The organism is Blastococcus sp. SYSU DS1021 (assembly GCF_054050995.1).
Genome location: NZ_JBJHAL010000005.1, coordinates 1 through 115,343 on the forward strand (window position 1 = coordinate 1; position 115,343 = coordinate 115,343).

At 74.0% G+C, this 115,343-nt stretch carries 100 protein-coding genes, 1 pseudogene and 1 riboswitch (1 of these 102 running past the window's edge); of the genes and pseudogenes, 57 read left to right on the forward strand and 44 right to left on the reverse strand.

The genetic code is table 11. The features are described from left to right. Window positions 1–37: 37 nt before the first annotated feature. Window positions 38–1,459 (reverse strand): ABC transporter substrate-binding protein, encoded by a 1,422-nt coding sequence (locus ACI8AP_RS05050; RefSeq protein WP_456588244.1) that lies wholly within the window; start codon window positions 1,457–1,459, stop codon window positions 38–40. A 380-nt stretch (window positions 1,460–1,839) separates the two neighbouring features. Here ACI8AP_RS05050 and ACI8AP_RS05055 point away from each other — a divergent pair, with 380 nt between their 5' ends. Further along, complete coding sequence (locus ACI8AP_RS05055; RefSeq protein WP_456588245.1) at window positions 1,840–2,601, forward strand: IclR family transcriptional regulator; 762 nt, start codon at window positions 1,840–1,842, stop codon at window positions 2,599–2,601. A 181-nt stretch (window positions 2,602–2,782) separates the two neighbouring features. Then, window positions 2,783–2,977, forward strand: a complete 195-nt coding sequence (locus ACI8AP_RS05060; RefSeq protein ID WP_456588246.1) for a hypothetical protein — start codon at window positions 2,783–2,785, stop codon at window positions 2,975–2,977. Between the two features lie 137 nt (window positions 2,978–3,114). On the opposite strand, the gene ACI8AP_RS05065 is transcribed toward ACI8AP_RS05060, so the two are convergent. The 3 genes from ACI8AP_RS05065 to ACI8AP_RS05075 form a co-directional block, all read right to left on the reverse strand. Continuing rightward, window positions 3,115–3,993 (reverse strand): DMT family transporter, encoded by an 879-nt coding sequence (locus ACI8AP_RS05065; RefSeq protein WP_456588247.1) that lies wholly within the window; start codon window positions 3,991–3,993, stop codon window positions 3,115–3,117. A gap of 118 nt (window positions 3,994–4,111) precedes the next feature. Then, complete coding sequence (locus ACI8AP_RS05070; protein WP_456588248.1) at window positions 4,112–4,843, reverse strand: B3/B4 domain-containing protein; 732 nt, start codon at window positions 4,841–4,843, stop codon at window positions 4,112–4,114. After that, the gene (locus ACI8AP_RS05075; protein WP_456588249.1) at window positions 4,840–5,433 is read right to left on the reverse strand and encodes a helix-turn-helix domain-containing protein; all 594 of its coding nucleotides are present in this window, start codon (window positions 5,431–5,433) and stop codon (window positions 4,840–4,842) included. Before ACI8AP_RS05075 ends, ACI8AP_RS05070 begins: the two co-directional genes overlap by 4 nt. Window positions 5,434–5,519: 86 nt before the next feature. Here ACI8AP_RS05075 and ACI8AP_RS05080 point away from each other — a divergent pair, with 86 nt between their 5' ends. From ACI8AP_RS05080 to galK, 12 genes are all read left to right on the forward strand, one after another. Beyond that, window positions 5,520–6,710: a trans-sulfuration enzyme family protein gene (locus tag ACI8AP_RS05080; protein ID WP_456588250.1), complete on the forward strand. Its 1,191-nt coding sequence runs from the start codon at window positions 5,520–5,522 to the stop codon at window positions 6,708–6,710. Continuing rightward, window positions 6,707–7,579, forward strand: a complete 873-nt coding sequence (locus ACI8AP_RS05085) for an MOSC domain-containing protein (RefSeq protein ID WP_456588251.1) — start codon at window positions 6,707–6,709, stop codon at window positions 7,577–7,579. The genes ACI8AP_RS05080 and ACI8AP_RS05085 overlap by 4 nt, the downstream gene beginning before the upstream one ends. A 17-nt stretch (window positions 7,580–7,596) precedes the next feature. Beyond that, a complete protein-coding gene (locus ACI8AP_RS05090; protein WP_456588252.1) occupies window positions 7,597–8,409 on the forward strand; it encodes a PhzF family phenazine biosynthesis protein in 813 nt (270 codons plus the stop codon). A gap of 39 nt (window positions 8,410–8,448) precedes the next feature. Then, window positions 8,449–8,850 carry an SDR family NAD(P)-dependent oxidoreductase gene (locus ACI8AP_RS05095; RefSeq protein ID WP_456588253.1) on the forward strand — a complete coding sequence of 134 codons (402 nt, stop codon included), beginning with the start codon at window positions 8,449–8,451 and terminating at the stop codon, window positions 8,848–8,850. 52 nt (window positions 8,851–8,902) lie between these two features. Beyond that, window positions 8,903–9,457, forward strand: a complete 555-nt coding sequence (locus ACI8AP_RS05100) for a quercetin 2,3-dioxygenase (RefSeq protein WP_456588254.1) — start codon at window positions 8,903–8,905, stop codon at window positions 9,455–9,457. An 86-nt stretch (window positions 9,458–9,543) separates the two neighbouring features. Continuing rightward, window positions 9,544–10,473, forward strand: a complete 930-nt coding sequence (locus ACI8AP_RS05105; protein WP_456588255.1) for an alpha/beta hydrolase fold domain-containing protein — start codon at window positions 9,544–9,546, stop codon at window positions 10,471–10,473. Further along, the gene (locus ACI8AP_RS05110; RefSeq protein ID WP_456588256.1) at window positions 10,470–11,321 is read left to right on the forward strand and encodes a fumarylacetoacetate hydrolase family protein; all 852 of its coding nucleotides are present in this window, start codon (window positions 10,470–10,472) and stop codon (window positions 11,319–11,321) included. The genes ACI8AP_RS05105 and ACI8AP_RS05110 overlap by 4 nt, the downstream gene beginning before the upstream one ends. Beyond that, entirely contained in the window at window positions 11,318–12,571 is a 1,254-nt protein-coding gene (locus ACI8AP_RS05115) for a DUF3500 domain-containing protein (protein ID WP_456588257.1), read from the forward strand. Before ACI8AP_RS05110 ends, ACI8AP_RS05115 begins: the two co-directional genes overlap by 4 nt. 175 nt (window positions 12,572–12,746) lie before the next feature. Then, entirely contained in the window at window positions 12,747–14,402 is a 1,656-nt protein-coding gene (locus tag ACI8AP_RS05120) for an FAD-dependent monooxygenase (protein ID WP_456588258.1), read from the forward strand. After that, the gene (locus tag ACI8AP_RS05125; RefSeq protein WP_456588259.1) at window positions 14,399–15,580 is read left to right on the forward strand and encodes a glycoside hydrolase family 1 protein; all 1,182 of its coding nucleotides are present in this window, start codon (window positions 14,399–14,401) and stop codon (window positions 15,578–15,580) included. Before ACI8AP_RS05120 ends, ACI8AP_RS05125 begins: the two co-directional genes overlap by 4 nt. A gap of 4 nt (window positions 15,581–15,584) precedes the next feature. Further along, window positions 15,585–16,595, forward strand: a complete 1,011-nt coding sequence (locus tag ACI8AP_RS05130; protein ID WP_456588260.1) for a UDP-glucose--hexose-1-phosphate uridylyltransferase — start codon at window positions 15,585–15,587, stop codon at window positions 16,593–16,595. Continuing rightward, a complete protein-coding gene (gene galK, locus ACI8AP_RS05135; protein WP_456588261.1) occupies window positions 16,592–17,743 on the forward strand; it encodes a galactokinase in 1,152 nt (383 codons plus the stop codon). The genes ACI8AP_RS05130 and galK overlap by 4 nt, the downstream gene beginning before the upstream one ends. Before the next feature lie 67 nt (window positions 17,744–17,810). Here galK and ACI8AP_RS05140 read toward each other — a convergent pair whose 3' ends face one another. From ACI8AP_RS05140 to ACI8AP_RS05175, 8 genes are all read right to left on the reverse strand, one after another. Then, window positions 17,811–19,289, reverse strand: a complete 1,479-nt coding sequence (locus ACI8AP_RS05140) for a rhamnulokinase (RefSeq protein ID WP_456588262.1) — start codon at window positions 19,287–19,289, stop codon at window positions 17,811–17,813. Then, window positions 19,289–21,325, reverse strand: a complete 2,037-nt coding sequence (locus tag ACI8AP_RS05145; protein ID WP_456588263.1) for a bifunctional aldolase/short-chain dehydrogenase — start codon at window positions 21,323–21,325, stop codon at window positions 19,289–19,291. Before ACI8AP_RS05145 ends, ACI8AP_RS05140 begins: the two co-directional genes overlap by 1 nt. Window positions 21,326–21,425: 100 nt before the next feature. Then, window positions 21,426–22,595, reverse strand: a complete 1,170-nt coding sequence (gene rhaI / locus ACI8AP_RS05150; protein WP_456588264.1) for an L-rhamnose isomerase — start codon at window positions 22,593–22,595, stop codon at window positions 21,426–21,428. Beyond that, complete coding sequence (locus ACI8AP_RS05155; protein ID WP_456588265.1) at window positions 22,592–22,963, reverse strand: L-rhamnose mutarotase; 372 nt, start codon at window positions 22,961–22,963, stop codon at window positions 22,592–22,594. Before ACI8AP_RS05155 ends, rhaI begins: the two co-directional genes overlap by 4 nt. Window positions 22,964–23,054: 91 nt before the next feature. Continuing rightward, window positions 23,055–24,143, reverse strand: coding sequence for a rhamnose ABC transporter substrate-binding protein (gene rhaS, locus ACI8AP_RS05160; protein ID WP_456588266.1), 1,089 nt, complete (start codon window positions 24,141–24,143; stop codon window positions 23,055–23,057). 88 nt (window positions 24,144–24,231) lie between these two features. Further along, entirely contained in the window at window positions 24,232–25,263 is a 1,032-nt protein-coding gene (locus ACI8AP_RS05165; RefSeq protein WP_456588267.1) for an ABC transporter permease, read from the reverse strand. Continuing rightward, window positions 25,253–26,317 carry an ABC transporter permease gene (locus ACI8AP_RS05170; protein ID WP_456588268.1) on the reverse strand — a complete coding sequence of 355 codons (1,065 nt, stop codon included), beginning with the start codon at window positions 26,315–26,317 and terminating at the stop codon, window positions 25,253–25,255. Before ACI8AP_RS05170 ends, ACI8AP_RS05165 begins: the two co-directional genes overlap by 11 nt. Further along, entirely contained in the window at window positions 26,314–27,852 is a 1,539-nt protein-coding gene (locus ACI8AP_RS05175) for a sugar ABC transporter ATP-binding protein (RefSeq protein ID WP_456588269.1), read from the reverse strand. Before ACI8AP_RS05175 ends, ACI8AP_RS05170 begins: the two co-directional genes overlap by 4 nt. 238 nt (window positions 27,853–28,090) lie before the next feature. Here ACI8AP_RS05175 and ACI8AP_RS05180 point away from each other — a divergent pair, with 238 nt between their 5' ends. The 5 genes from ACI8AP_RS05180 to ACI8AP_RS05200 are packed head-to-tail and all read left to right on the forward strand — an operon-like array spanning window position 28,091 to window position 32,521. Continuing rightward, window positions 28,091–29,113 carry a LacI family DNA-binding transcriptional regulator gene (locus ACI8AP_RS05180; protein ID WP_456588421.1) on the forward strand — a complete coding sequence of 341 codons (1,023 nt, stop codon included), beginning with the start codon at window positions 28,091–28,093 and terminating at the stop codon, window positions 29,111–29,113. Continuing rightward, window positions 29,110–29,883, forward strand: a complete 774-nt coding sequence (locus ACI8AP_RS05185) for a (Fe-S)-binding protein (RefSeq protein WP_456588270.1) — start codon at window positions 29,110–29,112, stop codon at window positions 29,881–29,883. Before ACI8AP_RS05180 ends, ACI8AP_RS05185 begins: the two co-directional genes overlap by 4 nt. Then, window positions 29,880–31,340 carry a LutB/LldF family L-lactate oxidation iron-sulfur protein gene (locus ACI8AP_RS05190; protein ID WP_456588271.1) on the forward strand — a complete coding sequence of 487 codons (1,461 nt, stop codon included), beginning with the start codon at window positions 29,880–29,882 and terminating at the stop codon, window positions 31,338–31,340. Before ACI8AP_RS05185 ends, ACI8AP_RS05190 begins: the two co-directional genes overlap by 4 nt. Next, the gene (locus ACI8AP_RS05195; RefSeq protein WP_456588272.1) at window positions 31,337–31,954 is read left to right on the forward strand and encodes a LutC/YkgG family protein; all 618 of its coding nucleotides are present in this window, start codon (window positions 31,337–31,339) and stop codon (window positions 31,952–31,954) included. Before ACI8AP_RS05190 ends, ACI8AP_RS05195 begins: the two co-directional genes overlap by 4 nt. Window positions 31,955–32,011: 57 nt before the next feature. Then, window positions 32,012–32,521, forward strand: coding sequence for a phosphohydrolase (locus ACI8AP_RS05200; RefSeq protein ID WP_456588273.1), 510 nt, complete (start codon window positions 32,012–32,014; stop codon window positions 32,519–32,521). Window positions 32,522–32,615: 94 nt separating this feature from the next. On the opposite strand, the gene ACI8AP_RS05205 is transcribed toward ACI8AP_RS05200, so the two are convergent. The 3 genes from ACI8AP_RS05205 to ACI8AP_RS05215 all read right to left on the reverse strand — a co-directional run bounded on the left by ACI8AP_RS05205 (window position 32,616) and on the right by ACI8AP_RS05215 (window position 36,106). Further along, a complete protein-coding gene (locus tag ACI8AP_RS05205) occupies window positions 32,616–33,572 on the reverse strand; it encodes an alpha/beta hydrolase fold domain-containing protein (protein ID WP_456588274.1) in 957 nt (318 codons plus the stop codon). Between the two features lies 1 nt (window position 33,573). Beyond that, on the reverse strand, window positions 33,574–34,395 hold the full coding sequence (locus ACI8AP_RS05210) for a mycofactocin-coupled SDR family oxidoreductase (protein ID WP_456588275.1): 822 nt from the start codon (window positions 34,393–34,395) through the stop codon (window positions 33,574–33,576). Between the two features lie 61 nt (window positions 34,396–34,456). After that, a complete protein-coding gene (locus ACI8AP_RS05215; protein ID WP_456588276.1) occupies window positions 34,457–36,106 on the reverse strand; it encodes an FAD-binding protein in 1,650 nt (549 codons plus the stop codon). Window positions 36,107–36,162: 56 nt separating this feature from the next. Here ACI8AP_RS05215 and ACI8AP_RS05220 point away from each other — a divergent pair, with 56 nt between their 5' ends. Then, window positions 36,163–36,747 carry a TetR/AcrR family transcriptional regulator gene (locus ACI8AP_RS05220; protein ID WP_456588277.1) on the forward strand — a complete coding sequence of 195 codons (585 nt, stop codon included), beginning with the start codon at window positions 36,163–36,165 and terminating at the stop codon, window positions 36,745–36,747. On the opposite strand, the gene ACI8AP_RS05225 is transcribed toward ACI8AP_RS05220, so the two are convergent. Together ACI8AP_RS05225 and ACI8AP_RS05230 are read right to left on the reverse strand one after the other, a co-directional pair. Continuing rightward, window positions 36,737–37,765 (reverse strand): ATP-dependent 6-phosphofructokinase, encoded by a 1,029-nt coding sequence (locus ACI8AP_RS05225; RefSeq protein WP_456588278.1) that lies wholly within the window; start codon window positions 37,763–37,765, stop codon window positions 36,737–36,739. The genes ACI8AP_RS05220 and ACI8AP_RS05225 overlap by 11 nt on opposite strands. 116 nt (window positions 37,766–37,881) lie before the next feature. Continuing rightward, complete coding sequence (locus tag ACI8AP_RS05230; protein ID WP_456588279.1) at window positions 37,882–38,712, reverse strand: acyl-CoA thioesterase; 831 nt, start codon at window positions 38,710–38,712, stop codon at window positions 37,882–37,884. Between the two features lie 64 nt (window positions 38,713–38,776). Here ACI8AP_RS05230 and ACI8AP_RS05235 point away from each other — a divergent pair, with 64 nt between their 5' ends. Continuing rightward, window positions 38,777–39,637 carry a siderophore-interacting protein gene (locus tag ACI8AP_RS05235; RefSeq protein WP_456588280.1) on the forward strand — a complete coding sequence of 287 codons (861 nt, stop codon included), beginning with the start codon at window positions 38,777–38,779 and terminating at the stop codon, window positions 39,635–39,637. A gap of 3 nt (window positions 39,638–39,640) precedes the next feature. Here the strand turns inward: ACI8AP_RS05235 and ggt are convergent, their stop codons facing one another. Beyond that, complete coding sequence (gene ggt / locus ACI8AP_RS05240) at window positions 39,641–41,503, reverse strand: gamma-glutamyltransferase (RefSeq protein ID WP_456588281.1); 1,863 nt, start codon at window positions 41,501–41,503, stop codon at window positions 39,641–39,643. 160 nt (window positions 41,504–41,663) lie between these two features. Between ggt and ACI8AP_RS05245 the strand changes: the two genes are divergently transcribed. Then, window positions 41,664–43,196, forward strand: coding sequence for a DUF2252 family protein (locus tag ACI8AP_RS05245; protein ID WP_456588282.1), 1,533 nt, complete (start codon window positions 41,664–41,666; stop codon window positions 43,194–43,196). On the opposite strand, the gene ACI8AP_RS05250 is transcribed toward ACI8AP_RS05245, so the two are convergent. Further along, window positions 43,187–44,260: a YihY/virulence factor BrkB family protein gene (locus tag ACI8AP_RS05250; protein WP_456588283.1), complete on the reverse strand. Its 1,074-nt coding sequence runs from the start codon at window positions 44,258–44,260 to the stop codon at window positions 43,187–43,189. The genes ACI8AP_RS05245 and ACI8AP_RS05250 overlap by 10 nt on opposite strands. 83 nt (window positions 44,261–44,343) lie before the next feature. Between ACI8AP_RS05250 and ACI8AP_RS05255 the strand changes: the two genes are divergently transcribed. The 4 genes from ACI8AP_RS05255 (at window position 44,344) to ACI8AP_RS05270 (ending at window position 49,729) form a co-directional block, all read left to right on the forward strand. Continuing rightward, window positions 44,344–44,814, forward strand: coding sequence for a heme-degrading domain-containing protein (locus ACI8AP_RS05255; RefSeq protein ID WP_456588284.1), 471 nt, complete (start codon window positions 44,344–44,346; stop codon window positions 44,812–44,814). 99 nt (window positions 44,815–44,913) lie between these two features. Then, entirely contained in the window at window positions 44,914–45,513 is a 600-nt protein-coding gene (locus tag ACI8AP_RS05260) for a TetR/AcrR family transcriptional regulator (RefSeq protein WP_456588285.1), read from the forward strand. Window positions 45,514–45,518: 5 nt separating this feature from the next. Next, the gene (locus ACI8AP_RS05265; protein WP_456588286.1) at window positions 45,519–47,708 is read left to right on the forward strand and encodes an MMPL family transporter; all 2,190 of its coding nucleotides are present in this window, start codon (window positions 45,519–45,521) and stop codon (window positions 47,706–47,708) included. Window positions 47,709–47,923: 215 nt separating this feature from the next. Beyond that, window positions 47,924–49,729, forward strand: a complete 1,806-nt coding sequence (locus ACI8AP_RS05270; protein WP_456588287.1) for a helicase-related protein — start codon at window positions 47,924–47,926, stop codon at window positions 49,727–49,729. Here the strand turns inward: ACI8AP_RS05270 and ACI8AP_RS05275 are convergent, their stop codons facing one another. Then, window positions 49,730–50,608 (reverse strand): mechanosensitive ion channel family protein, encoded by an 879-nt coding sequence (locus ACI8AP_RS05275; protein ID WP_456588288.1) that lies wholly within the window; start codon window positions 50,606–50,608, stop codon window positions 49,730–49,732. 210 nt (window positions 50,609–50,818) lie between these two features. Between ACI8AP_RS05275 and ACI8AP_RS05280 the strand changes: the two genes are divergently transcribed. The 3 genes from ACI8AP_RS05280 (at window position 50,819) to ACI8AP_RS05290 (ending at window position 52,888) form a co-directional block, all read left to right on the forward strand. Beyond that, a complete protein-coding gene (locus tag ACI8AP_RS05280; protein ID WP_456588289.1) occupies window positions 50,819–51,157 on the forward strand; it encodes a WhiB family transcriptional regulator in 339 nt (112 codons plus the stop codon). A 43-nt stretch (window positions 51,158–51,200) separates the two neighbouring features. After that, window positions 51,201–52,664, forward strand: coding sequence for a protein adenylyltransferase SelO (locus ACI8AP_RS05285; RefSeq protein ID WP_456588290.1), 1,464 nt, complete (start codon window positions 51,201–51,203; stop codon window positions 52,662–52,664). A gap of 68 nt (window positions 52,665–52,732) precedes the next feature. Further along, window positions 52,733–52,888 (forward strand): hypothetical protein, encoded by a 156-nt coding sequence (locus ACI8AP_RS05290; protein ID WP_456588291.1) that lies wholly within the window; start codon window positions 52,733–52,735, stop codon window positions 52,886–52,888. A 35-nt stretch (window positions 52,889–52,923) separates the two neighbouring features. On the opposite strand, the gene ACI8AP_RS05295 is transcribed toward ACI8AP_RS05290, so the two are convergent. Then, window positions 52,924–54,804: a protein kinase domain-containing protein gene (locus ACI8AP_RS05295; RefSeq protein ID WP_456588292.1), complete on the reverse strand. Its 1,881-nt coding sequence runs from the start codon at window positions 54,802–54,804 to the stop codon at window positions 52,924–52,926. A 233-nt stretch (window positions 54,805–55,037) separates the two neighbouring features. On the opposite strand from ACI8AP_RS05295, the gene ACI8AP_RS05300 reads away from it, so the two are divergent. Then, window positions 55,038–55,784, forward strand: a complete 747-nt coding sequence (locus ACI8AP_RS05300; protein ID WP_456588293.1) for an SDR family oxidoreductase — start codon at window positions 55,038–55,040, stop codon at window positions 55,782–55,784. A 22-nt stretch (window positions 55,785–55,806) separates the two neighbouring features. On the opposite strand, the gene ACI8AP_RS05305 is transcribed toward ACI8AP_RS05300, so the two are convergent. The 3 genes from ACI8AP_RS05305 to ACI8AP_RS05315 form a co-directional block, all read right to left on the reverse strand. Beyond that, window positions 55,807–56,691: a hypothetical protein gene (locus ACI8AP_RS05305; RefSeq protein ID WP_456588294.1), complete on the reverse strand. Its 885-nt coding sequence runs from the start codon at window positions 56,689–56,691 to the stop codon at window positions 55,807–55,809. A gap of 254 nt (window positions 56,692–56,945) precedes the next feature. After that, a riboswitch (cyclic di-AMP (ydaO/yuaA leader) is annotated at window positions 56,946–57,093 on the reverse strand. Window positions 57,094–57,261: 168 nt separating this feature from the next. Next, window positions 57,262–58,926 (reverse strand): bifunctional 3'-5' exonuclease/DNA polymerase, encoded by a 1,665-nt coding sequence (locus ACI8AP_RS05310; RefSeq protein ID WP_456588295.1) that lies wholly within the window; start codon window positions 58,924–58,926, stop codon window positions 57,262–57,264. Window positions 58,927–59,096: 170 nt separating this feature from the next. Beyond that, window positions 59,097–59,519 carry a MerR family transcriptional regulator gene (locus tag ACI8AP_RS05315; RefSeq protein WP_456588296.1) on the reverse strand — a complete coding sequence of 141 codons (423 nt, stop codon included), beginning with the start codon at window positions 59,517–59,519 and terminating at the stop codon, window positions 59,097–59,099. Here ACI8AP_RS05315 and ACI8AP_RS05320 point away from each other — a divergent pair. Beyond that, the gene (locus tag ACI8AP_RS05320; RefSeq protein WP_456588297.1) at window positions 59,518–60,330 is read left to right on the forward strand and encodes an alpha/beta fold hydrolase; all 813 of its coding nucleotides are present in this window, start codon (window positions 59,518–59,520) and stop codon (window positions 60,328–60,330) included. The genes ACI8AP_RS05315 and ACI8AP_RS05320 overlap by 2 nt on opposite strands. Window positions 60,331–60,390: 60 nt before the next feature. Here ACI8AP_RS05320 and ACI8AP_RS05325 read toward each other — a convergent pair whose 3' ends face one another. Together ACI8AP_RS05325 and ACI8AP_RS05330 are read right to left on the reverse strand one after the other, a co-directional pair. Then, window positions 60,391–60,945, reverse strand: coding sequence for a DNA-directed RNA polymerase subunit alpha C-terminal domain-containing protein (locus ACI8AP_RS05325; RefSeq protein ID WP_456588298.1), 555 nt, complete (start codon window positions 60,943–60,945; stop codon window positions 60,391–60,393). A gap of 54 nt (window positions 60,946–60,999) precedes the next feature. Next, window positions 61,000–62,229: a saccharopine dehydrogenase family protein gene (locus tag ACI8AP_RS05330; protein WP_456588299.1), complete on the reverse strand. Its 1,230-nt coding sequence runs from the start codon at window positions 62,227–62,229 to the stop codon at window positions 61,000–61,002. A gap of 145 nt (window positions 62,230–62,374) precedes the next feature. Between ACI8AP_RS05330 and ACI8AP_RS05335 the strand changes: the two genes are divergently transcribed. After that, complete coding sequence (locus tag ACI8AP_RS05335) at window positions 62,375–64,009, forward strand: glycoside hydrolase family 13 protein (protein ID WP_456588300.1); 1,635 nt, start codon at window positions 62,375–62,377, stop codon at window positions 64,007–64,009. Between the two features lie 70 nt (window positions 64,010–64,079). Beyond that, the gene (locus ACI8AP_RS05340; protein WP_456588301.1) at window positions 64,080–65,681 is read left to right on the forward strand and encodes a diguanylate cyclase; all 1,602 of its coding nucleotides are present in this window, start codon (window positions 64,080–64,082) and stop codon (window positions 65,679–65,681) included. A 22-nt stretch (window positions 65,682–65,703) separates the two neighbouring features. Here the strand turns inward: ACI8AP_RS05340 and ACI8AP_RS05345 are convergent, their stop codons facing one another. Further along, a complete protein-coding gene (locus ACI8AP_RS05345; RefSeq protein ID WP_456588302.1) occupies window positions 65,704–66,537 on the reverse strand; it encodes an HpcH/HpaI aldolase/citrate lyase family protein in 834 nt (277 codons plus the stop codon). 157 nt (window positions 66,538–66,694) lie between these two features. On the opposite strand from ACI8AP_RS05345, the gene ACI8AP_RS05350 reads away from it, so the two are divergent. Then, a complete protein-coding gene (locus tag ACI8AP_RS05350; protein WP_456588303.1) occupies window positions 66,695–66,913 on the forward strand; it encodes a hypothetical protein in 219 nt (72 codons plus the stop codon). A gap of 49 nt (window positions 66,914–66,962) precedes the next feature. Here the strand turns inward: ACI8AP_RS05350 and ACI8AP_RS05355 are convergent, their stop codons facing one another. Then, window positions 66,963–67,991: an LLM class flavin-dependent oxidoreductase gene (locus ACI8AP_RS05355; protein WP_456588304.1), complete on the reverse strand. Its 1,029-nt coding sequence runs from the start codon at window positions 67,989–67,991 to the stop codon at window positions 66,963–66,965. A gap of 128 nt (window positions 67,992–68,119) precedes the next feature. On the opposite strand from ACI8AP_RS05355, the gene ACI8AP_RS05360 reads away from it, so the two are divergent. The 6 genes and pseudogenes from ACI8AP_RS05360 to ACI8AP_RS05385 all read left to right on the forward strand — a co-directional run bounded on the left by ACI8AP_RS05360 (window position 68,120) and on the right by ACI8AP_RS05385 (window position 76,676). Next, window positions 68,120–68,380, forward strand: coding sequence for a hypothetical protein (locus ACI8AP_RS05360; protein ID WP_456588305.1), 261 nt, complete (start codon window positions 68,120–68,122; stop codon window positions 68,378–68,380). Window positions 68,381–68,520: 140 nt separating this feature from the next. After that, window positions 68,521–71,820, forward strand: a pseudogene (gene fdh, locus ACI8AP_RS05365) (formate dehydrogenase). A 112-nt stretch (window positions 71,821–71,932) separates the two neighbouring features. Further along, complete coding sequence (locus tag ACI8AP_RS05370) at window positions 71,933–72,994, forward strand: 4Fe-4S dicluster domain-containing protein (protein ID WP_456588306.1); 1,062 nt, start codon at window positions 71,933–71,935, stop codon at window positions 72,992–72,994. 1 nt (window position 72,995) lies between these two features. Continuing rightward, entirely contained in the window at window positions 72,996–74,039 is a 1,044-nt protein-coding gene (nrfD, locus tag ACI8AP_RS05375; RefSeq protein WP_456588307.1) for an NrfD/PsrC family molybdoenzyme membrane anchor subunit, read from the forward strand. Window positions 74,040–74,260: 221 nt separating this feature from the next. Continuing rightward, window positions 74,261–76,237 (forward strand): DUF7933 domain-containing protein, encoded by a 1,977-nt coding sequence (locus tag ACI8AP_RS05380; protein WP_456588308.1) that lies wholly within the window; start codon window positions 74,261–74,263, stop codon window positions 76,235–76,237. A gap of 211 nt (window positions 76,238–76,448) precedes the next feature. Beyond that, window positions 76,449–76,676: a hypothetical protein gene (locus tag ACI8AP_RS05385; RefSeq protein ID WP_456588309.1), complete on the forward strand. Its 228-nt coding sequence runs from the start codon at window positions 76,449–76,451 to the stop codon at window positions 76,674–76,676. 546 nt (window positions 76,677–77,222) lie between these two features. Here ACI8AP_RS05385 and ACI8AP_RS05390 read toward each other — a convergent pair. After that, window positions 77,223–77,747, reverse strand: a complete 525-nt coding sequence (locus ACI8AP_RS05390; RefSeq protein WP_456588310.1) for a hypothetical protein — start codon at window positions 77,745–77,747, stop codon at window positions 77,223–77,225. Window positions 77,748–78,040: 293 nt separating this feature from the next. Here ACI8AP_RS05390 and ACI8AP_RS05395 point away from each other — a divergent pair, with 293 nt between their 5' ends. Both ACI8AP_RS05395 and ACI8AP_RS05400 read left to right on the forward strand, forming a co-directional pair. After that, complete coding sequence (locus tag ACI8AP_RS05395) at window positions 78,041–79,282, forward strand: hypothetical protein (RefSeq protein WP_456588311.1); 1,242 nt, start codon at window positions 78,041–78,043, stop codon at window positions 79,280–79,282. Window positions 79,283–79,445: 163 nt separating this feature from the next. Further along, window positions 79,446–81,344: a hypothetical protein gene (locus tag ACI8AP_RS05400; protein WP_456588312.1), complete on the forward strand. Its 1,899-nt coding sequence runs from the start codon at window positions 79,446–79,448 to the stop codon at window positions 81,342–81,344. Between the two features lie 3 nt (window positions 81,345–81,347). On the opposite strand, the gene ACI8AP_RS05405 is transcribed toward ACI8AP_RS05400, so the two are convergent. The 7 genes from ACI8AP_RS05405 to ACI8AP_RS05435 form a co-directional block, all read right to left on the reverse strand. Further along, a complete protein-coding gene (locus tag ACI8AP_RS05405; RefSeq protein ID WP_456588313.1) occupies window positions 81,348–82,112 on the reverse strand; it encodes a hypothetical protein in 765 nt (254 codons plus the stop codon). Beyond that, window positions 82,109–83,332 carry an OmpA family protein gene (locus ACI8AP_RS05410; protein ID WP_456588314.1) on the reverse strand — a complete coding sequence of 408 codons (1,224 nt, stop codon included), beginning with the start codon at window positions 83,330–83,332 and terminating at the stop codon, window positions 82,109–82,111. Before ACI8AP_RS05410 ends, ACI8AP_RS05405 begins: the two co-directional genes overlap by 4 nt. A gap of 69 nt (window positions 83,333–83,401) precedes the next feature. Continuing rightward, window positions 83,402–84,031, reverse strand: a complete 630-nt coding sequence (locus tag ACI8AP_RS05415) for a hypothetical protein (protein WP_456588315.1) — start codon at window positions 84,029–84,031, stop codon at window positions 83,402–83,404. Between the two features lie 21 nt (window positions 84,032–84,052). Then, window positions 84,053–85,990 carry a hypothetical protein gene (locus tag ACI8AP_RS05420; RefSeq protein WP_456588316.1) on the reverse strand — a complete coding sequence of 646 codons (1,938 nt, stop codon included), beginning with the start codon at window positions 85,988–85,990 and terminating at the stop codon, window positions 84,053–84,055. Further along, the gene (locus tag ACI8AP_RS05425) at window positions 85,987–87,213 is read right to left on the reverse strand and encodes a CHAT domain-containing protein (protein WP_456588317.1); all 1,227 of its coding nucleotides are present in this window, start codon (window positions 87,211–87,213) and stop codon (window positions 85,987–85,989) included. Before ACI8AP_RS05425 ends, ACI8AP_RS05420 begins: the two co-directional genes overlap by 4 nt. Window positions 87,214–87,229: 16 nt before the next feature. Beyond that, entirely contained in the window at window positions 87,230–88,840 is a 1,611-nt protein-coding gene (locus tag ACI8AP_RS05430; RefSeq protein ID WP_456588318.1) for a hypothetical protein, read from the reverse strand. A gap of 67 nt (window positions 88,841–88,907) precedes the next feature. Beyond that, complete coding sequence (locus ACI8AP_RS05435) at window positions 88,908–90,497, reverse strand: hypothetical protein (protein WP_456588319.1); 1,590 nt, start codon at window positions 90,495–90,497, stop codon at window positions 88,908–88,910. 161 nt (window positions 90,498–90,658) lie between these two features. Here ACI8AP_RS05435 and ACI8AP_RS05440 point away from each other — a divergent pair, with 161 nt between their 5' ends. The 10 genes from ACI8AP_RS05440 to ACI8AP_RS05485 all read left to right on the forward strand — a co-directional run bounded on the left by ACI8AP_RS05440 (window position 90,659) and on the right by ACI8AP_RS05485 (window position 101,249). Beyond that, window positions 90,659–91,468: a hypothetical protein gene (locus ACI8AP_RS05440; RefSeq protein WP_456588320.1), complete on the forward strand. Its 810-nt coding sequence runs from the start codon at window positions 90,659–90,661 to the stop codon at window positions 91,466–91,468. Window positions 91,469–92,513: 1,045 nt separating this feature from the next. After that, complete coding sequence (locus ACI8AP_RS05445; RefSeq protein ID WP_456588321.1) at window positions 92,514–94,031, forward strand: Hsp70 family protein; 1,518 nt, start codon at window positions 92,514–92,516, stop codon at window positions 94,029–94,031. 4 nt (window positions 94,032–94,035) lie between these two features. Continuing rightward, window positions 94,036–95,133 (forward strand): tetratricopeptide repeat protein, encoded by a 1,098-nt coding sequence (locus tag ACI8AP_RS05450; protein WP_456588322.1) that lies wholly within the window; start codon window positions 94,036–94,038, stop codon window positions 95,131–95,133. A gap of 4 nt (window positions 95,134–95,137) precedes the next feature. After that, window positions 95,138–95,659 (forward strand): nucleotide exchange factor GrpE, encoded by a 522-nt coding sequence (locus tag ACI8AP_RS05455; protein WP_456588323.1) that lies wholly within the window; start codon window positions 95,138–95,140, stop codon window positions 95,657–95,659. 125 nt (window positions 95,660–95,784) lie between these two features. Beyond that, window positions 95,785–98,541: an FtsK/SpoIIIE domain-containing protein gene (locus tag ACI8AP_RS05460; RefSeq protein ID WP_456588324.1), complete on the forward strand. Its 2,757-nt coding sequence runs from the start codon at window positions 95,785–95,787 to the stop codon at window positions 98,539–98,541. Continuing rightward, window positions 98,538–99,065: a hypothetical protein gene (locus tag ACI8AP_RS05465; RefSeq protein WP_456588325.1), complete on the forward strand. Its 528-nt coding sequence runs from the start codon at window positions 98,538–98,540 to the stop codon at window positions 99,063–99,065. Before ACI8AP_RS05460 ends, ACI8AP_RS05465 begins: the two co-directional genes overlap by 4 nt. A gap of 15 nt (window positions 99,066–99,080) precedes the next feature. Then, the gene (locus ACI8AP_RS05470; protein ID WP_456588326.1) at window positions 99,081–99,341 is read left to right on the forward strand and encodes a hypothetical protein; all 261 of its coding nucleotides are present in this window, start codon (window positions 99,081–99,083) and stop codon (window positions 99,339–99,341) included. A gap of 26 nt (window positions 99,342–99,367) precedes the next feature. Then, the gene (locus ACI8AP_RS05475; protein ID WP_456588327.1) at window positions 99,368–100,153 is read left to right on the forward strand and encodes a toxin glutamine deamidase domain-containing protein; all 786 of its coding nucleotides are present in this window, start codon (window positions 99,368–99,370) and stop codon (window positions 100,151–100,153) included. Window positions 100,154–100,160: 7 nt separating this feature from the next. After that, on the forward strand, window positions 100,161–100,427 hold the full coding sequence (locus ACI8AP_RS05480; protein ID WP_456588328.1) for a hypothetical protein: 267 nt from the start codon (window positions 100,161–100,163) through the stop codon (window positions 100,425–100,427). A 405-nt stretch (window positions 100,428–100,832) separates the two neighbouring features. Beyond that, window positions 100,833–101,249: a hypothetical protein gene (locus tag ACI8AP_RS05485; protein ID WP_456588329.1), complete on the forward strand. Its 417-nt coding sequence runs from the start codon at window positions 100,833–100,835 to the stop codon at window positions 101,247–101,249. A 660-nt stretch (window positions 101,250–101,909) separates the two neighbouring features. On the opposite strand, the gene ACI8AP_RS05490 is transcribed toward ACI8AP_RS05485, so the two are convergent. From ACI8AP_RS05490 to ACI8AP_RS05500, 3 genes are all read right to left on the reverse strand, one after another. Further along, on the reverse strand, window positions 101,910–102,683 hold the full coding sequence (locus ACI8AP_RS05490) for a hypothetical protein (protein WP_456588330.1): 774 nt from the start codon (window positions 102,681–102,683) through the stop codon (window positions 101,910–101,912). A gap of 19 nt (window positions 102,684–102,702) precedes the next feature. Beyond that, entirely contained in the window at window positions 102,703–103,092 is a 390-nt protein-coding gene (locus ACI8AP_RS05495) for an S-adenosylmethionine decarboxylase (protein WP_456588331.1), read from the reverse strand. A gap of 98 nt (window positions 103,093–103,190) precedes the next feature. After that, window positions 103,191–105,509 carry a putative bifunctional diguanylate cyclase/phosphodiesterase gene (locus tag ACI8AP_RS05500; RefSeq protein ID WP_456588332.1) on the reverse strand — a complete coding sequence of 773 codons (2,319 nt, stop codon included), beginning with the start codon at window positions 105,507–105,509 and terminating at the stop codon, window positions 103,191–103,193. A gap of 172 nt (window positions 105,510–105,681) precedes the next feature. On the opposite strand from ACI8AP_RS05500, the gene ACI8AP_RS05505 reads away from it, so the two are divergent. Further along, window positions 105,682–105,984 (forward strand): hypothetical protein, encoded by a 303-nt coding sequence (locus tag ACI8AP_RS05505; RefSeq protein ID WP_456588333.1) that lies wholly within the window; start codon window positions 105,682–105,684, stop codon window positions 105,982–105,984. 536 nt (window positions 105,985–106,520) lie between these two features. After that, on the forward strand, window positions 106,521–108,260 hold the full coding sequence (locus ACI8AP_RS05510; RefSeq protein ID WP_456588334.1) for a glycosyltransferase family 2 protein: 1,740 nt from the start codon (window positions 106,521–106,523) through the stop codon (window positions 108,258–108,260). Here ACI8AP_RS05510 and ACI8AP_RS05515 read toward each other — a convergent pair. From ACI8AP_RS05515 to ACI8AP_RS05530, 4 genes are all read right to left on the reverse strand, one after another. After that, window positions 108,245–109,033 carry a glycoside hydrolase family 16 protein gene (locus ACI8AP_RS05515; protein ID WP_456588335.1) on the reverse strand — a complete coding sequence of 263 codons (789 nt, stop codon included), beginning with the start codon at window positions 109,031–109,033 and terminating at the stop codon, window positions 108,245–108,247. The genes ACI8AP_RS05510 and ACI8AP_RS05515 overlap by 16 nt on opposite strands. Before the next feature lie 207 nt (window positions 109,034–109,240). Further along, window positions 109,241–110,065 (reverse strand): hypothetical protein, encoded by an 825-nt coding sequence (locus ACI8AP_RS05520; protein ID WP_456588336.1) that lies wholly within the window; start codon window positions 110,063–110,065, stop codon window positions 109,241–109,243. Window positions 110,066–110,418: 353 nt separating this feature from the next. After that, the gene (locus ACI8AP_RS05525; protein ID WP_456588337.1) at window positions 110,419–111,216 is read right to left on the reverse strand and encodes a hypothetical protein; all 798 of its coding nucleotides are present in this window, start codon (window positions 111,214–111,216) and stop codon (window positions 110,419–110,421) included. 156 nt (window positions 111,217–111,372) lie between these two features. Then, entirely contained in the window at window positions 111,373–111,510 is a 138-nt protein-coding gene (locus ACI8AP_RS05530) for a hypothetical protein (RefSeq protein ID WP_456588338.1), read from the reverse strand. A gap of 309 nt (window positions 111,511–111,819) precedes the next feature. Here ACI8AP_RS05530 and ACI8AP_RS05535 point away from each other — a divergent pair, with 309 nt between their 5' ends. After that, window positions 111,820–112,620, forward strand: coding sequence for an SGNH/GDSL hydrolase family protein (locus tag ACI8AP_RS05535; protein ID WP_456588339.1), 801 nt, complete (start codon window positions 111,820–111,822; stop codon window positions 112,618–112,620). A 30-nt stretch (window positions 112,621–112,650) separates the two neighbouring features. On the opposite strand, the gene ACI8AP_RS05540 is transcribed toward ACI8AP_RS05535, so the two are convergent. After that, on the reverse strand, window positions 112,651–113,397 hold the full coding sequence (locus tag ACI8AP_RS05540; protein ID WP_456588340.1) for an arsenate reductase/protein-tyrosine-phosphatase family protein: 747 nt from the start codon (window positions 113,395–113,397) through the stop codon (window positions 112,651–112,653). 233 nt (window positions 113,398–113,630) lie between these two features. Here ACI8AP_RS05540 and ACI8AP_RS05545 point away from each other — a divergent pair, with 233 nt between their 5' ends. Both ACI8AP_RS05545 and ACI8AP_RS05550 read left to right on the forward strand, forming a co-directional pair. Then, window positions 113,631–115,106 (forward strand): polysaccharide biosynthesis tyrosine autokinase, encoded by a 1,476-nt coding sequence (locus ACI8AP_RS05545; RefSeq protein ID WP_456588341.1) that lies wholly within the window; start codon window positions 113,631–113,633, stop codon window positions 115,104–115,106. Between the two features lie 108 nt (window positions 115,107–115,214). After that, window positions 115,215–115,343, forward strand: the 5' end (the start) of a protein-coding gene (locus ACI8AP_RS05550; RefSeq protein ID WP_456588342.1) for a polysaccharide biosynthesis protein. It continues 1,692 nt past the right edge of the window; the window shows 129 of its 1,821 coding nt (coding positions 1–129); its start codon is at window positions 115,215–115,217; its stop codon lies beyond the right edge, outside the window.

Below are 115,343 nucleotides of genomic sequence, written 5' to 3' on the forward strand. Positions count from 1 at the left end.
GCGCGGTAGCCGCGGCTACCGCGCCGACCGGCGTGGGTCAGGCAGCCGGCTTGATGGCCGACAGCACGAGGTAGTTGTTCGTACCCGCGTAGGCCGGCTCGGCCACCGCATCGGCGTTGTAGCCGGTGTGGGTGAAGTCCTCGTACACCGGGATGAACCACCCGTTCTCGGTGATCGCCCGGTTGAGATCGGTCAGCGCCTCCTCCTGAGCGTCGCCTTCCGCGCCGAGCGCCGCGCCCAGCGCCTGCTCGATCTCCGGCTCCGAAGCACCCTGCATGTTCATGAAGCCGCCGTAGAGCGCACCCGCGACGAAGCCGGCGGGGTTGGCGCCGGGCGTGAACGGCCCGAAGATCACCGGGTCGGTCTGAACTGCGGCGAAGACCTGGTCGGTGGAGGTGGCGTTGATGAAGTTCATCGAGATGCCCTGCTCGGCGAGCATGCTCTGGATGGCCACCTGGTCCTCGGTGGGCTGACCCATGACGGTGACGTTGAACTCGAAGCCGTCCGGGTAGCCGGCCTCCGCCAGCAACTCCTGCGCCCGCTCGGGGGCGTAGCCGAACTCCTCGTCCAGCGTCGGGTCGAATCCCGGAGCTTCTGCCGGGAACAGCTGCACGGTCGGGCGAGCGCCCGGGTGCAGATCGTTCACCAGCTGCTCGCGGTCGATGGAGTGCAGGATGGCCAGCCGCGCGGCCTCGCTCGCGAACGCGGGATTCAGGGCCCCGGTCTTGTCGATCACCGGGAAGCCGACGATCGTGCCACCCTGGCTGGCCAGGCTCTGCTGCGACTCCACCATGTCGATGGTGGTCGGCTTGAGGATGCCCGCAACATCGGCCTGGCCGGAGACGACGGCGTTGGCCAGGGCCTGCGGGTCCGTGATGATCCGGAAGTCGATGCTGTCGTACACCCACTCGTCGGCGTCCCAGGCGTCGTCCTTCTTCTCGAGCGCGTAGGCGCTCGCCCGGGTCGTCCCGTCCGCGTCGAGCGTGTAGGCGCCGGAACCGTCCGCCTGGGTCTCGAGAGAAGCGGGGTCGGCGATGCCGTCGGGCCCGATGATGATCCCCGCGGTGTCCACAAGGTGGTTCTCGGGTGTCGCCTGCGGCTGCGCCCAGGTGATGACGACGGTCTTCTCGTCCGGTGCGGTGACCTCGACGATGTCGGCCGCCTCGCCGTCCGCGAGCGCCCCGTACGCCTCGAGGTCGGGGTCGTCGCGCCGGTCGAGGTTCGCCTTGACGAGTTCGGCGGTCAGCTCGGAACCGTCGGCGAACGTGACGCCGTCCCGCAGGGTCAGCGTGGTCTGGGTGTCGTCCTCGTTGTTGGAGAACTCCTCGACCAGCTCCGGGAGGATCGTGCCGTCCGGCGCCGTCTCGAAGAGGGCGTCGTAGAGCGCACTGAAGAAGGTGAACTGCCCCTGCGAGTACAGCAGCGGGTCGTAGCCGGTCGGCGCCTGGTCCGCATCCATGGCGACCGTGAGGGTGTCGGTGCCGCTCTGACCGTCAGCGCCGCCTCCGCCGCCTGAGCCACCACCGCACGCGGCGAGCGAGACGGTCGCTGCGGCAGCGAAGGCCACGGTGCGGCTTCGTCGGGTGAATCGATTCATTCTGTGCTGACTCCTTTGCCGGACGAGAGAAGACGCATGGGCCGGTCCCGGCCCGGCCGGCTGGGCCCGGCTTGGCGGCAACGATGCGTGGGGACTCGGTGAGACGTCAGGCACAATGCCGCTCAATGGAAAAGCATCTGTGGCCTGCGCCTCATCAGTGAACAGAAGGTGACCGTCTCGTGACCGATCCGTCGCCCGAGCCGCCACGAGTACGGGGTCGACGCCCGCCGCAAGGAGAGCCGGTGATCGACCGCGCGCTCTCCCTGCTCGCGGCCTTCGACGCGGGCCACCGCTCGCTGACGCTCGGGGAGTTGAGCCGGCGCAGCGGCATCCCGACCAGCTCCACCCTCCGGCTGGCCGGGCGGCTCCTGACCTGGGGCGCGCTGGAGCGGGGTGACGACGGACGCTTCACCATCGGCGTCCGGCTGTGGGAAGTTGCCTCGCTGGCCCCGCGGGCGCAAGGGCTCAAGCAGGTGGCCCTGCCCTTCATGGGTGACCTGGAGGAGGTCACCCGACAGCACGTGCTCCTCGCGGTGCGCGAGGGCGGCGACGCCCTGCTGGTCGAACGGCTCTCCGCCCACCAGGCCATCCCGGTCCTCTACCGGGTCGGCGGGCGGCTGCCGCTGCAGTCGACCGGGGTGGGGCTGGTCCTCCTCGCGTTTGCCGACCCGGGCTTCCAGGAAGCGCTGCTCGCCCAGCCGCTGATGCACCAGCCGGAGAACGTGGCTGTCTCCCCCGCTGCGCTGCGCCGAACCCTGGCCGAGGTGCGGCGGGACGGCCTGGCCACCCTTCGCCGGCGTGCCCCGCAAGCCCTGGTCAGCGTGGCCGCGCCGGTCTTCGACGCCGACGACCGCATCGCTGCGGCACTGTCGGTGGTGGTCCCGCAGGAGAACGCCGAGCCCCGCCTGCTCGGTCCCGCGGTGCGCACCGCGGCCAGGTCGATCTCTCGCGGGCTCGGCGCCCGCCGGTCGATCGGGCATCCGGGAGCACCCCCGTCCGCCTGACCGCCGCTGGTGCACCAACGTCTCGGGCAGTACACCTAGCCTGCGGCGTCTGCGCCGTCGCGAACGCCGCGGGGGCGGAAGTATGCGGCCGTGGAACCGCACAAACTGGGTTGGCACGATCGTTCACTGCCGGCGTCACCACCGGGACTGCCCAGCGCTGTGCGTCCAGGTTGAGGCCGAGGTGCCCGGGCCGCTGCGCTGCTCACCCGGTGGCGGCGGTTTCGGTTTCGGCGGTGCCATCGGTGGCGGAACCGCGCCCGACTGCCCGCGCGGCGGCCGATTCGACATCGCCGACCTCGCCCCTCGGGTCGCCGACGCGCTGCGGCGCGGCCGCGGCGGGTGGTTCCGGCGGGGGGCGGTGGTGATCGAGGCCTGACCGACGACGGAGGGCCGGCCGGTCCCGTAGTGACGGCCGGCCCCCGTGCCAGGCCTTCCGACACGCGCGCCGCGGACTACTCGGCCACCTCGGCGAGCTCAAGTGGTTCGACGCCCTCCGCCCCTGTTCGTGGGCCGTCAGCTGCAAGCCGGTTCGACGTCATCTCGGCGCGGCGGCGATGCTCCACGGGTTCGGGGCTTGAGCTCGCTGACGAGCACGCCGGCGACGATGAGGGCGGCGCCGACGATGGCGAGGCCGGGCAGTCGGTCGCCGGCGAGGCGCCCGATGACGCCGCCCCACACCGGCTCGCCGGCGTAGATGACCGTGGCCCGGGTCGGTGACACCGACCGCTGGGCCCAGTTCATGGTGATCTGGATGAGACAGCTGGCGGCGCCGAGACCGATCGCGGCGGCGAGCCAGAGCCAGGAGAAGGACGGAACGGCCTCGCCGACGACGGGCATCATGGCCACCGACAGGGCGCCGCCGACGAGCAGCTGCACGACCGTGATCCGGCCGAGGTCGACGGTGCCGGCGTACAGGCCGATGAGGACGATCTCCGCGGCGATGGCGACGGTGCTGACCAGCGTCAGGATCTCTCCGGTGCTCAGCGTCAGCCCCGCCGAACCGGGGTCGGCCAGCAGGACCAGTCCGGTGAAGGCGAGCGCCACCCCGGCCCAGGCGGCGGGCTTGGGTGCGCGGCGGAACACCGCCCACTGCAGCAGCGGCACGAGCGGGACGTAGAGCGCGGTGAGGAAGGCCGAGGTGCTGCTGGGGATGGTCTGCAGGCCGATCGTCTGCAGCGCGTAGCCGCCGAAGATCGTCACGCCGATCGCCGCGCCGGCACCCAGCTCCCGCCGGGTCAGCCCGGTCAGCGTCCGGCGGAAGATGATCAGGCTGATCGCGCCGGCGGCGAGGAAGCGTAGGCCGACGAACAGCAGCGGACCGCCGTGCTGCATGGCGAGGTGGACGATGAGGAACGTCGCGCCCCACACGGCGGTGACGGCGATCAGCGCCATCTCCTGCCGGCTGAACCGGACACCCCTGCGGGGACGAGGCCTGGTGTCCAGCGTTGCGCTCACCCGTCGGCCGGCCGGGCGCGCGACGGGTCATCGTGGGCATCGTCCCGGGGGTGGATCAGCACGGTGCAACTCCGTCGGCGCGGGTGATCAGCCGGCGGTGGAAGGTGGCGTCCGGGTTGAGGGCGAGCAGGCTCTCGGTGAGCGCGTCGGCCGCGGCGTGTGCGTCGTCATCGGTGAGCGGGTCGAGCACGTCGAGGATGAAGACGGCACTGGTGGTGGCGGTGGTGATGCCGGTGCGGGTGCACTGCCGCCAGTTCCAGCGGCGGCAGGTGACGCCGGCGTCGTCGCGCCAGATGACCTCGCCGACCTCCGGGTGCTCGACGACCGCCTCGCCGCCGGCGATGGTGTCGAAGGCTTCGGTGCCGTCGGCGCGGACGAGTCGCGGCGGGCTGGCGTAGGCGGCACGGTCCTCCCCACCGAAGGGCAGCATGGAGGCGATGGAGACGGCGTTGTAGACGTCGGTGATCCGGTCGATGCGCGGCAGGCCGCCGGGGTCGAGCCGGCGCATCAGCGCCTCCACGCTGGGCCGGGTGCGCTGCGGCTTGGCGCCGAAGGCCCGGTAGGCATCCCGCCACGCGGCGAGGTGCGGCAGCTCCTCGGGCTTGCGCCCGTCGAGCCGCTCCCGCGCGGTCGCCTCGGCGGCAGCGAGGACCTGCTCGCTTCGTTCGTCGCTGGGGCCGCCCTGCAGGCCGTCGGCGGTCAGCAGCACCACCCGGTAGTCCGGCCGCAGCGCGAACACCGCGTCATCGACGGTGGCGGCGGCGAGCCACTGCTGGGGGTCGGTCACGAACGGCTCCCGGTGACGTGGGGCTGGAACACGGTGAGGGCGAAACGGGCGGGGCCGGCGGCGTCGGCGGGGGTGGCGTAGCCGTGGGCGACGTCGCCGGCGAAGGCCGCGGAGTCGCCCACGGTCAACCGCTCGGTGCGGTCGCCGACGCGCAGGTTGACAGCGCCCTCCAGGACGAGCAGCAGTTCCCGGGTGCCGGCGCTGTGCGCCTCGCTGGTGTTCGCATCGCCCGGCTGCAGCGTCCAGTCCCACAGCTCGACGACGTCGGGCGGCTGGGTGCCGGCGACCAGGACCGCCTGCCCGCCGTGGTCGCCGTGCCACAGCACCGGGGCCCGCCCGGCCGCGGTCACGGTGAGGGTGTGCGGGCGCTCGACGTCGACCAGGACGGGCAGCCCGACACCGAGGGCGTCGCTGATCCGCAGCAGGGTGGCGATGCTCGGGTTGCCTTCGCCGTGCTCGATGGTGATGACCATGCGGCGGCTGACCCCGGAGCGGTCGGCCAGCTCATCCAGGGTCCAGCCGCGGGCGGTCCGGTGCTGCCGAACCCGCTGTCCGATCACCTCGTTGACTGCGACCACTTCGGCCGTCATCTGTGCCGCCTCCTCTTGCGTCGTCCCCGCCGCACTCATCTACGCTGCCTCCAAGAGTGCAACATAATGCATCAGGAGGTGCGGTGATGGCTGTGCAGGGGCGCCGGTCGAGCGACGCGGGGCTGCGGGTGGAGACCCGGCTGGCGGTCCTCGGCCGCGGGGGCTCCGAGCCCGGGCGGCCGTTGAACGTCCCGATCATCCCAGCGTCGAACTTCCGCGCCGCACCGGACGGGGGCGCCGGCCGGGAGTACTCCCGCGACGACGGCACCCCCGGCTGGGAGGCGCTCGAGGAGCTGGTCGGCGACCTCGAGGGTGGCCCGGCAATCGCCTTCTCCTCCGGGATGGCCGCGATCGCCGCGGTGCTCGAGTCGCTGCCGGTCGGCGCCCGGGTGGTCACGCCCCGGGACAGCTACACCGGACTGCGCGCCCTGCTCGCCGATGGTGCTGCGGCCGGCGGTCGCTGGCAGGTGCGCACCGTCGACATGACCGACGCCGAGGCGCTCGCCGCGGCGGTCGCCGACTCCGACCTGGTGTGGCTGGAGACGCCGAGCAATCCGCTGCTCGACGTCGTCGACATCGCCGAGGTCGCCACGGCCGCGCGAGCGGCCGGTGCCCTCGTCGCGGTGGACAACACCTTCGCCACCCCGCTGCTGCAGAACCCGCTGTCCCTCGGCGCGGACTTCGTGGTGCACAGCGCGACGAAGTCCATCGGCGGGCACTCCGACCTGCTGCTCGGCGTCGTGGTCTGCGGGCGCGAGGACGACCACGAGCGGGTGGCCCGCCGCCGCGAGGTCGCCGGGGCCACCCCCGGCGCACTCGAGGCCTACCTGGCACTGCGCGGCGCCCGCACCCTGGCCGTGCGGCTGCGCCAGGAGCAGGACTCCGCCGGCGAGCTCGCCCGCCGGCTTTCCGCGCATCCCGCGGTCGGCCGGGTGCGCTACCCGGGCCTACCCGGGGACCCGCATCATGATCGTGCCGCCCACCAGATGCGCGGCTTCGGCACCGTGCTCAGCTTCGAGCTGGCCGACGCCGGCGCCGCCGACGCCGTCTGCGCCGCGCTGCGGGTCATCTCGCACGCCACCAGCCTCGGCGGCGTGGAGTCCACCATCGAACGGCGCGCGAAGCTCCCCGGCCAGGAACACGTCCCGGCCGGCCTGCTGCGCCTGAGCGTCGGCTGCGAGCACGTCGAGGACCTGTGGGACGACCTCACCGCCGCCCTCGACGCCACCGCAGCCCCTGCCACCCGTCCGAACGCCGACGCCCGGAACCACCCGTGATCGACACCGAACTCCCCACCACCCCGTCGGTCAGCCTCCTGGCCCGCGGATTGGCCGCCTGCCTGGCCTCGGTCACCGAGGTGCCGGTGGCCGAAGTGCCGCTGCCCGCCGGCGACCTGCAGCAGGCTCTGGGTGCGTGGCGGTCCTGGCTGGCCGGACATGGCTCGGGTCTGGTGCCCATCGCCGATCCCGCCAGCTTCCAGTGGGCCGGGTGGTGGCTGCCGATCGTGCAGGCCGCCGACACGGAGGTCGCCACGGTGGCTTTCGGTACACCGCCGGGCATCGTGCTCAGCCCGCAGGACCCCGCGCTGCTGGGCCGGGCCACCGCTGACCTGCCCATCACCGCGGCCTACGCCGTCGCCTCCCTCGACCCGGTGCTCCGCACAGCGACGGCGACGCCCGGTCTGCACGGCACCGTCGAGGGCCTGGCGGTCGCACCCGCGGCCGAGGCGGAAATGCGCCTGCTCCAGGTCGCCTCCGCCCTGACCGGTCGTGGACTGGACGGTGACCGGTACGCCGCCGGCGCAGGCACCTTCAGCCCCCTCGCCGGCCACCGCCCCGGCTACGACCTGACCCTCATGGCCGCCGAAGTCCTCGACGAGCTCATCGCCGCTGGGCACGCCGTCGACTTCGCCGCCACGCGCCGCAACGTCCTCACCCGCGGCATCGACGTCAACGCCCTCGTCGGCTCCACCTTCCGCATCGGCCACGTGCTGTGCGCGGGCCGACGGCTGTGCGAGCCCTGTGTCCACCTGGACCGGCTCAGCGGGCCCGGCCTGCTCCGGCCACTCATCCACAAGGGCGGACTGCGGGTGGACGTCCTCACCGACGGCGAGATCCGCCTCGGAGCACCGATCCGGCCCGCCTGACCCGACTGGAGCCGCCCGTGCCCAACAGCACCGCCTTCGCCATCGTCGACGCGTTCACCACCGAACGCCCGTTCTCGGGCAACCCGGCCGGTGTGCTGCTGCTCGACGAGTTCCCCGATCCCGGCTGGATGCAAGGCGTGGCGAACGAGCTGGCACAAGCAGAGACCGCGTTCCTCGCCCCCGGCGAGCACGGCGCGTTCCGGCTGCGCTGGTTCACCCCGGTGGCCGAGGTCGCGCTGTGCGGGCACGCCACGCTGGCCAGCGCCCACTGGCTCTGGGAGTCCGGCGCCCTGCAGCAGGAGGCGGTCACCTTCACGACCCGAAGCGGGCAGCTCACCGCCGCGCGTGCCGACGACCGGATCGTGCTCGACTTCCCCGCGGTCCCCGCCACGCAGGTGACGCCGTCCCCAGAGCTCCTGGCCGCCCTCGCAGGCCCGATCCCCGTGTGGGCGGGAGTCACCGACCATCCCGATGCCGGTGAGCGCAACATGCTCGCCGTCCTCGAGTCGGAAGACGCCGTACGCGGCCTCACTCCCGATCTGCAGGCGGTGATGCGCTTGCCGGTCGGCGGCCTGATCGTCACCGCCCGGCGTCGGGCCGGCGGAGTCGTGTCGCGCTACTTCGCCCCCGCCTACGGGATCCCGGAGGACCCGGTGACCGGGTCAGCCCACTGCACGATCGGCCCCTACTGGCGTGCCGCACTCGGGACCACGCTGTCCGCCGAGCAGGCGTCCCCGCGCGGAGGAGAACTGACCGTCACCACCACCGACACCGAACGGGCCGTTCTCACGGGAAGGGCGCGCACAGCAGCCACCGGATCCCTGCACTGACTGTGAGCATGGCGGGGCCAGTCCGCTTCTGATGGGCTGGTGGCCGGCGACGGCGGGTGTGACCCATGCACTGACTGGCTTCGTGCCTTCTTCGCCTACGCGTCGTCCAAGGCGGGCATGCACGGCCTCGGGCGCACCGTCGCCGCCGCCTACGCCGGCAGGGGGATCCGGGTCAACACGGCGATCCCGCCTTACACGGAGACGGGACTCGTGTCAGCCATCGCCGAGGACCTGGCCGCCCGCGCCGCGATCGTCGGCCGGATCCCCATGCGTCGCGCCGGCACGCCCGCCGACCTGGAGGGCGTCTACGTGTTCCTCGCCGGCGACGAGTCCGCGTTCGTGACCGGCGGCGCGTTCGCCGTCGACAGCGGCATGACGACTTGTAGCGATGCGTCGGCGGACGAGCGTTCCGCTCAATGGCAGAGGCGTGTGTCTGGGTGACGCCGGTCACCGATGCTCGTCGGGTCACCGTCGACCTCAGCCGGGAGTAGCCATGAGCTTCGAGTACCTGATCGATCCGTCCACGGGCCCGCAGTGGAAGGGCCAGCTCCCCGGCAAGCCGGTGCCCTACGTCCTCCGCAAGGGCGAGGGCGAGACCGCCATGCTCTTCCGCGACCTGTTCACCGTGCTCCTGTCGGGCGACGAGACCGAGAACCAGTTCGGGATCATCACCGCCGACTCCCCCGCCGGCGACGTCATCCCGACGCACTCGCACGACAAGACCCACGAGACGTTCTACGTCATCGAGGGCAAGGTGAAGCTCTTCTACGAGGACGCCGAGGGCCACAAGCAGTCTTCCCTGCTCGCCCCCGGGGACTTCGGCTACGTGCCGGCCGGCTTCGCGCACGCATACCAGATCGTCGAGGACGCCCGGATGATGGGCACGCTCTCCGGCGGTTTCGAGCGGTTCTTCCAGCACATGGGCACGCCCACCGACCACGCCACCAAGGACCAGCCGCCCTTCATCCCGGACTTCCCGCGCATGCAGGCGGCGGCGCAGCAGCACAACATGCAGTTCATGCCGGACTACACCTGGCCCGAGGCCTGACGCGACGCCGGTCGCGCCGCCCCGAACCCGCTGACGCCCCACCGGGCGCGGTCCACGGGACCGCGCCCGGTCCCGTGAGGAGAGCCGTGCCCCCGCCCGCCCTGCCGCTCCCACCCGCGGCCCACGAGCTGCCCCTGCCCCCGCCCCGCCCGGGGCCCGGCGGCACCCGCGTCCTCCTCGGCGTCCCCTACGCGGCCCTGCCCGGGGCCCGCCCGCTGGAGCTGGACCTGTACCTGCCGGCCGGCACGACCCGCGCGCCGGTGGTCGTCTTCCTGCACGGTGGCGGCTGGCGGCTGGGCAGCCGGCACACCGCCGGCCCGATGTACCCGAACACCTCGCCGACGCCGTTCGAACGGGTCGCCCTGGCCGGGATCGCCGTCGCCAGCATCGACTACCGGCTCTCCGGCGAAGCCACGTTCCCCGCCCAGGTGCACGACGCGAAGGCCGCCGTCCGCTGGCTGCGCGCCCGGGCCGACGAGCTCGGGGTCGACGGCGGCCGGATCGCTGCCTGGGGCGAGTCGGCCGGCGGGCACCTCGCCGAGCTGCTCGGGCTGGTCACCGACGCGGGCCTCGAGGGAGACGTCGGCGTGACGGGCCCGTCCAGCGAGGTCACGGCCGTGGCCGCCTGGTACGCCCCCAGCGATGTCGCCGCGGTCGCCACGGACACCGGCGCCGACCCGCTGGACGGGGGCACGCGTGAGTCCCAGCTGCTGGGGGCCGCGGCACCGAACGTGCCGCAGCTGGCGGCCGCGGCGAGCCCGGTCAACCACGTCTCCCCCGCCGCGCCGCCGTTCCTGCTGCTGCACGGCAGCGCCGACCGCTTCGTCCCGCCCGTGCAGAGCGAGCGGATGGCCGCCGCCCTGCAGGGCGCGGGCGCCGACGTCGAGCTGCACCTGCTCGACGGCGCCGACCACATGTGGCTGGGCGCGCCGAACGCCGCCGCCCTCGCCCTGGACCTGACCACCGGCTGGCTGCAGGAGCACCTCGCCGCCGGCAACGACGAGGAGGACCGATGAGGATCGTGGGCATCCGCCGCCACGGCGGACCCGTGGAGGTGGCGTCGCTGTCCGGCGACGGCACGCAGGTGACCGTCGTCGCCGGCCTGGAGGAGTTCTGGGCCGACGCCCCCGGCCACCTCTCCCGGGTGGCCGGCGGGGACACGGTGCCGGTCGCCGACGTGCAGCTCGTACCGCCGGTGCTGCCCGGCGCGCGAGTGGTCTGCATCGGGCTGAACTACCTCAAGCACGTCGCCGAGGGCTCCTTCCGCGACCAGGAGATCCCGCCGTACCCGACGCTCTTCGCCCGGTGGACGCAGTCATTGACGGTCGGCGGCGCGGAGGTGCCGGTGCCGGCCGACGAGGACGGCCTGGACTGGGAGGGGGAGGTGATGGCGTACGTGGGCGCCCCCCTGGTCGACGCCACCCCGGACGAGGCGCTGGCCGCCGTCGTCGGCTACTCGACCTTCAACGACCTGACCTCGCGGCGGGCGCAGAAGCTCACCAGCCAGTGGATCCTCGGCAAGAACGGGGACAGCTCCGGCCCGCTCGGCCCGATGGTCCCCGCCGCGGAGGTCGGCGACCTGCGCGACGGGCTGCGGGTCCGCACGCGGGTCAACGGCGAGACCGTCCAGGACGGGCGCACCGACGAGATGGTCTACACCGTCGGGGACACCTTGGCGCACATCTCCCGCACGTTCACCCTGCGCCCGGGCGACCTGCTGGCCACCGGCACGCCGTCGGGCGTCGGCTACGCCCGCACGCCTCCCTGGCTGCTGCAGCCCGGCGACGTCGTCGAGGTGGAGATCGACCGGCTCGGCGTCCTGCGCAACACGGTCGTCGGCAACGAGGCCCGGAGCGCCCGGTGAGCGGCGAGTTCCGGCAGTACCTCTTCCCCCACGACCACCCGCGGCTGGCCGAGGTCCGGGGCATGGACCCGTACGCCTACCGCGAGCACGCCCGGACGCCCGGCACCTTCACCGGGGGCCTGGTCGAGGGGTGGACGCCGCTCTACCGCACCGAGTTCCGCGGCGTCACCGAGGACGGCACGCTCCGCGAGGGGCTGTACCCCTTCGAGCCCGCCCGCCCGGGCGAGGAGGCACCGGTCGAGGCGATGGTCGCCGCCGCGCACGACCTGCTCGCGGTCCTGGACGACGAGGGCCGGGAGCGGCTCTGCTTCGACGCCGACGCCGTCGAGTGGCAGACCTGGGCCAACCCCGAGTTCATGCAGTTCGACACCGGGCTCCGGCTGGACCTGCAGCCCGACGTCGTGCGCGAGAGGGCGTTGGCCCTCATGCGCGCCTCCCTCTCCCCCGAGGGCTACGAGCTCGCGCACGCGATGATGCTGATCAACGGGTTCCTCGGCGAGGTCGTCGACCTCGAGACGGTCCTCAACGAGTTCAGCTACAACGTCGCCCTCTACGGGACGCCGGACCTGCGGGCGCCGTGGGGCTGGCAGCTGTTCGGCCACCACTGCGCGGTCAACTGCCTGGTGGTCGAGGGCCGCATGGTCGTCTCGCCGGTGTTCCTCGGCGCCGAGCCGAACGAGATCGACGAGGGCCCGCGCGCCGGGTTGGCCGACGTGTTCTCCGACCGGATAGCGCTCGGCACCGAGCTGATGGCGGCGCTGGATCCCGAGCAGCGCCGCGCGGCCACCGTCTACGAGCAGATGGTCGACCCGGCGATGCCACCCGGGCGGGTGCACCCCGGCGACGAACGGCACCTGGCGGGCGCCTTCCAGGACAACCGGGTCATCCCGTTCGAGGGCATCCGCGTCGCCGACCTGCCGGCCGCGGCGCAGGAGACCGCGCTGCGGATCGCCGAGTCGTTCGTGCGGCTGCTGCCCGAGGGCCCCCGTGCCGCTCGCCTGCGCGAGGTCGAGCAGCACCTCGGTGAGACGTGGTTCAGCTGGATCGGGGGCTGGCAGCCCGGTGACGTCTTCTACTACCGGCTCCAGTCGCCGGTGCTGATCGCGGAACTGGACCACCACTGCGGCGTCTTCCTGGACTACGACACCCCGAAGCCGTTCCACATCCACACCGTGCTGCGCACGCCGCACGGCAACGACTACGGCCGTGCGTGGGTCCGGCAGTGGCAGGAGCGGAACCCCCCGGCCTGAGACGCGGACGGGGAGGTTCCGCTCTGCCGGCCAATGGCAACGGACTACATCGGCGTGATCCCTGCCACCGATCCTGGACCCGGCGCGCGAAGGTCCCCGCCCGCAGGACCGCCGCCTCCCCGCCCCCTCGCTCGTCCACCCGCCCACGCGGGTGGTGCCCCCGACAGGAGTCCTCATGACCACCGTGCCCGCCCGCGTCCCGGTGCTGATCGTCGGCGGCGGCCCCAGCGGCCTCGCGGCGGCGATCGAGCTCGGTCGCCGCGGCGTCGAGGTGCTCGTCGTCGAGCCGCGCACCGAGCTGGACCCGCTGCGCCCCCGCGCGAAGACGACCAGCGTCCGGACCATGGAGCACCTGCGCCGCTGGGGCATCGCCGACCGGCTGCGGGCCGCCGCCCCGCTGCCGGTCTCCTACGCGCAGGACGTCGTCTTCGTCACCGGTCTGTTCGGCTCGGAGATCACCCGTTTCCCGAACGCCTTCGGCCTGTGGTGCCGGCCGCAGGAGGTCGCCGCCGAGGCCGGGCAGCAGGCGCCGCAGTCGCTGGTCGAGCAGGTCCTCCGCGAGGCGGCCGCCGAGCTGCCGAGCGTCACCCTCCTGGTGGGCTGGCGGGCGGCCGCGGTCCTCGACGGGCCCGTCGAGGCGCAGGCGGTGCTCGAGGACCCCACCGGCGTGCCGCACCGGGTCACCGCCGATTACCTGCTGGGCTGCGACGGCAGCGGCGGGATCACCCGCGCCGCGATCGGCGCCCGGTACGAGGGCTCCTCCGGCACGCTGCCCAACCTGAGCATCACCTTCCGCAGCCGGGCCCTCGAGGAGCGCGAGCTGTGCGCCCTGGGTGTGCACTACTGGGTCATCGGCGCCGAGCGCGGCGGTCTCATGGGCCGGCTGGACCTCGACGGCACCTGGTGGGCGATCGTGCAGGGCGTCGACACCCGCACCGAGGACGTCGACCCGGTCGCGCTCGTGCGGACCCTCGTCGGCGCCGACGTGGACGTCGAGGTGCTGGCCACCGACCCGTGGTCGGCGCGGATGCTCCTGGTGGACCGGTACCGCGGCGAGCGGGTCTTCCTCGTCGGCGATGCCGCCCACCTCAACCCGCCGTGGGGCGGGCACGGCTTCAACACCTGCGTCGGCGACGCGGTCAACCTCGGCTGGAAGCTCGCCGCCGTCCTGCAGGGCTGGGCGCCCGCGTCGCTGCTGGACAGCTACGAGGTGGAGCGGCGGCCGGTGGCCCACCGGACGATCGGCGCGGCCGGCGCGCAGGAGTCGTTCCTGGCGCCCTCGTTCGCCGAGGCCGACCTCGACGACCCCGGGACCGCGGGGCAGCTGCTGCGCAGCGACCTCGCCCGCCGGCTGCAGGTGAAGGACGGCGAGTTCCACAGCCTGGGCCTCGTGCTCGGCTACGACTACGCCGGCTCCCCGGTCGTCGTCCCCGACGGCGCCCCCGTGCCGGGACCTGAACTCGGCACCTACAGCCCATCGGCCCACGCCGGGGCCCGGTTGCCGCACACCTGGCTGCCCGACGGCACATCGGTCTACGACCTGCTCGGCGACGGCTTCGCCCTCCTCCGGCTCGCCGGCGGCGGCGCCGCGGCGGACCTGACCGCGGCGGCGGAGCGGCTGCGGATCCCGCTGCGCACCGTCGACCTGACCCACCTGCCGGAGCTACGCCCGCGGTACTCCGCCGACCTGGTGCTCGTGCGGCCCGACCAGCACGTCGCCTGGCGCGGGGACCGGATCACGGACCCCGAGCACCTGCTGCACGTCGTCGTCGGGGACGACGGCCGCACCCCCCTTCCCGTCCCGTCCGCGCTCGAGGAGCTCGCCCGATGACCGGTCCCTTCCCTGATGGCTTCCTCTGGGGCGCCGCCACCGCCGCCCACCAGGTCGAGGGCGGCAACGTCAACAACGACCACTGGGAGCTCGAGCACGCCGAGCACTCCCCCTTCGCCGAGCCGAGCGGCGACGCCTGCGACTCCTGGCACCGGTGGCCCGAGGACCTCGACGTCGTGGCCGGCGCCGGCCTGAACACCTACCGGTTCAGCCTCGAGTGGAGCCGCATCGAGCCGGCCGAGGGCGAGTTCTCCCGGGCGAACCTGGACCACTACCGGCGGATCCTCGACGGCTGCCGCGACCGCGGGCTCACCCCGATCGTCACGCTCGTCCACTTCACGATGCCCCGGTGGCTGCTGCACGACGGCGGCTGGACCGGCGCCCGGACCGGCGACCGCATCGCGCGGTTCACCGAGTACGTGGCCCCGGCCCTGCGCGACGCCGGCTACGTCGCCACGCTCAACGAGCCCAACCTGATGGCGGCCCAGCCGGTGATGGGTGCGATGGCGCGCCGCGGCGAGCCGATCAAGGGCCTCCCCCGACCCGACCAGGGCGTCGCCGAGGCCCTGCTGGAGCTGCACCGCCGCAGCATGGAGGTCCTCCGCGGCGCCGGCTCCCCACCGGCCGGCATGACGCTGGTCGGCCGGGAGCACATCGCCGAGGACGGCGGCGAGGAGCGGATGCAGGAGGACCGCGCGGCCTTCGAGGACCAGTTCTTCGCCGCGGCCGCGGACGACGACTGGCTGGGCCTGCAGATCTACACCTGCGCGCGGTTCGGCCCGGACGGCCTGATCGCCCCCGCTCCGGAGCTGCAGACCCTCGCTCACGGCATGGAGCGCCGGCCGCAGGCGCTGGGGGCCGCCGTGCGGCGGGCCGCCGAGGTGCTGCCGGACACACCGCTGCTGGTCACCGAGAACGGCATCGCCACCGCGGACGACGACGACCGCATCGCCTTCACCGACGAGGCGCTGCGCAGCCTGGCCGCGGCGATCGCCGACGGCGCCGACGTGCGGGGCTACGTGCACTGGAGCCTGCTGGACAACTTCGAGTGGATGCTCGGCTACCGGCCCACCTTCGGCCTGGTCGCCGTCGACCGGGAGACATTCGCCCGCAGCCCCAAGCCGAGCCTCGCCTGGCTGGGCGGCGTCGCCGGCCGCAACGGCCTTCCTGCATCCTGACCTGGTGTTCAACTCGACGCACCGACGGCGCAACCCGCTCACCGGCGAGTGGGTCCTCGTCTCCCCGCACCGGACCGCGCGTCCCTGGCAGGGGCAGGTCGAGGACCCGGCGGTGCCCCGACTGCCCGCCTACGACCCCGGCTGCTACCTCTGCCCGGGCAACGAGCGGGCCGGCGGGCAGCGCACCCCGCGGTACGACGGCACCTTCGTCTTCGACAACGACTTCGCGGCGCTGACCCCGGACGTGCCGGCCGCGGCCACGGACCGATCCGGCCTGCTGGTCGCCGAGAGCGAGCGCGGCGTCTGCCGGGTGGTCTGCTACTCGCCCCGGCACGACCTCGCGCTCGGGCAGCTGCCGGAGGACCAGATTCGCGGGGTGGTGGACACCTGGGCCGACCAGTACACCCAGCTCGGCGGGCTGGACTGGGTCAGCTGGGTGCAGGTGTTCGAGAACCGCGGCGCGGCCATGGGCGCCAGCAACCCCCACCCGCACGGCCAGATCTGGGCGCAGGAACGGCTGCCCACCGAGGCGGTGCGCGAGCTCGCCACCCAGCAGGCCGCCGCCGAGGCGGGGAGCTGCCTGCTCTGCGAGTACCTGGCCGTCGAGGAGGCCGACGGCGAACGCGTCGTCTTCCGCGACGAGCACGTCACCGTGCTGGTCCCCTTCTGGGCGGTCTGGCCGTTCGAGACCCTCGTGCTGCCGCGCGCCCACTGCGGCGCGGTGCCCGACCTCGATGGCGCCCGGCGGGACGCGCTGGCCGGCGCGCTGGGCCGGCTCGCCCGCTGCTACGACGGGCTCTTCGGGGTGCCCTTCCCGTACACGATGGGCCTGCACCAGCGCCCCACCGACGGGCGCGAGCACCCGGGCTGGCACCTGCACGGGCACTTCTACCCGCCGCTGCTGCGCTCGGCGACGGTGCGCAAGTTCATGGTCGGTTACGAGATGCTCGCGCAGCCGCAGCGCGATCTCACCCCCGAGAGCGCGGCCGCCCGGCTGCGGGAGGTGACCGCGTGACCGGCGTCGCGGCTCGCGAGACCTTTGCCCGGACCGTAGGTGGCGAGCCCGATCTCGTCGTCCGCTCCCCCGGGCGGGTCAACCTGATCGGCGAGCACACCGACTACAACGACGGCTTCGTGCTCCCGGCCGCCCTGGACCGGGGCACGGTCGTCGCGGCCCGCCGGCGGTCCGACGGCCGGCTGCGGACGACCGCCGTGCGCATGGGCGGGAACGACGACCGGGCGGTGGCCGACCTGCGGCCGCAGGAGGGCGCCGGCTGGTCCCGCTACGTGGCCGGGGCCGCGGCCGTGCTCCAGGACGAGGGGCACCAGCTGACGGGCGCGGACCTGGTGATCGACAGCGATCTGCCGATCGGGGCCGGCCTCTCCTCGTCCGCGTCGCTGGAGCTCGGCGTGATGGTCGCGCTGCTGGCGCTGACCGGGGACGCGCTCCCGCCGGAGACGCTGGCCCGCCTCGGCCAGCGGGTGGAGAACGAGGTCATCGGCGTGCGCACCGGCATCATGGACCAGCTCGCGATCGCCGGCGGCGTCGCCGGGCACGCGGTGCTCGTCGACTGCCGCAGCCTCGCCACCGAGGCGGTCCCCGTGCCGTCCGGGACGGCGATCCTCGTTCTCGACAGCGCCGTTCCGCGCACCCTGGCCGGCTCGGCGTACAACGACCGGCGGGCCGAGTGCGAGTCCGCCGTCGCCGCGCTCAGCACCGTCGATCCCGGCCTGCGGGCGCTGCGCGACGTCTCCCCCGACCTGCTCGCCGAGCACGCCCGGCTGCTCGACGGGGTGCAGCTGCGCCGGGCGCGGCACGTCGTCGGGGAGAACGCCCGGGTGCTGGCCGCCGCAGACGCGCTCCGGCGCGGGGACGCGCGCGCCTTCGGGGAGCTGATGGACCGGTCGCACGCCTCGCTGCGCGACGACTACGAGGTGAGCGTGCCGGAGCTGGACGCACTGGTCGGCGTCGCCCGCGGCACGGCAGGCGTGCTCGGGGCGCGGCTGACCGGGGCCGGCTTCGGGGGGTGCGCGGTGGCGCTGGTGGAGCGCGACTCCGCTGCAGCGGCGGCCGCGGCGATCACCGCGGCCTACCGTTCGGCCACGGGCCGGCCGGGAGAGGCGACGATCTGCACGCCGTCGGACGGCACCGGGGTGGTGTGACCGCGCGGGCGCTCCGAGGGGGTCCGGGCGGTCGGCCCCGCGTCCGGGAGCCGACCGCCCGAACTGATCAGCCCGAGCCGGAAACCGGGCCGATCCGCCGGTCCGCCGCCGCCCACGCGGCCGCCGCACCGGACGAGGGGAGGTACGTGCGCGTCTCCTGGGTGGCCCGGAGGAGCGCTCGCAACTCGGCGAGCCCTCCCTCGAGCACCCCGGCGGCACGGGCCTGGACCAGGGCGTTGCCCAGGGCCGCGGCCTCGACCGGGCCGGCGACCACCGGCAGGCCGCACGCGTCCGCGGTGAGCTGGCACAGCAACTCGTTGCGGGCGCCCCCGCCGACCAGGTGCACCACCTCGACGTCCCGGCCGGAGAGCTCCGCCGCCCGGCGGACGGTGCGCCGGTAGGCCAGCGCCAGGCTGTCGAGGATGCAGCGCACCGTCTCGGCCTGGCTCTGCGGTGGGGTCTGGCCGGTCTCCCGGCAGACCGCGGCGATGCGCGCCGGCATGTCCCCCGGCGGCAGGAACCGGGAGTCGTCGGGATCGACGACCGCGGTGAAGGCCGGCACCCGGGCCGCCGCGGCGAGCAGGTCGGCCAGGTCCGCGGGCAGGCCGGCGGCCGCCCAGGTGCGCACCGACTCCTGCAGCAGCCACAGCCCCATCACGTTGCGCAGGTAGCGCACCGTGCCGTCGACCCCGAGCTCGTTGGTGAACCCGGCCCGGCGGCTGTCCTCGGTGAGGACCGGAGCGTCCAGCTCGAGGCCGACCAGCGACCACGTGCCGCACGAGACGTAGGCGAACCGGTCGGACTCCGCAGGCACCCCGACCACCGCCGACGCCGTGTCGTGCGACCCGACCGCGGTCACCGGGACCGGCCCGGCCAGACCCGTCTCGGCGAGCACCTCGGCGGTCAGCTCCCCCAACCGCTCCCCCGGCTGCCGCAGCGGTGGCAGCAGCCCCCGGTCCAGACCGAGCCGGTCGACGACGTCCCACGCCCACTCCCGGGTCGTCGCGTCGAGCAACCCGGTGGTGGAGGCGTTGGTGACCTCCGCGCCCACCGCGCCGGTGAGCCAGTACGCCAGCAGGTCGGGGACCAGCAACGCCGTCCGGGCGGCGGCGAACTGCGCGCTCCCCCGGGCCGCGGCAAGCTGGAACACCGTGTTGAACGGCAGGTGCTGCAGGCCGTTGACCCGGTACAGCTCGTCGGGCGGGACGACCGCGTGCACGTCCGGCACCGCGGTGGCGTGCCGGCCGTCGCGGTAGTGCAGCGGGTTGCCCAGCAGCGCGCCGTCGGCGTCCAGCAGCCCGACGTCGACCGCCCAGCTGTCGATGCCGACCCCGTCCAGCCGGCCGGCGTCCCGGCCGGCCGCCCGCAACCCGTCGAGCACGCCGGCGTAGAGCCCGAGCACGTCCCAGTGCAGGGTGCCCGCCGTGCGCACCGGCCGGTTCGGGAAGCGGTGCACCTCGTGCAGGTCGAGCCGATCCGGGCGCACCGTCGCGGCCATCACCCGGCCGCTGGAGGCGCCGAGGTCGACGGACGCGAAGGCGGGCATCAGCGGAGGAAGGCGCCGGCGACGCCGGAGTCGACCGGGATGTGCAGCCCGGTGGTGCGGGTGAGCTCGCCACCGGTGAGCGCGAAGACGGCGTCGGCCACGTGGTCGGGCAGCACCTCGCGCTTGAGCAGCGTGCGCTGGGCGTAGAACTCGCCGAGCTCCTCCTCCTTGACCCCGTAGACGGCCGCGCGCTGCGCACCCCACCCACCGGCGAAGATGCCCGAGCCCCGGACGACCCCGTCGGGGTTGATGCCGTTGACCCGGATCTGGTGCGGCCCGAGCTCCGCCGCCAGCAGCCGCACCTGGTGGGCCTGGTCGGCCTTGGTGGCGCCGTAGGCGAGGTTGTTCGGGCCGGCGAACAGCGAGTTCTTGCTGGAGATGTAGACGACGTCGCCGCCCATCCCCTGCTCGATCATGATGCGCGCCGCCTCGCGGGAGACGAGGAAGCTGCCCTTGGCCATGACGTCGTGCTGGAGGTCCCAGTCGGCCTCGGTGGTCTCCAGCAGCGGCTTCGAGATCGACAGCCCGGCGTTGTTGACCACCAGGTCGACGCCGCCGAACGCGAGGCAGGCCTCGCGGAAGGCGGCGGCCACGGCCTCGGCGTCGCTGACGTCGGCGGCCACGCCGAGCGCGACGTCGGACGAGCCGATCTCCTCCGCGGCGACCTGCGCCCTGGCGAGGTCCAGGTCGGCGACGACGACGCAGGCGCCCTCGCGGGCCAGCCGCTGGGCGATCGCCTTGCCGATGCCGCTGGCCGCGCCGGTGACCAGCGCCACCCGGGACGCCAGCGGCTTGGGCTTCGGCATGCGCTGGAGCTTGGCCTCCTCCAGCGACCAGTACTCGATGCGGAACTTCTCGCTCTCGTCGATCGGCGCGTAGCTGGAGACCGCCTCGGCGCCGCGCATCACGTTGATGGCGTTGACGTAGAACTCACCGGCCACCCGCGCGGTCTGCTTGTTGGCGCCGAAGCTGAACATGCCCACGCCCGGCACCAGCACGATCGCCGGGTCGGCGCCGCGCATGGCCGGGCTGTCCGGGGTGGCGTGCCGGGAGTAGTAGGCCGCGTACTCGGCGCGGTACTCCTCGTGCAGCTCCTTCAGCCGCGCGACGACGTCCTCCACCGGGGCGTCGGCCGGCAGGTCGACGACCATCGGGCGCACCTTGGTGCGCAGGAAGTGGTCCGGGCAGGAGGTGCCCAGCGCGGCGAGGGGGGCGAGCTTCTCGCGGGAGAGGAACTCCAGGACGACGTCGGAGTCGGTGAAGTGGCCGACCTGCGGCTTGTCGGTGGATGCCAGTCCGCGGATCACCGGCGCGAGCGCGGCGGCCTTGGCGCGGCGCTGCTCCTGCGGCAGCGGCTCGAAGCCGGGGACGACGGCGCCGAACGGCTCGGCCTTCCCCTTCTCGGCGAGGAACGCCTCCGCAGTGCGGATGATCTCGAGGCTGTTGGCCTCGCACTCCTCGCTGGTGGCGCCCCACGCGGTGATGCCGTGCCCACCGAGGATGCAGCCGATCGCCTGCGGGTTCTTCTCCTTGATCGCGGCGATGTCCAGGCCGAGCTGGAAACCGGGCCGGCGCCACGGCACCCAGACCACGCGGTCGCCGAAGCACTCGCGGGTGAGCGCCTCGCCGTCGGCCGCCGTCGCCAGGGCGATGCCGGAGTCCGGGTGGAGGTGGTCGACGTGCGCGGCGTCGACGAGGCCGTGCATCGCGGTGTCGATCGACGGTGCGGCGCCACCGCGGCCGTGCAGGCAGAAGTCGAAGGCGTGGACCATCTCGTCCTCGCGGTCGACACCCGGGTAGACGTCGACGAGCGAGCGGAGCCGGTCCAGCCGGAGGACGGCGAGGCCGGCCTCCTTCAGGGTGCCCAGGTCGCCGCCGGAGCCCTTGACCCAGAGCAGCTCGACCGGCTGCCCGGTGACCGGGTCGGTCTCGCTGCCCTTGGCGGAGGTGTTGCCGCCGGCGTAGTTGGTGTTGCGCGGATCGGCGCCCAGCCGGTTGCTGCGCTCGATGAGGTCACTGACCACGGGGTTGCTCACGTTCGGGAGTCCTCTCTTGATGGCGTTTCGTGCCCAGCCGTGGCCCCCTGCAGGGCCCCGCCGCGAGCGGAGCGAGTGGCGGGGGGCAGGGGGTCCTTTCTCAGGCGCCCCAGCCGGCCTGCTGGCCGCCGACGCGCTCGCGCTCGATGCGCTGCTGGTAGCCGCTGCGCGCATAGGCCGCGTAGGGGTCGGGGTCCAGGCCCTGGGACTCCCGCAGCTCGCCCAGCAGCGGGCGGACGTCGGTGCTGAACGCGTCCATGAGCACCGAGTGCGCGTCGAGCACCTCACCGGCCTGCTGCGCGGCCGCCAGGGCCTCGCGGTCGACCAGCAGCGCCTTCGCCGTCGCCTCCTGGACGTTCATCACCGAACGGATCTGCCCGGGGATCTTCTTCTCCAGGTTGTGGCACTGGTCGAGCATGAAGTTGACGCCGGACTCCGGGCGGAGCGCGTCGTTGCCGACGATCTCGTTCATGATCCGGAACAGCTGGAACGGGTCGGCCGAGCCGACGATGAGGTCGTCGTCGGCGTAGTTGCGGGAGTTGAAGTCGAAGGCGCCCAACCGCCCGGCCCGCAGCAGCTGCATGACGATGAACTCGATGTTGGTGCCCGGGGCGTGGTGCCCGGTGTCGAGGACGACCGTGGCCTGCTCCCCCAGCGCCAGGCAGTGCACCAGCGAGGTGCCCCAGTCGGGGATGTCCATCGCGTAGAAGTGCGGCTCGAAGAACTTGTACTCGAGCAGGATGCGGTGCTCCGGGTCGAGCATCGCGTAGATCTGCTGGAGGGAGTCGGCCAGCCGGTCCTGCCGGGAGCGGAGGTCGTCCTGGCCCGGGTAGTTGGTGCCGTCGGGCAGCCAGATCTTGAGGTCGGTGGAGCCGGTCTGGCGCATGACCTCGATGCACTGCGCGTGGTGCTCGACCGCGCGGCGGCGCACCGCCGGGTCGGCGTGGGTGAGCGAGCCGAGCTTGTACTCGTCGTCCTGGAACAGGTTCGAGTTGATCGCGCCGATCGTGACGCCGAGGTCGCGGGCGTGCGCGGCCAGCTTGCCGTAGTCGTCGACGAGGTCCCACGGGATGTGCAGCGATACCCGCGGCGCGGCACCGGTGTGGCGGTGCACCTGGGCGGCGTCCTCGAGCTTCTCGTAGGGGTCGCGGGCGACGCCCGGCTGGCCGAACACCTTGAACCGGGTGCCGGAGTTGCCGAACGCCCAGGACGGGAGCTCGATGGTCTGGTCGGCCAGCGCCGCGAGGGCGCCGGTGCGGAGGTCGGTCACGGGCGTGCTCCGTTCGAGTGCGGGGGTGGTGCCTGCTCGAGCGCCGCGATCTGGGCGTCGAGGTCGAAGACGAGGTCGAGCTGCTGCTTGGCGCGGCCGTCGCCGCCGGGGAGGTCGAAGAAGGGCGCCATCTCGGCCTCCCACCGGGCGCTCACGTCGGTGGCGTCCATGGCCGCTTGCGCGGCGGCGAGGTCGTCGGCGACCACGGTGCCGACGAGCAGGCCGTCGTCGCGCAGGAAGAGCTGGTAGTCGCGCCACCCGGCGTCCCGCAGCGCGTGCAGCATCTCCGGCCAGACGGCGGCGTGCCGCTCGCGGTACTCGGCCAGCCGGTCGGGCCGGACCTGCAGGGTGAAGCAGATGCGGGGCACGAGGAAGTTCCTCTCAGGTGTTCGGGCGCGGGCCGGGCCTGCCACCGCCGACCGGACGACGGCCGGCGGCGGCAGGCGAGGTGCGATCGGCTCAGAAGTCGAACTCGCCGATGTTCTCGGCGTCGAAGACCGTGGGTTCGCCGAGGACGACGACCCCGCCCTCCTCGACGGTGTACTCGCCCAGCTCGCCGGCCTCGAAGGTCTCGCCCTCCTGGCCGGTGATCTGCCCGGCGGCGAGGGCCGCCCCGGCGTAGGCGGCCAGGTAGCCCAGCTCCTCGGGGTTCCAGAGCGCGAACGCCTGGACGGTGCCGTCCTCCACGTACTCGCGCATCTGGTTCGGCGTGCCGAGACCGGTCAGCGCGACCTCGCCCTTGTACTCGGAGCCGGACAGGTACCGCGCCGCCGCTGCGATGCCGACAGTGGTCGGCGAGATGATGGCGTCGAGGTCGGGGTGGGTCGCCAGCAGACCCTGGGTCTCCTGGAAGGACTTCTGGTCCTCGTCGTCGCCGTAGACGGTGGCCACGATCTCGATGCCGGGGTACTCCTCGGCGGCGTACTCCTTCATCATCTCGATCCACGCGTTCTGGTTCGTGGCGTTGGCCGTCGCCGACAGGAAGGCCACCTGGCCCTCGCCGCCGATCTGCTCGGCCACCAGGTCGATCTGGGTCTGCGCGATGCCCTCGGCCGTCGCCTGGTTGATGAACAGGTCACGGCACTCGGGGTCGGTGTCGGAGTCGAAGGTGACGACGGCGGCGCCGGCCGAGCGTGCCTGGTCGAGCGCGCCGCAGATCGCGTTCGGGTCGTTGGCCGAGGTCAGGATGACGTCGGCGCCCTGCTGGGTGAGCGTGTTGATGTAGCTCACCTGCGAGGAGGCGCTCGCCTCCGACGGACCGGTGACCGTGAGCTCGCCGTCGAACTCGGAGACGGCTGCCTCCGCGCCGTCGGCGGCGGTGTCGAAGTACGGGTTGTTGACCTGCTTGGGCAGGAAGGCGACGGCGAGGTCGGCGGGGATCTCGGCGTCCGGGTTCGCCTCGGTGGCCGCGCCACCTCCGCCGCCGGTGGTCTCCTCGTCGCCGCGGGTGGTGCCGCCGCAGGCGGCCGTCGCGAGGACGAGGGCGGCGACGGCGACACCCGTCACGCCGCCGCGCAGCGGCCGGCGGCCGGTCAGGAAGCTGGTCATTGGTTCCCTCTCTGGAGTGCGCCGGCGTGAGAGCGGCCGGGGTCGGTGGGTCGGACGGGCACCCGTCGGTGGGTGCACGGCGGTGGTCTCACGGGATCCGGCTCCGGGCAGCGGCACGCCGCCGGACCCATCCGGTGACCTGGGGGGCGACCACGGCGGCGATGAGCAGCACGCCGGTCACGATGTTGAGGACGTCGGCCGGCACGCTGGCCAGGCGCAGGGCGTTGCGCACGGCACCGAGGAGGAGCGCGCCGGCGAGGACGCCGACCATCCCTCCCCGGCCGCCGAAGATCGACACCCCGCCCAGCAGGATGGCGGCGACGACCTGCAGCTCGAGCCCGGTGGCGTTGTCGGCACGGGCGCTGCCGTAGCGGAGGGTCCAGTAGACCCCGCCCAGCGCGGCGATCACCCCGGTGACGACGAACAGCCAGAACTTGGTGCGGGCGACGTCGATGCCGCTGAAGCGGGCGGCGTCCTCGCTGTTGCCGATCGCGTACAGCGACCGCCCGATCGGGGTGGCGTGCAGCACGACGCCGAAGACGAGAACCAGGACCGCGAGGGGGACGGCCGCCACGGGGATCCCCGAGTCGCCGATCGTGCTGATCGCCCACGTGGTCCACGCCCGGGGGAAGTCGGCCACCGCCTGGTCACCGAGCACGACGAAGGCCAGCCCCCGGTAGAGGGCGAGGCTGCCGATGGTGACCGCCAGCGACGGCAGGCCCAGCCGGGTCACCAGCGCGCCGTTGACCGCCCCGAGCACGGCGCCCAGGAGCAGGCACAGCGGGACGATGAGCTCCAGCGGGAGGCCGGCGATCCACAGCTGGCCCATCACGGCCCCGGTGAGGCCGACCGTGCTGGCGACCGACAGGTCGATCTCGCCGGTGATGATCACCATCGTCAGCGGGAGCGCGATGAGCACGATGACGATCACGTCGAGCAGCAGGAAGCCGGTGTTGCGCGCGGTGGCGAAGCCCTCGACCGAGAGGGAGGCCAGCAGCACGAAGACGACGAGCACCAGGGTGATGACCCCGTCGCCGGTGCCCAGCAGCCGCATCCGGTCCGACAGCGTCCGCGGCGGCGCCTGGTCCTCGGCGGGCGGGGCGACGGTCTCAATGGCCACGGGAACTCCTCCTCCGCAGGCGCCCGGCCAGGCGCAGCGCGAGCACCCGGTCCAGCGCGATGGCGGCGATGATCAGGGCGCCGACGGCGGCGTTGCGCCAGAACGGGTCGATGCCGAGCTGCGGCAGGGCGGTGCCGATGGTGGTGAGGAGCAGGGCGCCGAGCGCCGCGCCGGCCACCGAGCCGCTCCCGCCGAAGATGGCCACGCCGCCGACGACGGCGGCGGCGACGACGGTCAGCTCGTATCCGGTGCCGGCGGTCGCGTCCAGCGTCTGGAAGCGGGCCGCGTACAGCACCCCGGCCAGCCCCGCGAGCGCCCCGTTGACCACGAACGCGGTGAGCACCCGCCGGCCGACCGGGATGCCGGACAACCGCGCGGCGTCCGGGTCCGAGCCGATGCCGTACATCTCCCGGCCGCTGCGGTAGCTCCGCAGGTAGTAGCCCACGACGAGCACCACCAGGACGGCGACGAGGAAGAGCACCGGGATGCCGAGCAGCCGGGCGGTCCCCAGGGACTTGAACCCGCTGGGCAGATCGGTGGCGTTGATCTGCAGCCGGCCGCTGGTGCTGGCCCACAGGGCGTCGATGCCGCGGAAGACGTAGAGGGTGCCCAGGGTGACCACGAGCGAGGGCACCTTCGCGACGGCGACGATCACCCCGTTGACGACGCCCGCGACGGCGCCGACCGCCATGCCGACGAGCACCGCCAGCAGTACCGGCGTGTCCGGCTGCGTCGCCAGCAGCGTCCCGGTCGCGTAGGCCGACAGGCCGAGCGTCGAGCCGACGGAGAGGTCGACGTTCCGGGTGATGATCACCATCGTCTGGCCGGCCGCCAGCACCGTCAGGATGGACGCCGACAGCAGCAGGTCGCGGATGTTCTGCTGGGAGAGGAACCGCGGCTGGACGACCACCGTCACGACGACGAGCAGCAGCAGCGCGGCGAGGATGCCGAACTCGCGGACGGCGAACAGCCGGTGCACCAGCGAGCTGCCGCCGGTGCCGCGGCCGGACGTCTCCTCCGGGGCGGCGGGAGGCCGGGTCACCGCCGTGCTCACGACGCCACCGCCGTGCGGGTCGCCTGACCGGTGGCCGCGAGCATCACGTTGCCCTCGTCGGCCCGGGAGCGCGGGATGTCGTCGACCAGCCGCCCCTCGTGCATGACGAGGACGCGGTCGGCCATGCCCAGCACCTCGGGGAGCTCGCTGGAGACCATGACGACCGCCATCCCTTCCGCGGCGAGCTGCGACATCAGCCGGTGCACCTCCGCCTTGGTGCCGACGTCGATGCCCCTGGTCGGCTCGTCGACGATCAGCACCTTCGGCCCGGTGGAGAGCCACTTGGCCAGCACGACCTTCTGCTGGTTGCCGCCGGACAGGGTGGAGACGGGATCGCTGAGCCTGCCCGCCTTCACCTGCATCCGCCGGGTCCACTCCGCCGCGGCGTCCCGCTCGCGCCGGGCGGACAGCCAGCCCCGCCGGGACAGGGCCCACCGGCGGGTGAGCGTGGTGTTGCGCTCGACGGAGAGCTCCATGACCAGGCCCTGCTGACGGCGGTCCTCGGGCACCAGCGCGACGCCGGCGGCCATGGCCGCTGCGGGGCTGCCGCGGCGGAGCTCCTGGCCGGCGATGCGCACGGTGCCGGCGTCGTAGGGGTCGACGCCGAACACCGCGCGCACGACCTCGCTGCGGCCCGCCCCGACCAGGCCGGCCAGCGCGACGATCTCACCGGCGCGCACGTCGAAGGAGACGTCGCTGAAGACCCCGGCGCGGGTGAGCCCGCGGACCTCGAGCAGCACCTCGCCGGGCTCGACGTCCTGCTTGGGGAAGAGGGTGGCGACCTCGCGGCCCACCATCGCGTGCACGACCCGGTCGACGGTCAGCTCCGAGGTGCGGTCGGTGGAGACCCACTCGCCGTCGCGCATGACGGTGATCCGGTCGCAGAGTTCGAACACCTCGTCGAACCGGTGGGAGATGAACAGCACCGCGGCGCCGGCCTCCCGCAGGGCGCGGGCGACGGCGAAAAGCCGCTCGACCTCGACGCCGGACAGCGCGGCGGTCGGCTCGTCCATGACCAGCACCCGCGCGTCGAACGACAGCGCCTTGGCGATCTCCACCATCTGCTGGTCGGCGATCGACAGGCCACGCGCGGGTCGGTCGGGGTCCAGGTCCACGCCGAGGCGGTCGAACAGCTCGCGGCACCGCGCGGCCATCGCCTTGCGGTCGATGCGCCGGCCGGCCGTCAGGGGCTGCCGGCCCATGAAGATGTTCTCCGCGACCGACAGGTCGGGGAAGAGCGTGGGCTCCTGGTAGATCACCGCGATGCCCGCGGCCCGTGCGGTCGCCGGGCTGTCCAGGCGCGCCGGTTCGCCGTCCAGGAGCACCCGTCCGCCGTCGGGGGCGTGCACCCCGGCGAGGATCTTCACCAGCGTCGACTTGCCCGCGCCGTTCTCACCGACCAGGGCGTGCGCCTCACCGGCGCGCAGCTCCAGCCGGGCGCCGCGGAGCGCGGCGACCGCCCCGAAGGACTTGCGCACGTCCTCCAGCGCGAGGACGACGTCGCCGGGCGCCGCCGGCTCCCTCGTGTGGTCCACAGTGACCGCCTCCGTGTCCGGTGTCATCGCTGTGAATCGTTTCAGGCGCGATGTGACGGCCACCATAGAAAGGTCCCGAATGTGTGTCAACCGCCACGCTCACGGCCGTGACTCGAGCGTGACGAGGGCGCGCGCTGTGCGGTTGACACGTTTCAGAGGGTGGCCCCATCATGGCCTGCACCGGGTCTCGCCGCGAGGTCCGTCGACGCGCGCCCGAGGAGGAGCACTGACCGCCAGCATCCGGGACGTCGCCGGCCGGGCGGGCGTCTCGGTGGGCACGGTCAGCAACGTCCTGAACCGGCCGGAGGTGGTCGGCGCGGCCACCCGCGAGCGCGTGCTCGCCGCGATCGCGGAGCTCGGCTTCGTCCGGAACGAGTCCGCCCGGCAGCTGCGCGCCGGCTCCAGCCGGACCGTGGGGCTCGTGGTCCTGGACATCGCGAACCCGTTCTTCACCGATGTCGCCCGTGGCGTGGAGGAGGTGGTGGACGCCGCCGGGCTGTCGCTGATCCTCTGCAACACCGACGACCGCCCGGAGCGGGAGACCGCGCACCTGGCCGCCCTCGCCGAGCAGCGGGTGCACGGCGTGCTCATCACGCCCACCGCCGAGCTCAGCCCGGACCTCGCCGCCCTTCGCAGGAGAGGCGTACCCGTCGTGCTGCTCGATCGCCGGGCTCCGGACGGTGACCAGTGCGCGGTCGCCACCGACGACGTCCTCGGTGGTCGGCTCGCCGCCGAGCACCTGCTCGAGCGCGGCCACCGGCGCATCGCCTTCATCGGGGCGGCCTCGGGACTTCCGCAGGTGCACGAGCGGCACGCCGGCGTGGCGAGCGCCGTCCGCGAGGCGTCGGGCGCCGAGCTCACCGTCCTGTCCCCGGAGGAGCTCACGGTGGCCGGCGGACGCGAGGCGGCGGGGCGGATCATCGGCATCCCCGCCACCCGGCGCCCGACCGCCGCGATCTGCGCCAACGACCTGCTCGCGCTGGGGGTGCTGCAGGAGATGGTCCGGCACCGCGTGCGGGTCCCCGACGAACTGGCGATCGTCGGCTACGACGACATCGACTTCGCGGCCGCCGCCGCCGTCCCGCTCACCTCGGTGAGCAAGCCGCGGCACGCCATGGGCCGCCGCGCCGCGCAGCTGCTCCTGGACGAGGCGCGCGAAGGCCACGTCCACGAGCAGCCCGTCTTCGAGCCGGTGCTCGTCGTCCGCGAGTCGAGCATGGTCCGGCGGGATCCGGCGCCCGACCCGGAGGGGATCCGATGAAGGTCGCGCTCTTCGCCACCTGCCTGGTCGACACGATGGTGCCGCGGGTCGCCGAGGCGACGGCGGTGCTGCTGGAGCGGCTCGGCCACGAGGTGGTCGTGCCCCCGGGCCAGAGCTGCTGCGGGCAGATGCACGTCAACACCGGCTACCGGCGCGAGGCGGTGCCCGTCATCGCCAACCACGTGCGCGCGTTCGCCGGGGCGGAGGCGATCGTGGCGCCGTCCGGCTCCTGCGTCGCCTCCATCCACCACCAGCAGGCCGCCGTCGCCCGCCGCGCCGGGCAGCACGCGCTCGCCGACGACGCCGCGGCGCTGGCCGAGCGGACCTACGAGCTGTCGCAGTTCCTGGTCGACGTCCTGGGCGTCACCGATGTCGGGGCGTACTACCCGCACCGGGTCACCTACCACCCGACCTGCCACTCGCTGCGGATGCTGAGGGTCGGCGACCGGCCGCTGCGCCTGCTGCGCGCCGTCCGCGGCCTGGAGCTGGTCGAGCTGCCCGCGGCCGACCAGTGCTGCGGGTTCGGCGGCACGTTCGCGGTCAAGAACGCCGAGACCTCGACCGCGATGCTCACCGACAAGATGGCCAACGTGCTCGCCACGCACGCCGAGGTGTGCACCGCGGGCGACGCCTCCTGCCTCATGCACATCGGCGGCGGGCTCTCCCGCCTCCGGGCCGGCACGCGCACGGTGCACCTGGCCGAGATCCTCGCGTCGACGGAGGACGCCGTGGCCCCCGAGCAGTCGACCCGACCGGCGGTGCGCTCGTGACCGCCGTCTTCCTGGGCATCCCGACCGCTCCCCGGGGCGTCGGGCACCTGCGCGGCGACCGGTCGTTCCCCGACGCCGCGCGCGACTCGCTGCGCGACGGGCAGCTGCGCGCCAACCTCGGCCATGCCACGGCGACGATCCGGGGCAAGCGGGCCGCCGTGGTCGGCGAGGTGCCCGACTGGGCGGAGCTGCGCGAGGCCGGCCGGGCGATCAAGGCGGCCACGATGGCCCGGCTCGACGAGCACCTGGTCGCGCTGGAGGAGCAGGTAACCGCCCGCGGCGGCACGGTGCACTGGGCCCGCGACGCCACCGAGGCCAACCGGATCGTCCTCGACCTGGTGCAGGCCACCGGCACCGACGAGGTGGTCAAGGTCAAGTCGATGGCCACCCAGGAGATCGGGCTCAACGAGGCGCTGGAGGCCGCGGGCATCGCGGCGCACGAGACCGACCTCGCCGAGCTGATCGTGCAACTGGGCGAGGACCGGCCGTCGCACATCCTGGTCCCGGCGATCCACAAGAACCGGGCCGAGATCCGCGAGATCTTCCTGCGCACCATGCCCGGGGTGGACCCCGAGCTCACCGACGACCCCCGTCGGCTGGCCATGGCGGCGCGGGCGCACCTGCGCGAGCGCTTCCTCCGGGCCCGGGTGGCGATCAGCGGGGCGAACTTCGCCGTCGCCGAGACCGGCACCCTCGCCGTCGTCGAGTCCGAGGGCAACGGGCGCATGTGCCTGACGCTCCCGCAGACCCTCATCACCGTGATGGGCATCGAGAAGGTGGTGCCCACCTGGACCGACCTCGAGGTCTTCCTGCAGCTGCTCCCCCGCTCCTCCACGGGCGAACGGATGAACCCCTACACCTCGCTGTGGGCCGGGGTCACGCCCGATGACGGACCGCAGGAGTTCCACCTCGTGCTGGTCGACAACGGTCGGACGGCGGTGCTCGCCGACGAGGTGGGGCGCGAGGCGCTGCACTGCATCCGCTGCTCGGCGTGCCTGAACGTCTGCCCGGTGTACGAGCGCGCCGGTGGCCACGCCTACGGGTCGGTGTACCCCGGGCCGATCGGCGCCGTGCTCTCCCCCCAGCTCACCGGCGTCGAGGACAACGCGTCGCTGCCGTACGCCTCGTCGCTGTGCGGCGCCTGCTACGACGTCTGCCCGGTGGCGATCGACATCCCCTCGATCCTGGTGCACCTGCGCGCCGAGCACGTCGAGGCCCAGACGCGCACGACCCCTGAAGCAGCGGCCTTTCGCCTCCTCTCCCGCGTGATGGCCTCCCCGCGGCTCTGGCGGCTCGCCCAGCGGGCCGCCGGTCTGGGCCGGTTCCTGGCCCGTGGGCGGCCGACCCTCCCGGCCACGCTGCCGCCGCCGCTGTCGGCCTGGACCCGGTCCCGCGACCTCCCCACTCCGCCCGGGAAGACCTTCACTTCCCAGTGGACCGAGGAGCACCGGCGGTGAGCGCGCGCGAGGAGGTGCTCGGGCGGATCCGCACGGCGCTGGGCCCGGACCGGCGCGCCGAGGAGCCCGTCCGGCGCGACTACCGGCGGCGCGACGACCGCCCCGCCGCCGTGCTGCACGAGGTGCTCACCGACCGGCTGGAGGACTACAAGGCCACGGTGGTGCGCTGCGCGCCGGCCGAGGTGGCCTCCACCGTGGCCCGGTCGCTCGGCGACCTGGACCTGCCCCCCGACGCCGTCGTCGTCGCGCCGGGCCTGCCCGCGGACTGGCGGCCCGACGGCGCGGTGCCGGACGACGGCCGGCCCGCGGTCGGGCTGGCGTCCTTCGGCGCGTCGGTCACCGGGGTGGCCGTGGCCGTGGCCGAGACCGGCACGCTGGTGCTGGACGGCTCCCCGAGCTGCGGCCGGCGGGCCCTGTCGCTGCTGCCCGACGTCCTGGTGTGCGTGGTGACGGCGGACCAGGTCGTCGGCGGGGTCCCCGAGGCGCTCGCCCGGCTGGACCCGACGGCCCCGCTCACGATGATCAGCGGCCCGTCGGCGACCAGCGACATCGAGCTGCAGCGCGTCGAGGGCGTGCACGGCCCGCGCACCCTGGTCGTCGTCCTCGCCGGCTGACCGGCCGATCGGCCGGACGGCCACCCTCTCCGGCGGAACGGTGCCTAGCCTCGGTGCGTGCCCTTCACGCTTCCCGACGCCCACCTGCTCGCCCTGGAGGCGCACGAGGGCCAGGTGGACGAGGACGGCCGCGACCACTACCTGGCGCAGCTGCGGCCGCTCGCCGAGGCGCTGCGGCCGTTCGGACCCGAGGCCGAGATGGCCGGCGTGCTCAAGGACGTCGTGGCGGGCACCCGCTCCCACCCCGACCCGGCCCGCCGGTACGACCTGGACCGGTTGCGGGCCCTCGGGGTGCCGGGCGTGGTGGTCGAGGCGATCGACGCGGGGACCCCGCGCCCGGGCGAGCCCTACCTGTCCGGGTTCGTCCGCCGGGTGGCCGCCCACCCGCTGGCCCGCCTGGTGAAGCTGGTGGAGAACAAGGCCGACCTCGCCGCCACGGAGCGGCTGGCGGGCACCGACCCCGACCGGGCACGCACCCTCCGCGAGGGCCGCTACCGCCCGGTCCGCCGGATGCTCCTGTCCGCCGAGGCGGCCGACCGGGTGCACGGCCACCGCATCCTGGTCTGACGGGCCGGCGCCGCACCCGCTGTGTCGGCCCGTGGTGGTGTCGCCCCGTGCCGACACCCCCACGGGTCGACGACCGGCGCGGCCCGCCGGCGGGTCAGCCTCCCGGCGCGAGCGCGGACGACAGCTCCGCGCACAGCTCGGCGAGGGCCTGCGGCGCGCTGCGGCAGAGCCTCGGGAAGGCCAGGTACCCGTGCGGCATCCCGACGTAGGTCGTTGCCCGCACCGGCACCCGCGCGGCCCGCAGCGTCTCCGCGTAGCGCAGCCCGTCGTCGCGGATCGGATCGTGCTCGGCGACCTGCACCAGCGCCGGCGGCAGGCCGCCGTGGTCGGCGGCGAGCAGCGGCGAGACGTACGGGTGCGCACGGTCCCGGTCGCCCAGGTAGTGCGCGCGGTAGGCCTCCATGTCGCGCCGGGTGAGGACGGGGGCATCGGCGTTCTCGGCGATGGAGGCGCTGCCGAACGTCAGGTCGGTCGCCGGGTAGAGCAGCGCCTGGACGGCGATCGCCGGCCCGGACCGGTCGCGGGACATGAGCGCGACGACCGCGGCCAGGTTCCCCCCGGCGCTGTCGCCCATGACCGCCAGCCGGCCCGGATCGGCCCCCAGCTCGCCGGCGCGGGCGGCGACGTCGACCAGCGCCGCGTAGCAGTCCTCGGGCGCGGCGGGCCACGGGTGCGCCGGCGCGAGGCGGTAGTCGATCGACACCACGACGGCGCCCACGGTTGCGGCCACGTTGCTGCACAGCCAGTCGGCCTGGTCGAGCGAGCCGAGCACCCAGCCGCCGCCGTGGAAGTTGACCACGAGCGGCAGCGGCCCGCCGGCGGCGCCGCGGGGGCGGTAGACCCGCATCGCCAGCGGTCCCGCCGCGCCGGCGGTGACGCCGTCCTGCAGGGTCACCCCCGGCGCCACCCCGCCCAGGAGCAGGTCGGTCACGGGGTTGTGCCCGGGCGAGCGCTCCTGGACGCGAGCGAGCCGCTCGGCGTCCAGGGTGGCGACCGACCCCAGCCGCAGCGCCCGCCCGAGCAGCCGCACCCGCAGGTCGAGGCGAGCCACGTCAGCGCCCGAGGATGCCGAGGTCGACCGGCAGCTGGACGCCGGTCACGTGCCGCGCCTCGTCCGAGGCCAGCCAGGCCACCGCATGCGCGATGTCCTCGGGCTGGGAGATCGGGTCGGGCAGCGCGCCCATCAGCATGGGGGCCAGCGTTGTGGCGTACTGCTGCGCGAGTTCGAACATCTCCGCAGGCTGCATGCCGGTGGCCACGCCGTGCGGGTGCACGGTGTTGACCCGGATGTTGTGCTGCCCGAGCTCGTTCGCCATGGTCCGCGCCAGGCCGACGATGCCGTGCTTGCTGGCCGCGTAGTCGGCGAGGAACGGCAGCCCCCGCAGCCCGGCCACCGAGCTGATCACGATGATCGAGCCGCCGGTGCCCTGCTCCAGCAGCACCGGCACGGTCGCCTTCATCGTGAAGAACGTGCCGGTGAGGTTGGTGTCGATCGTCTCCTGCCACTTCTCCACCGGGATCTCCCAGGACATCGAGCCCGAGCAGATGCCGGCGTTGGCGACGACGACGTCGAGCCGGCCGAAGTCCGCCACTCCGTCGCGGACCACGGACATCTGCCCGTCGAGGTCGCGGACGTCGACCTTGCGGGCCAGGATGTGCCGCCCCTGCGCCTCGACCAGGCGGGCGGTCTCGGCGAGGTCCTCCTCGGTGGGGCCGGCGTAGGACGTGGTCTTCGCCGTCTCGCAGTTGTCGATCGCGATGACGTCGGCGCCCTCGGCCGCGAGCCGGACCGCATGGGCGCGGCCCTGGCCGCGGGCGGCGCCGGTGACGTAGGCGACCTTGCCGGCGAGGCGGCCGGACGTGCTGGTGGTCACGCATCTCTCCTGTGGTGAGGGAACCGGCGCGCGGTCGCGCGCCGGGAAGGTGGGACCGGGCTCAGGCGGGCCGGCGGGCCATGTGCCGGGCGGCGCGCAGTCCGAAGACGGCGGCGGGCCCGATGGTCGAGCCGGGGCCGGGATAGGTCCGCCCCATGACGGAGGCGGAGTTGTTGCCCGCGGAGTACAGGCCCTCGATGATCGAGCCGTCCTCGCGCAGCGCACGGCCGTCGGGGTCGGTGACCACGCCGCCCTTGGTGCCGAGGTCACCGATGACCACGCGGAACGCGGTGAACGGGCCCTTCTCCAGCGGACCGAGGCACGGGTTGGGCCGCACGGTGGGATCGCCGTAGTAGCGGTCGTAGGCGGAGTTGCCCCGCCCGAAGTCGCCGTCGATGCCGGCGCGGGCGAACCCGTTGAACCGCTGGACGGTCGCCTGCAGCCGGCCCGGCTCCATGCCCAGCCGCTCGGCCAGCTGCGGGATGCTCCCGGCCTTGACCATGATCCCGGCTTCGCGCATCGCCTTGTTCAGCCGCGGGTCCAGGGCGAACGTCCGCAGGTACCGGCGGGCGTGCCGGGCATCGGCGACGAGCCAGTACGGGCCGTCCTTGTCGTGCTCGAGCATGTGGTGGCCGAGGTCGACGTAGGACTCCGACTCGTTCGCGAAGCGGTCACCGCGGGCGTCGGTCATCAGCGAGTAGGGCATCGACCGCTCCCCCACGATGAACGCCGGCGTGTGCCCGGCGGGGGCGGCGACGGACGCGCCCCACCAGGCCTCGTCCATGAGCTCCAGGGCCGCCCCCGCGCGCTGCGCGATCTCGATCGGGCCACCGACGTTGCCGGGGTTGCCCGACGGCGAGCCGTCGATGCCGTGGTGCTTCTGCCGCCAGTCGCGGTTGTGCTCGAACCCACCGCCGGCCAGCATCACGCCGCGCACGGCGCGGATGCGCACCTCGCGACCGGTGCGGCGGACCCGCACGCCCACCACGCGCTCGCCGTCGAGGACCAGGTCCTCCAGCGGCGCCTGCAGCCAGAGCGGCACCTTCCCGTCGACCACGACGGCCTTGCAGAAGGCGGTGGCCAGGGCCACCCCGATCCCGACCACCCGCCGCCCGCGGGCGACACCACCGAGCGCGCGGAACACGAACCGCGCGCCGCGCACGAACCCGCCCGGGGTGGACCAGGCCCGGCCCAGCAGCCATACGTCGTCGGTCTTCACCGGGAGCGGCACCGCGTTGCGCAGGGTCGACCACCAGTCGCCGATCTGCTTGGAGTCCAGCGGCTCGGCCTCGAGCGAGCGGCCGATCTTGCCGCCGGGGAGCTCGGGGTAGTAGTCGGGGTAGTCCTTCGCCCGGGCGAAGGCGAGGCCGTGCCGTTCCGCCGTCGTCACGAAGTCGGCGACACCGTCGACGAACGCCTCCTTGCGCTCCCGCGTCGCGGCGCGCCCTTCGTCGCCGACCGTCGCCTCCAGGTACGCGAGCGCCTCCTCCCGGGAGTCACCGGCGCCGGCGCGGCGCATGAGCGGGTTGTCCGGCAGCCACATGCCACCCCCGGACATCGCCGTGCTCCCGCCCCACTTCTCCGTGCCCTCCAGCAGGAGCACGCTGAGCCCCTCGTCCAGGGCGCCCAGCGCGGTGGCGAAGCCGGCGCCACCGGTACCGACCACGACGACGTCGTAGGTCTCGTCGAACTGCTCCACGCTCCTGGCCACGGTGCCCTCCTCGCCCACCGACCGGACAGTGTTGTCCGGATCGCTAGGGTGTGAGCATGGCCACGTCGGGCGGGAGAGTCAACCGGGGTCCGGCAGCGGCTCCGGACAACCGGCGGGCGATCCTGCAGGCCGCCCGCCGGGTCATGGCCTCGGGTGGCTACCGGGTGCCGCTGAGCGCGATCGCCCGCGAGGCGGGCGTGGGGCAGGGCGTGCTCTACCGGCACTTCCCGACGCGGCTGGATCTGGCGTTCGCCGTGTTCGAGGACAACTTCGCCGAGCTCGAGGCGATCGCCGCCGATCCGGACGCGGGGTCTCTCGGCCGGCTGTGGAGCCGCCTGGTCGACCAGGCCATCGAGACCACGGCCTTCGTCGAGATGGTCGTCGACGCTCGCCGGAACCTGCCCGAGTACGACGGGGCGGAGCGGCTGCTCGGCCTGGTGGAGGCCACCCTGCGCCCCGCCCGCGACGCCGGGGTCGCCCCCCCGGAGGTCACCGCCGACGACGTGCTGCTCGCCCTCCGGATGACCTTCGGCGTGGTCATGACCGCCGCGACACCGGACGCCGTCCGGCCCGCCGTCGACCGGGCCCTGGCACTGCTGGACCCGCCGTGGGCCCGGCCGCGTGCCGGGGTCAGCCGGTGAAGGCCTCGATCTCGGCGAGCCGGGAGGGGGTCACCGTCTTCAGCCGGGCGACGGCGCGCGCCAGCGGGACCAGCTCGATCTCCGTCCCCCGCAGCGCGACCATCTGACCGGTACGGCCCTCGTGCGCGGCGATGGTGGCATGCAGGCCGAAGCGGGTCGCCAGCACGCGGTCGAACGACGTCGGGGTCCCACCGCGCTGGACGTGCCCCAGCACCGTGGCCCGCACCTCCTTGCCGGTGCGCCGCTCCAGCTCCTCCCCCAGCTGCTGGGTGACGCCGGTGAACCGGCGGTGGCCGAACTCGTCGACGCCGCCGCGACGGAAGGCCATCTGCCCGGGCAGCGGCTCGGCCCCCTCGGCGACGACGCCGATCACGTGGGACGCCCCGCGGGCGAACCGGTCGCAGACCAGCCGCACCACCTCGTCCACGTCGAACGGCTGCTCGGGCACCAGGGTCAGATGGGCGCCGGCGGCCAGGCCGGCGTGCAGCGCGATCCACCCGGCGTGCCGGCCCATCACCTCGACCAGCAGCACGCGCTGGTGCGACTCGGCGGTCGTGTGCAGCCGGTCGATGAGCTCGGTGGCGATGCTGACCGCGGTGTCGAAGCCGAACGTCAGATCGGTGCCGTCGATGTCGTTGTCGATCGTCTTCGGGATGCCCACCACCGGCACGCCGGCCTCCGACAATACGTGGGCCGCGGTGAGGGTGCCCTCCCCGCCGATGGGGACGAGGACGTCGACCCCGTGCTCGTCGAGCGTGCCGATCATCTCCTCGATGCCGGCGTGCAGCTTCTCCGGAGCGACGCGGGCCGAGCCGAGCGTCGTGCCACCGCGGGTGAGCAGGCCGTCGACCGCGGCCACGTCCAGCGGCGTCCAGCGGTTCTCCAGCAGCCCGCGCCAGCCGTCGCGGAAGCCGATCACCTCGCTGTCGTAGTGGGCACCGGCGGTGCGCACCACCGAACGGATGACGGCGTTGAGGCCGGGGCAGTCCCCGCCTCCGGTCAGGATTCCGATGCGCACCGGCTGGCTCCTCGCGCTCGTGGGCCGGGTTGACCCCACCATACGTCATGACGTCTCGACGACCGCCCGCCGACGCGCGGGGTGACTGCGAGCCGTCGGCGCGGCGCGCCTGCCGGTCACCGCCCGGGGCGGAAGGGGTTCCGGCCGGGCCGGAACAGCGTCTCCTGGGTGAAGCTCGCGCCGAGCACACCGCCGGCCGTGGTGATCGATCCGGTGTACCAGCCCCGCCCCCCGGACACGGTGCGCGGCACCATGTCCATGAGCACCCAGTCGTCCAGCGGCGCGTGGCGGTGGAACCAGACGGCGTGGTCCAGGCTCGGGCCGGGGGCGGCCTCGTCGTCGGGCAGCGCCGACAGCCCGGTCCCGATGTCGGAGAGGTAGGTCAGCACGCAGGCGTGCACCAGGTGGTCGGCCGGCAGCGGCACGGTGGCCCGCGCCCAGAAGCGGGTCGGCCAGTGCGCGTCCGGGTAGGGCTGCGGGGGCCGGCGGCTTTCCATGGAGAACACCCGGGGCAGCTCGAAGACCGGCAGTCCGTCCGGCGCCTCGACGGCGGGGGTCGGCTGCACCTGCTGGTCCGGGCCGGGACCGGGCACCGCGAACGAGGCCGACATGCTGAACACGACCTCGCCGCCCTGGAGGGCGACCACCCGCCGGGCCGAGAACGAGCCGCCGTCGCGGTCCCGGTCCACGCGGAAGATCGTCGGGCGGGCGGCGTCACCGCTGCGCAGGAAGTAGCCGTGCAGCGAGTGCGGGAGGCGGTCGGCGGCGACCGTGCGCCCGGCGGCGTACAGCGCCTGCGCGGCCACCTGCCCGCCGTACAGCGGGAAGGGGTCGCTGAACAGCAGGGTGCTGCGGTACAGGTCGCGGTCGATCTCCTCCAGAGCCAGGACGTCGAGGACCGTCGGCCCCGCCGCTCGGCGTGCGTCGTCGGCAGCCACGGTCTCCACGCAGGGCACCCTAACCGGGTGCTCGGATCGGGTTAGGGTCCCCTCTGTACCGTCGCCAGTCGTGATGAGCGAGCCACGGAACGGCGACGGACGACCGCCCCGCAGACGGATCCCCCGGATCGGCGAGGTGGTCCGGACCTCGTGGCTCACCCCGCACATGGTCCGCGTCGTGCTCGGCGGCGAGGGCCTGGCCGGCTTTCCCGACGGCGAGTTCACCGACCGCTACGTCAAGCTGCTCTTCCCGCCCGCGGACGCGTCCTACGCGGTCCCCTACGACGTCGAGCAGGTGCGTGCCGAGCTGCCCGCCGACCAGTGGCCGGTCACCCGCACCTACACGGTGCGCGCGTGGGACGCCGCCGCCGGCGAGCTGACCATCGACTTCGTCCACCACGGCGACGAGGGGCTGGCCGGCCCCTGGGCCGCCGCGGCCCGGCCCGGCGACCGGATCCAGTTCATGGGACCGGGCGGCGCCTACGCGCCCCGGCCGGACGCCGACTGGCACCTCCTCGCCGGCGACGAGGCCGCGCTCCCCGCCATCGCCGCGTCCCTCGACCGGCTGCCGGCCGGCGCACGGGCGCTGGTGTTCGTGGAGGTGGCCGGACCCGAGGAGGAACAGACCGACCTGGCTCTCTCCCCCACCGTCGACCTGCGCTGGCTGCACCGGGGCGACGCGCTGCCCGGTGTGGCCCTGGTCCAGGCGGTCGAGGCCACCCAGCTCCCGCCGGGGAACGGGCACGTGTTCGTGCACGGCGAGGCGTACGCCGTCCGCGACCTGCGGCGCCACCTGCGGGCCGAGCGCGGGCTCGACCCGGAGTGGACGTCGATCTCCGGCTACTGGCGGCGCGGAGACACCGAGGACGCCTGGCAGTCGGGGAAGCGCCAGTGGAACGCCGCGATCGAGGCCGAGGACGCCGTCGGTCGCTGACCGTCAGCCCCCGAGCGGCGGGGCGAGCTCCGCCGCGCCCGGCGCCTCCGGTCCGCCGACGACAGGGTGCACCACCCCGGCGCTCCCGCCGCCGCGGCGCTCCACCTCCGCGGCGGCCAGCAGCAGGCCGCCCGGCAGGTACTCGATGCCCGTGGCCGCGCCGAGCTCCTCCACGACGGTGAACTCGTGCCCGAGGGCGGTGAGCGGCTCGCCGTACGCGTCGACGAACGCCGGCTCCGCGCTGACCGCGGCCGTGTTGCGCTGGCTGGCGCGCGGGGCGGCGATCGCCTCCGCCAGGTCCATGTTGCGGTCGATGCGGTTCACCAGCGTCTGCAGGACGGTCGTGATGATCGTGCTGCCGCCCGGCGAGCCGAGGGCCAGGACCGGCTCGCCGTCGTGCAGGACGATCGTCGGCGCCATGCTGCTGCGCGGGCGCTTCCCCGGGGCGGGCAGGTTCGGCTCGGGCCGGGTGGGGTCGGCGGCGGCGAACGTGAAGTCGGTCAGCTCGTTGTTCAGCAGGAACCCGCGGCCGGGCACCGTGATCCCGCTGCCCCCGGTCTGCTCGATGGTCAGCGTGTAGCTGGCGATGTTGCCGGCGGCGTCGCCGACCGTGAGGTGGGTCGTGGACGGACCCTCCGCACCCTCCTCCACCGTCGGCCCCTCGCCGGCCGGGCAGGGGGCGTACTCGCCGTCCGGGTCGCCCGCGGGGGTCGGCTTCGCCAGCACCGCATCCGGCGCGATGGCGCAGGCTCGCTCCGTGGCGAACCGGTCCGAGAGGAGCTCGGCCAGCGGCACCTGGTTGTACGCCGGGTCGCCGACGTAGGCGTTCCGGTCGGCGAACGCCAGCGCGCTGGCCTCCAGGTAGGCGTGCAGCACCGGCACCTCGGGCAGCGAGGCGAGCGGGAAGGGCTCCAGGATGTTCAGCGCCTCACCGACGGTCGAGCCGCCGCTGGACGGAGGGGCCATGCCGTAGACCTCGAGTCCCCGGTAGCCGACCCGGGTCGGCTCCCGGAGCGGCGCCTCGTACAGCGCCAGGTCCACGGCCTCCAGCAGACCCGGCCGGACCTCCGCGGCCCCCTCCGCCTCGGGCGGGTCCTGCACCGTCGCCACGATCTCCTCGGCCAGCTCCCCCGTGTAGAGCGGGTCCACCCCCTTGCCGGCCAGCAGCCGGTAGGTGTCGGCCAGGTCGGGGTTGCGGAACACCGATCCCACCTCGGGCAGGGCGCCGCCGGGGAGGAAGAGCTCGGCGGTCGGCGCGAACATGCGGAACCTCTCCTCGTTGTCCGCCGTCTGCTGCCGGAACGTCTCGTCGACGACGAAGCCCTCGTCGGCCAGCCGGGTCGCACCGCCGAGCGCGTCGGCCAGCGACCAGGTGCCGAACTCCTCCAGCGCCGTCACCCAGGTGGCCGGGGTGCCCGGCGTGCCCACCGACAGACCGCTCGAGACTGCCTCGGCGAACGGGATCGGGTCGCCCGCCTCGTCGAGGAAGGCGTCCGCGCCCATGGCCAGCGGTGCGGTCTCCCGGCCGTCGATCGTGGTGACCTCTCCGGTTGCGGCGTCGTAGTAGACGAAGAAGCCGCCCCCGCCGATGCCCGCCGAGTACGGCTCCGTGACGCCCAGCGCGGCGGCCGTGGCCACCGCCGCATCCGCAGCGTTGCCACCGGCGGCCAGGACGTCCAGCCCCACCCGGGTGGCGTCGGGGTCGACCGTGGCGACCGCGCCCCCGGTGCCCACGGCCAGCGCGCGCTTCTCCGGAGGCGCCGCACCCGAGGCGTCGCCCGGGGCGGCGTTCGCAGGGCCGCCGGCCACCAGAGCGCCTCCGGCGAGCACGGTCAGGGCCAGCAGGGAGGTACGCGGACGCGACATGGGAACTCCTCGGGCGTCATCGCTGCGCAGGAACCCATGGGACACCCGCGGAGCCCGGCGCGCCAGGCGGTCCGGCGTCCCCGTCCCGGGACGGGGACGTGGCGGCGGCTGTCACACAACCGTCGTGCCTGGTCGGGGCGCCGACGGGTAGCCGAGGACCATGGACTCCCCCACTCAGCTCAGCACCGCCTCTCGCCACGAACTCCTGCGCCTGGCCCGGGAGCACGGGATCCCCGGCCGCAGCCGGATGGCCAAGGAGCAGTTGGTCGCCGAGCTGCGGCAGCGGGAGCAGCCGGAGCCGCTGCAGGAGACCGAGCAGCCCGGCGCGGGCCGGCAGCAGATCAGCTCCCGGGTCGACGCATTCCGCCGGCTCGCCGAGGCGCGGGCGGCCGGCGAGATGGTGCTGATCCCCCGCATGCTGACCGGCAACGACCGCCGGGTGCACGTGCGGGAGACCGTGCGCGAGGACCACGAGACCCGCATCGCGAACGGGGACCTGGAGGCGCGGGCGAAGTTCGACAAGCTCGCCGGCTCGGTCTTCCACTTTTTCCGCGGCACGAACCTGCTCTTCTACCGGGATCTGGTCGGCGAGGACGCCCGGCTGCCCACGGTGCTCGCGCTCGGTGACGTCCACCCGGGCAACTTCGGCGTGATGCCCAGCTCGGACAACGTGCCGATCTTCGGCGTCAACGACTTCGACGACGCCTACTACGCGCCGTTCACCTGGGACCTCAAGCGGGGCGCCGTCGGCTTCCTGCTGGGCGCGGCCGAGAAGTCCGGCTCCGGCCGGAAGAAGCAGCGGGCCATCGCGGAACGGTTCGTGCGCGGCTACGCGGCCGGCATCGCCTCCTACGCCGCCGACGGCCGGGAGCAGACCGAGCAGCTCCGGCTCGACAACGCGCCGCCCCTGATCCGGCGGCTGATCGCCGGCACGCTGGAGACCAGCCGCGCCGACTGGCTGGCCGGTCTGCTGGACGAGACCCGGAGCGGCTTCCGGACCGACGAGGAACTGGTGCCGGTCAGCAGCCGTCGGCAGGAGTTCCAGGAGCTCGTCGACCGCTACGTGGCCGAGAACGAGGTGGCGGTGCCCGAGCGGGCCGGCGCGGTGCGGGTCAAGGACGTCGCCGAGCGACGCGGCGCCGGCACCGCCTCGCTGGGCCTGACCCGGTACTACGTGCTCGTCGCCGGGGTGCGCGACGACGGGACCGACGACCTCCTCCTGGAATTCAAGCGCGCCCGCCGCTCGGCCCTGTCCGGGCTGGTGCCGCCGTCGGGATACGAGGTGGACGGCGAGGGCGACCGCATCCGGCACGCCCAGCGGGTGCACCTGGTCAGCGGGGACGTCTTCTACGGCAGCGTCGACATCGACGGCCGGAGCTTCATGGTGCGCGAGCGGGCACCGTTCCGCGACGACATCAGCCTCGGCTCGCTCTCGACCGGCGAGTGGAAGCAGTACGCGGAGATCTGCGGCCGGGTGCTGGCGCACACCCACGCGATGTCCGACGAGACCGGCAACGTCGACTACGACGTGGAGCCCGCCATCCTGGACGCGATCGGCAACCGGGACCTGTTCGTCGACGACATCCTGCGGTTCGCCGAGGAGGCGGCCGCCCGGGTGCGCCGGGACCACGAGCACTTCGTCGCCGACCACGCGTTGGGCGCCTTCCGGAGCGTAGACGTCGTCTACCGCTGACCGCGCTCCGGTGCGCGCTCGACGGAGGCCCCCGCGTGGTCCTGCGCGACGTCGCCGGGAAAGCCCTCCGCGTCGGCCGGCCGGGGCCGGGCGCCCTTCCGGAACGAGGCCTCCACGCGCTGGAAGCCCTTGTACCGCTCGCTGCGCGCGTAACCGGTGTAGGCCCGGACGTCGGCCGCGGTGAGCTCCACGTCGTCGGTGAACGGGGTCAGCAGGGAGCGGGGGTAGAGCCGCCGGTGCCGGACGACGTTGATCTCCGCGGCCAGCACGACGACGAGCGCCTGCAGGTAGATCCAGACGACCAGGCCGAGGATCACGCCGAAGACGCCGTAGACGTCGGTGGAGCGCGTCACGTACGTGCCGAAGTAGTAGGTGCCGAGCACGTGCAGCAGCTCCCAGAGGACCGCGGCGACGACGGCACCGACGGCGACGTTCCGCCAGTCCAGCCGGCGGGCGGTGAGCACCTGGTAGACCACCAGGAAGATCCCGACGTTGATCGCCAGGCCCGCCAGCGTGCCGGCGGCCGCCACCACCGGCCCGGGCACCGGCAGCGCGCCGGAGAAGGTCGACACGAAGGCGGTCAGCGCGGTCGACGCCACCGCGGCCAGGCCGAGCGCCACGACGAGCAGCAGGCTGCGCAGCCGGGACAGCAGGGGGTTCGGCTGGGCGAAGCGCGGCACGGCGTAGATGCGGTTGAGGGCCGCCTGGGCCGCCTGCATGACGCCGAGCCCGCCGTACAGGCTGCCGAGGATGCCGATGACCAGCGCCACGCCGCTCCCCCGGAACGTGCCGATGTTCTCCACCAGCGCGGGGCCCAGCAGCGGGAAGTCCGACAGCGCGGACTCGAGGATCCGCTGCTGGAGCGCGGGGTCGTCCTGCAGGAGGAAGCCCAGCACGGAGGTGAGCATCAGCAGCAGCGGGAATAGCGAGACGACGCCGTAGTAGGTGATCAGCGCGGCGAGGTGCGGGCCGCGGTCGTCGGCGAACTTGTAGGCCACCGCGAGCGGGAAGCCCACCACGCGATGCCGGGCCTGGAACGCGTCGAACCGCGCGACGACCGACATCGGTGCACCCCTCCCTCGTCGGCGGCTACCCACGACCCGCCTGCGCACTCGCGACCGCGGCGGATCCCCCGTAGGAAGAGGGCATGTCCGAGTCCTTCCCCACGCTCGCCGAGCTCGCCGCGGAGGAGGAGCGCCTGCAGCTCACCTCCTTCACCAACGAGGACGCGTGGGTGCTCGGCTGCGCACTGGTGGCCGCCGCGAGGCGCGATGCCGCCCCCGTCGCCGTCGAGATCACCCGCAACGGCCACCGGCTCTTCTCGGTCGCACTGCCCGGGGCGACGCCCGACAACGCCCACTGGATCGAGCGGAAGTCCCGGGTGGTGCACCGGTTCGGGCACAGCTCGCTCTACGTCCGGCAGGCCAGCATCGAGCGCGGCACCACCTTCGAGGCGGAGTTCGGGCTCGACCCACAGCACTACGCCGCGCACGGCGGCGCCTTCCCCCTGCTGGTGCGGGACGTCGGCCCGGTGGGTGTCGTCGCCGTCTCCGGGCTCCCCCAGCTGGACGACCACCGGATGGTCACCGCCGTCCTCGCCGAGCACCCGGGGCGCTGACCCCGGTACCGGTCGTCGCCCGGCCGGCGTGACGGACACCACCGACCGAAGTGGTCGGTACACCTACCGATCCGGTCGGTCGCGCGTAACCTGCATTCCGTGGCGCGACCGTTCCGGCAGCAGGTGGACGAGGGCATCCTCGACCACGCCGCCGCCCTCTTCGCGCGGCGCGGCTTCGCCAAGACGTCGGTCCAGGACGTCGCGGACGCCGTCGGGTTGTCCAAGGCCGGGCTGCTGCACCACTTCCCCAGCAAGGAAGCGCTCCACGCGGCCGTGCTGGCCCAGGCCGGCGCGCTCGGCCAGCGGGTGCTCGACCAGGTGGTCGACCTGCCGCCGGGCCCGGCACGCGACCGGCTGGCGCTGGACGTGCTCGTCGACATCGCGCTGGCCCACCCCGGGTTGGTCGCGCTGCTCCTCGCCCCGCTGACCCAGGGGGGCACCGAGGACGCCGGGCCCGAGGTCGAGACCGCCGTCGCGGCGGCTCTGGAGGCCTTCGGCGTCACCCCCGGCGCGCTCGGGTCCGAACGGGCCATCCGGGTCGTCGGCGCGCTCACCGCGCTGGCCGTGCTCACCCTGACGGCCCGGCAGCACGACGGCACCACCGCGTGGCGGCCCCTCGTCGTCGCCACCTGCTTCGACGCGCTCGGCCACCACGGGGCCGGCGCCGCTCCTCCCGCTACCGACCAGGTGGAGGCCTGATCCCCATGGCTGTCTTGTTGTCCCGGCTCGGCGCGTTCGCGCACCGCCGCCGTCTCCCGGTGATCCTGGTCTGGCTGGTGGTCCTCGTCGCCGGCGGCGCGGGCGCCGCGACCCTCGCCGGCGAGACGACGAGCTCCTTCTCCATCCCCGGGCAGGAGTCGACCAACGCCCTCGAGCGGATCGGCGAGGAGTTCGGCGCCGGCGGTGAGGGCGCGACCGCCCGCGTGGTCGTGCAGGCGCCGGAGGGCGAGACCCTCACGACGCCCGAGAACGCGCCGGTCGTCGGGGAGCTCGTCGCCGAGCTCGCCGAGCTGCCCGGCGTGGTCGACGCCACGAACCCGCTGGACCCGGCGGCGCCGGCGGTCAACCAGCAGCAGAACACCGCCTACAGCACCGTCACCTACGACGCGGCGCCGGGCGAGGTCACCCCCGGGCAGCAGGAGGCGCTGCTCGAGGCGGTCGACGGCGCGCGGGAGGGCGGCTTCACCGTCGAGGTCTCCGGGGAGGCCACCCAGGAGGCGCCGCACGTCGGCGGCCCCGCCGAGGCCATCGGCGTCGTCGTCGCGCTGGTCGTCCTCGCCGTCACCTACGGCTCGCTCGTCCTCGCCGGCCTCAACCTGCTGACCGCCCTCGTGGGCGTCGGCATCGGGGTCCTGGGCATCACCATCGCCACCGGCTTCACCGACCTCTCCTCGACCACCCCGACCCTCGCCGCCATGCTGGGGCTGGCCGTCGGCATCGACTACGCGCTCTTCATCGTCAGCCGCCACCGGCAGGAGCTGCGGGCCGGCGCCGACGTGGGCACCGCGATCGCGACCGCCGTCGGCACCGCCGGCTCCGCGGTGGTGACCGCGGGGCTCACCGTCGTCATCGCGCTGACCGGCCTGGCCGTCGTCGGCATCCCGTTCCTCACGCAGATGGGCGTGGCGGCGGCGCTGACCATCGTCGTCGCCGTCCTGATCGCGCTGACCCTGGTACCGGCCGCGCTGAGCTACCTGGGGTACCGCGCCCTGCCGCGCGCGCAGCGGTCGGCCGCGCAGGAGGGCGCGGGGGGCGTCGCGACCTCGCACCGGCGGGGGCTGCTCGCCGGGTGGGCGGACACCGTGACCCGCCACCGCATCCCCTCGCTGCTGCTCGCGGTCGTCCTGCTGGGCGCGATCGCCGTGCCGTTCTTCTCGATGCAGACCACGCTGGTGCAGACACCCCCGGCCGACAGCACCCAGGCGCGCGCCCAGCAGCTGCTCGCCGACGGTTTCGGCGAGGGCTTCAACGGGCCGATCACCGTGCTGTTCGAGGGCGCCGGGGCCGCGGAGTCCGCCGCGCAGGTCAGCGGCACGATCTCCACGCTCGACGACGTCGCGCTGGTGACGCCGCCGGTGCCGAACGCCGACGGCAGCGCCGCCCTGCTGACCGTCATCCCCGAGTCCGGCCCCACCGACCCGGCGACCGAGCAGCTCGTGGCCGACCTGCGCGCCGAGTTCGCCGACCTCGACGGCGTGCAGGCGTCGGTCACCGGGCAGACGGCGGTCAGCGTGGACGTCGCCCAGAGCCTCGACGAGGCTCTGCCGGTCTACCTCGCCCTCGTGGTGGGCCTGGCGCTGGTGCTCCTCGTGCTGGTGTTCCGCTCGCTGCTGGTGCCCCTGGTCGGCGTGCTCGGCTTCGTGCTGACCATCGGCGCCTCGCTCGGCGCCACCGTGGCGGTGTTCCAGTGGGGCTGGCTCGCCGCCGCGGTCAACCTCGACACCACCGGGCCGCTGATCAGCCTCACGCCGATCCTGGTGATCGGCATCCTGTTCGGGCTGGCGATGGACTACCAGATCTTCCTGGTGTCCCGGATGCACGAGGCGCACGCCCACGGCGTGGCACCCCTGCAGGCGATCCGCACCGGGTTCCGCCAGGCCGCGCCGGTCGTCGTCGCCGCCGCACTGATCATGTTCTCGGTCTTCGCCGGGTTCGTGCCGGCGGGCGAGGCGACCATCAAGTCGATCGCCTTCGCCCTGGCCGCGGGCATCCTGTTCGACGCCTTCGTCGTCCGCATGGTGCTCGTCCCCGCGGCGCTGGCGCTGCTGGGCGAGCGGGCCTGGTGGCTGCCGCGGTGGCTGCGCTGGCTGCCGGTGCTCGACGTCGAGGGCTCAGCGCTGGAGAAGTCGGCGCCTCCGCAGGACCGGGAGTCGGTCGGCGCAGCCCCGCGCTGAGCCCATCGCTCCGGTCCTCGAACGGCCCGCCTGCACCGCAGGCGGGCCGTTCCCCGTCCGGGCCCTCCGTCGCGGCGGCGACCGCCGACGCCGCCTCCTCGCCACGCCACTGGTCGACCCCCGGGCATGGATTGGTGACCGTGGGTGTTGGGTGTGGATGACGGTGCGCCTCCGTGAGGCACACGACCCAGACTTTCACACACGAAGGACCACGTTTGCCTGACACCCACGCCCAGCCCGCCACCGTGCGCCGCCGGGAACGCTCCGCCGGCCGCCAGGCCGCGGCGCGCGAGACCGACCGAGCGGCCGCCCGCGAGGAGAAGCGCGCCCAGCAGAGCTGGGTCGAGGGAGCCGCGCCCGAGCTGCCGGCCCGCGCGACCCGCCCCGAGAACGTCGTCTTCCACCTCGGCCCGACCAACTCGGGCAAGACCTACGAGTCCCTGCAGGCGCTGGCCGCCACCGGCTCCGGCGTCTACGCCGCCCCGCTGCGCCAGCTCGCCCACGAGGCCTACGCCAAGCTCTCGGCCCAGCTGCCCGAGGGCACCGTGGGCCTGTCGACGGGCGAGGAGGAGATCGACCCGTTCGCGCCCATCGTCTGCTGCACGGTGGAGAAGGCGCCCGACCGCGGCGAGATGCTGGTGCTCGACGAGGCCCACTGGGTCACCGACCCCGACCGCGGCCACCACTGGGCGCGGCTCCTGCTCACCGGCGAGTACCGCGAGATGCACCTGATCTCCGCTGCCGAGGCCTACCTGGTGCTCAAGCCGCTGGTCTCCGACGCCGAGCACGTCGAGGTCGTCAACCACAAGCGGCTCTCCCGGCTGGACGTGCTCCGCGCGCCGGTGCGACCGGCGAACGTGCGGCCGCAGACCCTCGTCGTCGCGTTCTCCCGCAAGGCCGTCTACGCCGTCGCCGCGGAGCTCGACCAGCACCGGCCCGGCAAGGTGGGCGTCCTCTACGGCGCGCTCCCGCCGGCCACCCGGCGCGAGGTCATCGAGCGGTTCACCAGCGGCGAGCTCGACGTGCTCGTCACCACCGACGTCATCGGCCACGGCATCAACGTGCCGGCCACGACCGTGCTGTTCGCCGAGACGACCAAGTTCGACGGCCAGGAGATGCGGCCGCTGCGCACCTGGGAGGCCGCCCAGATCGCCGGGCGGGCCGGGCGCTACGGCCTGACCGGCCACGGCGCCGTCGGCATCCTCATCGGGGTGAGCGGGCTCAAGCCGATCGCCTCGCTGGTCGGCGCCGGAGCCGCCGTGGCCCGCGGCGACGAGATGAGCGACCTGCCCAAGCGCGCGCCCCGGCTGCGGCCCGAGCTCGAGGACCTCGGCGCCTTCGAGGCGGTCGACCTCCCGGAGGCACTGACCCGGTGGATGGCCTGGGCGCGGGCGGCGACCCGCGACGAGGCGATGACCGCCGACGACGTCACCAGCCTCGTCCTGCGGGTACACGCCCTGCTGCCGCTCCTGCGCGGTCCGCTGGGCGCGGCCGGCGACCTGACCACCGTGTGGCGGCTGGTCAACCTCGCCATCGACTACAACCCGCCGCGCCGCACCCGCTGGCTGGTGCTCGCCAAGGCGGCGCTGCAGCACGCCGTGGGGCTGCCTGTCCCGCCCGAGACCGTGCTGCCGGACGTCCCCCGCGGCGGCACCGTCGAGGAGTACGAGCAGGCCGCCGCGGCTGCCCGGGACGCCCAGACCCTGCTCCGCCAGTTCCCCGGCGTCGCCGGCCTGGACAGCGAGGACGCCGCGTGGGTCGAGGAGGAGTGCGCCGAGATGATCACCGAGCTGCTCCCCGACGCCATCGCGCTGGGCCGGTCCGGGAAGTGCGTGGAGTGCGGCAGCGCGATCGCGCCGTGGTTCACCACCTGCCGGCCCTGCAGCGCCCCCGCGGGTCGCGGCGGCGGCGAGCGGGACCGCCGGCCGAGCCCGGGCGGCCGCCGGACCGCCGGTCGCGCGGCCGGCCGCACGCTCGGCGGGCGGCAGGGCGGTCCCCGGGGCAGGTCTCGCCGGAGCTGATCAGCCGGGCCGCCCGTCCCCCTCCCCCGCCGGCTGCTCCGCCCCGGGGCCCTCGGGGAACCACAGCACCCGCTGCGGGAAGGGGATGGAGATCCCGGCCGCGTCCAGCGCCGCCTTCAGCGAGATGGCGACGGCGCTGCGCACCCGCCAGCGGCTCGCGATGTCGGCCGGGTGCCAGTAGCGCACGGCGACGTTGATCGAGGAGTCCGCGAACTCCTCCACCCAGACCTCGGGCGGCGGGCTGGCCTGCACCTCGTCGGTGTCGCGGCACGCCCGCAGCAGCACCTGCCGGGCCCGCTCCAGGTCGGCGTCGTAGGGCAGCCCCACGGTGAGCGAGGTGCGGCTCACCGGCGTCTGGGTGTAGTTGATGATCGGGTTCTTCAGCACCTCGGCGTTGGGCAGGTACACGACCAGCCCGTCGTAGGTGCGCAGGACCGTCGTCCGCAGGTTGACGTCGTCGACCACGCCCTCGTGGTCACCGCTGCCGATCTGGTCGCCCACGCGGAAGGGGTGCCGGACCTGGAGGAGCACCCCGGCGATGAAGTTCTGCAGGATGTCCTGGGCGGCGAAGGCGATCGCGATACCGCCCACGCCCAGCGCCCCCAGCAGCGGTCCGATCTGCACGCCGATGAGGCCCAGCGCGTAGACGGCCCCCGCCGCGGCGATCAGGACGCTCGCGAACCGGCCGACCACGCGGCCGATGTGACGATCGCCCTCGCGGTCGATCGCGCGGACCAGCACCCGGCGGACGACGGCGGCCAGGGCGATGCCGAGGACCAGCGCCAGCAGGGCCGCGGTGGCCTCCTGCCACGTGATCGCGTCCGTGACGAGCTCGTCCTCGGCCGCCAGGAGTGGGATCAGGGCATGCTGTCCGGCCACCCCCGGAGGCTAGGCAGCGCCCGCGTATCCCGCTGCGCGACACGGGTCGGCGACGGCGACAGGACACAACTGGCCAAACGGACGAGACGGTTTCGTACGGATTCTGCCAGTGCCGACGCGACACCTCCTCCGTAACGTCACAGGTAGCAAGCAGGCCGTACCGGTCCGTCACCGCGCCTGCCACCGGCCACCGTTCGAGGAGCTTCCCCCGTGTCTTCCTTCTCCCGCCCCGTCCTCACCCTGGTTCCCGGCTCCGCCACCGAGCACCTCGCGCCGATCGACGACGCCCCGGCCTGGCCGGTCCTGCCGGCGGCCGACGACGCGTGGCGGCTCGACGCGCTCTGCGCCGAGACCGACCCGGAGGCGTTCTTCCCCGAGAAGGGCGGGTCGACGCGGGACGCCAAGCGCGTCTGCACCGGCTGCCCGGTGCGGGCCGAGTGCCTGGAGTTCGCGCTCGCCAACGACGAGCGGTTCGGCATCTGGGGCGGCCTCTCCGAGCGGGAGCGCCGCCGGGTGCGCCTGCAGCGCCGCGACACCATCAGCGCCTGATCGTCCCCGGCCGCCCGCCGGTGATCCTCGTACCCTCGGAGGGGTGACCTCCGCGCCGGTACGCACCGTTGCCCTGGACGACCGCTTCGCACGGGACTTCCCGGAACTGGCGGTCCCCTGGCGGGCCGAGGAGGCTCCCGACCCGCGGCTGCTGGTGCTCAACGAGCCGCTCGCCGCGGAGCTGGGTCTGGACGCCGCATCGCTGCGCAGCGCCGAGGGCGTGCGCCTGCTGGTCGGCAACCTGGTCCCCGACGGCGCCACGCCGGTGGCGCAGGGCTACGCCGGGCACCAGTTCGGCGGGTTCACCCCCCGCCTGGGCGACGGACGCGCACTCCTGCTCGGTGAGCTCACCGGCCCCGACGGAGCGCTGCGCGACCTGCACCTGAAGGGCTCCGGCCGCACGCCGTTCGCCCGCGGCGGCGACGGCCTGGCCGCGGTGGGCCCGATGCTGCGCGAGTACGTGGTCAGCGAGGCGATGCACGCCCTCGGCATCCCGACGACGCGCGCCCTGGCCGTGGTGGCGACGGGCCGCCCGGTGCGCCGCGAGACCCTGCTGCCCGGCGCCGTGCTCGCCCGCGTCGCGAGCAGCCACCTGCGGGTGGGCAGCTTCCAGTACGCCACCGTCCTGGGCGACGTCGAGCTGCTGCGCCGCCTCGCCGACCACGCCATCGACCGTCACCACCCCGACGCAGCCGGCGCCGAGCACCCGCACCTCGCCCTGTTCGACGCGGTGGTCGCCGCCCAGGCCGAGCTGGTCGCCCAGTGGATGCTGGTCGGCTTCGTGCACGGCGTGATGAACACCGACAACACGACCATCTCGGGCGAGACCATCGACTACGGCCCGTGCGCCTTCCTCGACGCCTACGACCCGGCCACCGTCTACAGCTCCATCGACCACAGCGGGCGCTACGCCTACGGCAACCAGCCCGCGGCCGCCCAGTGGAACCTGGCCCGGCTGGCCGAGGCGCTGCTGCCGCTGCTGTCCGACGACCAGGACCGGGCCGTCGCCCTCGCCGTCGAGTCGCTGGGCCGCTTCGCCCCGCTGTACCAGACCGCCTGGACCGCCGGGATGCGCGCCAAGCTGGGCCTGCCCGACGACGTCGAGGACACCGTCGTGCGGCCGTTGGCCGAGGAGCTGCTGGCCTTGCTCGCCCGGGACCACGTCGACCTCACGGCGTTCTTCCGCGGGCTGGGGTCGGCGGCGCGGGGGGACGTCGAGCGCGTCCGGCTGCTGTTCCTCGACCTCGCCGGCATCGACGACTGGCTGGGGCGCTGGCGGGCGCTCGCCCCCGACGCCGCGGCCATGGACGGCGTCAACCCGGCGTACATCCCGCGCAACCACCTCGTCGAGGAGGCCCTGGACGCGGCGACCGACGGCGACCTGGCGCCGCTGGAGCGGCTCCTGTCCGTGGTGACCGCCCCCTTCGACGAGCGGCCGGGGCTGGAGCGCTACGCGGAGCCCGCCCCGCAGGACTTCGGCGCCTACCGCACCTTCTGCGGGACCTGAGCACGGGACCGGAACCGCCGGCCCCGTCGCGACGGGTTCACCCCGGCCGCGCCGGGTAGTCGCGATCCGTGCCACGAGAGATGGACCCCCGGGACCCGGACACCCTGTACGCCGAGGGGCCGGTGGCCCCCGAGCCCCCCGACGACGACGTCCCCGACACCTCTCCCCTGCCCGACTCCGGCGGCACCGGTCCCGGGCCGGACGACCTCGACCGGCTGCTCTGACGGCCGGCCGACCGGCCGGTGCCGGTGCCGGTCAGTCAGATCCGGGCGGCGGGCGCCACCTCGTCGCCGGCCGGCTCCGTCGCCGTGGCGGGGGCGTCGTCGTCCTCGTCCTCCGGGGCGGCGGTCTGCTCACCGGCGTCCCCGTCGTCCTCCGGCGGGGTGGTGGACCCGGTGTCCCCGTCGTCCTCCGGCGGGGTGCTGGGCTCGGTGTCCCCGTCGTCCTCCGGCGGGGTGCTGGGCTCGGCGTCCCCGTCGTCCTCCGGCGGGGTGCTGGGCTCGGCGTCCCCGTCGTCCTCCGGCGGGGTGCTGGGCTCGGCGTCCCCGTCGTCCTCCGGCGGGGTGATCGGCTCGGTCGTGCCCCCGTCACCGTCGGGCGGGCTGCTCGGCCCGGCGATGACCTCCCCGTCCTGCGGCGGGGTGCTCGGGCCGGCGGCATCCCCGGCGGGGGGCGTCGTGGGCGTGCCCGTCGCCGGATCCGCGCCCTCCTCCGCCGGGCCGCGGGTCGACGCGCCGCTCGGCACCGGCTCCTCGGCGACCGGCACCTCCGGGGCAGGTGCCACGGGCTGGGGGCGTCCCACCGGGATGGCACCCCCACCGGTCGACGGCGCCACCTCCGGAACCGTCACACCCGGCCGGACAGCGACACCGAGACGCACCTCGTCGCCGGGGAGCAGCATGCCGGCGGCCGGCTCGAGGCGGGTCACCGTGCCCGGGGCCTGCTCCGCGGTCACGTCCTCCTCCTGCCGCACCGTCAGCCCGAGCGCGCCGAGTTCAGCGGCCACCTCGGCGGCCGGGCGGCCGAGGTACTCCGCCGGCGCCAGCACGACGCCCGCGGCTGCCGAGGGGGTCGAGACGGCGCCGGCGGACCGGCCGGCGCCCGCGTCCCCACCGGGATCCGGGATGATCCACAGGGCGCCGCCCCCGAGCAGGAGGAACGCCGCCAGCGGCGTCGCGACGGCCAGGGCCGGACGGCGGCCGGCCCTCCCGGGCGCCGCCCGGGTGCCCCGGGACGGGGGGCGCGCCGCCCGCACCGGGCGCGTGACCAGCGGCCGGCGACCCGGTGCGGTCCCCGCCGGTCGGTGGATCGCCTCCTCGATGGCCGACAGGAAGGCGCCGCCGTCCCGCGGCCGCTGCGCCGGGTCCTTGACCAGGGCGGCGTCGATCAGGGCGCGCACGCCGGGCGGCAGCTCGGCGGGAAGGGGCTCGGGGTGCTCCTGCACCTGCTTGAGCGCGACCGTGACCGGGTTGTCGCCGTCGAAGGCGGCCTGGCCGGCCAGCGACTCGTAGCCGACCAGACCGAGGGCGTAGACGTCGCTCGCCGGGCTGACGTGCTCGCCCCGGGCCTGTTCGGGCGACATGTACTGGGCGGTGCCGACCACCTGCCCGGTGCCCGTGATCGGCGCGCTCCCCGCCGACCACGAGATCCCGAAATCGGTCAGCTTCACCGTGCCGTCCCGGCCGAGCAGGATGTTGGCCGGCTTGACGTCACGGTGGACCACGCCGGCCCGATGGGCCTCGGCCAGCCCGGCCGCCGCCTGCCGCAGCAGCGAGAGCGCGGCGGCGGTGTCCAGCGATCCCACCTCGGCCAGCCGGGCCGACAGCGGAGGCCCCTCCACGAGCTCCATCACCAGGTAGGCCAGCCGCTCGCCGGTGTCCTCGGCGGTCGTCTCCCCGTAGTCGAGGACCGCGGCGATGTTGGGGTGGCTCAACGCCGCCGCGTGCCGGGCCTCGGAGCGGAAGCGCGCCACGAACTCCGGGTCGTCGGCGTACTCGCTGCGCAGCACCTTGACCGCCACGGACCGGTGGAGCTGCAGGTCGCGCGCCCGCCAGACCTCACCCATCCCGCCGACGGCGATGAGCTGCTGCAGCTGGTAGCGGCCGTCCAGGCACCGTCGGCTGGTTCCGGCCGTGGTCACTCCCGAGTCCCCTCGTGTCGGTGCCGAGAGGGCGCCTCCGCGCTCCCCCGTACTCGTACGTCCTGCAGGTGTGCCCGCCCGGAGGGGGTCTGAACCCCGGCGGAGCCGACGAGGTGGAACCCGGCCGGCCCCACGCGCCGCCGCGGTGCCGGCCGCGGATCCGCCTGCGGGCTCTCGTACCGTGCGTGCCGGCCGGCCGCAGCGGCCCGCCGCACCGATCGACAGGAGCACCCATGAACACCGGCGTCGTCCTCATCACCGGCGCGAGTTCCGGCCTGGGCGAGGAGATGGCCCGGCAGTTCGCCGCCCGCGGCCACGACCTGGCGCTCTGCGCCCGGCGCACCGATCGGCTGGACGCCCTCGCAGCGGAGATCCGCCCGGCCACCGGCCGGCGGGTGGAGACCGCGGCGCTCGACGTCACCGACGCCCAGGCCGTGCCCACGGTCTTCACCGCGTTCGCCGCGGCGTTCGGCTCGATCGACCGGGTGGTCGTGAACGCCGGCCTCGGCAAGGGCGCGCCCCTGGGCACCGGCCGGGCCGAGGCCAACCGCGAGACGGCGATGACGAACTTCGTCGGCGCGCTGGCGCAGACCGAGGCGGCGCTGGAGATCTTCCGCCGCCAGGGCCGCGGGCACCTCGTGCTGATCTCCTCGATGTCGGCGCTGCGCGGCATGCGCCGGTCGATGACCACCTACGCCGCCACCAAGGCCGGGGTCGCGTCCCTCGCCGAGGGGCTGCGGGCCGAGCGGATCCCCGGCCTGGACGTGTCGGTGATCTACCCCGGCTACATCCGGTCGGAGATGAACCAGCACGTGCAGCAGCGAACCCGGTTCATGGTGGACACCCCGACGGGCGTCCGCGCCATGGTGGCCGCCATCGAGGCCCGGCGGGCCACGGCCTACGTCCCCGCGTGGCCGTGGGTGCCCATCGGGCTGGCCATGCGGGTGCTGCCGCTGTCCGTGGTCCGCCGGCTCACCTAGGCACGGCCGCGGGGCGGTGGGGTCAGTTGTAGTTCACGTGCACGTGGTCGAAGTGGTTGGCCGTCGCGCTGCCCCGGTTCTCCATCGCCTGCCACGAGCCGCCCGGGGACGAGAGCATCCGCTGCTGCCAGATCAGGTAGTCCACGCCCAGCTCGGCCCAGTGGGCGCGGTGGTAGGCGACGATCGCGTCCCCGAGGGCGGCGTCGGACATCACCATGTAGTCCAGCGCCAGGCCCGAGGGGTGCCCGCCCGGGTCGGCGGCGCTGGCCCGGGTGCCGCCGAGGGTGATCCCCGCGGCGCCGGGCACGTTGCTGACCACCGCGTCGGCCGCGGCCTGGGTCTGCGGCTTCACGCTGCCCGCGGTGTTGGAGATGCGGGCGACCGCCGTGGCCGCCACCGAGGCGGCGGTGGTGGCGGCGGCCCGGGCCTCCTGTGTGGGCGTCGCCGCGGCGGGGGCCGCGGCCGCCCGCTCGGCGGCTGCGGCCTCCTCCGCTGCCTTCTCCTCGGCAGCCTTCGCCTCGGCCTCGGCGCGGGCGGTGGCCTCCGCCTCGGCCTTCTGCCGGTCGAGCTCGGCCTGGTCGGCCGCGGCCTGGGCCTGCTGGGCCGCGACCTGCTCGGCCTCGCGGCTGCTGCGGCTGGCCGCCAGGTCCTGCAGCGGGGCGAGGTCCTCGGCGACGTCGACCGGGCCGGAGCGGGAGGTGAGCCCGAGCTCCTGGGCGACGCTCACCGACTGCGAGGTGCCGGCCTCGGCCTGGGCGCCCGGGTCCACGCCGACGAGGGTGTTGACCAGGAGGGCACCGGCGGCGGCGACCCCGAGGTAGAACGCCGGACGGCGGAGGCCCGAGGGCGGGCGACGGCGGAGGGCGAGCGGGCCACGACGGCCCGAGGTGGTGGTGCGGGGATCCATGGGTTCGGGGTGCTCCGTTGGTGCGGCGGGGTCGGCCGGGCGAGGCGGACCGCGAGGGATGCGGGCTGCGGACCGGCGCCGGGTCGCGGGGCCACCGGGCACCGGCGGCTCGGCCGGCGGTCATCGCTGGTGGGGGCGACCGGCGGGACGCCGGGTGCGCGTGCGGTCAGGTCCGGGGACGCACCGGGGGGCGGCGGTGCCGGCGGGCGCGGGGTGGTGCGGCGGTGCAGGGGCGCGCCATGCGGCGGCTCTCCGTTTCTTCCGTCGTGCCGCCTACCGGGTTAGCTGACGGATTCGGACGGGAAGCAGCCCTACCCGCACCGGGACGTGCCCGGTGCGCGATTCACCCCAGAACTTCGGTGGGTCCCCGGCTCGCCCGCAGCTCGAAGGCGGCGGGCGACTCGGCGGCGCCCGGCAGACCCTCCCCGGATGGGGAGAGAACGATCGGCCGGGCTCCGCCACGGTAACCGTCGTTATGCAGTCGTGACAATGCGGGAGCGGTCACTTCCGCAGATCGTGACGCGTGTCGCGCCACCGTGCCGGCCCCGTCGGTGGTGTACGGCAGTCCGTTCAGCCGGCGTCGGCCCAGGACCGGACGACGGCGACGTCCAGCGGGAAGTCCACCGGGAAGGCGCCGAACAGCAGCCGCCCGGCCGTGGTGGCCGCGGCGCGCACCGCCTCGACCACGTCGTCGGCCAGGTGCTCGGGGGTGTGCACGACCACCTCGTCGTGGAGGAAGAACGCGAGGTGCGCCCGGGTCCCCAGCGGCCCGTCGCCGCCCAGCCGCCAGAGCCGGTTGCGGAGGTCGGCCAGCCAGCACAGCGCCCACTCCGCTCCGGTGCCCTGGACGACGAAGTTGCGGGTGAACCGACCCCAGGCGCGGCGGGCGCGGTCGCGGTCCTCCCGGGAACCGGCCTGCTCCGCGGCCTCGCCGAGCCCGTCCGCCCGCTGCGCCCACGCGCCGCTGGGCGACGGCGACCCCCGGCCCAGCAGCGTGTGCACCACCTCGCCGCGTTCGCCGGCCCGGGCGGACTCCTCGACCAGGCCGATGGCGCGCGGGTAGCGGCGGGCGAGCCGGGGCATCATGCGACCGCTCTCCCCGCGGGTGCCGCCGTACATGGCCCCGAGGATGCCCAGCTTGGCCTCCGCCCGGGTCGCCACCGCGCCACCGGCGACCATGCCCGCGTAGAGGTCCGAGGCCCGCGCCGCCTCGGCCATCGCGGTGTCCGCGCTCATCCCGGCGAGCACCCGGGGCTCCAGCTGGGCCACGTCGGCGACGACGAATCGCCAGCCGTCGTCCGCGACCGCCGCCGGGCGGATCAGCGTGGGCACCGAGAGTGCACCCCCGCCGTTGGACGCCCACCGACCCGTGACCACCCCACCCGGCAGGAAGGCCGAGCGGAACCGCCCTCCCTGCACCCAGGCCTCCAGCCAGCTCCAGCCGTTGGCCGTGAGCAGCCGCATCAGCTTCTTGTACTCGAGCAGCGAGGGGACGCACGGGTGCTCGAGCTGCTCGAGGGTCCACGAGCGGGTGTCGGCCACCGGGAGGCCGGCCTGCTGGAGTGCCCGCAGCAGCTCGGCCGGCGAATCGGGGTTGAGCGACGGGGTCCCCAGCGCCGCGCGGATCTCGCCCAGCAGCCGCTCGAGCACCGCGGGGCGCCCACCGGTTCCCGGGCGCGGGCCGAGCAGGTCGGTGAGCAGGCGCTCGTGCACGTCCGCCCGCCACGGCAGGCCGGTGTGCGTCATCTCGGCGGCCACCAGGGCGCCGGCGGACTCCGCCGCGAGCAGCAGCGCGAGCCGGTCGCCGTGCGGTGAGGCGGCCAGGGCCGCCTGCTGGCGCCGCTGCTCGGCCAGGGGGTCGAGCCGGTCCGCCGGGTCGGCCAGCGGGAAGAGGGCGGACTCCGCCGGCTGGCCGGGCTGCAGCACGTCCCACCCAGGGGTGTCGTCCCCGGCGAGCAGCTCCTGGGCCGCGAACGGGGACCGCCGCAGGATCGCGTGGCCGAGCCGCAGGTCGGTGCAGCGCTCGACGCGGACTCCCGCCGCCAGCAGCGCGGGGTACCAGCGGGTGGTGTCGTCCCACACCCAGCGGACGGGTGCGGCAGCGGCCTCCCGCTGTGCCACGACGGCGGGCAGCCCCCCGGCCGCGACGCGGGTGACCGACCCCGTCGACCCGTCGTCGACGAGCTCCGTCATCTCCACCGCGGACTCGCGGCGCCGGAGCAGGATCCGCTGCACGCCCGCAGTGTCGCCGACGGAGCCGACCGATCCGCCGGACGGCCCCGACGCATGTCCCCGGTGCGGGATCGCGCGAGGACGGCGGCCGGCGCGACGCGACGCGACGATGGAGCAGGGGGTGCTCGTCGCGACAGGCCGCCATCACGACGGACCCACGACGTCGAGCAAGGTCAGCGCCCGGCGTCCACCCCCGCCGCCTGCAGGTAGCGGCCGAGGGCGGCGCTGTTGTCCTGCAAACAGGTGATCCGCGCGTCGATCTCGCGTCGAGTGGCCACGAGGGTCGCGATGAGGTCGGGGCAGGGCTCCAGCTCGGGCCGCTCGCCCCGGGCGCATGGCAGGACGTCGCGGATGACCTCGGTGGACAGACCCGCAGCCAGCAGCCCCTGGATCTGGCTGACCGTCAGCGGCGCGTCGCCGGGGAACTCCCGATAGCCGTTGGCCGCGCGCGCCGGGGTCAGCAGCCCCTGCTCCTCGTAGTAGCGCAGGGCTCGCGGACTGACGCCCGTCCGCCGAGCCAGCTCACCGATCCGCACGGCGCTCTTCCCTCCGCCCTTGACCTTCACGTCGACGTCAGACTTTACGGTCGCCGCCATGTCCACCGATCAGCGATCCCTGCGCCTGCCCCGCGCGGCCACTCCGGCCCTGCCCGCTGTCGTCACCGGCACGGGACCGGCCCTCCTGCTCCTGCACGGCGCCGGCGGCAGCCCGCAGGACAACTACCCGTTCCTGGACGACCTGGCTTCCGACCACACCGTCGTAGCGCCCTACCTGCCCGGCACCGCCCCCGCTCCACTGCCCGATGGACCACTGGACGTCGACCTGCTCGCCGACCAGGTCGTCGCCACCGCGGACGCCGCGGGGGTGGACACCTTCGCCCTGTCGGGCTACTCGCTCGGCAGCGCCCTCGCGATCCGCGTGGCCGCCCGACACCCGGAGCGGGTCACCGCGCTGGTTCTGACCGCCGGCTTCGCTGCCGCCCGCCCGTCGCTCGCGGCGACCAGCCGGCTGTGGCAGCGGCTGCTCGAGCAGGACCCCGTCGGCGCCGGCTGGTTCGTCGCGGCCCTGTTCCCCGGGGATGCCGCGCTCCACGCCCTCGGCCGGGACGCCACCGCCCAGCTGGCCCGGGACGTCACCGCGCACCTACCGGCCGGCGCACGCGCGCAGGTCGAGCTGGTCGATCGCGTCGACGTCACCGCCGACCTGCCCCGGTTGGCCGCACGCCGTCTTCCGGTCACGCTCGTCGTCCCCACGCGCGACCGGCTGGTCGACCCCGCACATTCCGCAGACCTCCAGGCCGCCCTGCCGCACGCGGTCCGACACGAGCTGACCACGGGTCACGACGTCGCCGGCGATGCCCCGATCGCCTGGCTGCAGATCCTTCGAGCCGCGGGCACGACGCCCTGATCCCCCGCGGCGCCCTCGAACCGACCACCGCCCCCGCCGACCCGCCCGTCCGGGAGGCGCCTAGCCGAGCAGCCGGCGTAGACAGCGGACGGGCGTGGCGAGGACGGCCCGGGCGACGTGCACGCCCAGCCGCAGCAGGTCGGTGTAGTCGGGCGGACGGACGGTGGCACCCGCCCCTGGCCGGCCGGGAGACGGCCCGTCGTCCGTCGCCGCCCGGGCCGCGGCGACCGGCGGGGCCGGCGCCGGCGTCTCGGTGAGGAGCAGGTCGACCGCCGACCGGCGTCGTGGGGCCCGGAGCGAGTCGAACGACGGGATGGCCGGCGCCACCGGACCGTCCTCCTCGGACGGCTCGTCATCGGTCGGCTGCCCACCGGCGGGCCCGCCCACCGCCGCGCCGGCGCCCGGCAGCTGGGCCGGCGGCTCGGGGACGACGGCGCGGATCGCCGCGACCAGGCCCGGTCCGAGGCCGGCGACGTCGCTGAGCTCCCGCCGGGTGAGCGCGGCGAGCGCCTCGACGTCGGTGATCCCCGCCCGGGTCAGCGCGCTGACCGCGCGCGTCGGCAGACCCAGGTCACGGATCGTCCCGGCGGGCTGTCCCGGTGAGCTGGTCGGCATGTCGGCCAACCCTAGCGATGCCGGCCCGCGGTCGCGCCGGCGGCGGCAGCCCGGTCAGACCTCGGTCACCTCGTAGGTGTGCCCCGCCGCGCGCAGCCGCTCCACGAGGACCTCCCCCAGCGCCGTCGCCGGCGTCAGCGAACCGGCCCGGTCGGGCAGCCGCTCCCCGTCGAGGGCGAGCGCCAGCGCGGCCTCCCCGAGCATGACGGCGGTGGCGGCGTACCCCGGGTCGCCGCTGCCCGCGGCGGTGGCGCGGTAGCGGCGGCCGCTCTCGGTCGTGGCGTCGACCACCATCCGGAACCAGCCCTTCCGCCGCACGGCCTCGCTCGGGCCGGTGCCCGGCGCGGGGAGCACCCGGTCCAGCACCGCACGGGTGGGCGCCAGGCTCATGGCGGACACGGTGGCGACCAGCCCGGCGGAGACACCGGCCGCGGCGACGGCGCCGAGCGGCCCGCGCCCCACCCCCATGACCTCGCCGTAGCGCATGTCGCGCCCGTACGCCCAGCCCTGCAGCGCGTTGCTCCGCCGCACGATGCGGGTGTTGAACGGCGCCATGACGAAGGCGGCCGTCCAGCGCCCGTCGTCGGTCCGGCGTGGCAGCGCACCGTCGAGGGGCTGCGGGGTGTCGGGCTCGGCAGCCCGGTCGGGGCTCAGGCCGAACGGGTCGCCGACGACGCGACGCAGCGACGGGTTCTCCTGCATCGCCTCCACCTGGGCGCGCATCGAGTCGATCGTGCCGCCGCTGAGCCCGCCCCGGGCCGTGGCCACCAGCTGGACGTCGCGCAGCCCTCCCGCACCGTCGGCCGCGGCCCGCCGGCCCAGCAGAAGGGCGCTGAGGTCGGAGGGGATGGAGTCGTAGCCGCAGGCGTGGACGAGGCGGGCGCCGGTCTCCCTGGCGACGGCGTCGCAGCGCTCGATGGCGTCACGGACGAACAGGATCTCCCCGGTCAGGTCGGCGTAGTGCGTGCCGGCCCGGGCGCAGGCCTCCACCACCGGCAGCCCGTAGCGGGCGTAGGGGCCGACCGTGGTGACCAGCACGCGGGTGCTGCCGGCGAGCGCGGTCAGCGACGTGGGATCGGTCGAGTCGGCCCCGACCAGCGCCCAGTCGCGGCCGGCGGCCGGCAGGGCGTCGCGGACCTCCTCGAGCCGCCGCCGGGAGCGCCCGGCCAGCGCGATGCGGGTTCCCTCCGGGGCGTGCTCGGCCAGGTAGGCCGCGAGCAGCCGCCCGACGAAGCCGGTGGCCCCGTAGACGACGAGGTCGTAGGTCCGTGCGTCTTCAGCCATGCGGCCATCCTGACCCGCCCGGGGAGCGCGGGCAGCCCGCGCTCACCCCGGGCGCCACCTCACGGCGAGGTCACGGAACGGCACACGGGTCACTCCGACCTCCCCCGTGCGCAAGGAACTGCGGGGAGGTGCCGATGGAGGTCGCATGGCAGTGCGGCTCGCAACGGTGCGGACCGCGACCCGGCAGCAGGTCGCGGCCCAGACGTCGACGTCCCCGTGGTGGCGGTCGGCGGTGGTCTACCAGGTCTACCTGCGCTCGTTCGCCGACGGCAACGGCGACGGCATCGGCGACCTGGCCGGCCTCCGCTCCCGGCTGCCGTACCTGGCGTGGCTGGGGGTCGACGCGGTCTGGATCAACCCGCACTACCCCTCCGGTGGTGCCGACGGCGGCTACGACATCGTCGACTACCGCGCCGTCGACCCCGAGTACGGCGACGTCGCGGACCTGGAGGCGCTCGTCGGCGAGGCCCGCGCTCTCGGCCTGCGGGTCGTGCTCGACGTCGTCCCCAACCACACCTCCGACCGGCATCCCTGGTTCCAGGCCGCGCTGGCCGACCCGGACTGCCCCGAGGCGTCGCGGTACCACTTCGCGCCCGCGTCGGAGGAGCCGCCGAACAACTGGCGCTCGCTCTTCGGCGGCCCGGCGTGGTCGCGCACCCCGGACGGCCGGTGGTACCTGCACCTGTTCGCCCCCGAGCAGCCCGACCTCAACTGGCGCGACCCCGCCGTCGCCGCCGACTTCGAGCGGACGCTGCGCTTCTGGCTCGACCGCGGCGTCAGCGGCTTCCGCGTCGACGTCGCCTACGGCCTGTTCAAGGACGCCGGCCTGCGGGACAACCCGGGCGCCTACTCCCCCACCCTGTTCGGGCACGGCCCCGAGCAGGCGATGACCTGGAACCAGCCCGAGGTGCACGACGTCTGGCGCCGCTGGCGGTCGATCTGCGACGAGTACCCGGAGACGATGCTCGTCGGCGAGGTCTGCCTGGCCGATCCGCACGAGGTGGCCCTCTACTCGCGGCCCGACGAGATGCACCAGTCCTTCAGCTTCCGCCTGCTGAAGTCCCCGTGGTCGACGGAGGCCTTCGCCGACGGCGTGCGGAGCGCGCTGGACGCGTTCGGGCAGGTCGGCGCACCCGTTTCCTGGGTGCTCGGCAACCACGACAAGGACCGGCAGGTCACCCGGTTCGGTGGTGGTGCCGTGGGCACCGCCCGTGCCCGCGCCGCCGCGCTGCTCATGCTGGCCCTGCCAGGCTCCGCCTACGTCTACGCCGGCGACGAGCTGGGCCTGCCGCAGGCCGACGTCCCCGACGAGGCCAAGCGCGACCCGATCTTCTTCCGCAGCGGCGGCGCCCGCAGCGGACGGGACGGCTGCCGCGTGCCCATGCCGTGGAACCCCTCGCCCGGCGTGGGCTTCTCCGCCGGGACGGCGGCCGAGCCCTGGCTGCCGATCCCCGACGAGTGGAGCCGGTACGCGGTGTCCCGCCAGGCGCGGGACGGCGGGTCGATGCTGACCCTCTACCGCCGCGCCCTGGCGCTGCGCGAGGCCCACCCGGCCCTCGGCTCGGGCGAGGCCACGGTCAGCACCCGGGGCGACGTCCTCACCGTCCGGTGCGCGGCCGCCGACGGCAGCGTCGTCCGGTGCGTGGTCAACATGGGCACCGGGACGACGCTCGTGCGCACGCGCGGCACCGTGCTGCTGGCGTCGAACACCAGCGTGCGGCGGTCACCGGGCACCGTGGCGCTGCCCCCGCACACGGCGATCTGGCTCGCCGAGAGCTGAGCTCCTCCCAACGGGGTATGTCCGCGCCCCGGGGTTGGAGCCGTCGCGGCGACGGGCCGATGGAGGTCCGGTGACCAGCGTGGCGGAGAGATCCGGTGGGGAAGGCGGCTCCGTCGTCCCCGCACCGGCTGCCGTCGATGCCGGGGCCATTGGGCTGTGGGAGCGGATCGCCGAGCTGGAGGACCGCTCCCGATTCGACGACGACGGCTTGGAGGAGCGGGCCGAGCAGGCTCTCGCCGACGCTCGCGAGGTCGGGACGGCGGAGCTGGAACAGCGCGCCCGGCTGGTCCAGGCCGACCTGGTGCGGCGCCGCGGCAACATCGCCGAGGCAGGCCGGCTGGCCCGGGAGATCCAGCGCTGGGCTGCCGACCGCGGCTTCCGCTGCCTCCTGGCGCGCAGCCACTTCGTGCTGGCCGCGGTGTTCCAGGAGCTGGGCGATCTCTCCCTGGCGCTGGAGAACGCCGTCCGCGCCGTCGAGCTGCTCGACGAGGACGTCCGGCCCCAGCAGCGGATCGACCACCACGCCCGGCTGGCCGACTGCCTGGGGCTCAACGGCGACCTCGCCGCGCGGGAGCGCTACGACCACGTGCTCCAGCTCGCCGACGAGATCGGCGACGTCGACCGGCAGGTGCTGGTGCTCAACAACCGCTCCTACTGCGAGATCCTCTCCGGTCACTTCGAGGAGGCCCTGGTCTGGAGCACGAAGCTGCAGGACCTCGCGGCACGGCACGGCGTCCCCCTCCGAGTCGGTCGGCTGGACACCGTCGGCCGCGCGCTGCTGGAGCTGGACCGGCTGGAGGACGCCGAGGCCGCACTGCTACCCGGTCTGCACCCGGACGTCCTCGACGCCTCGCTGGACGGTGACGCAGGCGCGGACTTCCTGCTGACCCTCGCCGAGGTCCGCCGCCGCCGGGGGCACCTCGACCGGGCCCGGGACAGCCTCGACGAATGCCTGCGCCGCTGCGAGCGGTACGGGCTGACGTCCATCCGCGTGCGCGCCCGCCGGGAGAAGGCCGAACTGCACGCCGCCGCCGGGGACTTCCGGGCCGCGTACGAGGAGCACCGGCAGTACTCCGACGAGCTCGTCGAGCTCCAGTCGGCCGAGCGCGACGCCCGGGCCCGGGCGTTGCAGGCCATGTACGAGACCACCGAGGCCCGCCGGCAGAGCCGGCGGTACCGCGAACTGTCGCTGCGCGACCCGCTCACCGGCCTCTACAACCGCCGCTACGTGGACGACGAGCTGCCGCGCGTGCTGGCCGCGCACCCCGGCGAGGTGACGGTGGCGCTGCTGGACCTCGACCACTTCAAGCAGATCAACGACACGTGTTCGCACGAGGTGGGCGACCGGGTGCTGCGCACCGTGGCGGAACTCCTCCAGGCACACGGCCGTCCGGACTCCGGCCCTGGCGGCGCGTTCGTCGCCCGGCTCGGCGGGGAGGAGTTCCTGCTCGTGCTGACCGGCACGGACCCCGCCACCGCGACGCGGCACCTCGAGGACCTCCGCCGGGCCATCGCGGAGCACCCGTGGGGAGAGCTGACCGGTGGCCTGCCGGTGACCGTCAGCATCGGCACGGCCGGCGGCGGCGCCACCGCGGCGGACGCGCTCGGCCGGGCCGATGCCGCCCTGTACACCGCCAAGCGGCGGGGTCGGGACCGCGTCGTCGCGTCCTAGGTCCCGTCCCGCCGCGCGACGGTCAGACCGGTTCGACGCCGAACACCCCGGCCAGCCGCTCGATCTTGCGCGCGCGGGCGAGCCGGGGCAGGTCGCTCCCGTCGCGGATCACCTGACCGCGGGCGTCGAAGTCGGCGAGGAAGTCCCGCGCCCACGCGACGTCGGAGGGGGCGGGGCTGATGACCTCGTTGATGACCGGCAGCTGCTCCATGTCCAGGCACAGCTTCCCGGTCAGCCCCAGGGAGACGGTGACCGCGGACTGCTCCCGGAGCACCGGGAGGCTGCTGCTGACCGTGGGGCCGTCGATCGGGCCGGGGAGCCCGCCGATGCGGCTGGCCACCACCAGGCGCGAGCGGGGGTAGGCCATGGCCAGGTCGTCGGCGCTCGTGCCGGTGTCACGGCGGTAGTCCCCGCTGCCGAAGGCCAGCCGGAACGCACCGCGGGCGCGGGCGATGTTCACGGCCTCCTCGATGCCGAGCGCGGACTCGACCAGGGCCAGGACCGGCGTCGCGCCGCCGAGGCGGTCGAAGGTCTCGGTCACGTGCTCGGCGGCCTCGGCCTTGGCCAGCATCACGCCCAGCAGCCCCGGCACCCCGGCGAGCGCGGCGACGTCGTCGGCCCAGAACACGGTGGAGTGGTCGTTGATCCGCACCCAGGCGCTGTTGCCCTCCTGGGACAGCCAGGCGATCACCCCGTCGCGGGCCTCGCCCTTGTGCGCCGGATCGACGGCGTCCTCGATGTCCAGCACCACCTGATCGGCTCGCGACGCGTGCGCTCCGTCGAACAGCTCCGTGCGGGCGCCGTTCACCAGCAACCAGGAGCGGGCGTCCTCGGGGCCGACCCTTCTGCTTCTCACCACCGGTCCATCCTCGTACGGATCCGCTCCCGGCACCGCCCGGCGCGCCCGCGCCGATCCGTTCGGATGACCTGACCGGTCCCCGCACGCGGGTGTTCCCCGGTCCCCCTCGGGTACGCCGGGCAGGCACGGACGACCCCGAACGAGAGGAGCAGACGTGACCGAGGGAGACCTGGAGCAGACCGGCACCGGCGACGCCGCCAAGCGCATAGGCCAGGCGCCGACGACCACCGATGTCACCGACCCGGAACGCTCGTCCCGCAACACCGCCGCCGGCTCCGGTTCCGAGCCCGGCGAGGGCCCCGTGCAGCCCGCGGCCGACGAGGGCGTCGACCCCTCGGCGAGCATCGAGCCGCACAACGAGGGCCTGGCCTGAGCCCGCGGCCCGTCGCCGGCTCCCCTCGGGGGCTGGCGACGGGCCGCCGTCAGGCCCCGGCCACCCGGGGGGCGACCTCGGTACCCAGCAGCTCGATGCCGCGCAGCAGGTCCTCGTGCGCCAGCCGCGGGTTCGTCATCTGCAGCGCCACCCGGTCCACGCCCCCCAGCTGCTCGGAGACCCGCCGCAGCTTGGCGGCCACGGTCTCCGGGTCGCCCATGAAGAAGGCACCGTCGGGCCCGCTGGTCGCGTCGAACTGCGCCCGGGTCGGGGGCGCGAAGCCCCGCTCCCGGGAGATCTTCGCGAACATCTCGTGCCAGCCGGGATAGATCGTGTCCGCGGCCGCCTGGGTGCTCTCCGCGACGAACCCGAACACGTGCAGTCCGACCTGCAGCGCCTCGGGCGGGTGCCCGGCGTGCTCACCGGCCCGCCGGTACAGGTCCACCAGCGGGGCGAACTGCCGCGGCTCGCCACCGATGACGGCCACCATCAGCGGCAGCCCGAGCAGCCCCGCCCGGGCGAAGGACTCGGGAGTGCCCCCGACGCCGACCCAGATCGGCAGCGGGTCCTGCAGCGGGCGCGGGTACACCCCCTGACCGGTCAGGGCCGGCCGGTGCTTCCCCGACCAGGTGACGTGCTCGGACGCCCGGATGCGGAGCAGCAGGTCCAGCTTCTCGGCGAACAGCTCGTCGTAGTCGGCGAGGCTCAGCCCGAACAGCGGGAACGCCTCGGTGAACGACCCGCGGCCCACCACGAGGTCGATCCGGCCCCGGGAGATCAGGTCGAGGGTGGCGAACTGCTGGAAGACCCGGACCGGGTCGGCGGCGCTGAGCACCGCGACCGCGCTGCCGAGGCGGATGCGCGAGGTCCGCGCCGCCGCGGCGCCGAGGATCACCGGCGGCGCGGAGTCGTAGTACTCGCTGCGGTGGTGCTCCCCGATGCCGAACGAGTACAGCCCCACCCGGTCGGCGAGCTCGATCTCCTCCAGCAGGTGGGCCATCCGCTCCTCCGGGCCGATCAGCCGTTCGGTGCGCGGATCGGTGACCGCCGCGACGAAGCTGTCGACGCCGACGTGCATGGGCCGTCCTCCTGGGGCTCGGAGCGGGGGGGGGGGGGGGGGGGGGGGGGGGGGGGGGGGGGGGGGGGGGGGGGGCGGGCGCCCCCCCCCCCCCCCCCCCCCCCCCCGACCGGATCGACGGCCTGCAGATGAGCGTGCAGTCCTGCGCCACGCCGTGGACGAAGGCGGGCGGGGGCTGGTCGTGCGGCGGCGCCGTGACCGACTTCTACGCCGGCCCGATCGTCATGGACGAGGCGCTCGCCGGCGCCGCGAGCCTGCGGCCGGGTGGGGTGGACCACCTGCTGACCACGGTCTCGTTCCCGTCGACGGCCGGTGACGAGCTGCGCCGGCAGTCCAGCACCTTCACCTTCACCTTCACCGCGACGCAGCGCGACGGCGCCGCGCGCTGACCCGGCGACCGCGCGGCGGGTACCGGGCCCACGGGGGGCCCGGTCCCCGCCCGCGCGGCTGTCCGCAACCGCCCGTTGCGGACGGTCCCGATCCGGTGCGCGGGCCTGTCGGCGCGCCGCGCGGGACGCCGGATGGCAGAGTGACGCAGGTGAAGACCTGGCTCGACAGCTGGCCGGTGTACCGCCAGCTCACCGGCTCCGACCCGCTGGGCCGTGGCAAGGCCGCGCGCAGCAAGGCCACCGAGGCCACCGTGTCGCGCACCGCCACCGCTGACCGCGTCGTGAAGAGCGTCTGCCCGTACTGCGCCGTCGGCTGCGCGCAGAACGTGTACGTGAAGGACGAGCAGATCGTCCAGATCGAGGGCAACCCCGACTCGCCGGTCAACCGCGGGCGGCTGTGCCCCAAGGGCAGCGCGAGCAAGCAGCTGGTCACCAGCCCGACCCGGGTCACCACGGTCAAGTACCGCCGTCCGTTCGGGACGGAGTGGGAGGACCTCGACCTCGACACGGCGATGGAGATGATCGCCGACCGCGTCCTGGAGGCACGCCGCAAGGGCTGGCAGGACGAGGACGGCGGGAAGCGCGTCAACCGCACCATGGGGATAGCGAGCCTCGGAGGGGCGACCCTCGACAACGAGGAGAACTACCTCATGAAGAAGCTCTACAGCGCCCTCGGCGCCATCCAGATCGAGAACCAGGCGCGCATATAGCACTCCTCCACGGTGCCCGGTCTGGGTGCCTCGTTCGGTCGTGGTGGCGCCACGAACACCCAGCAGGACCTCGCGAACGCCGACTGCATCGTCATCGAGGGCTCCAACATGGCCGAGTGCCACCCGGTGGGCTTCCAGTGGGTGGCCGAGGCCAAGGCGCGCGGCGCGAAGATCGTGCACATCGACCCGCGGTTCACCAGGACCAGTGCGATAGCCGACCTGCACGTGCCGCTGCGGATGGGCAGCGACATCGCCTTCCTCGGCGGCCTGATCAGGTACGTGCTCGACAACGAGCTGTACTTCAAGGAGTACGTCACCGCCTACACGAACGCCGCCGCGCTCATCGGCGAGGAGTTCGTCGACGCGGAGGACCTCGGCGGCCTGTTCTCCGGCTTCGACCCGGAGACGAGCACCTACGACGAGACCAGCTGGCAGTACGAGCTCGAGGAGCCGGCGCAGTCGGGTGCCGACGACCCGGCCGAGGCCGCGGAGCAGGACCGGACCGACGACGACCCGTCGGTCACGAGGGCCGACCGCGCGCAGGCGGCCGGCAGCGGCGGGCCGCCGATCCCGGGCAAGCCCAAGCGCGACGAGACGTTGCAGCACCCGCGCTCGGTGTTCCAGATCCTCAAGCGGCACTACGCCCGCTACACCCCCGAGATGGTGTCCGAGGTCTGCGGCATCGAGCCGGAGGTCTTCGAGCAGGTCGCGCGGTGGGTCACCGAGAACAGCGGCCGCGACCGGACGACGGCGTGGGTGTACTCGGTGGGCTGGACGCAGCACAGCGTCGGCGCGCAGTACATCCGCACCTGCTCGATCCTGCAGCTCCTGCTGGGCAACATCGGCCGCCCCGGCGGCGGGATCATGGCGCTGCGCGGGCACGCCAGCATCCAGGGCTCGACCGACATCCCGACGCTGTACAACATCCTGCCGGGCTACCTCCCGATGCCCCACGCGCTGCAGCACGACGACCTCGACGACTACGTCGCCGACGCCGCCGGCAAGGCGGGCTTCTGGGGCAACAAGCGCGCCTACATGACCAGCCTGCTCAAGGCGTGGTGGGGCGACGCGGCGACGGCGGAGAACGACTTCTGCTTCGACTACCTGCCCAGGATCAACGGCGACCACAGCTCCTACCGCACGATCGCCGACATGATCGAGGGCAAGGTCTCCGGCTACTTCCTGGTCGGGGAGAACCCCGTGGTCGGGCACCCCAACGGCCGGATGAACCGGTTCGGCCTGGCCAACCTCGACTGGCTGGTCGTCCGCGACCTGCAGTTGATCGAGTCGGCGACCTTCTGGCAGCAGGCGCCGGAGATCGAGACGGGGGAGCTGTCCCCCGATTCGATCGGCACCGAGGTCTTCTTCATGCCCGCGGCGACGCACGTGGAGAAGGAAGGCACCTTCACGCAGACCCAGCGGATGCTGCAGTGGCGGGACAAGGCGGTCGAGTCGCCGGACGACGCGCGCAGCGACCTGTGGTTCTACTTCCACCTCGGCCGCATCCTCCGCGAGCGACTGAAGGACTCCACCGACCCGCGCGACCGCCCGCTGCTGGACCTGACCTGGGGCTATCCGGTGCACGGCGAGCGGCTCGAGCCGGACGCCGACGCGGTGCTGCGCGAGATCAACGGCTTCGGCCCCGACGGTCAGCTGCTGAACTCCTACATGCAGATGAAGGACGACGGCTCGACGACCGGCGGCTGCTGGATCTACTGCGGCGTCTACGCCGACGGCGTCAACCAGGCCCGTCGGCGCAGGCCGGCGGCCGAGCAGGGCCCCGCGGCCCCCGAGTGGGGCTGGGCCTGGCCGCTCAACCGCCGTGTCCTCTACAACCGTGCCTCGGCCGATCCCGACGGCAAGCCGTGGAGCGAGCGCAAGAAGTACGTGTGGTGGGACGAGGCGGCCGGCGAGTGGACCGGTCTCGACGTCCCCGACTTCGAGAAGAACAAGCGCCCCGACTACGTGCCGCCCGACGACGCTCGGGCGCAGGACGCGCTGCGCGGCGACGACCCGTTCGTCATGCAGGGCGACGGGAAGGGCTGGCTCTACGCGCCGGCCGGCCTGGTGGACGGGCCGCTGCCGACGCACTACGAGCCGGCGGAGTCGGTCGTCGAGAACGCGCTGTACGAGGTGCAGGCGAACCCGACGATCGAGCGGATCCCGGGTCCGTGGAACCGGGAGAACCCGTCGCGCAGCGACGTCTTCCCGTTCCAGGTGACCACCTACCGGCTCACCGAGCACCACACCGCGGGCGCGATGAGCCGCACGCTCCCCTACCTGGCGGAACTGCAGCCGGAGTTCTTCGTCGAGGTGAGCCCGGAGCTGGCCCGGCTGCGCGGACTGGCCAACGGCGAGTACGCGACGCTGGTCAGCGCCCGGACGGCGATCGAGGCGAAGGTGCTGGTCACCGAGCGGATGCGGCCCATCAAGCTGCGCAACGGCACGGTCGTGCACCAGATCGGCATGCCGTACCACTGGTCCTACAGCGGCATCTCCACCGGGGATTCGGCCAACGACCTGCTCGGCATCGTGCTCGACGCCAACACCCACATCCAGGAGGACAAGGTCAGCACCGCCGACATCGTGCCGGGACGACGCCCGCGCGGCCCGGAGCTGCTCGACTTCGTGGAGAGCTACCGCCGGCGGGCCGGGGTGGAGTCGGGTCGGGTGGGGCTCAACGGCCGCGCCCCGGTGGCCGCCGAGGCCGGGGAAGGGTCCACGCAGTGACCGGCGGGATCGCGATGATCAGGTCAGCTGATCGTTCCGGGTCCTGGCTCAGCGCCGGTCGTGAGCCAGGACCCGCCATGGTGAGCCAGGACGACGTGCGGGAGGGAGTGCGATGACGATCAGCTCGGCCAGCCCGGCCTTCACCGGCCGCGACCCGGAGAACCGGCTGTTCGGCCCGCTGCCCGACGTCACGGCCGAGGCCGGCTACGAGGAGGAGCACCCCAAGCGGGTGGGCTTCTTCACCGACACCTCGGTCTGCATCGGCTGCAAGGCCTGCGAGGTGGCGTGCAAGGAGTGGAACACGCTCCCGATGGACGACTCCGACGGTGTCCGCGACGCCCTGGGCCTGTCCGGCATGTCCTACGACAACACCGGGCAGCTGGGCGCGAACTCCTGGCGGCACGTGGCGTTCATCGAGCAGAGCCGCGCCGTCGACCTGCCGATGCCCACGTTCGGCCGGCCGGGCGACGACCGGCAGGGCAGCGGACCGTCGCCGGCGCTCGCCGGGGACGACGTGAGCCTGGCGAACGCCCAGCAGAGCGTGCTCAACGCCGAGGCGCTGAGCGAGTTCGACCCGCAGACCGGCCAGACCGGCGCGGACAAGCAGATCCGTTGGCTGATGAGTTCCGACGTGTGCAAGCACTGCACGCACGCCGGCTGCCTGGACGTCTGCCCGACGGGGGCGCTGTTCCGCACCGAGTTCGGCACCGTGGTGGTGCAGGGCGACATCTGCAACGGCTGCGGCTACTGCGTTGCGGCCTGCCCGTACGGCGTGATCGACCAGCGCAAGGACGACGGCCGGGTCTTCAAGTGCACGATGTGCTACGACCGCCTGACCGACGGGCTGCAGCCGGCGTGCGCCACGGCGTGCCCGACGCAGTCGATCCAGTTCGGTGACCTCGACGAGCTGCAGGAACGCGCCGACGCACGGCTGGCGACGCTCAAGGCGCAGGGCGTGGAGACCGCCCGGCTCTACGGCCGGGACGAGAACGACGGCGTCGGCGGTGACGGGGCCTTCTTCCTGCTGCTCGACGAGCCGGAGGTCTACGGCCTGCCGCCGGACCCGATCGTGACGACGCGGGACCTGCCGGCGATGTGGAAGGCGGCCGGCAAGGCCGCGGCGATGATGGTCGGGGTCGCCGTCACGGCGATCCTCGGCTCGCGGCGGAGGTGACATGACCGGCGGTATCACCAGCCCGGGCTCGGGGTGGCGCCAGGCCGACCAGGGCCCGGCGGTGCAGCGGACGGGCAAGAAGCGCCGCAAGCGCGGCGGGGGCCGGGGTCGCGGCGAGGTCGCGATGGTCGACGACGTCGAGTTCACCTCGTACTACGGCCGGCAGATCGTGAAGACGCCGGTATGGAAGACGCCGGACGTGCCGCTCTACCTGTTCCTGGGTGGGGCGGCCGGCTCGTCGGCGATCCTCGGCGCGCTGGCCGACGTCACCGACCGCCCGGCGCTGACCCGGGTGTCGCGGTACACCGCGGGCGCCGGGTCGATCCTGTCGGTGGTCTTCCTCATCCACGACCTGGGGCGGCCGGAGCGGTTCCTGCACATGCTGCGGGTGCTCAAGCCGACGTCGCCGCTGTCGGTGGGTACCTACATCCTGGCGCCGTTCAGCGCGGCGGCCGGCGCGACGGCGGCGGTGGAGCTGCTGGGCTGGTTCCCGCGGCTCAAGCGCTTCGGCGGTGCGGTGGCGGCGCTGTTCGGCGGGCCGCTGGCTACCTACACCGGCGTGCTGCTGGCCAACACCGCGGTGCCGTCGTGGCACGCGGCGCACACCCAGCTGCCGTTCGTCTTCGGCGGCTCGGCGATGGCCGCCGGTGGGGGCATCACGATGGTGTTCACGCCGGTGGAGGAGGCGGCGCCGGCGCGGAAGATGGCGATGGCCGGGGCGGCGATCGAGCTCGCCGCGATGCACAAGGTCGAGAACGACCACGGCATCCTCAGCGAGCCGTTCCACGAGGGGCGGCCCGGGAAGCTGATGCGCGCAGCGCAGGCGTGCACCGCGGCCGGCGCCGGGCTGACGGCGGTGGCCGGGCGGAGGCGGTGGGGCGCGGTCGCGTCCGGGACGCTGCTGGCGGCCGGCTCGCTGCTCACCCGGTTCGGCGTCTTCGAGGCCGGCATCGCCAGCACCAAGGACCCGAAGTACGTCGTGATCCCGCAGAAGGAGCGGCTCGCGGCGCGGCAGCAGGAGCACGCCCCGACGACGACGACCTGAGGAGGCTCCACAGGCTCGTCAAGATGTGTCCGTAGCGACGGCGGAGCGAGGGCCAGACCTGGCAGGTTGTGTGCGGCTGGGACGCGTGGTGCACAGGTGATGCCGACAAGGTGTCGCGGCGGCGGCGGAGCTTTATATTCTCCTGCCACCCCTACGGTCCGCGCGTGACTACATCTCCACGGGTCGGACGGCGGGGTGGCCGACCGCGCCTCCTCGTCCGGTTGACCGCGACCGCCGCCGTCGCCTCCAGCGTCCTGCTCGGCGCCCCCCAGCCCGCCCAGGCCCAGTACGACCAGCACGGTCTCGACCAGGTGGTGCTCAACCCGGGTGGTGGGCGGCAGGCCGACGGGCGTGACGGCCTGCGGATCGTGCTGAACAGCAGCGAGCCGGCGAACACCGCGAGCAACTACATGTCGGCGGGGGACGCCAGCGACCAGCTGTGGTTCGCCGACACGGTGCAGTTCTGCTGCGCCGGCGCCGGCCCGCACCTGAACGTCGGCGGCACGCTGTTCGGCGAGAACGCGGCGGCCCCGAACGGTGGCGGGTGGAGCAGCCTGACGCTCGTCGGCTCCTCGGGCACGACTGTGTCCGGGACGACGCTGCCCTCGACCACCGGCGACGCGGCCGCGCACCTGCGCTACACCGCCGAGAAGAACGGCCTGACCTACACGATCGACCGGAAGGTCAGCTACACCTTCCCGAACGACTACTACCGGGACAGCTACACGTTCACGATCCCGGCCGGGAACACCGAGGAGGTGAAGTTCTACAGCGGGGGTGACACCTCGCCCGGCAGCGACGACCAGGGCTACGGCATCGAGCTGACCACGCCGGTGCGCTCGGTCATCTCGCTCAACCCGAGCTCCGGTATCCAGGTGGGGCAGCGCGAGGTGGCGGGGAGCAAGCCGTTCGACGGCGCCACGTCGCAGCGCTACAACCTGCCGTACCCGGTCGCCCAGGCCGGTGGGGACATCGGCTTCGTGGTCACCACGGCGAGCCACGACGCGGGGTTCATGACGCAGTGGAACCTCGGCGCCACCCCGGGCACGCAGACCCACGTGCAGGAGACCTTCGTCAACTTCCAGGGGGCGTCGCTCACCGCCGCGTTCCGGTCGGGCACCGCCGCGGCGGGCACCCCGGTGCTGCTGGACCTCAACGTGATCAACACCAAGCTCAGCGAGGTCACCGGCATCGGCTACACCTTCACCCTGCCGGAGGGGCTGCGGCTGGCCCCGGGCGAGCGGAGCAACGGCTGCGGCGGCACGCTCACCGCGGAGGGCAGCCGGATCACGCTGGCGGGGGCTGCGGTGCCGCTGGCGAGCAACTGCGTCACCTCGGTTCCGGTGGTGGCGACCTACGGCGGCAGCTACTCGATCGGCGCGTCGTCGGTCAGCGGGCTGGCGGTGGCCACCAACGGCGTCGGCACGTCCACGCTCACCGTCAGCGGCCCCTCCGCGCCGCCGCCGCCGATGGCCCCGGGGGCCCCGACCGGCCTCACCGCGGCACCGAGCGCGTCGTCGGTGCTGGTGAGTTGGCGCCCGCCGACCACCGGTGGGCCGGTGGCGCGCTACCGGGTGACCTCGAGCCCTGGTTCGGCGTCCTGCGTGACGACCGGCCTGTCCTGCCTGCTGGGCGGGGTCGCCGGCACCACGTACACCTACACGGTGACGCCGCTGGGGCCCGGCGACCTCGCCGGCACGCCGGCGTCGATCACGACGAGCGTGGCGGTCGCCGCCCCGCAGATCCCGGCGACGCCGCCGGAGACCGACCTCGTGCTCACCACCGACCGCGGCCTCATCACCGCCGCCGCGCCCGGCGAGGAGATCGTGGTGATCGGGACCGGCTTCCTGCCCTTCTCGACGGTCACGATCGTCATCCACTCCACGCCCACCGTGCTGGGTGAGGTCACCACCGACGAGAACGGCGACTTCACGAAGGCGGTGGTGGTGCCGACGTCGCTCGCTGCCGGCGTGCACTCGCTGGTCGCCTACGGCGTCGACCCCGACGGCAACCCGCACTCGCTGCGGATGGACGTGACGGTCGCCGCCGCGGCGGAGCCCGCGGCCCTGGCCCTGACCGGGCAGAACGTGCACCCGGCGGTCCACCTCGGTGCGTCAGGTGTGCTCCTGCTGGCCGGTGCCGGTCTGATGCTCGCCGCGCGAAGCCGGCGGGCGAGGACGGCCGGCGTGCGGGCCTGACCCGGCCGGCTCCCCGGAACGACGCTGCCCCGCGTCGCCCGATCCGTCGGGTGGCGCGGGGCAGCGTCGTCCGGGCGAGGAACCCGCCCGGGGGAACCATGCGGTGCCGTGACCGCAGAGGTCCGCCGACGCCGAGCCACCCGGCTTCCCGGACGACTGCGCGGCCGCGCGGGAGCGCACGCTGCAGTTCATCGAGGAGACGGCACCGGATGTGCTGCTCCTGTCGGCAGGGCAGGGGTACTTCGGCAACGTCGTCAGCGGCAGCGTGGACGACGCCGCCATCGACCAGTGGCGGCGCGGTGTCGAATCCACCGTCGAGGCGGTCCCGCCGCACGTCGGTTCGGTGCTGCGCACCGACCAGACCCACCTGACGGCGGCAACCGCGGACGTGGTCGCGGCCGCCGTCCGGGAGATGATCCCGCTCAGGGTCATGTCCTGACCGCACCGGACCGGTGGGCCTTGCTGCCGTCCGCCCGCCGCTCGGCCCGCCGGCAACGAGCGGGCCGGCCCGCGGGCTACGCGAGAGGCGGGTTCACGGGCGCGCTCTCGCGGCGGGCCGTCGGCGGCCGCCACCCGGCGGTGTCCCGGCGGGGCGAGCTCCGGCCCGTGCTCGACGAGGAGGCCGCGGGTCGCCGCCAGGTCGGCCGGGTCGACGGTGATCGAGCGACACGCCGTGGTCCAGGGCCGGCGCGAGGTCGGGTCGGGCGCCGTAGACCTCGGCGTGCGCCGTCGCCAGGGCAAAGACGCATGGCGCGCCGGCAGGGGAGCCGAGGTAGGGCTGCGAGGTCGCGCCCGCCATCGCGTACCAGGGCAGGGCCATCGCGCGCACCAGCCGGCGCACCCGATCGTCGAGGAAGGTGACCATGCCGGGGGATGCCGCAGTTGCGGCCTTCCGGCCTCACCGACGTCGGCGCCAAGCCGGACCGTCGCGCCGACCGACCGTGACTGGGCGCCTCCGGATCCAGGTCGTTGCACGGCGGCCGAGTCACCGCGCCGTTCCCGCAGCCGCCGTGCGCTGCGGGCCGAGGAGCAGGGTGCTGTGCCGCCCGGCGGCCGCGCGTAGCCGGGCGCTTGTGCCGCCGCGACCGGACACCTGCCAGACCTGCAGGCCGAGGGCCCGGGCGGCCTCTGCGGCGTCGGCGAAGATTCCGTCGCCGCTGGCGATCACCAGGGCGCCGAAGCGGGTGGCCAGCCAGCCGATGTCGAGAGTACTGAGGAGCGCCTTGTCGGCGCCCGAGGAGCCCATCCCCACGCAGAACCGCACTCCCGCGGCGGCGTAGACGAACGCCGCCCGAGAAGCGAGCACCACATCGGTGGCGGCCAGCGAGCTGTCGCCGGGGCGGATACCGATCTGCTGCAGGTAGCAACGCAGGACGTAGTGCAGATCGCCGGTCGTGGGGGAGCTGCACCCAGAGAGGTTCTCGACGTCGATCAGGTGCAGTGCCCGGGGGCGCTCCGGGACTGCGGACAGTGACGAGTCCTGGGCGCACGGGGTGGGGTGGAAGGACATGAGCACCTCCGGAGTGGATGACGTGGTGCCCTGCCGTGCCGGTCCCAAAGCCGCGACCGGGGCACGGACCCCGTCGAGAACTTCCTGCCGGTAGGCCGCGGCTGGTCCCGGGATCGGCACGGACCGACGAGGAGGGAACTGCCCTCCCCGGCGGGAAGGACGTGATCGCCATGGCCTGGAGGTCTGACCGCGGACGGTGGCGGATGGAGCGCCGCACCTCCGACGGCGCAGTCAAGGGCAGGATTGCCGGTGAGCTGGTGGGTAGTGGCAGGCCCACCGCCCATGATCCGGGAGTGACGAGCAACCAGGTCGCCGCGGACGCCTACCTGGCGACCAACACGATGGGCCGGCTTCTCCGGTCGACCCGCTCAAGGCGGCGCAGGCTTGCGAAGGCGCTGCTGGCTGCCGCCGACGCGGTCGTGGCGGCCAGGCTGGCCCTCTCGGAGCTCACCGCGCTGCCCGGCCGTGACCAGCTGGCTGAGGCCGCCGCGGAAGCCGGCAAGGATCGACTGCTCGGCCCCCGGCGGCGCAACGACCTCCGGCTGCCGCGGCTCCTGCACTGGGCGATCGTCGCGGTCACGTTCGTCGTCGACGTCAGCTTCTTCTACACGCTGTACGCCGACCTCTGGGGGTTGCCTCGGTCGGAGGTGTTCTCGATGGGCCGGCTCGGTGCTGTGGCGACCGCGCTGATCACCCCCCTGGCGGTCATCGGGGCGGCCGAGGCCGGCGGGCGGTGGCTGGCCCACCGCCGCTACCGGCCGGCGGCGGGGGACGGCGAGGTGCCCGGCCTGGGCACGGCGGGCCCGGTCTGCGTCGTGGTCGTGCCGTTGCTGTCGGTGCTGTTCTACGCGGTGGCCTGGTACCGCTTCGACTCCGAGAGCTCCGGTTTCGGCGGGGCGGAGGCACCGGTGGAGCTGCTCGCCGTCATCTTCGCGCTGCTCCCGCTGCTGGCCCTGCTGACGGCGACCACGTCCACCGACCCCTGGCTGGCGAGGCAGGAGCGCATCCTGAAGGAGCACCGGCGTGCTCGGCGCGCCGAGGCGCGGGCGCTGGTGGACGTCCGCGTGGCCCGCACCCGGCACTGGGAAGCGTGGCTGGCGATGCTGCACGCGGTGGTCCGGGTGGTCGACCGGGGCAACCTGGCGATCCAGCACTGGGAGCACCTGGTGCTGTCGGCCTACGCCGAGACCGGTCGTGCCGGCGACGCCGCTCCGCTGCGGGAGGACGTGGTGTCCGGCGCGGCCGCGGTGAATCAGGCCGAGATAACCGACCCGGGCGAGCAGGCCGCTCGCACCGGTCGGCTGCCGCTGCCGCTGCTGACCCAGCTGCGGGCGACCCTGTTCGCCTGCCCGCCGTGGGTGGTCCGCGAGCTGGCCGCCGATCTCCAGCTGCTGGCGGCCGCGCAGCCGGACGCGATCCGGGAGGAGGACCGGGCGGTCTCCGAGCTGGTGGCCCTGCTCGCCTCCGCCATGGCGGGGGAGGCTGACGAGGGGCCCGGAGCCGAGGACCCGGGGCCGAAGCTCACCGTGGCATGACGGTGGACGACGGCGGCCGGCCGGGAGCCGGCCGCCCGTTCGGGCCAGCGTGGCTCGCTGTCGCAGCGGCCGCGGGACGGCGAGCATGGCGTGGTGGGCGCTGGCCGAGACGGCCGACGGAGGTGGCGCGACCGGTGGCCGGTCCCGCCGGAGAGGAGCGCCAGTGCCGGACCCGTCCTGGGAGGCGTGGCTGGACGGTGGCGACAGCGGGCCCTCCGATCGGGGCGCCCGGCTGCTGACCGCGGTCTGGCCCCTTGACCAGCTGGCAGATGAGCTCCCCGCGGCCGTGCCCGCCGGCCGACCGGTCGGCGTCCCCCCGAGGGAGGTCCTCCGGGCGGCCGGCCGGGAGCTGGAGGCGCTGGTTCGCACCCACCCTCGCCAGGACGGCGGGGACCCGGCACGGCTGCTGCTGGCCCGGCAGGCCGTGCTCGCCCGGCCGGCGCGGGACCGCGCGGACGGGCGCCCGCATCCGGAGGACGAGGTGTCCCGGCACGCGGACCTGCTGCTCGCCACGGCCGGGCAGCTGGCGACCGACCATCCGGATGACCCTTTCCTCACGGGCCTCGACCGGCACCGTGCAGCCGTGGCCGCACGGGCGGCCCTGCGGGCCGAGGAGGCCCTGGACGCCGCGCTGGACGCCGTCCGCCGGCTCACCGTGGCCGCCGAGCAGCCGATCCCCTCCGCGGTGTCGGTAGCGCTGGCCGGGGTCCCGGGGGCCGGGCCGCTCGATGCGCTGCCTGCCGCCGCGTTGGCCTTCGCGCTGCAGGCGGTCGCGGCCAACGCACGCGCCGTGGGCCGGTACGAGGACTACCAGCTGGCCGTGCAGCGGCACGGCGCGGTGTGTGCCGTCCTCGAGGACGGTGGGCGGCCTGACCTGGCGGCTCGCGCGATCGCTGCCCGTGCGGTGTTCGGCCGGGTCCTCGGCGACCGATCGGCCTCCCGCGCCGCCGAGAACCGGCTCGAGCGCCTGTGGGTCACCGGCCGTCGTCCCGACGTCCGCCGGCTCTGGCTGGAGGAGCGGGCCCAGAACGCCACCTACCTGGGGGACCGCAGCGGCAGCCGGGCGTTGCGGCGGGAGCGGATCCGGGCCGTCGCAGAGCATCTGGGGATGCCCCTCGCCGAGGTGGGCCCGTCGGCGGCCGCCGACGTCGTCGCCGCCTGCGCGGCCACCGGCGCGCACGCCGCCTGCACCTCGGTGGGCAACGCCGCCTACGACATCGCCCGCTCGCTGTACGAGCAGGACCGCACCACCGACCCGGCCGTGCTGGCGGAGGCGCGCTCCTGGTGCGAGGTCGCCGAGCAGGCGTTCGTGCAGGGGCTCAACGGGCGTGCCGCGCTCGTGGTCATGCGCGCCCGGCTCGACGCCGTCGATCCCGCGGCGGCGCGGGCTCCCGACGAGGTCGTGTCCGACCTGCTGGCCACGGTGCCACGGCTGGCCCAGATCACCTCGCGGGTGGGTGCGCTGATCGAGGTCGCCCAACTGGCCGGGCCCGGCGACGAGCGGGTGCCGGCTGCCCTCCTGCCGGTGGCCGAACGGGCGATCCCCCGCGACCGCGGGCAGCTGCTGGCCGTGCTGGCCGAGTGGCAGCTGCGCCGGGCGGAGGCCCCGGAGGAGGTGGCTCGGGCCGCGGAGTGGGGCGCCGCCGCCGCCGAGGCGCTGAGCTGGGACTCGGTCTGCCTCGCGCCGTCCTTCGCCGCCCGGGCGCTGCTGGTGGTGGCTCGTGCGGAGCAGCGGCTGGCGGCACCGCCTGAGCAGGAGCTGCGCTCGCTCCTGCGGGCGGTCTCCTGCCTGGCCGTCCAGCTGACCTCGGCGGGCTCGCCCCGTGACCGCGCCCTGCTCGGCCGACTGTTCGTCCCCGCCCTGCGCCGGGCGTCGGCCCTCGCCATCGGCCTGGCGGACCACCGCGCGGCGGACATCCTGTTCGAGGTCGCGCGGCGGGACCGGGTCGGTGCGCTTCTGCTGGAGCTGGCCACGACGCCGGAGCTCTCGGATCGGCTCCGGCAGGCGGCCGAGGACGTGCTGGCCGCGCAAGCCGCCACTCCGCCGGCGCCCGGCGGCTGACGATCACCGCTCGAGCCGGCGGACGTCCTGGCCCGTCGCCGCGGCCAGTGTCTCGGCGAGGACGACGGCTAGCCGCCCGGGCCGCTGCCCGGCGACGTCGACCTCCGTTCCGTAGGGGAACAGGGTCCGCCAGTGGTCCGGTGCGCGCAGCCCCTCGGGCAGCACGGTGACGACCGAGGCCACGCCGGCTTCCCCGAGCACGGCGTCGACGTCCCGCGCCGGCTCGCTGCCCAGCAGCCCGTCGCTGAGGAAGAGCAGCGTCGTCCGACAGGCGGTCGGCGGAAGATCCTCGATGACATCGAGCACCCCGTCGATCCGGGTGCCGTCGCCCAGGGCCGAGGGCAGGGGTGCCGGACGTGCGCGACCGAAGTCCGCCACCTCCGTGACCGGCAGCGTGAGCCGCGCGTCGCCGGCGAAGGCGAGCGCGCCGAGCTCGTCGTCCGCGCGCAGGTTCTGCGGCGCCCAGTCCAGGATCCGGTCCAGCGCTGCGGCCCGGGTGGCGGTGTAGCGGCTCATCGACCCGGAGACGTCCGAGGCGATCAGCAGCCGGATGCAACCCGGGCTGCGCGGCCCGACCAACTGGAGCTCGTCGACGTCCTCGGCCTCGGGCGTGCCGGCCAGCACGACGCAGCCGGCCAGGAGCGCCAGCAGGGCCAGCAGCAGGGCCACGGCCAGGGCCGGGCCGCGGGAGTGCGGCGTCAGGGGGCCGCCCGCGGTGAGCCGGCCGCCCGGGTTGAGGTCGCGGCTGAGTACGACGGAGGGGCTCATCGACCGCACCCCGCGACGCCGGTAACGGTGATGTCGACGCGGCGGTTGCGGGCCGCGGCCGATTCCACCAGCTCTCCGGCCGCGTCACGGTCGTCCACCAGGGGACGCTCGGCGCCGACGCCGACGTGCGCGAGGTGCTCGGGCGGGACCCCGAGGGACACGAGCAGGTCGACGACCGCCCGGGCCCGCAACCGGGACGTCGTGGCCCGGCCCTCCGGCGACCCGGCCGTGCTGGTGTGCCCCACCACCTCGGCGCGCGTCCCGGGGGACCGCAGGGCGGTGGCGATCGGGGTCAGCGACTCGGCCGCACCCGGCCGCAGGTGGGCGGAGTCCCCGTCGAACAGCAGGGCCGAGCCGATCGACCAGGTGCACCCGCCGGGCACGGTGACGCCGTCGACGGCCGGGACGGCCACTGGCGCGTCGGCCGCACCGCCCGGCGGCACCGCCTCCGAGGCGTCCACCGGCACGTCGGCCGGAGGTGCTGCGCACCCCTGGCCGCCGCCCCGCAGGCAGATCTCCGACCACAGCGCGCGCAGCCACTCGCGCACCGGCTGGGCCACCGGTTCGCCGGCGGTCTGGCCGATCCCGTGGAGCTCGACCACCTGGCCCCCGAACCCCGGCAGCTGGCCGGCCGAGCGGAGCGCGTCGACCAGGGCCTCGACGGGGGTCTCGGCGACGGCGACCAGGTCCAGGTCCAGCGGGCCGGCGTTGGCCAGGCCGTCGGTGAGCACGGCCACGTGCGCCTCCGGGTCGTCCGCCACCGAGTCGGCCATCCGCTGGACGGCGGTGAGGACGTCGGAGCCGGCGCTCGTCGGCTCGGCCTCGGCGATCGCCTCCGCGACGCACCCGGCCGCCAGGTCGACGATGCGGTCGAACCGGTCGGTGTCCGGGTCGAGGCCGGGGTCGTTGAGGGCGGCGTCCTGCAGCACCCACCGGGGTGCGGCATCGGGCCCGTCGACGGCGAGGACCGACACGCGCCCCGCGTCCGCGGATGCCAGGCGGATGGCCTCGGCCACCGCCTCGGGGAGCCGGAACCGTGGCGCCGAGCCGGTCCGGTCGACGACGAGGCCGACGGCCGGTCCGTCGCCGGGCTCGAGCCCGAACAGCTCCGGGCAGCCGTCCTGCGGCCGCTCGCAGGCGACCAGCGCGATCGCGCACATCACCGCGGCGACGACGGTGGCGAGCCGTCGCGCCAGGGTCCGTTCCCGTGCTCGCGTCACGGGCGCTCCTCTCGGTCCGCCGGCCCCTGCGGCCGGCACACCGAGATCTGCCGATCCCGAACCCTGGGCTCAGCCGGAGGTGCCACCCCGCTCTACCGGAACGGCCGCGTTGGCCGCCAGCACCGTCTCGGCGGTCTCCCGGATGCGAGCGGAGACACCGGGTGTGGTGGCCAGCTGGGCCAGCAGACTGCCGACCCGGTCACGCCGGGCGGCCTCCATGACCAGGTCGGCGAGCGCGGCCTCGTGGTCCCGGGCGACGCGCGCGGCGAGGGCGGTCTTCCAGTTCGCCCAGGCCAGCAGGGCGACGTCGTCCGGGGCGGCCCGGCGCAGCCGGTCGAGCCCCTGCCGGAGGACGCGGGAACGGGTCTGCACCTCGTCGTCGGGGGAGGGCCGGCCGGCGTGCTGGGCGAAGGTGTGTCGCCCGACCAGGCCCAGCATGCGCCGGGCCGGGTCGGCCCCGTCGGGATCGGGCCGGTCGTCGAGGAGGTCCAGCAGCTCCGCACCGGCGGCCCGGGCGGTCACCTTGTCGGGGAACCCGACCGGCCGGCCGCCGGGCCGCGTGCCGTGCACGTGCGGACCGTTGATCCGGTCGGTCGCCCAGATCAGCTCGGACAGCGCGTCGACGCGGCCGATCCCCGCCGCCGCGCTGCCGGCCAGCCAGATCGCCCAGGGTGACGGCGGGACCTGGGGTTGCGGCATGGGCTCCTCCGGAGGGGCGGGTCAGGCGCCACCGCGGTCGAGCGGGACGGCCGCGTTCGAGGCGAGGACGCTCTCGGCTGCCTCGCGGATACCGGCGGAGACCCCCGGTGTGGTGGCCAGCTGCGTGAGTAGGCTGCCGACCCGATCCCGCCGGACGGTCTCCATGACGAGGTCGGCCGCCGCGTGGTCCTCGGCGAGGATCGCCAGCTCTGCGGTGCGGCGCACCGCTGGGGCGAAGGTGGTGCTCAGGCGGGCACGATCGGCCGGGGACGTGGCGCCGACCAGGCACACGGCGAGCAGGTGGACCGCGGAGAGCAGGTACCCGAACTCGACCGGTACGTCCCCCCTGTCGGCGGCTGCGCGGGCGGCGATCAGCCAGCAGCGCGCTGCCAGGTCGGGGGCGATGGGGGTCGAGGGGTCGCCGAGGATGGTGGCGGCCTCCCTCGCGCGTGCCTCGGCCGGCGCCCAGTCGGCGGCAGTCTGTGCCGCAGCCGCAGCCGCAGCCGCAGCCGCAGCCGCGGCCTCGTGCCACATGGCCAGTGCGGCGAGCGCCCGTCCGCGGTGCCTCGGGATGAGCGACGGGAGGCGGTGCTCGATCGCGTTGCGCACCCGCTCGTCGCCGGGGCTGCACTGCTGCGCGGCTTCCAGCAGGGCGACCACCTGGGACAGCGGCTGGATCGCCTGTTCGCTGACGTCCAGGAGGGTCGTGACGATCCCGTGCCGGTGTGCATCGGCGTCGGGCTCGATGCTGGAGAGGCGGGCGCGCATCATCCGGAGCGAGTTCAGCCCGTTCACCCCGAAGCCCGCCCACGCGGTCTCCGCGACGGTCATCCAGCCGGCGCACGAACGGCGCGCGCCCTCGTCGCCGGTCGCGGCAGCCCGGTCGTACAGCTCGGCGGCGAGGTCGTACGCGACGTTCCCGATGGCTTCCGCCAGCGCCACGGCGCCCAGGCGCTGCGCGCGAACGGCCAGCTCGAGGCTGTAGTCGGGATCGACGGGGCCTGCGGGCGGATGCCGCAACTGCCCGCCGAAGAGGACGATGCGACGCAGCCGCAGCTCCTGGGCCCCGATCCGGTTGCCCAGCGTGGCCTCGTTCGAGGCGGCCAGGGTGAGCCACGAGCGGGTGACATCCGGATCACCGGAGGTCGTCGCCCACTGGGCGAAGCGTCGTTCGACGGAGCGGAACACGGCGCGGTCCCCCTGGGTCCGCGCGCGGAAGGCGCGAGCCGCGAGCGCATGTGCTGCGGCGTCCGGACGCCTGGCGGTCAGTGCCTCGCCGGCGGCCGCCCGCTCGTCCATCGACCACAGGTGGAGCTCGTAGTCCCCCGTCATGGCGCTGGCCAGTGTGAGGTCGGTCAGCGCTCGGCAGCGACCGACCGCGCAGAGCACGTCGGTGTCCTCGAGCCAGGGAACGTTGCGCAACGCGGTCCACAGCGCGGACCCACGCCCGGCTGCGACGGCGAACCCGGCGGCGGCCTCCCGGCCGAGGACGACGGCGACGGCGTGCTCGTGGGCGTAGCGCGCGGCGTGCGCTGCCTTGGCCCCGGCCCAGGCGAGCAGGGCGGTGTCATCCGGCACGGCGTGGCGCAGGGCGTCGAGTCCCTGCTGGAAGGCGCGGGAGCGGGCCTGCACCTCGTCCTCGGGCGACGGCCGACCGGGGCGTTGAGCGTAGCTGTGCAGGCCGACGAGGGCGATCATCTGCCGGGCGGGGTCGGCGCCGTCCGGGTCGGTACGGGAAGCGAGCAGTTCGAGCAGCTCGGTGCCGGCAGCCCGGGTGGTCGCCTTGTCGGGGGAGCCGGTCGGCCGGTTGCCCGGCCGGCTGCCGTGGACCTGCTGTCGATTGATCCGCTCGGTGGCCCAGATCAGCTCGCACAGCGCATCGGCGCGGTCGACCCCCGCCACGGCGCTCCCGGCCAGCCACGCCGCCCAGGGGCGCGGAGGCTCCGGGGGCGCGGTCACAGGTGGCTGTAGGCCACGATGCCGGCCCACTGGCGCTTGTGGCGGAGCCGATCGGCGTCCTCGTGGAGCCAACCGAGCCGCGCTGTGTGCAGCGCGTCCTGCGGGTCGAGCCCGCCGGTGTACAGCGGCCAGAAGCGCTGCATGATCTCGCTGGTCGACTGGTCGGGGATCTCGAGGAGGCTGCCGATCACGGTGGTCGCCCCGCGGAGGATCGCCGCCAGTGGGAAGCCGGCCAGCTCGCCGCCCCGCCGTTGCCGGACGCTCGAGAAGCACGAGGTCAGCACGCACAGCCGTGGCATGTCGCAGGCGAGGAACTGCGCGGCGGTCATGACCGTGCCGTCGGGCATGCGCTTTGTCTGCCCCCAGCCGTCCTCGTCGTCGCTGCCGTGCACGGCCATGGCCAGGACGCCCGGCAGCGGTGCGCGGCCCAGTTCGGCACGCAGCTGCGGGAAGCTCTCGACCGGTTCGACGGCGTCGTCCAGGCTGCGGCGCAGCACCGAGATCTCCGCGCCGGCGTGCTCCAGGGAGGGGTCGAGCACGCTGACGCCCCGGCGCTGCCACTCCCCGGACGAGGTGCGGGCGAGGACGGCGGCGGCGGCGAGCGATCCGCACACGGCCGTCGCGGCGCGGTGCACCAGCAGCACGTCCTGGGCGTCGCTGAGCGGAAGACCGTCGAAGGGCATGTTGAGGGCGCCCGTCGGGACCAGCAGGAGGCGCACCGGCGGCCCCTCCTCCCGGTCGAGGAGGAGCCGGCAGAGCTCCTCGGGCAGCAGCAGGGTGGCCAGCTGCCGCAAGGAGTGCCACACCTGCAGGCTCGCGGCATCCAGCAGCTCGGGGGTGGCGCGAGGGAGGCTGGCCGAGCTCGTGTGCTCGGCCACCTGCTGCTCGTCCGGTTCGCCGGTGACCCAGCTGAGCCGCCGGTACACGGTCAGCCCGGGGTGGTCCGACCCGTCGTCGAGCAGCCCGGTGTGGTCCACGAGCAGCTGCAGGACGGCGGTCGGCCGGCCGCGCCCGAGGTGCGGCCGGAGCAGGTCGGCCGCGGTGACGGACAGGTGCCCGCGCGGATCGGCCAGCGCGGCGAGGGGACCCAGGACGGCCTCGGCGTCGGCGATGGCCTGCTCCCGCCGTTCCAGGACGGCGCCGGCCGCCCGCACCGCCCACCGGTCGTCAGCGTCCTCCCCCGCCGAGGGGCCGTACGGGCCGGTGTTCGGCGCGTCGGGCATGGCGCTCCTCGTGGTGTCAGGCCGGGGGCTGCCGGCGGATGGTGATGTCCAGACGGTTCTCGGGCAGGGTGCCGGGCAGCAATGCCTGGCCGACCAGCATCGGGGCGAGCCCGGTCCGGTCGAGGACGAGCGCCACCGACGTGGTCCCCCCGGGCCACGTGAGGTCCGCGAGCAGCTCGGGTGGCTCGGGCGCCTGCACGCCGGCGATCCGGACGGTGAGGCGCAGCCCGTCGTCCTGCGGCTCGACGGTGGTCTGGACCGTCGGCACCTGCTCGGCCGGGGCAGGTGCTCGTCCGAGCAGTGCCGCGACCAGGGAGGGATCCTCGACGTCCCGTTCCTGCGTCGCTCCTGGCGTGGCACGGGCACCCGGTCGTCCGGCCGCGGCCAGGTCTAGCGCGAAGGACCACGCGGACAGGGTGCCGGCCAGCACGGCGTCGTCGGAGAGCTCCGCGGCGAACCCTTCCGCGGTGCTCTCCTCCTGCTCCAGTGCGGCGAGCGCCTCGGCGAGAGTCGGCCGCGCGGGATCGGCCGCATCGCTCGGCGGCCGCCGGGCGGCTTCCAGCCGCTCGTCGAGAAGGGCCCGAGCGGGCCGGTCGGCGAGCTCTTCCTCCGGGGTCGCGGCGCCCGGTGGCGCGACGTGGTGGCCGCTGACCAGGTCGACCTCGCACTGCGCGGGGTCGCCGAGCGGGAGCAGCGGTCCGGCCCCGACGAAGGCGTCCCCGTGCAGCGTGAGCGGCACGAAGGCCACCGGGAACGAGAGGCCGGGCATGTAGGCGCGCGCGTGCAGGCCGCCGGCCGCCGTCACCCGACGTCCGGCCTCCCGGCCGCGCGCGGCGGGCACCGACACCCAGAGGCGGTCGGCCGTGGCAGCCCACTCGAAGGTGGTGCCGGTGGGCAGGACGGCGGCCAGGAGGGCCGGGTCGCCGCGCCCGACCCCGCGATGTGCATCCTCCGGCGGCGCGGGGGCGGGACCAGGGTCGTCGGCAGGCATGGGGTCTCCGAGGGAGGGGTCCTCTCCGGGATCGGCAGGCCGGAGATGCGTGGCCTCGATGAGCAGGGAGCGGAAGGGGGTCAGCCGAGGATCGGCGTCGCGCCGGTCCAGCCGGTCGAGCAGGTCGTCGACCAGCCGTGCAGCGGCGGGGGTCAGGTCGGCAGCGGCGTCGGGGTCGTCGTGCACGCCGTCGAGCCCGTGGAGGAGCACGGCGGTCTCTGCGGCCAGCGCCCGGTGGTCCAGGTGGGTGGCGACCGCGGTGAGCCACCGCAGGAGGCCGTGACGGGCGAGGATGGCGGCCAGCGGACCGGGGGCGTACGGCCGGACGGCACGGTCGCCGGCCGGGGTGTGCCAGGCCGCCTGGGCGACGGCGTGGCCGTAGACCGACGAGAGCCAGCCGGCGGCCCGCAGCGGGTCGTGCAGCACGGCGACCGGTGGCGCGGCCAGGCGGCGGAGGTCGAAGGCCAGCGATCCCCCCGCCAGCACGACGTCCCCGGCCGGCTGCGGATCAACGGCCTCGCCGGCGGCCGTGATCGTGACCCCGCCGTCGGCGCTCACGGTCACCACGAGCTCCTGCGCGTCGTCCACCGGTTCCCCCGTCTTCGCTGTTGCGTCGGCGTCCGAGTGCTCCGCCATCCACGGGTCGCACTCCCCGCCGTCGGTCCCTACCGATCCCAAAAGCCGTACGGTCCCGCCGGCACGATCATGCTCGCCGGTTCGCCCGCAGCCAGAGCACCGCGTCCCGGGCCGTGGGTGCGCCCTCCTCGCCGAGCGCCGTGCGCAGCCGGGCCCAGGCGTCGCGGAGCTCGCGCCGCATCCCGCCGTCGTCCGCGAAAGGGTCCTCCAGCAGCTCCAGCAGCTGCGGCTCGAGCAGGCCGGCCTGGCCCGCGCGGGCGAGGAACTGCGTGATCCGCGCGCTGCGCCAGGCCTGGGTGTCGCGGCCGGACCGTTCGGCCCCGCGCCGCTCGGCGTAGTCGCGGGTCGCCTGCTCCCAGGAGCGCCAGAGCAGGTCGGCGAACTCCGCCCGGCTCGTGATCGGGCGACCTTCCCGTTCCGCCCGGGCCAGCCCCGGCCACAGGCGGCGGGCCACCCACTCCTCGGGCAGCTCGAGCAGCGCGGTCAGCGCATCCTGGGCCGCCGCCAGGGTGTCCGCGGCGTCGGGGCCGGTGGCACCCGACGCGGCATCGGCCGCTGGTGCCGCGTCGATCGCCGCGGCCTGTGACTTGCGAACCGCCCACTTCACCGAGGGCATGGCCAGCGCTGCGGCCTCCAGCTGGCCGGCGACGCCGGGTGTGCGCGGGGACGCCGGGTCCAGGTCCATGGCCGCGGCGATGAAGACGGCGGCGCACAGCAACATCTGCGACGAGGGAGCCGCCAAACCGAGAGGAGAGGTGGCCCGGTCGACCTCGGCATCGACGAACGCCGGCCACTCGTCGGGCACATCGGGGTTCTTCTCGTCCCACTTGCCGAGGCGGGCGGCGATGGAGCGGTCCAGCGGGGGTGGGAGGCGCCGGTTGCGGACGAACGTGCCGACGACCGGCACGGGGGGTGGCGAGGTGCTGGCCAGCCCGACGTCCCCGGCGCGGGCCATGAGGTAGCGCGCCAGCGTCCCGTCGCCGGCCGCGATGGCGCCGGCGAAGACGGCGTCGGCCTCGGCCTCGGTCGCGTCGGCGGCGCCGGCCAGGGTGGTGCCCGGGGCGAGGCGGCGGCGGGCGAGCTCGACCAGCCGCCGGATCCGCTCCCGCTCCTGGGCGCTGGGGCCCGGGCCGGGCCAGTCCCGCTGGGCCCAGCGATGCTCGATCCGGCGGGTCAACCCGGCGCGGACGTCGGAGTCGGCGAGGTAGTCGCGCAGCGGTGGCCGCCGGCGGTCGGCGCGGAGCGTCACGCGGACGACCTCGGCGACCGTACCGGCGTCGGGCTCTCGCACCTCCTGGGCCAGCCGCCACGCCTCGCGGAGGATCGCCTCGTCCCGGTTGGCGAGCCGCCGACGCTTGCGCTCGGTGTCCAGGGCGGCCTTCCACCGCGCGGTCCGGGTGAGTGTCTCGGCGTGTGCGAGCAGGATCTGGCGGACGGCCTCCGCCGTGCGGGAGCCGACCGGCTCGTGGCTGGACTTCTGCTTGAACAACGCCTGGTTGCTGCCCTCACGGCGGACGTCCCGGAAGATCATGCGGAACAAGGTGCTCCAGGTCCGCTTGGTCGGAGTGGGCCAGCCCAGCGGACCGACGGCCGGGCCGAGCTCGCCCCAGGCCTCGGCGACGACCTGGCTCAGCGGCATCTCGTCCGGCACGCGCATGCCTCCCCGTGGCCTGCATCCTCTGACGCACGAATCTAGGGCACGGCGGGCGCGCAGGACCATGGCTGCGAGCAGCACGCTGCCGAGCGGGGCGGCCGCGCGCCGTCCGCGGCACCGTCCCACCGGGAAGGACCACCACGGTGGGATGGGTACGGGTTGCCGTGGGAGCGAAGCGGTACGTCAAGACGACCAGCGCGGGCAACACGTTCCTGGTCAGCTTCACCGGGGACGACACCCTGCGCGAGTGGGTGGCCGGCTCGGACGGGGCCAGGGCCTGGAACGGGACGTGGACCGGGCCGCTGTCCGCGGGCGCGGGGCGGTTCCGCACCCAGATCGGCCCCTGGCGCACCGAGTACTCGTGGCGGAACGGGAGCTGGGCCGGCGTCGAGTTCGACGAGCACGGCCACGAGAGCTGCACCGTCACCCTCGTCCCGCAGGAGGTGCACGACGGCGAGGCCGCCTGCACCCGGCTCCGGGACCGCGCCCGGGAGGTCGCCGGCGAGCTGCGCGCACGCGGAGTCCCCGGCGACAGCTGCGAGAGCCAGCGGGCCGGCGGCGACCTGCCTCCCGCGACCACGCCGGTCGGGGGCTGGGTGGTGACCGAGCTGGACCTGGGCGACACCTACCGGGGGGACCCGGCGACGCGAGGCAGCACCTACCAGAGGCGGCGGATGCAGGTGTGGCTCCGCTTCGACGGCGAGCTGAGATCCGTCACCCTGCGGGACGAGACGGTGCGCGACCGGATGCCCGACAGCCCGCCGGGCTTCGCGCCGACGCAGGCCGAGGTCGAGGAGCTGACCGCTCGGGTGGCGCAGCGGTGGGACCGCCGGCGCACGTGGCGGAGCCGCGACGGCCGGGACGGGGGGCAGGTGGTGCGCGAGGAGTGGTTCGACTTCCACGAGGAGTTCGAGACGCCGCCCTGCGCCACGCTCACCGTGGCCATCGAGGCCCTGCTGAGGCGTGCCGGGTGATCCGCGCCACCGGGCGCGACGGCACGGGCGCCGACCCCGAACCGGGCAGTTCACGACGTGCAGGACTCCCGGGTCGGGACCGATCGAGGGAAGGGAGGGATACCGATGGCTGACTCCACCGAGTGCGCGTACTGCGGGCAGAAGAAGTCGGAGCGGGTGAGGAAGTGCCCGCACTGCGGCAACGGCTGACCGACGCGCCGGCGCGTCGCGGACGCGGACACCCGCTGACCGACCTGGCTCCGCCAAGCCGGTCAGCGGGTCTCCCGGACCGTGGCCGTGAACGGCTGATGGCCCAGGCCTCGTCGGAGAGGTCGTATCGGACGCCGCCGAGTGATCGGGCCAGGGTTCAGGACCCAGAACCGTCCTCGACCACGGTGGACCCAGGCGCCACGGGGGCCTGGGTCCACTGCCCGGGGTGGGCCCACACCAGTTCTCGCGGAGGAACTCGTCATGGACATCGGACATCCGCATCGGCCGCGGGCGTCAGGAACAGCGTCCCCACTGGCAGTTGTGCCGGGACGTGGGGAGCCGGTTCACCTCGGCCTCCTTGCACCACGCGCACTTGGTCCTGCCCGCCTGGGTGCATGCACAGGCCATGACTGCCTCCTCTGGAGCGTTGGTCGGGGAACAGCGCCCGGCGGGTCGGACGGGCCGTGGTGGCGGGGTCCCTCGTGCGCATCCACCAGGCCCGCCCGCCACCACCGGCCGTCCCGCCGGGCCGTGCCAGTGTCGGTCCGGGCAGCGCGTCGCCGAAGGGGTGCGGCCGAGAAGCTGCGTACCCCAATCAGGGGACGCGTCCGCAGCTCGCGGAACCTTGCCGGTCGATCGACGCCGTGCGAGGTTCGTCGCCACTGCGCGGGACACGGGGGTCGTCGTTCCGGAGTTGGCTCACGGGGAGCGGCGTCTTGATGGTCGAGTCAGTGCGGGGTGCGGCCGGGGCAGGCATCCCTCCCGGTTCCGTGCCGCCCCACCACCGGATCCCGTGGCCCCGACGGCACGGTCTGCTCGTGCCCGCAGGCCCCGCGACGCGATCGGGGGAGGCCGGATGACGGGCCGCGCCGTCGGTATCGACCTGGGCACGACCTACTCCGCCGTGGCGATCGTCGGCCCGAGCGGTCAGCCGGAGGTCCTGGTCAACCGGGATGGGGAGCGGATCACGCCGTCGGTCGTCTTCTTCGACCCCGACGTCACGCTGGTCGGCTCGATGGCCAAGCGCTCGGCGGCGACCGCCCCGCTGGACGTCGTGCAGTTCGTCAAGCGGCAGATGGGCAACCCGGACTGGCGGTTCGAGGCCTCGGACGGGCAGTCCTACAGCCCGGAGGAAGTGTCGGCACTGATCCTCAAGCGACTGAAGGAGGACGCCGAGCTCTTCCTGGGAGAGGGCCAGGTGACCGACGCCGTCATCACCGTTCCCGCGTTCTTCGACGACGCCCGCCGCCGGGCCACCAAGGACGCAGGCAGGATCGCCGGGCTGAACGTCCTGCGGGTGCTCAACGAGCCGACCGCTGCGGCGCTGGCTTTCGGCCTCGATCTGGGCGGCAGCGGCACGGTCATGGTCTACGACCTCGGTGGCGGGACCTTCGACGTCACGGTCATGACCATCGGCGAGGGCGTGTTCGACGTGCTCGGCACCGACGGGCTGCACGAGCTGGGCGGCTTCGAGTGGGACAACCGGCTCATGCTCTGGCTCAACGAGCAGTACCAGAAGGAGGGCGGCGCCGACCTCACCGAGTCGTTCGAGTCCGAGGCGGAACTCCGTGAGAAGGCGGAGCTGGCCAAGCGCACCCTCAGCTCGGCTCCCTCGACGCGGGTCATCCTCAGCCACGCGGGGGTCACCAAGACGATCATGGTGACGCGCGAGACGTTCGAGGACATCACGAGCGATCTGCTCAACCAGTCCCGCGACCTCACGATCTCCCTGGTGGAGGAGCTCGGGCTCGACCTCCGTGCGCTGGACGTCCTCCTCGTCGGAGGGTCCACGCGCATGCCGATGGTGGCCCGGATGCTGGAGGAGATCACCGGCAAGCCGCCGCTGCGGGCCGGCAACCCCGACGAGATCGTCGCTCTCGGCGCCGCCCTCCAGGCAAGTCTCGAACAAGGCCCGGCGGGCGGGACCGGGAGCGGCACCACGCCGGTCGTCCTCGACGTCACGTCGCAGGCGCTGGGGACCATCGCCCTCGACGAGGGGCGCGTGCCGCGCAACACCATCATCATCCCGCGCAACACCAAGATCCCGGCGCAGCGCAGCGAGGTGTTCGGCACCGTCGTCGACGGCCAGACCGAGATCCGGGTCGAGGTGACGCAGGGCGACGACGAGGATCCGGACTACGTCCGCTTCGTCACCGAGCAGGGCGGGCAGCTGTTCGCCATCCCGCCGTACCCGGCCGGCGCGCCCATCCAGATCACCTTTCACTACGACATCGACCAGACGATCCAGGTCGAGGTCACGGACCTGACCGCGCACCACTCCCTGGGCACGTTCGAGGTCGACAACGTCGCCAATCTGACCGACGAAGACATTGCTGCCGCCCGCCAGAAGAACGCCAAGCTAGAGGTGAACTGATCACATGACCGTGACCGAGGAGTTCGTCAACTTCTACGAGATCCTCCCCGGCGTCGTCGAGACGTCGGACCAGGAGGTCATCCGGAAGGCCATCCGGGAACAGCGGCAGATCTGGAACAAGCGGGCGGCGCAGGCAAACCCCGCGAAGCGGGAGCACGCCCAGAAGCGCATCCGCGAGCTCGGTGAGGCCGAGCGGGTGCTGCTCGACCCGGCCAAGAAGCGTGAGTTCGACCAGCGGGCCCGGCAGTACCGGCCGCAGGAGAACCAGGCTCCGTCCCACGCCGGCGAGAGCGGCCGGGACTGGCTCGGGCTGGCGCGCGAGTACTTCGAGCGGGGCAACGCGCCCTCGGCCTACTACGCCGCCCGCGAGGCGATCGCCGTCAACGGGGCGAACCACGAAGCGTGGTCCATCCGCGCCAACTCGTCCTTCCTCATGGGCAACTTCCAGGACGCCGGCTTCGAGTTCCGGGAGACGATCTCCCTCAAGCCGGACAGCCCCGAGTACCACTTCGACTACGCCGAGGCCTTCGCCGCCGCCGGCGCACTCAGGGAGGCGCTGGGCGAGTACGAGACGGCGCTGCGGCTGGCTCCGGGGAATCCCCTGTACCGGACGGCGATCGCGAACGTCTACCTGAAGCAGGGCGAGTCCGAGAAGGCCCTGAGCCTCATGGAGGACGTCGTCAAGGAGTTCCCGGACGTGCCGGGGTTCCAGTACTACCTGGCGCTCGCGATCGAGGCGGTGCAGCTCAACAAGTGGTCGAGGTTGCACAGCGGCAGGTATGTGATCACGTCGCCGGCGCAGATCGACGTCACGCGTGAGATGTCCGGCCGGGCACTCAAGCTGAAGTTCGACGACGAGCCGCTGCGTCGATCGCTGAAGGAGAACCTCGAGCTCGCCGACAAGGCGGCCGAGGTCCGCTGGTTCCACAGCAACGTCGGCCCGTGGCTGATCGCGCTGCTGATCGCCTTCGGGATCACCTCGGCCAACCCCGCCGGAATCCTGCTGATCATCGCCGTCATCGGCCTGTACACGGTGACCCACCGCATGCCGGTGTGGAAGCACAACTCCAAGGCCATGGGCATCGCCCGGCGAGGGATCTAGGTCGGTGCGGCCTGCGGATCCCGAGCCGGTCAGCCCTCAGCTGGTCACGTTGACCGAGGAGGTGCGCCAGCTGCGCGACCTCTTCCACCGGCGGCTGCTCGAGGACAAGGCGAAGAACCAGCTCTACGAGGAGTTGCGCGGTCAGCTCGCCCTCGCCCGTGGCGGGCTCGCCGAGCAGGTTCTGCTGCCGCTGGTCCGTGAGTTGCTGCTCGTGGTGGACAGGGTGACCGGGCTGAACGAGGACGACGACGTCGTGCTCGACAGCATCGTCGAGGAGCTGCTCGAGCTGCTGGAACGCCGCGACGTCCGGCGGGTGCCGGTGCTCGGCGTGTTCGACCCGACGGTCCACGAGGCCGTCCGCACGGAGCCGCGCGATGACCTGCCCGCCGGCACGATCGTCGAGGTGCTGCGACCCGGTTACCTGCTGGGCGATCGGCTCGTCCGGGCGGAGCGAGTGGTGGTGGCCGCCGCGGCGGTCACCGACCCGGCCGGGCTGCCCGTGCCCGAGGGCGCGGACCGGCCGTGACCGACGTCTACCGCGGAGGCGCAGGTCAGGAACGTGCCGGCCGCCGACACGCCGCCCCACCGGCGTTGCCTCCGTCTGCGGCCGCGGGGGGTGGGCAGGACCGCGCGGGCGGTGGTTCGCCGAGCGTGGACGACGCGGCAGCATCGGTCATCCGGCTCGCGAACGCTGCGGCCGGCGTCAACGACGCATACCGGAGAACGGCGCTACGGGATGCCGACGTAGCGCGCTGGGAGGCCGCCGCGGTGCGCGAGGAGCGCGAGCGGCAGCTGCACGAGGCGGCGCAGGAGCGGTGCACCGGTGTCATCCGGCAACTGGACGCCGTCGTGGCCGGGCTGGCGCCGGGCGTGCTCAGTTGCGGCTGGGACGACCTCGCCGCGGTGGGGCGTCCGGCGGGCATCCTCGACGCTGCCGCCTTCGTGCGCTGCGGCACGTTGCGCGCGCCAGCGGCCGGCCCCGGGGCCGTACCGGCCATTCCGCTCCTGCTGCCGTTGCTCGACCACGGCAACGTGCTGATCACCGCGCCGGGCGACCACGCCGGCGTGGACGGCCTCGTGCAGGAGATCACGCTGCGGGCACTTCTCGGCACGGGAGCCGGCCAGCTCAGCCTGACGACCTACGACCCCCACCTGCGGGCCACCACGGCCCCCTTCACCGCGCTGCGGCAGGTGGACGACGAACTGGTGCCGCCGACGCTGGCGTCCCCCGAGGAGCTGCGCACCCTCCTCGAGGAGCTGTCGCGTGACGTGCGGCGGGTGTCCGAGATGTACGAGGGCGTGCCGACGACCCTGGGGGCCTTCCGCCGCGCTGCCCGCCAGCCGATCGAGCGGTACCGGCTCGTGGTGCTGCTCGACTACCCGTCGGGGTTCGACCACCGGTCCGACGGTCTGCTCCGCACCCTGCTCCGTACCGGCCCGGCCTGCGGCATCAGCTTCGTCCTCCACCACGACACCACCGCCCGGGCCGAGGAGGTGGAACCGGAGCAGCTGTACCCGCTGGCGTCCGTGGTTCGCCTCGGGCAGCCGAGCACCGTGGACGGATACGACGGGTTCTCCGCCGAGGTCGGCCTCGCGCCGAGTCTCGCGATCATCGAACCGGCGATCGCCACGCTGCAGGCCCGGGCCAAGGACGCGGCCGCGCCGAGGATCAGCTTCGGCGAGCTGCACCCCGACCCGGCTGCGTACTGGCGGGAGTCGAGCGCCGAACGCGTCACCGCCGTCATCGGCCGGGCGGGTCACCAGCCGGTGGAGGTCACGCTGGGTGACGAGCGGGAGCAGCGCCACAACGTCCTGGTCAGCGGAGCGGTCGGGCAGGGGAAGTCCAACCTGCTGATGGTGCTCGTGCACAGCTGGGCGGTCCGCTACGCGCCGGCGGAGTTGTGCCTGTACCTCCTGGACTTCAAGGACGGCGTCACCCTGTACCCCCTCGCCCCGCAGGCCGGACAGGAGGGCTGGCTGCCGCACGCCGGCGTGCTGGGCCTGGAGAGCGACCGGGCCTTCGGCGCGGCAGTGCTCCGCCACCTGGTCGGCGAGTTCGAGCGCCGTGCGTCGGTCATCCGACCGCACGGCGACAACATCACCCGCTACCGGCAGGCCCAGCCGGCCGCGCACATGCCCCGCATCATCGTCGTCATCGACGAGTTTCACGTCCTGTTCGAAGAGGACGACGAGTTGACCCGCAGTGCCCTGCTCGATCTCGAGCGGCTGGCCAAGAAGGGCCGCGCCTACGGCATCCACCTCGTCCTGGCGTCGCAGACGCTGTCCGGGATCACCGCCATGCTCTCCAAGCAGGACGGCATCTTCGCCCAGTTCCCGACCCGGCTGGCACTGAAGAACTCCGCGGCTGAATCGCGCGCCGTCCTCGACCAGCAGAACACCGAGGCGGCGAAGCTCCGCTACCGCGGCGAGGTCGTCGTCAACACCGACTTCGGCCAGGTGGACGGCAACCGGCGGGCCGTCGTGGCGCTGGCCGAACCCACGGAGCTGGCGGAATTGCGGACCCGCCTCTGGCGGCAGGCCGGCGATCTCCCTCCGCCGCGGGTGTTCCACGGCGCCGCCGCTGCCGACCTCCTGGCCGTGACCACCAGCACGTCCGCCGATCAAGCGTCGCACCCCAGCGCGTTGCTGGGCCTTCCGGTATCGGTCGCCCCCGACCCGCTGCGGGTGCCGTTCCCACCGGACAGCGGGCGGCACCTGAGCATCGTCGGCGCCGGGGACACCGCGGCAGGGGGTGGGTACTCGGCCGGGGCGGCGATGCTGCAGACGGCGGCCGTCTCGCTGGGCATGGCGCACCCGCCCGGCGAGGCGCGGTTCGTCGTGCTCGACCTGCTGCCGCCGGCGAGCAGGGACCGAGCCATCGTCACCTGGCTGAGCGGTGCCCTGGCGGCGTCGGGCCACACCGCGGAGGTGCAGTCGGCCGACAGCCTGGTGGGCACCCTGCGCGCGATGGCCGAGACCTTGCCCGGACGGCGGGCGGGAGCTCCGGCGACCCCGACGTACCTGGTGGCCTTCGGCATGGACCGCGCACCGAACCTGCGGACCTTCGACCTGGCCACGGGGGGCGCACCGATCGAGGCGCTGCACAGCCTCTGGCGAGAGGGTCCTCAGCTCGGTGTGCACCTGCTCGGCTGGTGGGCCAACGTCCGCGCCTACACCGATCAGCTCGGCCTGGAGGCCGGCGGCATGGTGGACACGCTGGCGGTGCTGCGGGTGAGCCCACAGGACGTCCTCGACCTGTTCGGGCCGTTCGTCTCCTGGACCGGCCCGAGCAACCGGGCACTGGTGCGCGACGTCGCGCAGGCCGGTCAGCCGACCGTCGTCGTCCCGTTCGCCCCCGTGACCGACGAGGACATCGCCCGGCTCGGCCGACGGGGCGCCCACGCATGACCGTGACCCACGGCGACTACCAGCGAGCGTTGCAGGCCCTCCGGGACCTGCCGGCACGCACCGCCGGCGACCTGGAGAGCGCACGCGAGGCGCACGCGCACGCGGAGGCGCTGGCCCGGCGAGCCGTGGACACCGCCGAGGCGCGCGCGGCCGAGAACATGGCGGCCGTCGAAGCCCAGCTGGCCGCCGCCCGGGCCGCGCTGGAGCAGCTGGGCAGGTCGGCCGCGGTGCCGCCGAGGATCCGGCCCAGCGGCGGGCCGAAGGCGGCGACGTCCGCCGATGTCTCCCGCGCCCTGGGAGCCCTCGCCGCCGGGGTGGAAGCGGTGCGACAGGCGGTGCGCGCGGAACTGGCCGGCACGGAGGCGCCCGACGTCGCGCCCGACCGGGAGACCGTCCGCAGGGAACCCGGCGGCCCCCGAGCCGAGCAGCCTGCGCCGCCTCCTCGCCTCTCACCGCTCCGTCTGGCGGCGGCGGTCGCCGCCGTCGTTCTCGTCGTCCTGGTCATCGTCCTCGTCAGCCGGTAAAGGAGCCCAACCGTCATGTCGCAGCTCGGACAGCTCAAGCAGCAGATCAACTCCATCGGCAACGACGCCAAGACGACCGCGCAGGGCCTGGGCGGTTTCAAGAGCAAGTTCTCGCAGTCGGTCAGCCAGGTGTCGGCCACCATCGGCGGGAGCAGCCAGCGCGTCGACCAGCAGATGATCCAGACCCTCCAGGCGGCCGAGAAGCAGGTCGACGCCGCCATCGCCGCGCTGCAGCAGGCCGCCCAGTCGGCGAACTCGTACGCGTCCTCCCTGTAGCGGCGACCTGCCTCGACGCAGCGGTCGTGTCCGAACTCCAGGTCCTCTGCGATGCGCTGACCGCGCTCAACCGCGACATCGCATCCATGGCGCAGGAACTGCACGGCAAGGCGCTGGCGTACAACCGCGCCGCCACCAACGCCGCGGCGGTGGCTCGAGCCGCCGAGGGGCCGGGAGCGGTCGCGCTGTTGCGCACCACCGAGGCGCTCGCGGCCGCGGCGCGACACTGCGCCCAGGCCGCCGCGTCGCTGGCCGCTGCCGGCCGCGAGGGGCAGGCGTACGTCCAGCGGACGGTCGGTGCGACGGCGGGGGGCGCGGCAGGTCCGGGCGGGCCGGACACCGGGGGAGCAGGCGGCGGGGAGACCGGCTCGGCCGCGCGCGGGGTCATGTCCGTCGACGAGATCCGGGCCTGGCTGCCCCAGATCAATCCCGGCTTCACCGGGGACCCGTTCGACCCGCGCTCGAGCAACTGCGGGAGCTGCGCCGCGGCCGTGTTCGCCAAGCTCTCGGGTGGCGCAACGAAAGCCGCGGCGCTGGACACGCTCTCGACCCAGGAGATGGAATCGGTGACCGGGCGCAAGCAGATCGGGCTCTCGCCGGCGGAGATCGAACAGCGGCTGATCCAGGCCGGTCCGGGGGCCCACGCGGTCGTGGGAGTGGATCGGCAATTCGGGCCGGGGCACTGGTTCAACGCCTACTATGACGGCCACCAGGTCCTGGCGATCGATGGGCAGTCCAACACCGTGGGGAAGTGGCCACCGGACTACGGCTCCGCGAGCTGCCCGGTCGTCTACTGGGATGCGGGAGTGTGAGTCGGGCATGAATCCGGACGATGACGTGGCCCCCGGTCCTACGGGTGTCGCGGCGCGCTACCTCGGGCTGTCGGCAGAGGATGCCGCTGCCCACAGCCGCCGGTTGGAGGATGTCGACGGCTACTACTTCTGGCAGCCGGTGCGGGGTGGGGGGGCGTTGATCGTGTCAGCGGACGGTTCCCTGCTGTTCGCCAACTCCAGCGTCCCGTTCGATCGGCACAAGGAGGCGTTCCTCGCCGGCCGGCGCACGGATCCCAGCGCATTCGACCGGTAGGCGGTTGACGGGGTGCTGCCACCCATTTCGTCCGACGTTCGTGTCGTCTCCCCTCAGCAACGCCCTGGGTGGCGACGGGTGCCACGGACATGCGCCGATGTGGCCGCCGTGACGGCCAATGTGCGCTCTTGCGCCCAGTTTGCGCTGATTTATCGCACGCGCAGTCCTTGTCGGGCAGGTCCGGCCGGGTTTTAGTAGCGGAAGCCGTACCGCAACGCCTTCCCGGGCGGGCGTCCGCCGGCAACCCGGATCCACCGTCCGGGACCTCGTCCAGACGCTCGGGAGGGGCCCATGCCGTCCGCATCGGACGAACGGACCGCGCACGGGGGCAGTCGGCACGGACCCTGGCCGGTGCGACCGCTGGGCGCACCGCTGGTCCCGCAGCCGCGGTCCGGTGCCGAGGACGTGCTGCGGGTCACGGTGGTGGGCCCGGACGCCGAGCAGCGCCGGCGCCTGGCCGGCCTGCTGGCCCAGGTGGCCGGCATCGAGGTCGTCGGATGGGTCGACAGCGCCCGAGCGCTTGCGGCCCTGGATGGGCGGAACCTGGGCGCAGTCGTCTCGGTGCCGCAGCTCACGACGCCGGGAGACCGACTGCGGCAACCCGATCTGTCCCCGCGCCAGCGGGACGTGCTGGTCGCCTACACCGTCGGCAACGACCTGCTCGACGTGGCGGCCCGGCGGTTGCGGATGAAGCCGGAGAGCTTCAAGACACACCTGCGGCGCGTGCGGGCCAAGTACCGCCAGGTGGGGCGCCCAGCGCCGACACGACGCGACCTCTACGTGCGCGCAGTGGAGGATGGCCTGCTTCCGCCGCCTTCGTGATGGCGCAGCGGCCCACGGCAGGTCGGGACGCTCACCGAGGGCTGGGGATCACCGCGCACGTAGCGGCGTCTCGAGGGGCACGGCGATCACCCGGTGCAGGGCGGGTGTGAACAGCAGCCGCCCGCGCGCCCAACGCGGCCGTGGTGGCTACCGCCACGCGGCGGGGCGTGCCGAGTGCGGCCTGGGTGCAGGACAGGAGTGAGGACGGCGAGGAAACCGCGGCGGCGGGCGCCAGCGCGACGGTGTACGCCTCGGCGTTCCTGGGCGACCATCACGTCGCCCGTGGCTCGGCACCCGGTGCGGTCGTCCCGCCGCCGTCCCACGACCCCACCGAGGGGGTTCCGGGTCCGCCTGGTGCCCGGATCCTGAGGGTCAATCCCACCCCCGAGAAGGGCGAGGACGTGTTCCTCGGCGTCGCGCAGGGGCTACCGCATCTCAGGTTCGACGCGCTGGAGGGCTGGCGCTCCCCGACTTGGGCCGACCGGCCGCCGGTCAACGTCCGCTGCGTGCCGCACAGGAGGACCCCGGGTGGCTGTACCGGTCCGTCAAGGCTGCTTAGCATGGCCGGCGGGCTTCGTGTTCCGTGGCGGGGTTGCCGGAGGCCTCCGGGGTGCCGGAGAACCGCCCTACATCCCCGCGGCGCGTGGCCAGGGCGGCGGGCTACGCGCCGGGCGGGTTCGGGGAGAGCTCCGGACGGCGGGCCGTCGGCGGCCGCCACCCGGTGGTGTCCCGGCGGAACGGCTCGGCGAGCTCCGGCTCGGCCGGCTCGACGAGGACGCCGCGGGTCGCCGCCAGGTCGGCCGGGTCGACGGTGATCGAGCGGAACACGCCGTGGTCCAGGGCCGGCGCGAGGTCCGGCCGGGCGGCGTACACCTCCGCTTCCGCCGTCCGCACGACGAAGACGCACGGGGTGCTGGCGGGGGAGCCCAGGTAGGGCTGGGAGGTCGCGCCCGCCATCGTGTGCCAGGGCAGGCCCATCGCACGCACCAGCCGGTGCACCCGGTCGTCGAGGATGGTGACCATGCCGGGGATCCCGCAGTTGCGGGCGTACCGCCAGATGCCGTGGCACAGGGCGACGCTCACCTCGGCGCCCGCGGCGCCGGCGCGGTACCGGGGGTCCACGGCGAGGCTCGCCACGTCCCACACGGCCCCGGGCGCGAGCCCGACCGTGCCCAGGCTGTCGGCCACGGGCAGCCGCCAGGGGTCACCCGCCACGTCGACCAGGGTCTTCACCGGCGTGTCGCCGGCGGTGATCAGCCGCGCGGTGCCGAGGGCGGCGCCGCTCTCCTCGTCGATCACCGCGACGAACCGCGACCGCGCCTCGTAGTCGCCGTACTCCTGCTCCAAGAGCTCGGGCGTGTTGCCGAAGGCCTGCAGAAAGACGTCGGCCTCGACCTGGCGTGCGGCGTCCCGTTCGGCGGGGGAGTGTGCCACCAGCAGACGGAGGGCCATGTCAGAAGGACTTCGCGACGACGGTGCGGGCGGCGAAGAAGTCGGCGGTGAACGCCACGGCGACGTCGGGGTCGAACGCCTTGCACGTGTAGATGTCGACGGAGAAGAACAGCCGCGGCTGCTCCCAGGCATAGAAGTGCGCGCCCGAGGTCTCCCAGTGGATCCATCCGGCCCAGCCGTAGAGGTCGGAGCGGTGCGTCACCGGCTCGAGGAGCTGGACCATGTCCACCTCGCGGGAGAGGGCCGAGAGGTACGTGCGGATCTGGGCATCGTCCACGGGCGCGGCCGGGTAGCCCTCGATCACGAGTCGCTGCCGGAGGATCTCCGGAGCGAGGTCGCGCCAGGCGACGGGGGAAGCGAGCAGGTCAGGGGCAGGGGAAGGCGGCGTCACCCGCTCATAGTCCACAAACGGCAACGCTGCGTGGTGATCACGGTCGGCGTGTCGCCCGGTCGCGCGTCACCCCGGAGTGTCCTCCTCACCCGGCGGAGTCAGTCGGGGGTCCACCCCCGGCTGAGCTGCGGGATCAGGGCCGCGTCGACGAGCCCGGAGTCGGAGGCGGCCAGCCAGTCCAGGAAGTCCTCGACCGGCATGGGGCGCGCGAGGGCGTACCCCTGCGCGACGTCGCACCCGAGGCGGGCGAGCGTGGCGCTCGTCGCCAGGGTCTCGACGCCCTCGGCCACCAGGCTCAGGCCGAGGGCGTGGGCGAGCGCGACGGTGCTCTGCACGATGGCCGCCGCCCGCGGGTCGCGGTCGACGTCGGCGGTCAGGCTGCGATCGAGCTTGAGCTCGTCGGCCGGGAGGTGCCGCAGGTAGGCCAGCGAGCTGTACCCCGTGCCGTAGTCGTCGATGGAGGTGCGCACGCCCGAGGCGCGCAGGTCGGCGAGCACCGTGCGGCCGCGCTCGGGATCGGCCATGAGGGTGTCCTCGACGAGCTCCAGCGTGAGCGCCCGTGCGGGCAGGCCGTGCCGGTGCAGCGCGGCGGCGACCTTGCCGGCCAGGTCGAGGTCGGTGACGTTCGCCGCCGACAGGTTCACCGACACCGGCACCTCGCGCTCGGGCCACCAGCGGGCGGCCGCGGTGAGCGCCAGTTCGAGCACCCGGTCGGTGAGCGGTCGCAGCAGCCCGGCCTGCTCGGCCGCCGGCAGCAGGTGGGCGGGGGAGAGCAGCCCCCGGGTGGGGTGGTTCCACCGGACCAGCGCCTCGGTGCCCACGATCCGGCCGTCGCGCAGGTCCACCTGCGGCTGCAGGAAGACGCAGATCTCGTCCCCGTCGAGGGCGGTCCGCAGCTCCTCCATGGTGCGCAGGCGGCCGCTGCCGGCGGTGCCGGTGACGGGGTCGGGCACGTAGACGTGCACCCCCTCGCGGGCGCGCTTGGCGCTGTACATGGCGACGTCGGCGCAGTGCAGCAGCTCCTCGACGGTCGCCGCCGGGGCCGGCGTGGTGGCGACGCCGATGCTGACGCCGACGTGCAGCCGGACGTCGGCGACCGTGAACGGTGCGAGCAGCAGCTCGCGCAGCCGCTCGGCGAGCGCCCGTGCCTCGTCGGCCGCCGCGGCCGGCATCAGGACGGCGAACTCGTCGCCCCCGAGCCGGGCCAGGACGTCGCCGGCGCGCAGTGAGCCGAGCAGCCGCGGCCCGATCTGGCGGAGCAGGTCGTCACCGGCGGAGTGGCCGAGGCTGTCGTTGATCTCCTTGAACCCGTCGAGGTCGAGCAGCAGGAGGGCGGCGGGCTGCTCTGGCGTGGCCGACGCGACGACCCGCTGGGCCCGCTCGATGAGCGCCCGGCGGTTGGCGAGGGCGGTGAGCTCGTCGGTGCGCGACTCCAGCTTGACCTGGTTGTACCCGCGCACCTCGCGGAAGGTGACGGCGATGCGCACGACGCCGGCCAGCACGCACCCGATGGCCAGCCAGCCGGCGACGTCGGGCACGGGCTGCGACCAGGGGCTGAGCACGACGAGGCTGGCGACCAGGCAGGCGAGCGGCACGGCCAGCAGCCGCCAGCCGGTGCGGGAGCCGCCGCTGCGGAGGAGCCGGGGTGGCTCGACCGCGCCCGCGGCGGCGGCGGCGGCCAGGACGACGGAGGCGAGCCAGCCGAGCTCCAGCGGCCCGCCGTCGACGTAGGTGCCCTGCATCTTGAGGCCGAACAGGATGAGGTCCGACAGGCAGATCAGGCCCAGCGCGGCGCCGAGCAGCACGAAGGTGCGGTCGAGGCGCACGCCGAGGATGCCGCCGACGGCCATGACCATGCCGATGAGCAGGATCGTCGTGATCGGTGCCGCGAGGTCGACGGCCGCCACCGGTCTCTCGCCGGGGTCGGTCAGCAGGTAGGGGCCCAGGAGGAAGGCGACGCCGGCGGCGAGGCTGCCGAGGGCGGCCACCACCCCGTCGAGCCACATGCTCGGGTGGAAGCGCGGCACCCGGGTGCGGATCAGCACGACGACCGGCACGTACATGGCCAGGTAGGCCACCAGCATGACCGCATGCGAGAGGGTGGACGACGGTTCGTTGCCCTCCAACCCGGCGGAGAGCACGCGCAGCACGTTGCCGAGCGCGCCCAGGACCAGGGCGACGGCGAGCGTGCCCCAGGCGATCCGCTCCGACCGCACCCGCCGGGCCGCCATGACGCAGACGGCCGCGGCGGCGAGGTAGGGCAGGTTGTAGAGGACGACGTCGTAGGTCCGGTCCCACGCCGCGCCGGCCGGCCGCGGCCCGATGCCGGTGGCGAAGAGCGCGACCAGCCCGATGGTCAGGAGCAGCGCGCGGCCGGGGCGCCGCCGCAGGGCAGCGTCCTGGTCTGGCTGGTGCATGGCAGGGGCATCGGCCTCGGGACGGCGCGGGTTCACCCGTCCCGAGGCCCGGATCACCCGGAGGGGGGAGCCGCCGCGCTGTCGACCGGGCAGCGTCACGGACGCGACCTCGGCTGCCGATGAGATAGGTGTGGGGCAATCCGATGAGCATGCAGCGGTACTGCCGTGGACGGTGGATCACGATGCCGACCCGGCGACGATGAGCGCCACGGTCGTCCTCCGCAGTTCCGGAGCCGAGAGCTACGGCCGCCACGCCGCGCCGCCGTCCGCGTACGGACCGGCCGACGTCCACCGCTTGGCTCCCGTGCCACCTCCCCGTCTCCGTCCGGCGGTGCAGGCCGGGGCCGAGGATCCGGCGGGGGCGGCTGCCGACGACGCGGCGGAGCCCGAGGCCCGGGACCGGTCCTCCCGTGAGGGGTCGATGACGAGCATCGGATTCTGGGCCCGTCTGCGCCTGCTGCCCAAGGCGGCCTGATGCGCACGCCCTGGTTGCGGGGGACGGGCACGGCGCGCCGACGCACGTAGCCGGCCAGCTGTCACGCATCAGCCGTGCGCCGCAGGTCGACGCTTTCCGAGCCGACGCGCACCGACCATCCGGCTGCACGGGCCGGCCCGGGCATGGTCCGGGGACCGTCCATACCGGCCGTCCGGATCAGACGCCAGATACGTGGCGTGACGGTATGCGGGGGGCTGGTAATCGCCAGGGTGACGAATTCGATGGAGGCCGCTTCGTCCCCGTGACGGCCCGCCGCAGCCAGTGGGCCGAGCGCAAAAAGATGGCGCAAATCATGGTTTAGGCAGTCGGACTGATGGAGTGTTCACCTACCGAGCCCGACGCTCGGGGGCTCGATGAAGAGCCGGGCAGGCGAAGAACCGTCGGCGATCACGTGGTCGCCTCAGCCGGCGGCGAGTCAGTGGCGAACCCAGGCCCACCGTCCAGCTCTCACGGGGTCCCGCCATGCCTTTGCTCGTCCTGCGCTCCACCATGCCCGAAGCCTGGTCGGTCCTCCGATGAGCCGGCGCGAACGCGGCGTCTGGTGGGCATCGATCGCCATGGGTGTCCTCGGTCTGGCCCTCTTCGCGCAGTTCTGGTTCGATCCCGCCCGGATCGACGACGCCTCCCCGCACGCACCCCGGTGGGCGGTCGTCACCCTCTTCGTCCTGCTCACCTTCGTGGTGTGGCACCGGATCGTCATGGACGCCCTCGGGCACGTGGTCAGCCGCCGACTGCCGCAGTACGCACCCCCGCCGCTCCCCGAGCCCGGCCTGCGCGTCGCATTCATCACCACGTTCGTGCCCGGGAGCGAGCCGCTGGCGATGCTCGCCCGGACGCTCGAGGCGATGCTCGCAGCCGAGTACCCGCACGACACCTGGGTGCTCGACGAGGGCGATGACCCGGACGCCCGCGAGCTGTGCCGGCAACTCGGCGTGCGGCACTTCAGCCGGAAGGGCGTCGACCGCTGGAACCAGCCGGAGGGCCGGTTCGCCGCGCGGACCAAGGGCGGCAACCACAACGCCTGGTACGAGGCGCACGGCAACGGCTACGAGGTCGTGGCGCAGATCGACACCGACTTCGTCGCCCGACCGGACTTCCTGACCGCGACCCTCGGCTACTTCCGGGACCGACGGACCGGCTGGGTGGTCACCCCGCAGGTGTACGGCAACACAGGCACCCTCGTCGCCCGAGGCGCGGCACAGCAGCAGTACACCTTCTACGGCCCCTTCCTGCAGGGCATGAGCGCGCGAGGCATGGCCATGATGCTCGGCGCCAACCACGTCGTCCGGGTGGCGGCGCTGCGGTCGGTCGACTGGTACGAGGGTCACATCACCGAGGACCTCGCCACCGGCATCAAGCTGCACGCCGCCGGGTGGCGTAGCCACTACGTCCCGCGTGCGCTGGCCGTTGGAGAGGGGCCGTCCACCTGGCTGTCGTACTTCAACCAGCAGGCGCGTTGGGCCTACGGGTGCTTCGCGCTGCTGTTCCAGGTCACCCCGCGACAGCTCCGGAAGCTGGGGCCGGGCCGGGGGTCGCTCTACCTGTGGCTGCAGCAGAACTACTTCAGCGGGCTGGCGTTCGTCCTCGGTGCGTCGTTGATCGCCTTCTACTTCGCTACGGGGATCGCCCCGGCCTCGATCCCGCTCGTCCCGCTGCTGGCCTGCTATGCGCCCTATCTGGTCTGGCGGCAGGCGCACACGTTCTGGATGCAGCGGTTCAACGTGACGCCGGAGCAGGAAGGCGGCTGGCACTGGCCCGGTCGGCTGGTCGGCACGGTGGTCCAGCCGGTCTACGCCCTCGCCCTGGCCTATGTCCTCGTGGGGCGGCGGCTCGTGTTCAAGGTGACTCCCAAGGGGGCTGGTGCAGAGCGCCTCACCCCCTTGGCGGTGTTCCGGCAGCACCTGGTGCTCGCGGTCCTCATGGCGACCGCCACGGTGTGCGGGGGCATCCTGGGCCACACGGGCTGGCCGATGGTGGCGTGGGCCGTGGTCATCGTGGTCGCGATGGTCGCCGTGCCCGTCGCGGAGCTGCCCCGCCGGGTCGCCGTGGCGATGGCCGGACGTCGACCGGTCCTCCGAACGGCTGGACGCCACCGAGTGCGCTTCGAGGGCAACCGGGCCGCGGTGGCCGGCGGGCCGGTCACCGCTGCCGGGCAGGTGCCCCTGAACCACGTGGCCGTGCCGGTGCAGCGGGCGGCAGAGGGCGGCGTGGCGGTCCCGTCGACGCTGGGTCAGCAGGTTCAGTCCGGCTCGTAGACCCGCACCCAATCCACCAGCATGGTGGCCTTCTGTGGCGTGGAGGCGTCCGGCGGCCCCGGCAACCGTCCTCCCACGGCGACGTTGAGCAGCACGTAGTGCGGGCTGTCGAAGGGCCATGCCGCGCCTTCGGGGACGTCGTCCCGCGTCACCGTGCCGGTGACCTGGTCGTCGATGAAGAAGGTGATCCGGTCGGACGACCAGTCGGCGCCGTAGACGTGGAAGTCCTCGGAGAGTGGGTCGTCGACGGGGGTGGCGATCGTCTTCAGCCAGTTGGTGCCGTCCGGGCGCGGGCCGTGCACGGTCTGCAAGGCTTCACGGGCGTCACCGATCGACTCGATGAGGTCGATCTCCCCGCAGGCCGGCCAGCCGACCTGCTGGATGTCCTGACCGAGGGTCCAGGCCGCTGGCCAGATCCCGGCTCCGGAGGGCACCTGGGCGCGGACCTCGATCCGGCCCTCGAAGAAGGTCTGCGCGCCGAAGGTGGTGATGCGCGCCGACGTCCACCGGCGGTCGTCGTCGGGGCCGGTGGCGCGGGCGGTCAGCTGCAAATGACCGTCCCCGTCGAGCGCCACGTTCAGCGGGTCGCCGGTGTAGGTCTGCAGCTCGTCGTTGCCCCAGCCGCCGCCGCCGAGTTCCGGAGTCCAGACCTCCGGGTCGGGGAGGGCACCCGCGGGCCCGTCGAACTCGTCAGCCCAGAGAAGCCGCTTCCCGTCGGGACGGTCCTCGCCACAGCCTCCGACGCCGCCTACGAGGAGCAGCGTGCTGGCCACCGCCGCGAGCCGCCTTCCCCCAAGCACAGGGAACATGCTCCCATCGGCCTGCCGGCACGGTGGCGCCCTCGTCCCGGGTCTGGATGCGGACGATGCCGCAGCACCGGGTTTCGCCGGTGGCCCGTCCTCTGCTGTCAGGTCTGTTCCGGCCGTCCGCCGGATCGGGCCGGTCCACACGTCGGCTCGTGCATCAGCAGGACTGCGGCCTCACTGGCAGACGGGCACGGCGAAGTCGGTGTTGTGCAGGTACGGGCCGCCCGGCGGATCGCCGTTCATGTAGGAATTCGCCGGCGTCCAGAGGCCGTTCCACGGCTCGGTCTCGACCAGGTACCAGAAGCCGTCGGGGCTGACGCTGGGCACGCTCGGTGCGTAGTAGCGGCAGCGCACCAGGATCCGGGTGTGCGGCGGGATGGCCGGGCCGCGTCCCGAGAGCGTGCGCGGGTCGGCGAAGGTGTTGGCGCCGATGCTGCCGGCCTCCTCCTCGACGAGCGTGCCGTCGCCGGTGCTGGGCAGCGGCACGTCGACCAGGTCGGTGGTGGTGGCGGAGTCCGCCGCGGTGCCGCGCTCGCCGATCACGAAGGCGGTGAGGGCGGAGGAGAGGACCGCGACGAGGACCAGGGAGGCAGCCATCAGCGCCCAGGTGGGCAGCCGGCGCCGGGGCGGTGCCGGGTCGGCGCCCTCGGCGGCGGGCTCGGGAGTCGGATCGGCCGGGGCCACCGGAGCGGCGGGGGCACCGCGGTAGGGCCCGCAGGACTCGACGAGAGCGGGCACCCCGGCCGCCTCCGGGTAGCCGGGCATCTCGGCCCGCGCCCACGTGTCGAGCTCGCGGACGGCGCCGGTCACCTTGGTGCGTGGGTAGCTGCCAGCCATCCAGTTGTCGAGCGTGCGCGCGCTGACCAGCCCGCCGGAGCGCTGGACGAGCTGGTCCTTCCCGCCCGCCGCCGCGATCAGCCAGCCCACCTGCGCCACGAAGGGATCGAAGGCCGGGGTGGTGGCCGCTGGCTCTCGCGCCTCGTCCGTCGACCCGCTCATCGGCACCCCCGTGCTCCGCAACTGGTTGCCGGGCAACCTAGCGCAGCAGGGCGGCGCTCCCGTGCAGCCATGCGCAAGTAGTGCTGCGCTCAATCTGCGGGCGGCTTGCACCGCGCCTCCGTTGCCGCGGTGGCGCGGCGCGGGTTCAGTACGAATTGGTACCGCATGGCGGGGTCCGGAGTGCGCACGCCGTCCTCGCCCCTCGGCCCGGCTGACCAGCACGGGGGTGGTCAGCCCGGCCCAGGAGGTCGACGGAACGGCGCAGCGGCCCTGACCCCGCCGCTGCGCCCACTCGACGGGGGACGGACGGGTTCGTGCAGCTGCCGCCGAATGCGCAGGGCGCCCGTGGGCGGTCAGCGCAGCCGGCTGTCGATCGACTGCTGCCAGGCCAGCTCGTCGATGACGGCGCGCTTCTCGACGTCGTCGAAGCGCACGTCCTTCCACCGGCGGCGCTGCTCGTCGCCGAAGGCGCCGCCGCGGTACCAGTCGCCCTTGCGGGTCAGGAACCAGGAGCGGCCGTGGTAGTCCGGCCCCTCGAAGGCCCAGCCGGTCAGCCGGGTGAGGCCGGTGCGCCGGGTCTCCGGCTCGCGCGCGTACGGGAGAAGGTAGAGGCAGACGTCGGTGAACTGGGCGGCGGTGAGCCGGCGCAGCACGTGGACGGCCGAGCGGACCTGCTGCTCGGTGCGTGGCTCGTCGCGGGCGTAGAGCAGCCAGACGGCGTCCTCGTCGGCGAGCTCGAGCAACGTGGTGCGCTGCCGCAGCCGCTCGGCCTCCGCGGCGGCGGCCTCCTCCTCGCGGCGCTTCTCCTCGGCGGCGGCGGCCGCGCGGGCGCGCAGACGCGCGTTGGCCAGGTCGCGGTCGCACACCCGCCAGCCCTGCCACAGGTCGGAGTGGTCGGCGCAGACGGCGCGGGTGCACTCGGTGCACTCACCGATGGCGGGCTCACCGCAACGGCAGGTGGCGGCGGCGTCGTCGTCGCGGGTCTGGATGTAGACGGTGCCGCAGCGCTGGGGCGCGGCCGGCGCCGGGACGGGGTCCGTGCCGGAGGGGGCACCGACGAGCTGGTCGACGCGGACGTCGGCGTCGCACCGCCAGTAGCCGGGGAGGATCTGCGCGCGCGTGGCCGTCGCCCCGCAGGAGGGACAGGGCATGCCGCGAAGGGTAGGAGCGGTCGCCACTGCCGGCCGGTGGATTCTCGCTGTGTCGGGCGCGCCCGTCCTCTGCTGCCACAGCTGTCCCGGCCGTTCGCGGTCCGCCTCGTCCGCACGACGGCCCACGCGGCCGCCGGAAGCAACGAGGGAAAGGCCTCAGCTGGCCGTGGCGACGTCCTGGTGCTGCACCTCGGAGCGGGCCCCGCAGTAGCTGCACGACTCGAAGAGGCGGGCGTGCGGATCCCACGCAGGGTTGAGCCGGTTCCGGAGGCGTCGGACGTTGCGTGACTCCACGAGGACGACCTCGGTGTTCCCGCACAGCGAGCACGGACGGCCCGCAGGACCCAGAACGTGGCGTGTACGCGGCGTCATGCTCAGAAGGATCACCCTGCGTACGCGTCGCTGCAACGGACGAGGTGACCGTTACCCCGGTTGAGCGCGGGTTCGCACACCTTCCCGCTCGTGTCGTGACGCAGCGTATCGATAACAGTGCGTTGGAGAGTTCGTTCGGGGCTCACTCCGATCCGGCTCCACGCATCACGGATGGGGCTCGATCGACGCGTACGCCGTCGTCTTGGTCCGTCCCGCGGATACTCTCCTGCGGTGCGGGGATGGAAGCTGGACCGGCCGCCCGGGTGGGGCATCGTCACGCTCGTCGCGCTGGTGGTGGTGAACGTTGCCCTGTTCACGCTCATGGCGCTGAGCCCCGAGCCCGCTGACTCCTACGGCGAGTCCCGCCTTGCCGGCGCTGCGGACTCGGCGCCCACTCCTGGGGCGACTCCCGGCGGGGGAGACGGCGTGCCGTCCACCGAATCGGCGGCATCTCCGGTGCTCGCCGTCTACGGCGACGGTTATGCGGCGGGCAACGAGTCGGGTGGGCTGGGGGTGGCCGGCTGGCCGGCCATCGTCGCTGAGCGCACGAACGCCGACCTGCGGTTGCATGCCGTGTCGCAGGCCGGCTACGCCGCGGTTGGCTCCACCGGCCAGGACTTCGCCGCACTCGTCGAGGCGTTCCCCGTGCCCGATGCGGACGTCACGGTCATCTTCGGCAGCCGGAACGACCTCGGTCAGTCAGCCGCCGCCGTTCAGCGGAACGCGGCGGAGGTGATCGCCACCGTTCAGGCCGAGTCGCCGGAAACCTCGATCGTGGTGGTCGGACCGGTCTGGGACGATGCTGACGTGCCGCAGGGGCTGCTGGCCGTGCGGGACGCAGTGCAGGCCGCCGCGCTGGCCGCAGGGGTGACCTTCGTGGATCCGCTCGATGCCGGCTGGTTCGCGCAGGGAAACGGGCTGATCGCTCCGGACGGGGTGTCGCCCAACGACCAGGGGCACGTGTACCTGGCCGACCGGGTCACCCCCCTGGTGGAGTCGGCCCTGGCCGACTCGGCCGACCCCACCGCGTAGTTCAGGGCTACGGCGTCGGCGCCCAGCCGGTCAACGGCGACGCGTCGACGCGCTGTTCACCCGGCTCCGCGGTGGAACGGGCGGCAAGGAGCGTCGCGCCGACGGGGGCAGCATCGTCGCATCCAGTGGTGCCGCGATGGCCGGGATGAGCGACGTGGCCGGGAAGTCGGGGACCGCGGCCCGGGGGGCAGGTACGCCGTGACCGGTCCCGCAGATGGCGTGCAGCAGCGGCATGAGGGAGTCGAAGATCAGCTCACCCACCCGCTGGTGCACGTCGGCCTTGCGACCGATGGGGTCGAAGACGTCGTCGGATTCGCGCTCAGTGTGCCGGCGCGTCGCACGCTGGGCGCCCAACGCGGCCACGAGTGCGTGAGCGCGCTCGTCGAGCGAGGAGGCGGAGGGCAACCGGCGGAGGTCGACCTGTTCGAGGAGGCCGGCGGCTTCACGCAGCGTGTACGTGCGGAACATGGCCCGGGGAGCGAGCTTCAGGGCGTCGCGGCGGTGCCGACGGGTCATGGTCAGCGTCAGATCGGCCGCGTCCACCATGTCCGCCGTGAGCTGGCGGGCGACGAATCCAGCAGGATCCCCGCCGAGCCCGGACAGCACGAGGGCTGACTTCGGCTCCATCCCCTTCCCGACCACTGCATTCGTCCCCGCGCTCGCGGTGCCCACCGCGGCAGCCGATGCCCCGAGGGCGTCATCGAGGAAGGCGCGGGTCAGCCGCTCCCCCATGGGAGAGCGGCAGATGTTCCCGGTGCACACGAAGAGGATCCGCACGCCGCGGAGTCAACACGTGACAGAGGGTCGCCTCCGGAAGGCTGGCCGCTCGGCGGGGTGTCGTCTGTCCGGGGGACACCTCCGTCACACGAGTCACACTGCGTCGACTTTCCCTGCCTGAAGGCTCAACAAATACGGATCAGGGCTGTACCGTCCTACGAGGTTTCCCCCGGCAACGACCGGGGAAAGGGGTAGGGCTTCGTGGCAGGCCCACCTGGTGAGCGGGGGCTTGTGTGGAACTGAAGGACGTGCTGCAGGCGATCCGTTCGGGCTGGTGGATCCTGGTCTGCACGGTGCTCCTGGCCGTCGGCGTCGCCGGCTTCCTGACGTGGCAGGCCACTCCGCTGTACTCGTCCTCGACGCAGCTGTTCGTGTCGACGTCCACGACGACGGACACGTCTACCGCGTACCAGGGCAACCTGTTCTCCCAGCAGCGAGTCACGTCCTACGCCCAGCTGCTCACCGGCGAGGAGCTCGCCTCGCGCGTGGTCGCGGATCTCGGTCTCGAGCTGACGCCGGCGGAGGTGGCTGCCAAGGTCACCGCCACGGCTGTCCCCGAGACCGTGATCCTCGAGGTCAGCGTCACCGACTCGTCGGCGCAGCGCGCCCAGGACATCGCTGCCTCGCTGGCGCAGCAGTTCACCCAGCAGGTGACGGAGCTGGAGACTCCCGAGGGCGGTGAGGCCTCCACCGTCAAGGTCACCACCGTGGAGGGCGCCGACCTCAACGAGGCACCGGTCAGCCCGGACCCAATCCGCAACGTGGCCCTCGGTGCGGTTCTCGGGCTGCTGCTCGGCCTCGGGCTGGCACTGTTGCGCAGCCGGCTGGACAACACGGTGAAGACCCCCGAGGAGATCCGGTCCCTCACGGGAACGGGCGTCATCGGCACCGTGCTCGAGGACCCGCGCCTGGCCGAGGAGCACCTCGTCGCCGACCTGGACGATCACTCGATCAGCGCGGAGGCCTACCGGGCCATCCGCACGAACCTGCAGTTCCTCGATGTCGACCACCCGCCGCGGGCGATCATCGTCTCCAGCGCCATCCCTGGTGAGGGCAAGTCGACGCTCGCCGTCAATCTCGCGACGGCGCTGGCGCAGCAGGGCAGCCGCGTCATGCTCATCGAGGCCGACCTGCGCCGCCCGCGGATCACCCGCTACATGGGTCTGATCAGCGGTGCCGGGCTCACCAACGTGCTCGCCGGCACGGCCGCTCTGCACGAGGTGGCACAGCCGTGGGGGGACGGGAAGCTCACCGTGCTGGGGGCCGGCCCCATGCCGCCGAACCCGAGCGAGATGCTCGGTTCGGCGCAGATGCGCGCGCTGCTCGACCAGCTCAAGGCGACGAACGACTACGTCATCGTCGATGCGCCTCCGCTGCTGCCGGTCACCGACGCGGCGGTGCTCTCGGTGCTGTCGGACGGCTGTGTCATCACCGCCCGCTACGGCAAGACCCGGCGGGAGGAGCTGTCCGAGGCCGCGGCCGCTCTGCAGCGCATCGACGCGAAGCTGCTCGGCGTGGTGCTCAACCGTGTGCCACAGGCGGCCGGCGCCGCGCGCGGCTACGGCTACGGCTACACGTACGAGGCCGATCCCGGCCGGGAGACGACGGCCGACACCGGGAACATGGTCAGCCCCGGTGCCGCGCGGAGACGTGGCCGGCCGCAGTACGACGTGACCGGCCCGCTGCCGGCCGTGCCGCCGAGGCGGTAGCTGCGGCAGGTGAGTTCGCGGCCGGTGTATCTGCGCCCCAGCCGCTGACGAAGTGAATTCCTTATTGGTGCGCGCCCGAACGGCGCGCAGTGCTGGACGGGGGTCGGCATGACGGAGCGACGGAGGACGTGGCGGTGGAGACTGCGCCGCTGGGGTCTGCTGGCGGCTGACGGAATCTTCCTCGTTGTCGGCCTCTGGCTGGCCAGTGCGGCGCGCTACGAGGGAAACTTCGGCAGG

Excerpts from the sequence above, each read along its gene's own strand:
- ACI8AP_RS05050 (WP_456588244.1), bottom strand. The coding sequence starts at position 1,459 with ATGGATGCGGACCAGGCGCCGACCGGCTACGACCCGCTGCTGTACTCG.
- ACI8AP_RS05065 (WP_456588247.1), bottom strand. The coding sequence starts at position 3,993 with ATGGCGCTGATCGCCGTCACCGCCGTGTGGGGCGCGACGTTCCTCATC.
- ACI8AP_RS05075 (WP_456588249.1), bottom strand. The coding sequence starts at position 5,433 with ATGACGGCCGAAGTGGTCGCAGTCAACGAGGTGATCGGACAGCGGGTT.
- ACI8AP_RS05080 (WP_456588250.1), top strand. The coding sequence starts at position 5,520 with ATGGCTGTGCAGGGGCGCCGGTCGAGCGACGCGGGGCTGCGGGTGGAG.
- ACI8AP_RS05100 (WP_456588254.1), top strand. The coding sequence starts at position 8,903 with ATGAGCTTCGAGTACCTGATCGATCCGTCCACGGGCCCGCAGTGGAAG.
- ACI8AP_RS05110 (WP_456588256.1), top strand. The coding sequence starts at position 10,470 with ATGAGGATCGTGGGCATCCGCCGCCACGGCGGACCCGTGGAGGTGGCG.
- ACI8AP_RS05120 (WP_456588258.1), top strand. The coding sequence starts at position 12,747 with ATGACCACCGTGCCCGCCCGCGTCCCGGTGCTGATCGTCGGCGGCGGC.
- ACI8AP_RS05125 (WP_456588259.1), top strand. The coding sequence starts at position 14,399 with ATGACCGGTCCCTTCCCTGATGGCTTCCTCTGGGGCGCCGCCACCGCC.
- ACI8AP_RS05140 (WP_456588262.1), bottom strand. The coding sequence starts at position 19,289 with ATGCCCGCCTTCGCGTCCGTCGACCTCGGCGCCTCCAGCGGCCGGGTG.
- rhaS (WP_456588266.1), bottom strand. The coding sequence starts at position 24,143 with ATGACCAGCTTCCTGACCGGCCGCCGGCCGCTGCGCGGCGGCGTGACG.
- ACI8AP_RS05185 (WP_456588270.1), top strand. The coding sequence starts at position 29,110 with ATGAAGGTCGCGCTCTTCGCCACCTGCCTGGTCGACACGATGGTGCCG.
- ACI8AP_RS05220 (WP_456588277.1), top strand. The coding sequence starts at position 36,163 with ATGGCCACGTCGGGCGGGAGAGTCAACCGGGGTCCGGCAGCGGCTCCG.
- ACI8AP_RS05235 (WP_456588280.1), top strand. The coding sequence starts at position 38,777 with ATGAGCGAGCCACGGAACGGCGACGGACGACCGCCCCGCAGACGGATC.
- ggt (WP_456588281.1), bottom strand. The coding sequence starts at position 41,503 with ATGTCGCGTCCGCGTACCTCCCTGCTGGCCCTGACCGTGCTCGCCGGA.
- ACI8AP_RS05245 (WP_456588282.1), top strand. The coding sequence starts at position 41,664 with ATGGACTCCCCCACTCAGCTCAGCACCGCCTCTCGCCACGAACTCCTG.
- ACI8AP_RS05250 (WP_456588283.1), bottom strand. The coding sequence starts at position 44,260 with ATGTCGGTCGTCGCGCGGTTCGACGCGTTCCAGGCCCGGCATCGCGTG.
- ACI8AP_RS05255 (WP_456588284.1), top strand. The coding sequence starts at position 44,344 with ATGTCCGAGTCCTTCCCCACGCTCGCCGAGCTCGCCGCGGAGGAGGAG.
- ACI8AP_RS05265 (WP_456588286.1), top strand. The coding sequence starts at position 45,519 with ATGGCTGTCTTGTTGTCCCGGCTCGGCGCGTTCGCGCACCGCCGCCGT.
- ACI8AP_RS05300 (WP_456588293.1), top strand. The coding sequence starts at position 55,038 with ATGAACACCGGCGTCGTCCTCATCACCGGCGCGAGTTCCGGCCTGGGC.
- ACI8AP_RS05305 (WP_456588294.1), bottom strand. The coding sequence starts at position 56,691 with ATGGATCCCCGCACCACCACCTCGGGCCGTCGTGGCCCGCTCGCCCTC.
- ACI8AP_RS05320 (WP_456588297.1), top strand. The coding sequence starts at position 59,518 with ATGTCCACCGATCAGCGATCCCTGCGCCTGCCCCGCGCGGCCACTCCG.
- ACI8AP_RS05315 (WP_456588296.1), bottom strand. The coding sequence starts at position 59,519 with ATGGCGGCGACCGTAAAGTCTGACGTCGACGTGAAGGTCAAGGGCGGA.
- ACI8AP_RS05325 (WP_456588298.1), bottom strand. The coding sequence starts at position 60,945 with ATGCCGACCAGCTCACCGGGACAGCCCGCCGGGACGATCCGTGACCTG.
- ACI8AP_RS05330 (WP_456588299.1), bottom strand. The coding sequence starts at position 62,229 with ATGGCTGAAGACGCACGGACCTACGACCTCGTCGTCTACGGGGCCACC.
- ACI8AP_RS05335 (WP_456588300.1), top strand. The coding sequence starts at position 62,375 with ATGGCAGTGCGGCTCGCAACGGTGCGGACCGCGACCCGGCAGCAGGTC.
- ACI8AP_RS05355 (WP_456588304.1), bottom strand. The coding sequence starts at position 67,991 with ATGCACGTCGGCGTCGACAGCTTCGTCGCGGCGGTCACCGATCCGCGC.
- ACI8AP_RS05360 (WP_456588305.1), top strand. The coding sequence starts at position 68,120 with ATGAGCGTGCAGTCCTGCGCCACGCCGTGGACGAAGGCGGGCGGGGGC.
- ACI8AP_RS05370 (WP_456588306.1), top strand. The coding sequence starts at position 71,933 with ATGACGATCAGCTCGGCCAGCCCGGCCTTCACCGGCCGCGACCCGGAG.
- nrfD (WP_456588307.1), top strand. The coding sequence starts at position 72,996 with ATGACCGGCGGTATCACCAGCCCGGGCTCGGGGTGGCGCCAGGCCGAC.
- ACI8AP_RS05390 (WP_456588310.1), bottom strand. The coding sequence starts at position 77,747 with ATGTCCTTCCACCCCACCCCGTGCGCCCAGGACTCGTCACTGTCCGCA.
- ACI8AP_RS05405 (WP_456588313.1), bottom strand. The coding sequence starts at position 82,112 with ATGAGCCCCTCCGTCGTACTCAGCCGCGACCTCAACCCGGGCGGCCGG.
- ACI8AP_RS05415 (WP_456588315.1), bottom strand. The coding sequence starts at position 84,031 with ATGCCGCAACCCCAGGTCCCGCCGTCACCCTGGGCGATCTGGCTGGCC.
- ACI8AP_RS05425 (WP_456588317.1), bottom strand. The coding sequence starts at position 87,213 with ATGCCCGACGCGCCGAACACCGGCCCGTACGGCCCCTCGGCGGGGGAG.
- ACI8AP_RS05430 (WP_456588318.1), bottom strand. The coding sequence starts at position 88,840 with ATGGCGGAGCACTCGGACGCCGACGCAACAGCGAAGACGGGGGAACCG.
- ACI8AP_RS05435 (WP_456588319.1), bottom strand. The coding sequence starts at position 90,497 with ATGCGCGTGCCGGACGAGATGCCGCTGAGCCAGGTCGTCGCCGAGGCC.
- ACI8AP_RS05445 (WP_456588321.1), top strand. The coding sequence starts at position 92,514 with ATGACGGGCCGCGCCGTCGGTATCGACCTGGGCACGACCTACTCCGCC.
- ACI8AP_RS05450 (WP_456588322.1), top strand. The coding sequence starts at position 94,036 with ATGACCGTGACCGAGGAGTTCGTCAACTTCTACGAGATCCTCCCCGGC.
- ACI8AP_RS05465 (WP_456588325.1), top strand. The coding sequence starts at position 98,538 with ATGACCGTGACCCACGGCGACTACCAGCGAGCGTTGCAGGCCCTCCGG.
- ACI8AP_RS05470 (WP_456588326.1), top strand. The coding sequence starts at position 99,081 with ATGTCGCAGCTCGGACAGCTCAAGCAGCAGATCAACTCCATCGGCAAC.
- ACI8AP_RS05480 (WP_456588328.1), top strand. The coding sequence starts at position 100,161 with ATGAATCCGGACGATGACGTGGCCCCCGGTCCTACGGGTGTCGCGGCG.
- ACI8AP_RS05500 (WP_456588332.1), bottom strand. The coding sequence starts at position 105,509 with ATGCACCAGCCAGACCAGGACGCTGCCCTGCGGCGGCGCCCCGGCCGC.
- ACI8AP_RS05510 (WP_456588334.1), top strand. The coding sequence starts at position 106,521 with ATGAGCCGGCGCGAACGCGGCGTCTGGTGGGCATCGATCGCCATGGGT.
- ACI8AP_RS05520 (WP_456588336.1), bottom strand. The coding sequence starts at position 110,065 with ATGAGCGGGTCGACGGACGAGGCGCGAGAGCCAGCGGCCACCACCCCG.
- ACI8AP_RS05525 (WP_456588337.1), bottom strand. The coding sequence starts at position 111,216 with ATGCCCTGTCCCTCCTGCGGGGCGACGGCCACGCGCGCGCAGATCCTC.